At 72.1% G+C, this 114825-nt stretch carries 100 protein-coding genes and 3 pseudogenes (2 of these 103 only partly in view); 58 read left to right on the top strand and 45 right to left on the bottom strand.

Annotated features, from left to right (window positions below; genetic code table 11):
* From NUM_RS17255 to NUM_RS17210, 10 genes are all read left to right on the top strand, one after another.
* Window positions 1–984 carry the 3' portion of an ABC transporter substrate-binding protein gene (locus NUM_RS17255; RefSeq protein ID WP_207125884.1) on the top strand. The gene continues 618 nt to the left of window position 1, outside the view, so the window shows 984 of its 1602 coding nt (coding positions 619–1602); the start codon falls outside the window, past its left edge; the stop codon is at window positions 982–984.
* A gap of 11 nt (window positions 985–995) precedes the next feature.
* Window positions 996–1928 carry an ABC transporter permease gene (locus tag NUM_RS17250; RefSeq protein WP_207125883.1) on the top strand — a complete coding sequence of 311 codons (933 nt, stop codon included), beginning with the start codon at window positions 996–998 and terminating at the stop codon, window positions 1926–1928.
* Complete coding sequence (locus NUM_RS17245) at window positions 1925–2764, top strand: ABC transporter permease (protein ID WP_207125882.1); 840 nt, start codon at window positions 1925–1927, stop codon at window positions 2762–2764. Before NUM_RS17250 ends, NUM_RS17245 begins: the two co-directional genes overlap by 4 nt.
* Before the next feature lies 1 nt (window position 2765).
* Complete coding sequence (locus NUM_RS17240) at window positions 2766–3824, top strand: glutamate cyclase domain-containing protein (RefSeq protein ID WP_207125881.1); 1059 nt, start codon at window positions 2766–2768, stop codon at window positions 3822–3824.
* Window positions 3821–4936, top strand: a complete 1116-nt coding sequence (locus tag NUM_RS17235; protein ID WP_207125880.1) for a PLP-dependent aminotransferase family protein — start codon at window positions 3821–3823, stop codon at window positions 4934–4936. The genes NUM_RS17240 and NUM_RS17235 overlap by 4 nt, the downstream gene beginning before the upstream one ends.
* The gene (locus NUM_RS17230; protein WP_207125879.1) at window positions 4933–5667 is read left to right on the top strand and encodes a KDGP aldolase; all 735 of its coding nucleotides are present in this window, start codon (window positions 4933–4935) and stop codon (window positions 5665–5667) included. The genes NUM_RS17235 and NUM_RS17230 overlap by 4 nt, the downstream gene beginning before the upstream one ends.
* Window positions 5664–6728, top strand: coding sequence for an FGGY family carbohydrate kinase (locus NUM_RS17225; protein ID WP_207125878.1), 1065 nt, complete (start codon window positions 5664–5666; stop codon window positions 6726–6728). The genes NUM_RS17230 and NUM_RS17225 overlap by 4 nt, the downstream gene beginning before the upstream one ends.
* A complete protein-coding gene (locus NUM_RS17220) occupies window positions 6725–7687 on the top strand; it encodes an ABC transporter ATP-binding protein (RefSeq protein ID WP_225918644.1) in 963 nt (320 codons plus the stop codon). The genes NUM_RS17225 and NUM_RS17220 overlap by 4 nt, the downstream gene beginning before the upstream one ends.
* Window positions 7684–8643: an ABC transporter ATP-binding protein gene (locus NUM_RS17215; protein WP_207125876.1), complete on the top strand. Its 960-nt coding sequence runs from the start codon at window positions 7684–7686 to the stop codon at window positions 8641–8643. Before NUM_RS17220 ends, NUM_RS17215 begins: the two co-directional genes overlap by 4 nt.
* A 266-nt stretch (window positions 8644–8909) precedes the next feature.
* Window positions 8910–9911 carry a bacteriocin fulvocin C-related protein gene (locus NUM_RS17210; protein WP_207125875.1) on the top strand — a complete coding sequence of 334 codons (1002 nt, stop codon included), beginning with the start codon at window positions 8910–8912 and terminating at the stop codon, window positions 9909–9911.
* A 240-nt stretch (window positions 9912–10151) separates the two neighbouring features.
* On the opposite strand, the gene NUM_RS17205 is transcribed toward NUM_RS17210, so the two are convergent.
* On the bottom strand, window positions 10152–10829 hold the full coding sequence (locus NUM_RS17205; protein WP_225918648.1) for a GAF and ANTAR domain-containing protein: 678 nt from the start codon (window positions 10827–10829) through the stop codon (window positions 10152–10154).
* Window positions 10830–11999: 1170 nt separating this feature from the next.
* On the opposite strand from NUM_RS17205, the gene NUM_RS17200 reads away from it, so the two are divergent.
* Entirely contained in the window at window positions 12000–15341 is a 3342-nt protein-coding gene (locus NUM_RS17200) for a GH92 family glycosyl hydrolase (protein WP_207125873.1), read from the top strand.
* A 113-nt stretch (window positions 15342–15454) separates the two neighbouring features.
* On the top strand, window positions 15455–15997 hold the full coding sequence (locus NUM_RS17195) for a GNAT family N-acetyltransferase (protein ID WP_207125872.1): 543 nt from the start codon (window positions 15455–15457) through the stop codon (window positions 15995–15997).
* 214 nt (window positions 15998–16211) lie between these two features.
* Here the strand turns inward: NUM_RS17195 and NUM_RS17190 are convergent, their stop codons facing one another.
* From NUM_RS17190 to NUM_RS17165, 6 genes and pseudogenes are all read right to left on the bottom strand, one after another.
* The gene (locus NUM_RS17190; RefSeq protein WP_207125871.1) at window positions 16212–17216 is read right to left on the bottom strand and encodes a S1 family peptidase; all 1005 of its coding nucleotides are present in this window, start codon (window positions 17214–17216) and stop codon (window positions 16212–16214) included.
* A 23-nt stretch (window positions 17217–17239) separates the two neighbouring features.
* A pseudogene (locus NUM_RS37930) lies at window positions 17240–17659 on the bottom strand (TetR/AcrR family transcriptional regulator C-terminal domain-containing protein); the annotation flags it as partial.
* 43 nt (window positions 17660–17702) lie between these two features.
* Window positions 17703–18647, bottom strand: coding sequence for a DNA glycosylase AlkZ-like family protein (locus NUM_RS17180; protein ID WP_207125870.1), 945 nt, complete (start codon window positions 18645–18647; stop codon window positions 17703–17705).
* 291 nt (window positions 18648–18938) lie between these two features.
* Window positions 18939–20027 carry a serine hydrolase domain-containing protein gene (locus tag NUM_RS17175; RefSeq protein ID WP_207125869.1) on the bottom strand — a complete coding sequence of 363 codons (1089 nt, stop codon included), beginning with the start codon at window positions 20025–20027 and terminating at the stop codon, window positions 18939–18941.
* Complete coding sequence (locus NUM_RS17170) at window positions 20020–22554, bottom strand: FtsX family ABC transporter permease (RefSeq protein WP_207125868.1); 2535 nt, start codon at window positions 22552–22554, stop codon at window positions 20020–20022. Before NUM_RS17170 ends, NUM_RS17175 begins: the two co-directional genes overlap by 8 nt.
* Complete coding sequence (locus NUM_RS17165) at window positions 22551–23318, bottom strand: ABC transporter ATP-binding protein (RefSeq protein WP_225918642.1); 768 nt, start codon at window positions 23316–23318, stop codon at window positions 22551–22553. The genes NUM_RS17170 and NUM_RS17165 overlap by 4 nt, the downstream gene beginning before the upstream one ends.
* A 169-nt stretch (window positions 23319–23487) precedes the next feature.
* On the opposite strand from NUM_RS17165, the gene NUM_RS17160 reads away from it, so the two are divergent.
* The 3 genes from NUM_RS17160 to NUM_RS17150 all read left to right on the top strand — a co-directional run bounded on the left by NUM_RS17160 (window position 23488) and on the right by NUM_RS17150 (window position 26418).
* Window positions 23488–24756 (top strand): sensor histidine kinase, encoded by a 1269-nt coding sequence (locus tag NUM_RS17160; RefSeq protein WP_207125867.1) that lies wholly within the window; start codon window positions 23488–23490, stop codon window positions 24754–24756.
* Window positions 24744–25385, top strand: coding sequence for a response regulator (locus NUM_RS17155; protein ID WP_207125866.1), 642 nt, complete (start codon window positions 24744–24746; stop codon window positions 25383–25385). Before NUM_RS17160 ends, NUM_RS17155 begins: the two co-directional genes overlap by 13 nt.
* A gap of 439 nt (window positions 25386–25824) precedes the next feature.
* Window positions 25825–26418: a GNAT family N-acetyltransferase gene (locus NUM_RS17150; protein ID WP_225918641.1), complete on the top strand. Its 594-nt coding sequence runs from the start codon at window positions 25825–25827 to the stop codon at window positions 26416–26418.
* A 75-nt stretch (window positions 26419–26493) separates the two neighbouring features.
* On the opposite strand, the gene NUM_RS17145 is transcribed toward NUM_RS17150, so the two are convergent.
* From NUM_RS17145 to NUM_RS17115, 7 genes are all read right to left on the bottom strand, one after another.
* Window positions 26494–26823, bottom strand: coding sequence for an AQJ64_40280 family protein (locus NUM_RS17145; RefSeq protein ID WP_207125865.1), 330 nt, complete (start codon window positions 26821–26823; stop codon window positions 26494–26496).
* Between the two features lie 420 nt (window positions 26824–27243).
* Window positions 27244–27501 (bottom strand): hypothetical protein, encoded by a 258-nt coding sequence (locus NUM_RS17140; RefSeq protein ID WP_207125864.1) that lies wholly within the window; start codon window positions 27499–27501, stop codon window positions 27244–27246.
* 333 nt (window positions 27502–27834) lie between these two features.
* Complete coding sequence (locus tag NUM_RS17135; RefSeq protein ID WP_207125863.1) at window positions 27835–30306, bottom strand: carboxypeptidase regulatory-like domain-containing protein; 2472 nt, start codon at window positions 30304–30306, stop codon at window positions 27835–27837.
* Window position 30307: 1 nt separating this feature from the next.
* Window positions 30308–31504, bottom strand: coding sequence for a hypothetical protein (locus NUM_RS17130; protein WP_207125862.1), 1197 nt, complete (start codon window positions 31502–31504; stop codon window positions 30308–30310).
* A 9-nt stretch (window positions 31505–31513) separates the two neighbouring features.
* The gene (locus tag NUM_RS17125; RefSeq protein ID WP_207125861.1) at window positions 31514–32710 is read right to left on the bottom strand and encodes a S53 family peptidase; all 1197 of its coding nucleotides are present in this window, start codon (window positions 32708–32710) and stop codon (window positions 31514–31516) included.
* Window positions 32711–32722: 12 nt separating this feature from the next.
* Entirely contained in the window at window positions 32723–35176 is a 2454-nt protein-coding gene (locus tag NUM_RS17120) for a hypothetical protein (RefSeq protein WP_207125860.1), read from the bottom strand.
* Between the two features lie 341 nt (window positions 35177–35517).
* Window positions 35518–38415 carry an ATP-binding protein gene (locus NUM_RS17115; protein ID WP_207125859.1) on the bottom strand — a complete coding sequence of 966 codons (2898 nt, stop codon included), beginning with the start codon at window positions 38413–38415 and terminating at the stop codon, window positions 35518–35520.
* 286 nt (window positions 38416–38701) lie between these two features.
* Here NUM_RS17115 and NUM_RS17110 point away from each other — a divergent pair, with 286 nt between their 5' ends.
* Entirely contained in the window at window positions 38702–39637 is a 936-nt protein-coding gene (locus tag NUM_RS17110) for a helix-turn-helix transcriptional regulator (RefSeq protein WP_207125858.1), read from the top strand.
* A gap of 120 nt (window positions 39638–39757) precedes the next feature.
* Here the strand turns inward: NUM_RS17110 and NUM_RS17105 are convergent, their stop codons facing one another.
* Window positions 39758–40657 (bottom strand): phosphotransferase, encoded by a 900-nt coding sequence (locus NUM_RS17105; RefSeq protein ID WP_207125857.1) that lies wholly within the window; start codon window positions 40655–40657, stop codon window positions 39758–39760.
* A 115-nt stretch (window positions 40658–40772) separates the two neighbouring features.
* On the opposite strand from NUM_RS17105, the gene NUM_RS17100 reads away from it, so the two are divergent.
* The 3 genes from NUM_RS17100 (at window position 40773) to NUM_RS17090 (ending at window position 42665) form a co-directional block, all read left to right on the top strand.
* On the top strand, window positions 40773–41234 hold the full coding sequence (locus NUM_RS17100) for a hypothetical protein (RefSeq protein ID WP_207125856.1): 462 nt from the start codon (window positions 40773–40775) through the stop codon (window positions 41232–41234).
* Window positions 41235–41358: 124 nt separating this feature from the next.
* Window positions 41359–41532 (top strand): CsbD family protein, encoded by a 174-nt coding sequence (locus tag NUM_RS17095; RefSeq protein WP_207125855.1) that lies wholly within the window; start codon window positions 41359–41361, stop codon window positions 41530–41532.
* A gap of 476 nt (window positions 41533–42008) precedes the next feature.
* Complete coding sequence (locus NUM_RS17090) at window positions 42009–42665, top strand: MmpS family transport accessory protein (protein WP_207125854.1); 657 nt, start codon at window positions 42009–42011, stop codon at window positions 42663–42665.
* Window positions 42666–43092: 427 nt separating this feature from the next.
* On the opposite strand, the gene NUM_RS17085 is transcribed toward NUM_RS17090, so the two are convergent.
* On the bottom strand, window positions 43093–43578 hold the full coding sequence (locus tag NUM_RS17085; protein WP_225918640.1) for an Lrp/AsnC family transcriptional regulator: 486 nt from the start codon (window positions 43576–43578) through the stop codon (window positions 43093–43095).
* Window positions 43579–43699: 121 nt separating this feature from the next.
* Here NUM_RS17085 and NUM_RS17080 point away from each other — a divergent pair, with 121 nt between their 5' ends.
* On the top strand, window positions 43700–44119 hold the full coding sequence (locus tag NUM_RS17080; protein ID WP_207125853.1) for a DUF2000 domain-containing protein: 420 nt from the start codon (window positions 43700–43702) through the stop codon (window positions 44117–44119).
* A gap of 201 nt (window positions 44120–44320) precedes the next feature.
* Here the strand turns inward: NUM_RS17080 and NUM_RS17075 are convergent, their stop codons facing one another.
* Both NUM_RS17075 and NUM_RS17070 read right to left on the bottom strand, forming a co-directional pair.
* The gene (locus NUM_RS17075) at window positions 44321–44767 is read right to left on the bottom strand and encodes a PH domain-containing protein (protein WP_207125852.1); all 447 of its coding nucleotides are present in this window, start codon (window positions 44765–44767) and stop codon (window positions 44321–44323) included.
* A gap of 153 nt (window positions 44768–44920) precedes the next feature.
* A complete protein-coding gene (locus NUM_RS17070) occupies window positions 44921–45514 on the bottom strand; it encodes a TetR/AcrR family transcriptional regulator (protein ID WP_207125851.1) in 594 nt (197 codons plus the stop codon).
* Between the two features lie 97 nt (window positions 45515–45611).
* Here NUM_RS17070 and NUM_RS17065 point away from each other — a divergent pair, with 97 nt between their 5' ends.
* Window positions 45612–45827 (top strand): hypothetical protein, encoded by a 216-nt coding sequence (locus NUM_RS17065; protein WP_207125850.1) that lies wholly within the window; start codon window positions 45612–45614, stop codon window positions 45825–45827.
* A 179-nt stretch (window positions 45828–46006) separates the two neighbouring features.
* Here the strand turns inward: NUM_RS17065 and NUM_RS17060 are convergent, their stop codons facing one another.
* Together NUM_RS17060 and NUM_RS17055 are read right to left on the bottom strand one after the other, a co-directional pair.
* Window positions 46007–46360: an MmcQ/YjbR family DNA-binding protein gene (locus tag NUM_RS17060; protein WP_207125849.1), complete on the bottom strand. Its 354-nt coding sequence runs from the start codon at window positions 46358–46360 to the stop codon at window positions 46007–46009.
* 169 nt (window positions 46361–46529) lie between these two features.
* Complete coding sequence (locus tag NUM_RS17055) at window positions 46530–47942, bottom strand: MFS transporter (RefSeq protein ID WP_207125848.1); 1413 nt, start codon at window positions 47940–47942, stop codon at window positions 46530–46532.
* A gap of 65 nt (window positions 47943–48007) precedes the next feature.
* Between NUM_RS17055 and NUM_RS17050 the strand changes: the two genes are divergently transcribed.
* From NUM_RS17050 to NUM_RS17040, 3 genes are all read left to right on the top strand, one after another.
* Window positions 48008–48841 (top strand): ArsR/SmtB family transcription factor, encoded by an 834-nt coding sequence (locus tag NUM_RS17050; RefSeq protein WP_207125847.1) that lies wholly within the window; start codon window positions 48008–48010, stop codon window positions 48839–48841.
* Window positions 48842–49102: 261 nt separating this feature from the next.
* Entirely contained in the window at window positions 49103–49930 is an 828-nt protein-coding gene (locus NUM_RS17045) for a SigB/SigF/SigG family RNA polymerase sigma factor (protein ID WP_225918639.1), read from the top strand.
* 75 nt (window positions 49931–50005) lie between these two features.
* A complete protein-coding gene (locus NUM_RS17040; RefSeq protein ID WP_207125846.1) occupies window positions 50006–51454 on the top strand; it encodes a sugar porter family MFS transporter in 1449 nt (482 codons plus the stop codon).
* Between the two features lie 60 nt (window positions 51455–51514).
* On the opposite strand, the gene NUM_RS17035 is transcribed toward NUM_RS17040, so the two are convergent.
* A complete protein-coding gene (locus NUM_RS17035; RefSeq protein ID WP_207125845.1) occupies window positions 51515–51955 on the bottom strand; it encodes a MarR family winged helix-turn-helix transcriptional regulator in 441 nt (146 codons plus the stop codon).
* Between the two features lie 51 nt (window positions 51956–52006).
* Between NUM_RS17035 and NUM_RS17030 the strand changes: the two genes are divergently transcribed.
* The gene (locus tag NUM_RS17030; RefSeq protein ID WP_207125844.1) at window positions 52007–53104 is read left to right on the top strand and encodes an FAD-dependent oxidoreductase; all 1098 of its coding nucleotides are present in this window, start codon (window positions 52007–52009) and stop codon (window positions 53102–53104) included.
* Window positions 53105–53297: 193 nt separating this feature from the next.
* On the opposite strand, the gene NUM_RS17025 is transcribed toward NUM_RS17030, so the two are convergent.
* The 3 genes from NUM_RS17025 to pdhA all read right to left on the bottom strand — a co-directional run bounded on the left by NUM_RS17025 (window position 53298) and on the right by pdhA (window position 56720).
* Window positions 53298–54581, bottom strand: coding sequence for a dihydrolipoamide acetyltransferase family protein (locus NUM_RS17025; protein ID WP_207125843.1), 1284 nt, complete (start codon window positions 54579–54581; stop codon window positions 53298–53300).
* Window positions 54582–54648: 67 nt separating this feature from the next.
* Complete coding sequence (locus tag NUM_RS17020; protein WP_225918638.1) at window positions 54649–55674, bottom strand: alpha-ketoacid dehydrogenase subunit beta; 1026 nt, start codon at window positions 55672–55674, stop codon at window positions 54649–54651.
* Window positions 55671–56720, bottom strand: coding sequence for a pyruvate dehydrogenase (acetyl-transferring) E1 component subunit alpha (pdhA, locus tag NUM_RS17015; RefSeq protein WP_207125842.1), 1050 nt, complete (start codon window positions 56718–56720; stop codon window positions 55671–55673). The genes NUM_RS17020 and pdhA overlap by 4 nt, the downstream gene beginning before the upstream one ends.
* Window positions 56721–56844: 124 nt before the next feature.
* Here pdhA and NUM_RS17010 point away from each other — a divergent pair, with 124 nt between their 5' ends.
* A complete protein-coding gene (locus NUM_RS17010) occupies window positions 56845–57477 on the top strand; it encodes a TetR/AcrR family transcriptional regulator (protein WP_207125841.1) in 633 nt (210 codons plus the stop codon).
* An 82-nt stretch (window positions 57478–57559) separates the two neighbouring features.
* A complete protein-coding gene (locus tag NUM_RS17005; RefSeq protein WP_207125840.1) occupies window positions 57560–58297 on the top strand; it encodes a Type 1 glutamine amidotransferase-like domain-containing protein in 738 nt (245 codons plus the stop codon).
* Between the two features lie 141 nt (window positions 58298–58438).
* On the opposite strand, the gene NUM_RS17000 is transcribed toward NUM_RS17005, so the two are convergent.
* Window positions 58439–59488 carry a hypothetical protein gene (locus tag NUM_RS17000; protein ID WP_207125839.1) on the bottom strand — a complete coding sequence of 350 codons (1050 nt, stop codon included), beginning with the start codon at window positions 59486–59488 and terminating at the stop codon, window positions 58439–58441.
* A gap of 135 nt (window positions 59489–59623) precedes the next feature.
* Window positions 59624–60019, bottom strand: a complete 396-nt coding sequence (locus tag NUM_RS16995) for a VOC family protein (protein ID WP_207125838.1) — start codon at window positions 60017–60019, stop codon at window positions 59624–59626.
* Window positions 60020–60335: 316 nt separating this feature from the next.
* On the opposite strand from NUM_RS16995, the gene NUM_RS16990 reads away from it, so the two are divergent.
* The 6 genes from NUM_RS16990 (at window position 60336) to NUM_RS16965 (ending at window position 66444) form a co-directional block, all read left to right on the top strand.
* On the top strand, window positions 60336–61910 hold the full coding sequence (locus tag NUM_RS16990) for a sensor histidine kinase (protein ID WP_207125837.1): 1575 nt from the start codon (window positions 60336–60338) through the stop codon (window positions 61908–61910).
* Window positions 61907–62332, top strand: coding sequence for a roadblock/LC7 domain-containing protein (locus NUM_RS16985; RefSeq protein WP_207125836.1), 426 nt, complete (start codon window positions 61907–61909; stop codon window positions 62330–62332). Before NUM_RS16990 ends, NUM_RS16985 begins: the two co-directional genes overlap by 4 nt.
* Window positions 62333–62349: 17 nt before the next feature.
* Complete coding sequence (locus NUM_RS16980) at window positions 62350–62700, top strand: DUF742 domain-containing protein (RefSeq protein ID WP_207125835.1); 351 nt, start codon at window positions 62350–62352, stop codon at window positions 62698–62700.
* Window positions 62678–63289, top strand: a complete 612-nt coding sequence (locus tag NUM_RS16975) for a GTP-binding protein (RefSeq protein ID WP_207125951.1) — start codon at window positions 62678–62680, stop codon at window positions 63287–63289. Before NUM_RS16980 ends, NUM_RS16975 begins: the two co-directional genes overlap by 23 nt.
* Before the next feature lie 34 nt (window positions 63290–63323).
* Window positions 63324–64694 (top strand): styrene monooxygenase/indole monooxygenase family protein, encoded by a 1371-nt coding sequence (locus NUM_RS16970; RefSeq protein ID WP_207125834.1) that lies wholly within the window; start codon window positions 63324–63326, stop codon window positions 64692–64694.
* 73 nt (window positions 64695–64767) lie between these two features.
* The gene (locus NUM_RS16965) at window positions 64768–66444 is read left to right on the top strand and encodes an FAD-binding dehydrogenase (protein WP_207125833.1); all 1677 of its coding nucleotides are present in this window, start codon (window positions 64768–64770) and stop codon (window positions 66442–66444) included.
* A 69-nt stretch (window positions 66445–66513) separates the two neighbouring features.
* Here NUM_RS16965 and NUM_RS16960 read toward each other — a convergent pair whose 3' ends face one another.
* Complete coding sequence (locus NUM_RS16960) at window positions 66514–66924, bottom strand: hypothetical protein (protein WP_207125832.1); 411 nt, start codon at window positions 66922–66924, stop codon at window positions 66514–66516.
* Between the two features lie 272 nt (window positions 66925–67196).
* On the opposite strand from NUM_RS16960, the gene NUM_RS16955 reads away from it, so the two are divergent.
* Complete coding sequence (locus tag NUM_RS16955) at window positions 67197–68048, top strand: phosphotransferase (protein WP_207125831.1); 852 nt, start codon at window positions 67197–67199, stop codon at window positions 68046–68048.
* A gap of 76 nt (window positions 68049–68124) precedes the next feature.
* Here NUM_RS16955 and NUM_RS16950 read toward each other — a convergent pair whose 3' ends face one another.
* On the bottom strand, window positions 68125–69960 hold the full coding sequence (locus NUM_RS16950; RefSeq protein ID WP_207125830.1) for an outer membrane protein assembly factor BamB family protein: 1836 nt from the start codon (window positions 69958–69960) through the stop codon (window positions 68125–68127).
* Window positions 69961–69991: 31 nt separating this feature from the next.
* On the opposite strand from NUM_RS16950, the gene NUM_RS16945 reads away from it, so the two are divergent.
* Window positions 69992–71305 (top strand): LacI family DNA-binding transcriptional regulator, encoded by a 1314-nt coding sequence (locus tag NUM_RS16945; protein ID WP_225918637.1) that lies wholly within the window; start codon window positions 69992–69994, stop codon window positions 71303–71305.
* Between the two features lie 82 nt (window positions 71306–71387).
* Here NUM_RS16945 and NUM_RS16940 read toward each other — a convergent pair whose 3' ends face one another.
* Window positions 71388–72080: a rhomboid family intramembrane serine protease gene (locus tag NUM_RS16940; RefSeq protein WP_207125829.1), complete on the bottom strand. Its 693-nt coding sequence runs from the start codon at window positions 72078–72080 to the stop codon at window positions 71388–71390.
* 244 nt (window positions 72081–72324) lie between these two features.
* Between NUM_RS16940 and NUM_RS16935 the strand changes: the two genes are divergently transcribed.
* The gene (locus NUM_RS16935; protein WP_207125828.1) at window positions 72325–72714 is read left to right on the top strand and encodes a PPOX class F420-dependent oxidoreductase; all 390 of its coding nucleotides are present in this window, start codon (window positions 72325–72327) and stop codon (window positions 72712–72714) included.
* A 14-nt stretch (window positions 72715–72728) separates the two neighbouring features.
* On the opposite strand, the gene NUM_RS16930 is transcribed toward NUM_RS16935, so the two are convergent.
* The 3 genes from NUM_RS16930 to NUM_RS16920 all read right to left on the bottom strand — a co-directional run bounded on the left by NUM_RS16930 (window position 72729) and on the right by NUM_RS16920 (window position 75179).
* Window positions 72729–74018, bottom strand: coding sequence for a phospholipase D-like domain-containing protein (locus NUM_RS16930; RefSeq protein ID WP_207125827.1), 1290 nt, complete (start codon window positions 74016–74018; stop codon window positions 72729–72731).
* A 172-nt stretch (window positions 74019–74190) separates the two neighbouring features.
* The gene (locus NUM_RS16925) at window positions 74191–74598 is read right to left on the bottom strand and encodes a VOC family protein (protein WP_207125826.1); all 408 of its coding nucleotides are present in this window, start codon (window positions 74596–74598) and stop codon (window positions 74191–74193) included.
* Complete coding sequence (locus NUM_RS16920) at window positions 74595–75179, bottom strand: dihydrofolate reductase family protein (RefSeq protein ID WP_207125825.1); 585 nt, start codon at window positions 75177–75179, stop codon at window positions 74595–74597. Before NUM_RS16920 ends, NUM_RS16925 begins: the two co-directional genes overlap by 4 nt.
* Window positions 75180–75449: 270 nt before the next feature.
* Between NUM_RS16920 and NUM_RS16915 the strand changes: the two genes are divergently transcribed.
* Both NUM_RS16915 and NUM_RS16910 read left to right on the top strand, forming a co-directional pair.
* Window positions 75450–77612, top strand: a complete 2163-nt coding sequence (locus tag NUM_RS16915) for an alpha/beta hydrolase (RefSeq protein WP_207125824.1) — start codon at window positions 75450–75452, stop codon at window positions 77610–77612.
* A gap of 299 nt (window positions 77613–77911) precedes the next feature.
* On the top strand, window positions 77912–79420 hold the full coding sequence (locus tag NUM_RS16910; protein WP_207125823.1) for a DUF4246 domain-containing protein: 1509 nt from the start codon (window positions 77912–77914) through the stop codon (window positions 79418–79420).
* Between the two features lie 157 nt (window positions 79421–79577).
* Here NUM_RS16910 and NUM_RS16905 read toward each other — a convergent pair whose 3' ends face one another.
* Window positions 79578–79760 (bottom strand): tautomerase family protein, encoded by a 183-nt coding sequence (locus tag NUM_RS16905; protein WP_207125822.1) that lies wholly within the window; start codon window positions 79758–79760, stop codon window positions 79578–79580.
* A 310-nt stretch (window positions 79761–80070) separates the two neighbouring features.
* On the opposite strand from NUM_RS16905, the gene NUM_RS16900 reads away from it, so the two are divergent.
* Window positions 80071–80502, top strand: a complete 432-nt coding sequence (locus NUM_RS16900; RefSeq protein WP_207125821.1) for a DinB family protein — start codon at window positions 80071–80073, stop codon at window positions 80500–80502.
* Between the two features lie 101 nt (window positions 80503–80603).
* On the opposite strand, the gene NUM_RS16895 is transcribed toward NUM_RS16900, so the two are convergent.
* A complete protein-coding gene (locus NUM_RS16895; protein WP_207125820.1) occupies window positions 80604–81218 on the bottom strand; it encodes a TetR/AcrR family transcriptional regulator in 615 nt (204 codons plus the stop codon).
* Window positions 81219–81307: 89 nt separating this feature from the next.
* On the opposite strand from NUM_RS16895, the gene NUM_RS16890 reads away from it, so the two are divergent.
* On the top strand, window positions 81308–81706 hold the full coding sequence (locus NUM_RS16890; protein ID WP_207125819.1) for a DUF4345 domain-containing protein: 399 nt from the start codon (window positions 81308–81310) through the stop codon (window positions 81704–81706).
* Between the two features lie 208 nt (window positions 81707–81914).
* Here NUM_RS16890 and NUM_RS16885 read toward each other — a convergent pair whose 3' ends face one another.
* Window positions 81915–82562 carry a TetR/AcrR family transcriptional regulator gene (locus tag NUM_RS16885; RefSeq protein WP_207125818.1) on the bottom strand — a complete coding sequence of 216 codons (648 nt, stop codon included), beginning with the start codon at window positions 82560–82562 and terminating at the stop codon, window positions 81915–81917.
* Window positions 82563–82661: 99 nt separating this feature from the next.
* On the opposite strand from NUM_RS16885, the gene NUM_RS16880 reads away from it, so the two are divergent.
* The 3 genes from NUM_RS16880 to NUM_RS16870 all read left to right on the top strand — a co-directional run bounded on the left by NUM_RS16880 (window position 82662) and on the right by NUM_RS16870 (window position 86097).
* Window positions 82662–83840: an FAD-dependent monooxygenase gene (locus NUM_RS16880; RefSeq protein WP_207125817.1), complete on the top strand. Its 1179-nt coding sequence runs from the start codon at window positions 82662–82664 to the stop codon at window positions 83838–83840.
* A gap of 78 nt (window positions 83841–83918) precedes the next feature.
* On the top strand, window positions 83919–85472 hold the full coding sequence (locus NUM_RS16875) for an amidohydrolase family protein (RefSeq protein ID WP_207125816.1): 1554 nt from the start codon (window positions 83919–83921) through the stop codon (window positions 85470–85472).
* A gap of 10 nt (window positions 85473–85482) precedes the next feature.
* Window positions 85483–86097: a TetR/AcrR family transcriptional regulator gene (locus NUM_RS16870; RefSeq protein WP_207125815.1), complete on the top strand. Its 615-nt coding sequence runs from the start codon at window positions 85483–85485 to the stop codon at window positions 86095–86097.
* Window positions 86098–86266: 169 nt separating this feature from the next.
* Here the strand turns inward: NUM_RS16870 and tnpA are convergent.
* A pseudogene (tnpA, locus tag NUM_RS16865) lies at window positions 86267–86683 on the bottom strand (IS200/IS605 family transposase).
* Window positions 86684–86698: 15 nt separating this feature from the next.
* On the opposite strand from tnpA, the gene NUM_RS16860 reads away from it, so the two are divergent.
* Window positions 86699–87991, top strand: coding sequence for an RNA-guided endonuclease InsQ/TnpB family protein (locus tag NUM_RS16860; RefSeq protein WP_207125814.1), 1293 nt, complete (start codon window positions 86699–86701; stop codon window positions 87989–87991).
* A gap of 33 nt (window positions 87992–88024) precedes the next feature.
* Here the strand turns inward: NUM_RS16860 and NUM_RS16855 are convergent, their stop codons facing one another.
* From NUM_RS16855 to NUM_RS16845, 3 genes are all read right to left on the bottom strand, one after another.
* Entirely contained in the window at window positions 88025–89218 is a 1194-nt protein-coding gene (locus NUM_RS16855) for an enolase C-terminal domain-like protein (protein ID WP_207125813.1), read from the bottom strand.
* Between the two features lie 138 nt (window positions 89219–89356).
* Entirely contained in the window at window positions 89357–90103 is a 747-nt protein-coding gene (locus tag NUM_RS16850; protein ID WP_207125812.1) for a FadR/GntR family transcriptional regulator, read from the bottom strand.
* Between the two features lie 47 nt (window positions 90104–90150).
* Window positions 90151–91455 (bottom strand): MFS transporter, encoded by a 1305-nt coding sequence (locus tag NUM_RS16845; protein ID WP_207125811.1) that lies wholly within the window; start codon window positions 91453–91455, stop codon window positions 90151–90153.
* A 236-nt stretch (window positions 91456–91691) separates the two neighbouring features.
* Between NUM_RS16845 and NUM_RS16840 the strand changes: the two genes are divergently transcribed.
* The 4 genes from NUM_RS16840 to NUM_RS16825 all read left to right on the top strand — a co-directional run bounded on the left by NUM_RS16840 (window position 91692) and on the right by NUM_RS16825 (window position 95416).
* Window positions 91692–92366 carry an RraA family protein gene (locus tag NUM_RS16840; RefSeq protein ID WP_207125810.1) on the top strand — a complete coding sequence of 225 codons (675 nt, stop codon included), beginning with the start codon at window positions 91692–91694 and terminating at the stop codon, window positions 92364–92366.
* Between the two features lie 56 nt (window positions 92367–92422).
* Window positions 92423–93454 (top strand): zinc-dependent alcohol dehydrogenase, encoded by a 1032-nt coding sequence (locus NUM_RS16835; protein ID WP_207125809.1) that lies wholly within the window; start codon window positions 92423–92425, stop codon window positions 93452–93454.
* A complete protein-coding gene (locus NUM_RS16830) occupies window positions 93451–94218 on the top strand; it encodes an SDR family oxidoreductase (protein ID WP_207125808.1) in 768 nt (255 codons plus the stop codon). Before NUM_RS16835 ends, NUM_RS16830 begins: the two co-directional genes overlap by 4 nt.
* Window positions 94219–94285: 67 nt before the next feature.
* On the top strand, window positions 94286–95416 hold the full coding sequence (locus NUM_RS16825) for an enolase C-terminal domain-like protein (RefSeq protein ID WP_207125807.1): 1131 nt from the start codon (window positions 94286–94288) through the stop codon (window positions 95414–95416).
* Between the two features lie 123 nt (window positions 95417–95539).
* On the opposite strand, the gene NUM_RS16820 is transcribed toward NUM_RS16825, so the two are convergent.
* Window positions 95540–96829, bottom strand: coding sequence for an FG-GAP repeat domain-containing protein (locus NUM_RS16820; RefSeq protein WP_207125806.1), 1290 nt, complete (start codon window positions 96827–96829; stop codon window positions 95540–95542).
* Between the two features lie 57 nt (window positions 96830–96886).
* Window positions 96887–98164: an FG-GAP-like repeat-containing protein gene (locus NUM_RS16815; RefSeq protein WP_207125805.1), complete on the bottom strand. Its 1278-nt coding sequence runs from the start codon at window positions 98162–98164 to the stop codon at window positions 96887–96889.
* Between the two features lie 385 nt (window positions 98165–98549).
* On the opposite strand from NUM_RS16815, the gene NUM_RS16810 reads away from it, so the two are divergent.
* The 6 genes from NUM_RS16810 (at window position 98550) to NUM_RS16790 (ending at window position 104844) form a co-directional block, all read left to right on the top strand.
* Window positions 98550–99665 carry a sensor histidine kinase gene (locus NUM_RS16810; RefSeq protein ID WP_207125804.1) on the top strand — a complete coding sequence of 372 codons (1116 nt, stop codon included), beginning with the start codon at window positions 98550–98552 and terminating at the stop codon, window positions 99663–99665.
* A complete protein-coding gene (locus NUM_RS37235) occupies window positions 99658–100830 on the top strand; it encodes a hypothetical protein (RefSeq protein ID WP_225918636.1) in 1173 nt (390 codons plus the stop codon). The genes NUM_RS16810 and NUM_RS37235 overlap by 8 nt, the downstream gene beginning before the upstream one ends.
* Window positions 100809–101465 (top strand): response regulator, encoded by a 657-nt coding sequence (locus NUM_RS37230; protein WP_225918635.1) that lies wholly within the window; start codon window positions 100809–100811, stop codon window positions 101463–101465. The genes NUM_RS37235 and NUM_RS37230 overlap by 22 nt, the downstream gene beginning before the upstream one ends.
* 171 nt (window positions 101466–101636) lie before the next feature.
* Window positions 101637–102563, top strand: a complete 927-nt coding sequence (locus NUM_RS16800; RefSeq protein ID WP_207125803.1) for an ABC transporter ATP-binding protein — start codon at window positions 101637–101639, stop codon at window positions 102561–102563.
* A complete protein-coding gene (locus NUM_RS16795; RefSeq protein WP_207125802.1) occupies window positions 102560–104071 on the top strand; it encodes an ABC transporter permease subunit in 1512 nt (503 codons plus the stop codon). Before NUM_RS16800 ends, NUM_RS16795 begins: the two co-directional genes overlap by 4 nt.
* Window positions 104068–104844, top strand: coding sequence for an ABC transporter permease subunit (locus tag NUM_RS16790; RefSeq protein WP_207125801.1), 777 nt, complete (start codon window positions 104068–104070; stop codon window positions 104842–104844). The genes NUM_RS16795 and NUM_RS16790 overlap by 4 nt, the downstream gene beginning before the upstream one ends.
* 192 nt (window positions 104845–105036) lie before the next feature.
* Here NUM_RS16790 and NUM_RS16785 read toward each other — a convergent pair whose 3' ends face one another.
* The gene (locus NUM_RS16785; protein WP_207125800.1) at window positions 105037–106269 is read right to left on the bottom strand and encodes an RNA-guided endonuclease InsQ/TnpB family protein; all 1233 of its coding nucleotides are present in this window, start codon (window positions 106267–106269) and stop codon (window positions 105037–105039) included.
* Window positions 106270–106550: 281 nt separating this feature from the next.
* Entirely contained in the window at window positions 106551–107288 is a 738-nt protein-coding gene (locus NUM_RS16780) for a DUF5134 domain-containing protein (RefSeq protein WP_207125799.1), read from the bottom strand.
* Window positions 107289–107501: 213 nt separating this feature from the next.
* Here NUM_RS16780 and NUM_RS16775 point away from each other — a divergent pair, with 213 nt between their 5' ends.
* Together NUM_RS16775 and NUM_RS37825 are read left to right on the top strand one after the other, a co-directional pair.
* On the top strand, window positions 107502–108506 hold the full coding sequence (locus tag NUM_RS16775) for a cytochrome c oxidase assembly protein (RefSeq protein WP_207125798.1): 1005 nt from the start codon (window positions 107502–107504) through the stop codon (window positions 108504–108506).
* 85 nt (window positions 108507–108591) lie between these two features.
* Window positions 108592–110574: pseudogene (locus NUM_RS37825) on the top strand (cytochrome c oxidase assembly protein); the annotation flags it as partial.
* Window positions 110575–110637: 63 nt separating this feature from the next.
* Here the strand turns inward: NUM_RS37825 and NUM_RS16770 are convergent.
* Together NUM_RS16770 and NUM_RS16765 are read right to left on the bottom strand one after the other, a co-directional pair.
* Window positions 110638–112890 (bottom strand): heavy metal translocating P-type ATPase, encoded by a 2253-nt coding sequence (locus NUM_RS16770; protein ID WP_263975130.1) that lies wholly within the window; start codon window positions 112888–112890, stop codon window positions 110638–110640.
* A 126-nt stretch (window positions 112891–113016) separates the two neighbouring features.
* Window positions 113017–113214, bottom strand: a complete 198-nt coding sequence (locus NUM_RS16765; protein ID WP_207125797.1) for a pre-mRNA-splicing factor CWC21 — start codon at window positions 113212–113214, stop codon at window positions 113017–113019.
* 193 nt (window positions 113215–113407) lie between these two features.
* Between NUM_RS16765 and NUM_RS16760 the strand changes: the two genes are divergently transcribed.
* Complete coding sequence (locus tag NUM_RS16760; RefSeq protein ID WP_225918634.1) at window positions 113408–113905, top strand: MarR family winged helix-turn-helix transcriptional regulator; 498 nt, start codon at window positions 113408–113410, stop codon at window positions 113903–113905.
* A gap of 61 nt (window positions 113906–113966) precedes the next feature.
* Window positions 113967–114825, top strand: partial view of a chloride channel protein gene (locus NUM_RS16755; protein WP_207125796.1) — the start only. It continues 1184 nt past the right edge of the window; the window shows 859 of its 2043 coding nt (coding positions 1–859); the start codon lies at window positions 113967–113969; the stop codon falls past the right edge of the window.

Here is a 114825-nt window from a genome sequence, read left to right as displayed (position 1 = left end):
GGCAGCCGGCTGGTGCTCGAGAGGAACCGGGCGTACTTCGGTGCGCTGCCACGGCACGAGACGCTCACGTTCACCTACGTCGGGGACGCGTCGGGCCGGCTGGCCGCGTTGGAGGCCGGGCAGGCGCAGCTGATCGACGCGCTGCCGGTCGAGCAGGCCAAGTCGGTCACCCTCAACGCGAGCAAGCGGCTGTCGAGCGGGTCGGGGCTGCAGACCTTCGGCATCGGCATCAACCAGGCCAATCCGCTGCTGACCGATGTCCGCGTCCGGCGAGCGCTGAACCTGGCCGTCGACGTGCCGGCGATCGTCAAGGTCGTGCTGCGCGGCCGGGCGCGGACGCTGACCTCGCCGCTCGCCGAGCGCACCAACGGGTACGCGAAGGTCGGCGCGGTCGCGCACGACAAGGCGCGGGCACTGGAGTTGTTGCGCCAGGCCGGATGCACGACCGACTCGGCGGGGCGGCTGCACCACCACGGACGTCGGGTGGTGCTCCGACTGCGCACCCCGGACGGGATGTACGTCAACGACGTGCTCGTCGCGCAGGCCGTACAGGCCGAACTGGCCGAGATCGGGATCGCGGTCACCATCCAGAAGGTGGACAAGTCGACGTTCTGGGCCGGGATCCAGGTCGCGAAGAAAGCCGGCGACTTCGACCTGGCGCTGTTCGGTTTCAACCCGTCGCACGGGTCGGGCGCGCTGCAACTGGACATCATGTACCGCTCGAACGCCAGCGCGGACAAGGTCGCCGGCTGGAACTTCTGCTGGTACCGCAACGATCGCGTCGACCGGCTGCTCACCGAGGCACTGACCACTGTGGACGCCGCCCGGCAGCGCGCGGTCATGCGGCAGGCCCAGCAGCTGATCTGGCACGACTACCCCTACATCTGGCTGTACGCGCCGGACAACCTGATCGCCTACGACAGCACGCTGGCGCATCCGGTCGTGTTGCCCGTCGGATTCGCTCTCCCGTCCCGAACCTCCTGATCGGTGCGCTGATGCCTCGCTACCTTCTGACCCGGCTGATCGTGCTGGTGACCCAGGCGTTCCTGGTCCTGACGCTGGTGTTCGTGCTGTTCCGGCTCGCGCCGGGCGACCCGGCGAAGCTGATCCTGGGGCCGACCGCGACACCCGACCAGGTCGATCGGCTGCGCGAGCAGCTCGGGCTCGACCAGCCGGTACTCAGCCAGTACGGCCACTACCTGGGCGACATCGTCGCCGGAAACTTCGGCCGGTCGACGAGCTACTCGCAGCCGGTGCTGCAGGTGATCTCCGGGCACCTGGCGGCGACCCTGGTACTGCTCGCGACCAGCCTGGCGATCGCCGTCACGATCGGCGTCGCGGCCGGGATCTTCTCGGCGATCCGGCCCCGATCGGTGTTCTCGAAGGGCACCCTGCTCGTCTGGGTGGCGCTGCTCGCGGTCCCGAACTTCTGGCTGGGCATGCTGCTGATCCAGCTGTTCGCGGCGAAGCTGCACTGGCTGCCGGCGATCGGGGCGACCGGTGCCGCCGGCGTCGTACTGCCCGCGATCGCCGTCGCGGCACGGCTGGTGGCGCTGATCGCCCGGCTCACCCGGGCGAGCATGCTGGAGACCCTCGGCGAGGACTTCGTCCGGACCGCGACCGCACGCGGCGTGTCCCCGGCCCGGCTGATCTTCCTGCACGCGCTCAAGCCGGCGGCGCCGGCGATCCTGACGATGATCGGCATGCAGGCCGGCTACCTGCTCGGCGGCGCGGTGGTGGTGGAGAACCTGTTCTCCTATCCGGGCATGGGACAGCTGCTGCTGTCGGCGGTCAGCCAGCGCGACTACCCGCTCATGCAAGGGATCACGGCGATGTTCGTGCTCGGGTTCCTGCTGATCAACCTGGTCGTCGACCTGCTCTGTACCCGCATCGATCCGCGGACCCGACCCCTGGCAGGTGCCCGATGAGCGTCCAGTCGACCGCGCTTGGCCGGGTCCGGTCACTGCCGAGCTCGCTGCTGGTCGGGGTGGTGATCGTGGCCGTGGTGGTCGTGGTGGGTGCCGCGGCACCGCTGCTCGCCCCGTACTCGCCGACGAAGCTGCACCTGCTCGATGCGCTGCAGGGCCCGTCGCTCGCACACCCGTTCGGTACCGACGCGCTGGGCCGAGACCTGCTGTCCCGGGTCGTCTACGGCGCCCGGTACGAGCTGTCGGTCATCGTCCCGGTCATCGTGCTGGTCACCGTCGTCGGAGTGCCGCTGGGCATGGTCGCCGGGTACCGCAGGGGCTGGACGGACCGCTCGATCTCGTTCGTGTCCGACTCGGTGCTGACGTTCCCGGCCATGGTGCTTGCCGTGGTGCTCGTCGCGATCTTCGGCAGCGGGTACCTGTCGCTGGTGGTCACCATCACGATCACCCAGGTGCCGCAGATGGTGCGCTACGCCCGGGGCTTCACCGGCGGGGTCGCCGCGGCCGAGTACCTGTTGGCGGCCAAGGCATCCGGCACCCGGGCGCTCGGCACCCTGGCCCGGCACGTACTGCCGAACATCGCCGGCTCGGTGGTCGTGGTCGCGAGCCTGTTCGCCAGCGAGGCGCTGCTGGTCATCACCGCGTTGGGGTTTCTCGGCATCGGCGTGCAGCCGCCGACTCCGGAGTGGGGAACGATGCTCAGCGAGGGGCGGCAGGACTTCACGACCTCGCCCCAGGTGATGCTGTTTCCCGGCCTGGCGATCGCGGTGCTCATCCTGGGTTTCAACCTTCTCGGGGACGGTCTCCGGGACGTGGTAGACAAGAGGAACAACTAGCGTGCATGCAACCAGCAGTCCAGCGGCCGACGCGGCACCCTCGCCGGAACAGCAGCAGCTGTACCGACTCGGGGTCGCGGTCGAACGGCTGATCGCCGCCGACATCCCGTCCCGGGGCGTGGTCGAACAGCTGCACCAGGCGGCGCTGGAGGCCTCCACCGGCGAGCCGCTGGCCTACGCGGCCGCTCGCGCTCTCACCCAGCGCGTCGAGCCCGGCGACCGGGTGCTGATCTGCACCGGGTGGCCGTCCCGGTCCTGGCTGCTGGAGGGCTTGACCGAGACCGACGGCCCGGCCGGCGCCGCCTACCTCGCCCGGGTGTTGGAGCAGGCGCTGGGCATCGTCCCGATCCTCGTGGTCGCACCGGGGCTGGAGGCGTTCGCCCGCGCCGCGCTGGGCGGCGCCGGCATGATCGTCGCCGACGTGGCGACCGCGCTGCGCAGCAAGACCGGCAGGCACCGGGCCTCGGTCGCCGCGGTACAGCCGTTCACCACCGATCCGGTCGCCGCGCCCACGGCAGCCGCGCAGCTGATGGCGGAGCTGGCTCCCGCGGCGGTGGTCGCCATCGAGATGCCGGGCGCCAACGCCGACGGCGAGTACCACAACATCACCGGCCGGCTGGTCCCCACCGAACTGGTCGCCAAGGCCGACGCGATCTTCGCGAACGCCGCGGCCAGCGGGGTGCTGACCGTGGGCATCGGGGACGGCGGCAACGAACTCGGCATGGGCAGCATCGCTCCGGCGGTGGCGAAGGTCCTCACCGACGGCGACCGGGTCGCACCGGCGCAGCCGGTCGACCAGCTGGTCGTCGCGTCGGTGTCCAACTTCGGCGCGGTCGGCATCGCCGCATCCGTTGCGGCGCTGGCCGACCGGCCAAAGATCCTGCGCACCGTCGACCTGCAGCGCATCACCGACCGGCTCGCCGACGTCGGCGCGATCGACGGCCTGAGCTCCTATGTGGACCCGAACAACGACGGGCTGCGGCCGCGGGCGACCACCGCACTGCTGGAAGTGATCATGACCACCGTCGAGATGCACCTGGGCGGGTGGGTCAAGGGATGAGCACGCACGCGTGGTCGAACCTGGGGCTGCCCCGGGTGCTCAACGCCGCCGGCAAGATGACCTACCTGGGCAGCGCGACGCTGCCGGCCACGGTCGTCGACCGGATGGCTGCCGCCGCGACCCAGCCGGTCGAGATGGCCGAGCTGGCCCGCCGCAGCGGCGACCATCTCGCCGACCTGCTCGGTGTGCCGGCCGCGGCGGTCGCCGCCTCGGCCTCCGCCGGGCTGGTCCAGGCGGTCGCCGCGACCGTCGTCGGCGCCGACCCGGCGCTGGTGCAGACGGTCCCGGACGTGTCGACGAGCAGGCGCCGGGTCGTGCTGCAGCAGTCGCACGCGGTCGACTTCGGCGCCCCGGTCACCCAGTTGATCCGGCTCGGCGGCGGCATCCCGGTCCCGGCCGGCAGCGCGAACCGGTGCGCCGCGACGCACCTGGCCGCCGCGATCGGCGCGGACACCGCCGCGGTGCTGTACGTCGTCAGCCACCACGTGCACGCCGAGACCCAGGTGAGCCTCGCCGAGACCGTCGAGCTCGCACATGCCCACCAGGTACCGGTGATCGTCGACGCCGCCGCCGAGAGCGACCTGACCGGCTACGTGACCGCCGGCGCCGACCTGGTCGTCTACAGCGGGCACAAGGCGATCGGCGGCCCCACCTCGGGGCTGGTCGTCGGAGCTCGGGCACTGGTCGACGCCTGCGCGGCGCAGTCGACCGGCGTCGGCCGCACGATGAAGGTCGGCAAGGAGACGATCGCGGGCCTGCTCGCCGCCGTCGAGGCGTACCAGTCGGGTACCGACCAGCTCGCCGCGCTCACCGAGCGGGTCGACGCCGCGCGCCAGGCGATCGGCACCGACCTGCCGGTACGGCTGAGCATCGAGACCGACGCCACCCGGCCGATCCCGCGGCTGATCGTCGAGCTGCTGCCCGGTGCGGGGCTGACCGCACGCGAGCTCATCGCCCGGTTGGAGGCCGGCGACCCGTCGGTGCGTACCCGCAACCACGATGCCGACCGCGGCCGGATCGGCGTCGACCCGCGCGAGCTGACCGTCGACGGCGCAGCCCAGGTGGGGCAGGCGATCCGGGCCGCGATCGGGGTACGGGAGCAGGGGCGATGACGCCGATGCGAGTGATCCTCAACGTGCAGACCAACGACGTCGACTGCGCCGCCGCGGCAACCGACCGGTACCCGGGGCGCCTCGCGGTCGGGGTGCCGGTGAAGGGGTTCGCCGAGCTCGGCGACGCGGTCGCCGTCGTGGCAGCGATGCAGCGGCGCAGCGTGCGGGTCTCGGCCGGGCTCGGCGACGGCGCCGCCGACCAGTGGCGCCGCGCGCACGATCTCGCCGTCGCGACCCGCCCGTACCACCTCAACCAGGTGTACCCGGCGGCCGGCTACTCCGCCGGCGCCCTCGCCGCGGCGGGCGCGCCGACGATCGTCAACGCGCTGCTGCGACCGGGAGGCACCGTCGGGACGGTACGCGTCGGTACCGGGCCGGTCTCGTCCGGTTGCGCGCAGCCGGACGTACCGGTCGAGGTCGCGGTGGCGCTGGTGCACGAGATCGGGCTGCCGTCGGTGAAGTTCTTCCCGATGCGGGGTCTGGAGCACCTCGACCACTACCGGGCCCTCGCCGCGGCGGCCGCGCCCTACGGGCTGATGGTCGAGGCGACCGGCGGGCTGAGCCCGGACAACCTCCGGCAGGTACTGGCGGCGAGCGCCGCGGCGGGCCTGCACAGCGTGATGCCGCACCTGTACAGCTCGGTGAAGCTCGCCGGGACCGATCTGCTCGACTTCGCCACGCTCGATCGGGCGATGGCCGTGGTCGACGAGTTCGGCGCGGGCCGGCCATGAGTGCCCCGCTTGTCTGCGCCGTCGATGTCGGCTCGACCCGGATCAAGGCCGCGCTGCGGGCTGCCGGCGAGCCGGCCACGGCAGCCGGCACGGCCCCGTACCCGGCGGGGGCCGCCCACGATGCGGTCTGGCACGCGGTCACCGCCACGATTCGGGAGCTGATGCGGCACGGACGCCCCGACGCGCTGATCCTCGGCGCCCAGATGGGCGGGCTGTGTCTGCTCGACCGACGGTACGAGCCGATCGGCGCCCTCGAACCCGGCATCGACCTGGACCCGGACGCCGCGCACCGCCTCGACCTGACCCGGTCGGGCTGCGAACAGGACCGGCCCACGGCCGCGCACCGGCTCGCCGCCCTGCTGTCGGCCGACCCGACGCTGCGACCGGCCGTGACGCTGGTCGGCGGGGTCAAGGAGTACCTGCTGCGCCGGCTCACCGGCGCCTGGGTCAGCGACCCGGCATCGGCGTCCGCGTCCGGCTTCTACGACCTCGCCACGGGCACCTGGTCGGCCGAGACGTGCGCCGCCGTCGGCATCGACCCGGCCGGGTTGCCGGCGATCGAGGACCCCGGCACGATCGTCGGGTCGCTCACCGCGGCCGCGGCACGCGCCTGCGCCCTGCCCGCCGGTACCCCGGTGTGGTGTGGTATCGGCGACGGGCCGGCGGCGAACCTGTCGGCGGCGGCGACCGACTGGCACGGCGCGTGCCTGTCGCAGGGTACGACGACCGTCGCGCGGGTGCTCGGCCGCCGCGCCCGGCCACCGGCGGTCGGGCCGGACTGCTTCACCCAGCACGTGTCCACCGGCTGGTGGGCGGTCGGCGCGCGGGTCGTCACCACGGCGGTACCCGACCCGGCCCGGCAGGTACTGGAGCGCATCGGGCGGCGGATGCCGATCGAGCGTGTCCTGGTCACCGGCGGCAGCGCCAGCCAGGTCGACGATCCGCGAGCCCGACCGGTTACCGCCGACCGCGCCGACGGCACCCGCGGGCTGGCACTGATCGCCGCCGGCGCCGCGCTGCGCACCGACCAGCCCGTCCCCACGGCGGAAGGATGGCAATGAGCATCCCACGAACGGTCCTCGACATCCGCGACCTGACGATCCGCACCCGCACCAGCGCCACCCCACTGGTCGACGCCGTCTCGGTACGGGTCTCCGCCGGGGAGAGCGTGGCGCTGGTCGGCGAGTCCGGCAGCGGAAAGAGCCTCACCTCGCTGGCCTCGCTACGGCTGCTGCCCGACACCCTTCAGGTGCGCGGCACGATCGAACTCGACGGCGAGTCGGTGCTCGACATGTCCCCGCAACGGCTCCGGGAGGTACGCGGGACCACCGCCGCGGTCATCTTCCAGGAGCCGATGTCCTCGCTCAACCCGGTCCTGACCGTGCAGACCCAGCTGTACGAGGCGCTGCGCGGCACGCCGCGAGCGGGCAAGCGCGCCGCCGCGCTGGAACTGCTCGACCAGGTCGGCATCACCGACCCCACCCGCCGGCTGCGCCAGTACCCGCACGAGCTGTCCGGCGGGATGAGCCAGCGCATCATGATCGCGATCGCGCTGGCCGGTAGGCCGTCCCTGCTGATCGCCGACGAGCCGACCACCGCGCTGGACGTGACCATCCAGGCGCAGGTGCTCGAACTGCTTCAGCGGCTGGCGCGGGAACTGGACATGGCTGTGCTGCTGGTCACCCACGACCTCGGGATCGTGGCGGAGAACTGCGACCGGGTCAATGTCCTGTACGCCGGGCGCATCGTCGAGACCGGCCCGACCGACACCGTGTTCGGCAACCCACGACACCCTTACACCCGGGCGCTGTTCGCCTCGATCCCCGACGTCGACGCCGCACCCCGGCGACTGCCGTCGCTACCCGGCACCGTACCGACGCTGGCGACGATGCCGGACGGGTGCCGGTTCCACCCGCGCTGCCCGCTCGCCGAGGCCAGGTGCGCCGTGTCGACCCCGCCGCTGGTCGCCCACGACGGTGGCGGCGAGGGTGCCTGCTGGATGATCGGAGCAGTCGCATGACCACCCCCCTGCTGCAGGTCGAGAACCTGCGCAAGCAGTACCCGGTCGGGCGGCGCAGCGTGCGTGCCGTCGACGACGTGTCCTTCGCCGTACCGGCGGGGCAGACCGTGGCACTGGTCGGCGAGTCCGGCTGCGGCAAGAGCACCACCGGGCTCGCCACCCTGCGGTTGATCGAGCCCAGCGGTGGACGGATCACCTTCGACGGTACGGACGTCACCACGATGGGCCGCCGACAGCTGCGGGCCGCCCGGTCCCGGATGCAGATCGTGCTGCAGAACCCGCGCTCCCAGCTCGATCCGCGGATGCGGATCCGCGACAGCGTGCTCGAACCGCTGCGGGCGCAGCGATCCGGCACCCGGGCGGCGATGCGCGACCGGGTCGCCGAGTGCCTGGAGCTGGTCGGGCTGCCCGCCGACCTGGCGCCGCGCTACCCGCACCAGCTGTCCGGTGGGCAGCGTCAGCGCGTGGCGATCGCGCGGGCGCTTGCCACCGAGCCGGAACTGATCGTGCTCGACGAGGCGGTCTCGGCACTCGACGCGTCGGTACAGGTGCAGGTCCTGAACCTGCTGCAGGACCTGCAACAGCGCCTCGGCCTGTCGTACGTGTTCATCTCGCACAACATGGCCGCCGTGCGCTACCTCGCGCACCGCGTCGTGGTCATGTACCTCGGCCAGAGCGTCGAGTCCGCCCCCGCCGACGAGCTGTTCACCCGGCCGGCGCACCCCTACACCGAGGCGCTGCTGTCCGCGGTACCGTCGGCCAGCCGACCGCGCGACCGGGAACGCATCGTGCTGCGCGGCGACACCCCGAGCCCGTTCGAACGGCCCACCGGCTGCGTGCTGCGCACCCGATGCCCACGGGCGCGGGACATCTGCGCGACGACGCCCCCGCCCCCGCGCGAGCTGGTCGCTAACCACACGGTCTCCTGCCACTTCCCCCTCGAACACAGCGGCTGAGCCCGCCGGCGGTCACCGTTCTTTCGGGCCTGGCCGGCCGCTCCTGGGCCCGGTCGACCGCGGCGCGCTCGGAATCCGGGCCGACGATCCGGAAATTTGCGAACTAACCCGGGCAAGCTTGACAAGTGTCACCGGTTCTGTGATTTTCAGTGACGGACTCATGACTCTGCGGACTGCCACGGCGCGCACGGGACGTGAGTACCGAACCCACCGCGTCGCCTGCCGGCCACGAGACCGGCCGGCGTCGCCTGCCGAATGGGGGAACCGTGACTACCAGCTGGATCCTGGCCTTCGACGCGGGCTGCCGATCATGCACCGACGTGGTGGATCGGGTACGCGCCAGCACGAACGGCAAGCTCGACACCGCCGGCCTGACCGAGCCGCGGATCCGCCGGTGGCGGCAACAGGCCCTCGGCGAGGACGCACCATGGGCGCCCACCCTGCTCGCGGTCGACGGCGACGAGGTCCACGCCTGGACCGGGCCGGCGCTGTCGCTTCGCCTCGTCCGGCTGCTCGGCATGGTCGACTCGGCGCGGGTGGTCCGCGCCCTCAACCGCGCCGACATCGTGCGGCATCCCAGCCGCCGCAAGCTGCTCAAGGCGGTGCCGCTGCTCGGCCTCGGGGCGTTCGTGGTCTCCGGCGGGCTCGCCGCGCCGGCGATGGCCGCCACCCGGACCAACAACGGCGCGGCGGCGAAGTGGGCCCGGGCCAACGCCGGCCGACTGCCCACCGCCTACCGGGACTTCACCGCCTACCCGATGGCGTACCGCAGGGCGATGTTCAACGTGCTGCCCTCGGCGGCGCGCGCCAAACTCTGGAGCGCGCACTTCGCGCACTACCGGCAGACCCATCCGGGGCTGTCGCGCGCGCAGCTGCGCGTGATCGACGACGTCGAGCGGTTGGCACCGCGAGTTCTCACGACCGGTCGAGGTCGCGACGACCTGCGCGAGTTGGCGACCGCGGCGGTCACCGCGTTCGACGCCGAGGAGGCCCGGGCGCTGCTGGGCACCCTCGGACCGCAGCAGGCCACGCAGCCGGCCGGCGAGCAGGGACCCGTACCGGCGCTCGCCGGCGACGGCCGTGCGGCTGCCGGCGATGCCGCGAAACCATCGGTCGACCTGTGGTGCGAGCCCTCCGGTCCGGACTGCGACACCAACTGCGAGGCCGTCACCGGCTGCGACGATCTCTGTTACGGGCCCTGCGTCTGCAGCTCCAGCGGCTGCGGGGACCTGTGGCTCGACGAGTGCAACGGGCTCTGCGGCGAGTGAACCGGCCCGGCCGCACCTGACGGCGGCCCACCGATGACCGCGCCACGCCCGGGCGGCGACCGCCAGGAACAGCAGGCGTGGCCGACCTGCACGGAGGATCGAGCAGAAGGCCGGCGTCCGGCGACGCCGGCCTTCCGGTGTCGAGTGGACGTGCCTTCAGCGCGACCGCCGCCCGGGATCGGACCTCACCGGGCCGCCTGCTCGGCTGCGCACCGAGCTGGACCGCACAGCCCGACGGCGCTATCGCAGATCGCCGGTCTCGCCAGTACGAACGATCTCGCCGGCGACCTCGCGCAGCTTGGTGTTGCGCTCCTGCGACAACCGGGCCAGCACGGCGAAAGCACGCTCGGCGTCGACCTTGTGGCGCTCCATGATGATGCCCTTCGCCTGCCCGATCAGGTCGCGTGACTCCAGCGCCACCGCCAGGTTCGCCGAGTGGCGGGCCAGCGTGACGACCACAGCGAGCTGAGCCGCCAGCGCCGTCGCGAGCCGCTCGGCGTCGGCGCGAAGCCGGCTCGGCTGCTGGCAGTACAGGTTCAGCACGCCAGGGTTGTCGGGTTCACCGAAGGGCACCGACAGAGCGGCCGTGATGCCGTTGTCCGTCGCCCGCGGCGTGAACTCGGGCCACCCGGGGTCGGTGACCAGATCGTCACACACCACGATTCGCCCGGTCGAGACCGCGGCGAAGTAGGGCCCTTCTCGCAGCATGTACTGCAGGCCGTCGAGCCGAGCGGCGAGCTCGTGGGACGCCGCCACCGTCCACGGGCCGACCGCGTCGGTCAGCGTGATGCCCGCCAGGGCACCCAGGCTGTCGGCGGCCGCGCCCACAGCCGACCGAAGATACTTGCCCTTTGTAAAGCGAAGGATGTCAGTGCGCTCCGCTTCCCCAGGCAAGCTGCCAGTCTCGGCCTCGACCATGCCCACCCCCCCACCGCTACGAGCTCGTCGGCGCCACGGCGTGGGCACACGTCTCGGACTCAGCCGCCGAAGCGGAGTCCGCAAGTCGGCTGCCACAAGCATAGGGCAGTTCGGCGCCGGCGTCTGCTGCCGAGAGCGTCGACGACCCCGGAGGCCCGGTAGGACTGGTCGTCCGGTTTCGGGGTACCCAACCTCAGCTGGCTGTCGATTGCGGTTCTGTTGGTGAGCTTGGTCTTTGCGGTGTCGGGTCGCGCCGCACGCTTCGTGGACCGCGGTAGCGATGCCCCCGGCCCGGTGGATCACCGGCTTCTTCGCCCGGTCCGGCAGCGGGCATCGCCGGTACCGCCGCCGAAGCCGGTGTCGGCTGGCGGGCGATCCACCACCGGACGCGGGTGGCGTCCCTGCGGCTGCTCGCACCCGGTGCGCGGGACCGCTGACCACGGTCGCTGGCCGCGGCCAGCGGGGACGAAGCTGCGACTCGCCGGCTCACGTGTGTTCCTTTACACACGGCAACAAACCGTCGTCGCTGTCGTAGCCCGGCGCGGTAGGCGCGGGGCCGCGCGCCACGGCACTTTCCCATTCTGGGCAGTCTCTGTGTGGGAACAGATCATGGTCTTCGTCGCCGGAGCGGCCGGCGGCGTCCGCGCCACGTCATGGCCGGGCTGCTGGCCGCCCGGCAAGCTGTTGCCCGCAGGCAGCAGGGCTCGGCCAATCGGAAGAAGGCAGCCGTGAACCGCGCTCGCGCTCGAGCGCCGGGGGCCGATACCCGACGGGACCGGCAGCACAAGCGACCCACCAGGGGGGCGAGTCCATGCAAGCAGGCGTGTTCGCACCGTCCGACGTCCTGCCGGTCGTCGATTCCGTCGATCGTCCGTCGGCGACGAGCAGTACCTCGCGGGCAAGGCGACTGGTCGGCAGGGCCGATGCCAGCTGGGCGTCGTAGGCGAGCTGTTGCAGCTTGGTCAACTCGTCGTCTCCCGGACGAGGGGTCGGCGGTCTGCGACGGCGCGGATGACGGGGCGGGGCGAGGAAGGCGGTCTGGTGGGATCTTGACACGTTCGACTGGTGCGGGGAACGATCCAGACAACGTTGTCATGCGCGGCGCGACCGTGGCACCGGAGCCACCCGTCCCGCCGGCAATGCGCAACCGGTCCCCCACCGGAAGGAAGCATGGTGTCCGAGCAGTCAAGACCCGCGCCGTCGACGCTGCGCCGGCGCGCGATAGCCGGTGTCGCGGTGGTCGCCGCGGCCGTCGCGGCGGTCGCCGCCGTACCCGCGCCCGCGGCGGCCGCACCGTCGCCGGTGCGCGATCCCGTCGCCTACGTCAACCCGCTGATCGGCAGCGCCAACGCCGGCAACACGTACCCGGGTGCGGTGCGCCCGTTCGGCATGCTCGCCTGGAGCCCGCAGAACACCACCGGCGGCATCTCGACGCCCGCGCCTGGCGGGTACCGCTACGACGCGACGAAGATCCGTGGCTTCAGCCTCACCCACCTCAGCGGGATCGGTTGCTACGGCGCCAACGGCGACATCCCGATCATGCCGTACGTGGGTGCGGTCGACTCGTCGCCGTCGGCCGACAGCAAGGACGCGAAGTACGCCAGCACGTTCTCGCACGACAACGAGACGGCACGGGCCGGCTACTACCGGGTCGGGCTGGACAGCGGCGCGTCGGCCGAACTGACCGCGACCGAGCGCACCGGATCGGGCCGGTTCGGCTTCCCCGCCGGCAAACCGGCCAGCATGCTGTTTCGCACCTCCAACTCCGAGACCGGCAGCACCGACGCCACGGTCGAGGTCGACGCGGCGCACCACATCGTGACCGGATCGGTCACCGCCGGCAACTTCTGCGGGCCGCAGAGTGCGAACAACCGCCACGACAACTACACCCTCTACTTCACCGCGCACTTCGACCGCTCGTTCGCCGGCTTCGGCACCTGGCACGACGGCACGCTCAACCAGGGCTCGTCGGCCGCGACCGGCGGTACCGGCTTCGACGGCAACGGCATCCCGGCCGCCGGCAAGGGATCCGGTGCGTACGTGACGTTCCCCGACGGCACCACGAAGGTCGGCGTCAAGGTCGCCATCTCCTACGTCAGCGCGGCCAACGCGGAGCGCAACCTGCGCACCGAGAACCCGGCGCACACGTCCTTCGACCGGGTACGCAGCGACGCGGCCGCGGCCTGGCGCCAGGAGCTGAAGAAGGTGGCGATCAGCGGCGGCACCGACGAGCAGCGCACCACCTTCTACACCGCCCTGTACCACTCGATGCTGGAGCCGACGCTCACCAGCGACGTCGACGGCCGCTACCTCGGCGCCGACCGCAAGCCGCACCGGCTGACCGGCCGCCAGCACGCGCAGTACGGCACGTTCTCGGGCTGGGACCAGTACCGGGCGCAGGTGCAGCTGCTCACCCTGCTCAATCCGCGGATCGGTAGTGACTACGCCCAGTCGATGTTCAACTATGCCGGCCAGCGCGGCGGCGAGTGGGACCGCTGGCTGCTGGAGAACGGCAAGACCTCGGTGATGGCCGGCGATCCGGCCGCGGCCGCGGTGGCGGCGATCTACGCGTTCGGCGGCCGCGACTTCGACGCCCGCGGCGCGCTGCGCTCGCTGATCACGGCGGCGACCGTGCCGACCGCGAACGACTCGTCCAGCGCCGGGTGCAACGTCGAGTGCGTCGGCGAGCGACCGGCCCTGGACAAGTACCTGAAGCTCGGGTACGTGCCGGCCGACGGCTGCCACTGCTGGGGCGGTGCGGCGGAGACGCTGGAGGACGCGGCGGCCGACTTCGCGCTGGCCGAACTGTCCGGCCAGCTCGGCGACCGGGGCAACGAGCGGACCTTCCGGGACCGCGCGGGCGCCTGGAGCAACGTGTTCGACCTGACCGCGACGCCGCAGGGCGGGTACATGCGCAACCGGGCGGCCGACGGCAACTGGTCGTCGCCGTCGTTCAGCCCCGGCACCGGTGACGGGTTCGTCGAGGGCACCAGCGCTCGCTACACGTGGATGGTGTACTCCGACGTGGCGGGGCTGGTCGACGCGCTGGGCGGCCTGGCCGCGGCCGAGCAGCGGCTGGACAACTTCTTCCGTACCGCCGACGGCCGGTTCGACTTCTCCGGCTCCGACGGCACCCGCTACGACCCGACCAACGAACCCGACATCAACGCGCCGTACCTGTACGACTATGTCGGCGCGCCGTACAAGACGCAGCAGACGGTGCGCGCGGAGATGGCGCAGCTGTGGACGAACACGCCGGGCGGCATCCCCGGCAACGACGACGCCGGCACGATGTCGTCGTGGTACGTCTTCTCGGCGCTGGGCATGTACCCCCAGGTGCCGAGCCGGGCCGACCTGGTGCTGACCACCCCGCTGTTCCCGCACGCGGTGATCCGCAGCGGGCACGGCCGGCCGATCACCATCGACGCCCCCGGCGCGTCGGCGGACAACACGTACATCCGTTCGGTGCGGGTCGACGGCAAGAGCTCGAGCCGGCCCTGGGTGCCCGCCTCGTTCGTCACCAGCGGCGGCCGGCTGGAGTTCTCGGTCGGCAGCACGCCGAACACCCGGTGGGGCGCGGCCGCCACCGATGCGCCGCCGTCGTTCCGCCACGGCGAACGGCCGTTCCTGACCGGCGTCGATCCGCTGTCGGCGAAGGTCGAGCCCGGCGGCACCACAAAGGCCAACTACCTGGTGCAGGCGCTGGGTAGCGACGCGCGCCAGGTGCAGTGGAAGGCCGCCGCCCCCGACGGCATCCAGCTCAGCCCGGCCGCCGGCACCGTCACGCTCAACGACGCCGGCCGCGGCAGCGTGCCGCTGACCGTGACGCCGTCGGCCGACGTGACTCCCGGGAGGTACTCCATCACGCTGACCGCGCAGGCACCCGACGGCACGGCGCTGCCGGACGTGAGCTTCCCGGTCACCGTCGCGACCAAGGGCAGCGTGCTGTGGAACCTCAACAACAACGGCATCTCCGCCGACGACGAGCAGCCACAGGCCAACTTCGACGGCGAGGGCTGGAGCTACTCGGCGACCGCGCTGGCGGCCGCCGGGGTACGGCCGGGCGGCACCGTGTCGGCCAACGGCTTCGACTTCGCCTGGCCGAACGTGCAGCCGGGCGATCCCGACAACATCGCTGTCGGCGGCGGTGACCAGGTGCTCAGCGTACCCGGCGGCGACGCCAGCAAGCTGAGCTTCCTCGGCAGCGCGGCGGAGGGCAACGCCAGCGGCACGATCACGCTGACCTACACCGACGGCAGTACCCAGACCGCGACGATCGGGTTCAGCGACTGGACGCTCGGCGGCGGCAGCCAGCAGCCGGCGTACGGCAACATCACGGCGGTGCGCACGCCGTACCGCGACGTGCTCGGCGACGGCAAGGACATGGTGGCGACCTACCTGTTCGCCACGGCACCGATCGCCCTGCAGTCCGGCAAGCAGCTGGCCAGCGTCACGCTGCCGGCCGGTACGCAGGGCGGCGACATCCACCTGTTCGCCGTGGCCACGGCCTGACCCCACGGGGTGGCGGCCCGGCCGCCACCCCGCCTCGCCGCCGGCACGAGACGCTCAGCGCGCTCGCGGAATCTCGGTTTCGGACCCGGCATCCGGTGCGGTAGTAACCGGAGATGATGCGTGGCGCCAAGGTCGGGTTGCGAGCCCGGCGCGAGGAAGATGTCCCCGTCCTGCACTCCGAGCTGTACGACGATGTGGTGATGCGCTCGCGCGCCGACTCCCGGCCGTGGCGACCGATCGGCCAGCTCGCCGACTCTCCGTACGCCGTGCGAGGGCCGGTCGACAACGCGGCCGAGTTCTCCGTGGTCGAACTGGCCAGCGGTCGACTCGCCGGCGAAGCCGTCCTCTGGTCGATCGACACCCACCACCGCAACGCGCACGTCGGACTCTCGGTGCTGCCCGCGTTTCGGGGCCAGGGACTGGGCACCGACGTGGTGCGGGTGCTCTGCCGGTACGGCTTCGAGACGCTCGGCCTGCAACGGCTTCAGGTGGACACGCTCGCCGACAACGTCGGGATGCTCGGTGCCGCCGAACGCGCCGGTTTCGTACGGGAGGGCCGACTGCGCAGCTCGGCCTGGGCCAACGGCGAGTTCGTCGACCTGGTCCTGCTGGGCCTGCTCGCCAGCGACCACCAACCGCCACGAGACGCCCGATGAAGTGACCCGGCTCCCGGGAGGGCGGTGGCCGAGACGACTTCGGCGCCGTTGTCCCGCGCGCGAACCGCGGCTGTCAGGCCGGGGCGGGGCCCCTCCCCGCGCCGGCGATATCGGCTCGCCGCGCCGCTGAGATCGCCTGCGTCCGGCGGTACGCACGCAGGCGAGCGCCTCCCGGCTGCCGGAGTCCGGTGCCGGGAGGCGCTGCCGTGCACGGCTAGGGCAGGGTGAGGCCGTAGTCGTTGAACTCGCGCCAGGCCGGGTAGAAGAACGTGGTCTGGGTGTCGCCGCCGGTCAACGTGCCGAGGCCGGTCGACCCGTTGTAGCCGGGGCCGCCGCTGTCACCGTGGTCGGAGTACACGTCGGTGGCGAACAGGTGGTAGATCACGCCGACGTCGAAGTTGACGGTCTGCTCGACGGCCTCGATGGTGCCTCCGGTCACGCCGGTGGTCGAACCGCTCTTGGTGACCTGCTCGCCCTGGGTCGGCTGACCGATGGAGCTGATCGTCTGGCCGGTGTTGATCTGGCTGGGGCCGTTGCCGCTGGGGTTGGTGATCAGCCCTTCGTCCCCACCGGGCGAGTTACTCGCCACGACCTGTCCACCCATCGGCGACCAGGTGCCGCCGAGGTTGGTGCAGTGCCCGGCGGTGAGCACCATCAGCTGACCGTTGCGCCGTACGTTGAACCCGTCGGAGCAGCGCGCCTGGCTGTTCTGGATCGCGTCGCCGCCGCGCACGTAGGTGCTGAAGTGCCCGGTGGTGTGCTCGACACGTACCTCGCTGCCGTACCGCTGAGCGGCGGCCAGCACGCGCGCCGCACCGGCCTTCGGTGCCGAGTCCGAGATCGTGACGACCACCTGGTTGTGTGCCGTGTCGATGCCCCAGGCGGTGTCGGGCACCCCGGCGAGCCGGTCCAGGCTCTTCTTCGTACTCGTCAACGACGCCGCGCTGTAGTGCACGACGCGGGTGCGCAGCCCGGCCGCCCGTACGGTGCGGGCGGCGGCGGCCGAGGTCACGGTGACCACTGCATGACCGTTGCGGTCCAGGTAGACGCCCGCGTTCTGGTTGCCGAGGCGGTGCGCGACCGTGTTGGCCTGCGGCACGGCCGCGGCCTGGACGGCGGCGGACAGCGCAGGAGCGGCCTGTGCTGGGGTGCTGCCGATGCCGGCGGCGGTCAGTACGCCAACGCCGAGGATCGCGAGCCCGGCGAGTCTGCGATGCATGGAGAGCTCCTTACTAGAGGGGATCAGACGGAGCAAACGGACAAAAGTATAGACACTCGCAAATGCCTCAGAAACCGTCTGGCAGGATCCCGCCACCGCGTAGCACCGACCCGTCGTCTGCTGCCATGACCCGCCGCCGCGCTGCCCGACGCCGAGTCGTGGGACGGACGCGTCCCGCCGGTCCCCCGTCGGCGGGCGTCGACATTTTCGGTATGCCGCCGTTCCCGGGCCCGGCGCGGTTCAGTCTCGGATCGCCGCGCGGGTAGGTCGCCGTGTTCGATGAGGGCATCGATGCCAGCAAGCACGCGCCGCAGGCCGAACTCGAACACCGCGTCCGGCTCGGTGGCGCGGTAGGACTCGGTACCGAACCTCGACACCATCGGCAGCTCGCGCACCTGGAGCGCTGCCGCGATCGCCCGCTGCCGCGACGAGCGCCACCGCTCCCGAGGCGTACCCGCGAGCCCCGGGCCTGCTCGCGATCGTCGCTCAGGTGCGCTCGGTGGTGAGGAAGTCGGTGAACCGGCCCGCCTGCTGCTCGACTCGACGCCGCAGCGCGGCGCTCCACCCGGTCATGGGCGCGAACTCGATCCTGCCGCTGCGCCGATCCCGCAGCTTCCAGGTCCCGATCGGCATCCCGGCCCGAAGCACCGTCGCCGACACCCAGCCACCCTTCCGGTACAGCAGCGTGCGGTCGTCGCCGCAGAACCCGTCCTTGTCTGCGACCGCGAGCAGGTACGGATCGAACTCCGGCAGCAGCGTCAGGTGGTCATCCTCGATGCCGGCATCCAGTGGCCCGGCGTGCGCGTAGGCGGTGCCTTCGATCGTGACGGGGCCCTCGTCTGCCGCGGCCAGAGCGCGACGGGCGGCGGCGGCCGGAAGGCCCGACCAGGCGGCGAACGCGGCCGGCGTACCGAAGACGTTGGCGGTCAGGTATTTGCCGGCAAGCCAACGCTGCGCGGCCGCCACCTCGACCGGGGCCGGCGGTGTCGGCGGCAGCGACAGCGTGATCTCGGTGCCCGAGCCTCGCAGCCGCAGCAGGCCTCGGGCCACCGCGGGCTTGAGGCCGATGCCCCAGGGATGTTCCAGCAGCGTGCGGTAGGGGGCGCCGAGCAGCGCGCCGACCTGCCCGGCCAGTTCGCGCCGGCCCAGCGGTCCGGCGCGCAGGGCCTGGATCATCGCGTCGTTGAGCCGGTCCTCCGCCGACGCCTCGACCCCCCGGCGGGGCCACAGGCGGGTCTCCCGGGCGGCGATGCTGTCGCCCAGCGCCGCGGCGTAGTGCGCGATCTCGGTCTCGGGCACCAGGTGCAGCGTCCCGCGCATCGCCCAGGTGCGCACCAGGTTGGACCATCCGGCATCGGCACCCGCGGCTCCACCGCGCGCCAGGACGCTGAGCGCGGGCACCCGGTCGACCTGCGCCTGCAACCCCGCCACCCGCTCCGCAACCAGGTCCGGCGGGTGCGGGCGATCAGGGGCCCGGGCAGTGAGCAGGTGGCGTGCCGCTCGAACCGCGTGTGCCTGCGGCCACCGCCATCCTGCCGGGGCCGATCTCGCCATCACACACCCTCCCCCGCTGTCCGCGCGGCGCGGCTCAACTCCCGACCACCGAAGGCCACGGTACCGGCCTGATAGGACCTCCCCGCCATGTAGCCGCCATTGATCCGGGCGGCGGGCGGGTCCGGCCGGGTCGACGCAGCGCGGTACGGCTACCGCCACCGGCGGGGGTCAGGCGTCACCGGGGTCCGAAACGCTGAGGGCGTGGTCGATCAGGGCGCTGGCGGCATTCTCCTGTGCCAGGATGTGTTCCGCGGTGTCGCCGCGAGCTTCGGACATGGACACCACCGCGCTGCGGCGACCGTCGGCGGTGACACCGTTGAGCGTGATGTAGCCGCCATCGCCGCCCTCGTGGCTCCAGTACGTTCCTCCGCCGCTCAGGGGGCGCTCGACCACGCCGAGGCCGTACCGGCCGCCGGGCCACAGGTGTTGCACCTCCGAACTGACGGGAACGGTTCGCTTCATCGCCGCCAGCTGGTCCGGCGGAAGCAGGCGGCCGGCCAGCAGCGCGCGAAGGAGCCGGTTCTCGTCTCGTGTCGTCGTGGCCCAGGACAGGTTCTCGTGGTCTACCGGTACCTGGTCGGTGACGTCGACGCGGCACCGCGGGCCGAAAAGCTGGTACGCGCGGGAATGCGGTCGAGGCAGGGTCGGCACCATTCCCATCCAGCGGGTCTGGTCCAGGCCGAGAGGCCGCAGGATGCGGTGCTCGATCTCCCGGTGTGCGACGCGCCCGGTCACCACCTGAACGATCATGCTGAGCAGGATGTAGCCCGTGTTCGAGTAGGCCCAGCCTTCACCTGGTGGAAAGTCGGGGGCGTGCTCCAGCGCCCGAGCAACCAGTTCTACCGAGCTGTGGACGTCGTGGCGGTGCTGGCGGTACTGCTGCGGGGTGGTGTATCCGGGCAGATCGTCGTGCAGCCCGCTGGTGTGTTGGAGCAGCTGGCGCAGCGTGATCCGACGGCCGTCGTTGCCGTTTGCACCCAACAGCCCCGGCAGCCAACGCTCGACCACGTCGCTCGACGACAACCTGCTCTCAGCCTCCAGTTGCAGGATCACGGTGGCGATCATCGTCTTGGATGTGCTGGCCATGCGGAAGTAGCCGTACGGCGAGACCGGTCGTCCGGTGGTCACGTCGGCGGACCCGCTGACGGCAACGCACTGCCGGCCGTCGGGCCCGATCGCGCGGGCCTGTACGCCGCTCACTCCCAGGGCGTGGATGGCATCCACGTCGCGACGCAGCTGCCCCGCCGCGTCACGCATCGTCAGAACCCCGGCGAGAGGCGCGCTGTCGTTGCGCGCGCAGGATCGTGCGCGCAGGCAGCGCCGTGGCGACGAGGACCAGAACGATGACGAAGGCGACGATGGCGCCGTAGGCGACCGGATCGAGTGCGGGCGCACTGCGGTCGCCGTTGCTGAGCGCGTACGTCATCGAGATCAGTCCCGGCAGGGCGAAAGCGGTGCCGACGAGGCAGGCAGTGACCGCGAGGAAAGCGGCGTCCCAGCGCCACACCCGACGCAGTTGGCGCGGGGTCGTCCCGACGGCAGCCAGCAACGCGAGCTCCGATCTGCGTGCGAGAGTCGCCGTGACCAGGGAGTTGGTGACGGCGATGGCGATGTAGCCGAACAGCACGAGCAGGATCAGCAGCCCGAACCTGTCTCCGCCGCTCGGCGCACGTCCGGCGTCGGCCTTCGAGAGGCCGACCACCCGAATGCCGGGATGGTTGGTCAGCCGGTCGTTCAGCCGGCGCACCACCGCCGACTTCTGTTCGGACGCGGCGACGGTGACGGCCAGCCCGGACGGGGCCCCGGTGGCGGTTGCCGACTGCAGATCCCCGATGGGGAGCAGCACCTCGCCGAATCCCAGCCCACGTCGGTAGAGCGCGCGGACGCGACGCGTGATCGCCTGCCCGTCCGGCAACACGACGGTGACGCTGTCTCCGACCTGGGCGCCGAGCTCGGCGGCACCGAGTACACCAAGGGCAACCTCGCCGTGCCGGAGGTGGATCGGCCGGCTGTCGGTAGGTTCGAGGTCGGCGTAGCGTCCCGGCTCGTCACCGGCGATCCCGAGCGCCGCGAGCGTTTGTGGACCGTTGCCGGTGCCGGCAGGTGCGTGCACGATGACGTCGGTGGACACGTACGGGGTCACGGCACCGACGCCGGCGGCGTCACGGACGAGCCTGACGGTGCGCTCGCCGACGCCAGTCGTATCCGAGGACACCGTCAGATCCGCGCGGGAGCCAGCATCGTGTTGAGCGGACGCGACGGCGCCGGTCGTGGCCGAGCCGGCGAGTTGGACCGTGCCCAGGGCGACTCCGAGCACGATCGGGGACAGCGCCCCACCGACCCGGGCGGCCCGGTGCCGGATGCTCTGCAACGCCAGGTACGCGGCGGGGTCCCGGGTCGCCGGCCGGCGCACGATCCATCCAGCGATACGCACCACCGCCGGGCTCAGCGGGCCGATCGACAGCGCCATCACCAGCCCGGACAACCCCGGGAGTCCCGTGGCCACATCGACGTTGGAGGTGTACAAGGGCGCCAATGCCATCACCGCACCCAGCGCGAGGACCGCAAGCCCGATGATGGTTCGGCGGACCACTCGCGGTGCACGGGCCGCGTCGTCGCCGTCGTCCAGATGCGGTAGCGGACTGCCGCGTACGACCCGGCGCAACGCCACGCGCGCGGCGACCTCCGCGGCGGCGAATGCCGCCAGGGCCGCCAGCACCACCGGCAACGGACCGAGCACGGGATGCAGGGTGCGCGGCACCACCCCCCAGGATCGAATGGCGCCCACCAGCACCACACCCAGCGCGGGTCCGGCCACCCCGCCAAGCAGCGCCATCGACCCCGCAACCACGTGGATCTCGGCTCGTAGCAGCCGTTTCACTTGCCGCGGCGTGGCACCGACGACCCGGAGCATCGCCAGTTCCCGGGACCGTTGCCGGACCTGAAGCGAGGTGAGCGCCATGACGGTGAAGACCGCCACGATGAGCGCGATGGCACCGAGCGCTGCCGCGGAGGAGACGAGGTCCGCCTTGGCTCGGCCCTGCGAGACGACCTCGAGTGGTCCTCGGTGGTCGCGCTGCCACAACCGCGCGCCGTCTCGTACCACCAGCCGGTCGAGGGCCCGAGCGTCCGGCTTCGTGCTGGGCCAGACGCCGATGGCCGCCACCCGGTGATCAGGATTGCCGTGTGCGGCGATCTGGGCGTCGTCGAGGTAGACATCCGGTGCGTCGACACCCCGGTCGTCGGCCGTGGTGGTGCCCACGACGGTGTACTCGACCGCCTCGTCGCCAAAACCCAACCGAGCTCGGCTTCCTATGTTCAACCCGTAGGAGCGGGCCAGTTCTCGCGGCAGGACCATCTCGTCGGGGCGGTGGGGGGCGTGGCCGGCCGAAAGCGTGCGGTCGCCCAGTGCGAACGCCGCCCACGGATGCACGTCTGCCGGCTCAGAGTCACTGCCCGCGGCTTGGAAGGCCGCCGGCACGATCCGGTCGGTCACGATGCGGGAGCCCGGCAGTGCCCGGTGGAGGTCGGCGACGACAGCGGCGGGCAGTACCGCACGGCCCGGGGTCGCCAGGTCGACGTCGCCGCTGACCGGGGTCGACTGCCGTGCTGCGATCAGCAGTGGTGCGTTGCGGTACTCGCCGGTGGAGACCTGGCCACGGGTCCCGGTCTCCAGCAGTACGGCGAAAGCGCCCACCACGGTGGCGGAGAAGAAGACGGTGACAGCCAGCGCGGCGACCTGCCCCGTGCGTCCTCTCAGCATCAGTCGGGCGAGGCCGCTCACGGGCGCCGCCCCACATCGGTGAGAGCCGCCGAGATCTGACCGGCGGTAGCTCCACGAAGCTCGCCCTGCCAGCGTCCGTCGGACAGAAACAGCACCCGGTCCGCGACCGCGGCGGCGCGTGGATCGTGCGTGACCAGCAGCGCTCGCTGATCGAGATCGCTGACGATCGAGCGCAGCAACCCCAGCACCACATCGCTCGACGCGGTGTCCAGGGCGCCGGTCGGCTCGTCGGCGACGATCAGCTCCGGATCGGTGATCAGCGCGCGGGCGAAGGCGACCCGCTGCTGCTGGCCGCCCGACAGCTGGGACGGCCGGCGTTGCAGCGTCGCCGCCACCCCGACGATCTCGGCCAGTTCACGTACCCGCCGCCCGTCGATGCGTCGACCGGCCAACCGCAGGGGCAACGAGATGTTGTCGGCCACCGTCAGGGACGGGATCAGGTTGTAGGACTGGAACACCACGCCGACGCGCGAGCGGCGTAGCTCGGCCAGGCCCGCCTCGTCGAGGCGGGTGATGTTCTGGCCGCCGATGCTGACCGATCCCGTGTCCGGTTTGTCCAGACCCAACAGGCAGTTGAGCAAGGTCGTCTTGCCCGAGCCCGAGGGACCCATGATCGCGGTGAAGGTCCGCGGCGTGAGCGAAAGGTCGATGTCGGTCAGAGCCCAGAAGCGCCCTGGCCCGGAACCGAAACTCTTGCTCAGCCCGCGAACCGTCACCGGCTGCCCATCGGCACGGCCACGACGAGTCCTGTCTTCTACCGTCACACGATCGACGGTAGGAGGTCGACGGGCCTGCCGCGGTACTGCGCGCACCCGAATCGAGGGCAGTACGAGTGCCCGCCCCTCAGGTAGTGCTGGCTGTACCCTGCTCGGCCATGGCCGCGAGCGTGCGCCGCCCGGAGGCAGGTCAGCCCGCTCGCCGTAGAGTGAATGCGTGGGCGTTACGGGGGGAGCCGGCACCAGGTGGCGGCCGCGTGAAGCGTTGTCGGCACGGCAGTTCGCTCGGTCGCTGCGTTACCTGTCCGCCAGCACCCTTGCCGGGTTCGGCGGGCTACTGGTGCTCGTCGCCGTGCTGCTGGTCGCCCTGCTGTGCATCGTCGGCGTCGGACTCCTGCTCACCGGCGTGGCATCGGGATTGTTGCATCGTTGGTGTGACCGCGAGCGGGTGCGGGTCGGGCGGCTTCTCGGCCGGCATCTCGGTTCGCCCTACCTGCCCGCGAACGCCGGCGGGTCGCGCCTTGCCGACGGCACCGTGCCGCGCGATCTGGCCGTTCTGCTTCAGCGGATCGTCGTGGGCATCCGGCTGGGCCTGTTGACGATCCTGCTGCCGCTGACCGCGCTGCAGGCGGTGGCACTCGTTGGCTACTGGTGGGCGATGCCGGAAGGCAAACCTGCCGAGCAGTTGTTCCCGGTGACCTCCTGGTGGTGGGCCGCGGCCTCTGGGCTGATCGGCATCGCGGGCCTGATGGCATGGTGGGCCGTCACCCCGATGTTCTCGATCGCCGACGCGAGGCTCGCCGAACTGTTGCTGACGCCGACCCACAACCAGCAACTGCGGCTGCGCGTGCAGCTGGAACAACAACGCCGGCACTCGGCCCTCGACGTACACAGCGCCGAACTACGGCGCATCGAGCGGGACCTGCACGACGCGGCGCAGAACCGCCTCGTGGCCGTCTCCATGTTCGTCGGTACCGCACAACGCCAGTTGGACACCGGTGTCGGCGACGTGGCGGAAACCCTGGACAAGGCGCAGCAGGCCAGCCGCGACGCCTTGGCCGAGATGCGCCGCATCATCAGGGGCATCTATCCCCCGACGCTGGCCGAAGAAGGTCTCGTCCCCTCGCTTGGCCTGCTCGCCGACCGCATGCCGATTCCCACCCGCCTGCACGTCGCCAGCGCCCTGCCGACGCCGGCATCGGTCGGCGCGGCAGTGTACTTCTCGATCGCCGAACTGTTGACCAACGTGAGCAAGCACAGCGACGCGACCGAATGCGTCATCGAGGTCAGCTGGAGCAGCAGCAACGGCCGTACCTGCATCAGCGCATCCGTCACCGACAACGGCCGTGGTGGCGCCGACCGGAGGAGAGGCACCGGACTGGTGGGTATCGAGAGACGAGTCGAGGCACTGGGCGGCACCCTGGCGGTGACGAGTCCACAGGGTGGACCGACATCGGGACGGATGGAGCTGCCGTGCGAGTCCTGATCGCCGAAGACGACGCCTTGCTCCGAGAGGGCCTCGCCGCGCTGTTACGGGCGGAGGGGATCGACGTCGTCGCCACCCTTCCCGATGCGGACAGTCTCTACGCGACCATCGAGCAACACGACGCCGAACTGGCCATCATCGACGTACGGATGCCGCCGACCTACACCGAGGAGGGCCTGCTGGCCGCCATCGACGTTCGCACAAGGCGTCCGGGCTTCCCGATACTGGTGCTGTCGGCCCACGTCGAGACCAGGTACGCCAGCGAGTTGCTGGCTGACGACGCCGGCGCGGTGGGCTACCTGCTCAAGGAGCGGGTCGGTGCCGTCGAGGACTTCATGAGCGCCGTCGCTCGCGTGGCGGGAGGCGAGAACGTCCTCGACCCCGAGGTGGTCAGCACGCTGATGCGGCGTGGCCGAAGCCCGCTGACCGCGCTCACCGCACGTGAGCGGGACGTACTGGAACTGGTGGCCCAAGGCGACCGCAACGGCGAGATCGCGGCAAAACTGCACGTCACCGAGCCTGCGGTGAACAAACACATCCGCAACATCTTCAGCAAGCTGGGGCTGTTCGCCGACGATGCCGGCCACCGCAGAGTCCGCGCGGTCCTCACCTACCTACGCGAACAGTGACCGCCGCGCCGAGAGCTGGCTGGACGTGTCCTCGCCTGCCGCACGGTGACCTCGATGGCGCACGGCACCGACGCCTCCTGGGCGCTCCCTCGAGGAGCGTCGAGCGGTCCAGGATGATCTGCCGGAAGCACAGGCCGGGCCAGACGGGGCGCCTGCGCTGTCGGCAAGCCAGGGCAGCCGAGCGCTTGCTTGCCCACGAAAGCAGGCCCGTCAGGCAATCCACGCGCGGGTCAGCTGTCCTGGACCGCGACGGCGCCTTTGGGGCGCTGCCGGCAGTGGACGCGGCCGGGTGACCCGAGACGACCGCGTGTCGCCGGCCAGGGATCACTCGTCGAGGCCCGCGCCGCCGGGGCCGCCGGTAGGATCGTCGCGGTACGCCGGCATCGGAAACGGCGCTGAAGTCGTCGCGCGACCGGGCCAGTCGCTATAGGGTCGGATCGTGAGCTTGACGACCAAGCCCCTCACCGCCGAGACGTGGGCGGACTTCGCTGCGCTGGTCGAGGCCCACAACGGCGTGTGGGGCGGATGCTGGTGCATGGGGTTCCATCCCGAAGGCGTCGGCCGGGGCCACACGCCGGAAGGCAACCGGGACGCGAAGCGGGCCCACACGATGGCCGGAACGGTCCACCAGATCCTCGTGTACGCAGACGGCGAGTGCGTGGGCTGGTGCCAGTACGGCACGCCGGCCGAGCTGCCGAACATCAACAACCGCAAGAAGTACGACTCGACCGCCACCGATACGCCGGCCTGGCGGATCGGCTGCATCTTCACCGCCAACAGACACCGAGGACGAGGCGTCGCTCGCGCTGCTGTCGAGGGGGCCCTCGACGCCATCGCTCGAGCCGGCGGAGGAGTCGTCGAGGCCTACCCCGAACAAACCGCGGATCGGCCGCCGCAGCGCGGGGCGTATCTGCACACCGGCCCCGAGGAGCTCTACGAGCGGTTCGGCTTCGTCCGCGATCGCAAGATCGCCAAGTGGCGCTGGGTGATGCGTGCCGACGTTCCTGCCGCGCCACCATCGTCAGACCGGTGAGCCCGCCCCTCCGGTGCCGTCGGATCGCGATGACCTACCGGGTGCATCGATACCGCGGCGCCGCGTTCGCGTCGCTCAGTGCAGCGCAGCTGCCACCGCGGCGACAGCTTCATCGCCCAGTACCGCGTGTTGCGACCGGCCCGGCAACGCGGGCGGGTAGGCCCAGTGCGTGACCGGTTCGTCGCACGGCCTGCCATAGGGCAGGCGGACGACGCCGTCGGAGTCGACGAAGCAGTCGCGATGCTCGGTCCCGTCCCCGTCCCGGTGACTGGCGTGGAAGACCGACGCGAGGACGATCCAGAAGTGCTCACCGTCCGGATACCGGCCGGTGGCCGCCACCGCGACCGGCCACCCGGATTCCGGCAGCCGCTCGCGCGCGTCCACCCACTCGACGATGGTGTCCATGCCCACCTTCCGTTGTCAGAGGTTCCCCGCCGCCCGTGCGCCTGCCCGGCGGCAGTCCGGTCCAACCGCGCGTGGTGGTCCGGTGCCGTGGGCCGGCACTGACCAGTTGTAACCGACCCGGGCGGACCCGCGCATCGGGGAGATCCCCTGCGGCTGGCCACCCTCGTACCAACCCGACGCCGGTGCTGCACGAGCGGCGCACGGCGTGGTACGCGACCTCGACCAGCCGGGCGTGGGGCGCGCTCTTCTCGACGTCGCTCTCGCGCGCGGTGGGACCCCGCCGACCGTACCCATCTCCATCGGGACGGCTGGTCCTGCTCGCCGCGCCCCGGAGCCGCCGCCCCTCGCTCGGCACCGTCGGACGCTGCGCCATCCGCAGCAGGGGCCGTAGCGGGCTCGGCAACGCGCGCCCTGGCTTGCTCAGCGCGGTCCGAGCCGGCTCGGATCGTACGGATCGCCGCGCTGGCCGGGGATCGCCGTGGACCGGGCAGGATCAGCCACCAGACGATCGATCGCGACGTACTCGGCGACCGCTTCGAACCGGTCGAGTTCTGCGACCAGCCGACCCAGTCGCTTGACCTGGTAGAAGTCGGCGCCCGCGCGCCCATCTCGAATCCAGCCCGGCAGCCGTTGGACCACCCACTCCCCGTCCACGCTGCGCCAGCTGTCGGTTCCCATGTTCATCCTCTTCGTGCCTGACGGTGACAAGCCGTGCCGGAGCCGACTGCAGGATCCCCAGTGTGGAGCGACGGAAGCATGCGCACAGTGACGGAGCGCACACGGCAACCGGATCGTGATCGACGGCGCCGCGGCAGAGTCGCCCTGGACTTCGGTTCGGCCGTCGCGGCGTGTGGCCGGCGCTCGGCCATCCCGCGAACGCACGGGGAATGCGGTGTCGGGCGCGGTCCGCTCTCGTCGGTGCGGGATCCGGCCGTACCGCGTGTCCCGGAGCGGTGGCAGTACCGGCCGAAGGGGCACGCGTCGTTCGCTGCGTGCCCCTTCGGCCGGGTTTCAGGAGAGGGTGAAGTCGAGCTTGGTGGTGCGGTCGGCGGTGACCGTGGCGGTCCTGGTCGCCGGGGTGTGGCCTGCCGCTTCGGCGGTCACCGACTGGTCGCCGGTCGGGGCGAACAGCCGGTACCGGCCGTCGGTGTCACCGTGCACCGTGGTGCCGGCCGCGGTCACCGTGGCCGACAGTCCGGCGCCGGAGCCGTCGGTCACCCTACCCACGACCATGCCGCCCGCGACCGGATCGCAGCTGCGGTTGCCGACGAACACATCGTCGATCTCCCACCACTTCGACCAGTTCCCGGTGTAGTGGAACCGCACGGTCAACTGGTGCCCGGCGGCGGCGGGCAGCTCGACGACCACCGGCCCGCGCACGCTGGTCGTACCTGCCTTGTGCCACACCGACTTCCAGGTCTTCCCGCCGTCGGTACTGGCTTCCACGGTGGCGGTGGAGTTCACCGCGCCGCGCAGGTCGGTACCGAAGGTGATCGCGGGGGCGGTCGCCTCCGACAGATCGAAGGTGGGTGCGGTCAGCGTCGTGTCCTGGATGGCGTGCTGTCCACTGTGGTCGGAGTCGACCACCGCGAAGTTGCCCTCGCCTCCGGTGTCGTTGTCCCGCGAGCCGGGGTTGCTGAACTGCCAGCCGGGCTTGTAGTCGTAGCCGGGCTGCTGGTGGTTCAGGTCGGCGACCCGCCACCCCTTCGGGGCCCTGCCGCCGTCGAACGGCTGCACCGTACCGTGTTCGGTGGCCCGGTAGCCGGCCGCCGTGCACACCGCCTCGACCGTCAGCGTGACGTCCTGGGACACCGTCTCGGTGCCGAGTTCCACGTCGACGTCCTGCGTGGTGTAGCCGCCGTCGACCGCGGCGACGTGCAGGGTGTACTTCTCGTTCCGCAGCAGGTTCAGCTCGTACTTTCCGGTTGCCGGATCGGTGTGCGTGCTGGTGCCGTCCGAGGCGGTGACCGTCGCGTACAGGCCCCAACCGTGACCGGAGCCGTCGGCGACGGTACCGGTGACCGCCACCGTCGGGGTCGGGTCGAGAGCGAGGTCCTGGGTCGTGGTGCCGCCGTCGGTGACGGACACGGTGACCGTCTTCGCCTGGTACCCGCGACGGGAAGCGGTCACCTCCCAGGTGCCTGCCGGCAGCGGCAGCGAGTACTTCCCGTCCGCGCCGGTGGTGGCCGTGCGGCCCATCGCCGCGACCTCGACGCCCGAGACCGGTTCGCGGGTCGCGGAATCGGTCACGGTGCCGCCGACGGCGCCGGCCGCCTGGTACGTGAACGCGGCGACCCCGTTCGGGGTCCCGAGCCCGGTCGGCCCGTCGTAGCCGGGACCACCACTGCACAGGTACGCCGGTGCGCAGCTGCCGTTGCTGCCCGAGGTCACGTCGTTCAGCGCAGCCGGATCCACCAACGCCGCGTCGTACGGGTACGAGGCGGGTTCGGCGTCGGCGGCCGGCGTGCCGGCGAGGGCGTAGGTCGCGGCGATCAGCGGTGCGGAGGCGCTGGTCCCGCCGTACACCTTCCATCCGTTGTAGTAGACCGCGACGCCGGTGTTCGGGTCCGCGACCGCCGACACGTCGGCCACCGCCCGCTTCCCGCAGCCGCTGTCGGTCTGCCAGAACGGCTTGCTCTCGTAGGCGGAGCAGCCGCTGCCGGCTCCGCTCCAGGCGCTCTCGGTCCAGCCCCGCGCCGTTCCGGCGTCCCGGCCGAGCGAGGTGCCGCCGACCGCCACCACACCTTCTGCGGTGGCCGGATAGCTCACCCCGTAGCCGTCGTCGCCGGTGCTGGCGGTGACGACGACCCCGGGGTGGTGGTAGTGCTTGTCGTAATCCCCCTCCGCCGGGTCCTCGGTCGCGCCGTAGCTGTTGGACACGTACTTCGCGCCCATCGCGACCGCTTGGTCGACGGACGCGGCGAGCGCGTCGATCGAGTTGTCGTCGCCCTCGACGAGCAGGAGGTGGCAGTTCGGGCAGGCGGCCGAGACCATGTCGAGGTCGAGCGAGATCTCCCCGGCCCAGCCGATGTCCTCGGCCGGGTAGTCGGTGCCGCCCCGCTGGTCGACCTTGCGGAAGCAGCCGTTGTCGGTGGTGCAGGGCGGCAGGCCGTACTGCGCGCGGTAGGTGGCGAGGTCCGACTCGGCGGTCGGATCGTCGTACGCGTCGACGATCGCCACCGTCACGCCGTCGCCCGCGGTGGCCGACGGCAACGCGTACGCCGACTGCAGGTCACCGGGCCCGAACCCGGACGGGGTGACCGCGTTCGGCAGGATTCCCTTGCTGGACTTGACATCCGTGCGCTGCAGCGCGAAGCACGACACCTTGCCCGGACCCGGGTCCGCGGCGCAGGAGCGGGTCGTGGCCGGCGCGGCGGTGTCCTGCCCCGGTGGTACCGAGGCGGCGGCCGGCGCGGTGGCGAGCAGGGTACCGGCGGCCAGCGCCAGCACCGTCCACCATCGTCTGTTTCTGGATCGGGCCATGTCACTTCCTTCCGCAGCTGAGGTGAGCGACCTGCGGGTCGGTGAGGTCGAGGAACGAGTTGTCGGACACCGAGCCGACCGCCCAGACGTCGTTCGGGCCAGTGCCGTCGATCGCGGTGTAGTAGTAGCGCAGCCCGAGCTCCTTCGGCCCCGGCACCTCGACCGTGGCCCAGGTCGAGCCGTCCCAGTGGGCGAACGTGTGCGCACCGTCCGGTACCTCGACGATCACCCAGACGCTGCTCGCGTCGGCCGCGTACACGGCGTTCATCCGGCCGTTGCCGAGATCCGGGAGGTCCATCAGCTGCCAGGCGTGGCCGTCCCAGCGCGCGGCCAGCGGCGCCGCGGCGGTGGCGCTACCGGCCAGCAGCTGGCTGCCGACCGCGTACACCGCCCCGTCCGCGCCGACGCTCACGTCCCGGAACGAGGAGCGTCCGGTGCCCTCCGGGCTCGGTACGACGGTCCACGAGGTGCCGTCGTAGTGCTCGGTGAACGTGCCGTACCCGGAGCCGACGGCCTGGTAGCCGACCGCCCAGATGTCGGTCGCGGATCGCGCCGCGACCGCGGACAGCACGGTGTCCGGGGTGTCCGCGGCGGGATTCGGCACGATCCGCCAGGAACGGCCGTCCCAGTGCTCGGTCAGCGCGCCGAGCGGGCTCATGTTGCCCACGATCCCGGCACCGGCCTTGTAGGTGCCGCCGACCGCCCACGCGTCGTTCGCCGACAGCGCATCGACGCCTGCCAGCGACAGCGTCGTGTGCTCCGGATCCGGTGCGACCGGCAGCGGCATCATCGTCCATCGCCCGTCGTGCCACCGTTGCACGGTCTGGGCCGCTCTCAGCGAGGTGAACATCCAGCCCTCGCTGGCCGACGAGTACCCCGAGACATCGGCATTCAGCGGCAGCACCGACAGTGTGGGGAGCTGGGTCGTCTCGGCGATCGACCGGCCGTCGAAGCGGGTCAGCCATGGCTGCCCGGTCGAGTCCGCGTACCCAGCGATACGGACGTCGCTGGTGGACACGGCGTCGACGGCCGACAACATGGTGGCGCTCTGGGGTTTGGTCGGGGTGTCGACCAGCTGCCAGCTCGGCGTGCAGCCGTGGTCCGGTCGGGCCGGACTGGCCGATGCGGAGGTGCTCGCGGCCGCGGAGGCGAGCAGTACGCCCACCGCCAGCGCGACCTTGGTTCTGGTGATATGCATGGGGATCTCCTAGAAGGCGCCGATGCCGTGCGGGGTGCCGAGTCCGGTCGGCCCGTCGTATCCCGGGGCCGCGTTGCACAGGTAGCCACCGCCGCAGCTGCCGGCGGGGCCACTGGTCACGTCGTTGAGCGCCTTGGCGTGCGAGTACGGGTACTGGACCGGCACCGTGGTCGCGTTGCCGGCGAGCGCGTAGACGCCGGCGATCAGCGGTGCCGCCGCGCTGGTGCCGCCCAGTGCCAACCAACCGCCTGCGGAGCCGTACGTGTCGTACACGGCGACTGGCGTGCTCGGGTCGGCGACCGCCGAGACGTCCGCGATGGTGCGCTTGCTACACAGCTTGTCCTTCTGCCAGGCCGGTTTCGGCACGTACGCCGAGCAGCCGGAGCCGGCGAGCCGCCACGACCGCTCGCCCCAGCCGCGGGCCGAGTCGTCCTGGTAGAGCGAGGTACCGCCGACACTGACCACGGTGGGCAGACCGGCGGGCATCTGGGCGCCGAAGCCGCTGTCTCCGGAGGACGCGACGATCGTGACACCCGGGTGGTCGTAGTGGCCGGCGAGGTCGGCGAGCTCGGTGTTCCACTCGAGGGCGCCGTAGGAGTTGGAGACGACGTCCGCGCCGAGCTCCACCGCCGTGTCGACCGCGATGCCCAGATTCTCGATGCTGTTGTCGTCCGCCTCGACCAGCAGCAGCTGGCAGTTCGGGCAGACGGCGGAGGCCATGTCGAGATCCAGCGAGATCTCCGCCGCCCAGCCGGCGTCGGCCGGCGGCGGCGTGGTGCCACCCCGCTGGTTGACCTTCTTGAAGCACGGGAAGTCGGCGTCGCAGGCGGGCAGCCCGTTGGCCTTGCGGTACACGGCGAGATCGGACTCGGCGTTGGGGTCGTCGAAGGCGTCCACGATCGCGATCGTCTGCCGCGCGCCCAGCAGGTCGGACGGCAGGTCGTAGGCGTCCTGCAGATCGGCGGCCAGGAACGGGTGCAGGTCGGCGGCCGCGGCAGCCGAGCGACTCAGCGGCCGGCCCTTCGCATCGCTGTCGAGCATCGCGAAGCAGGCAGCGTACCCCGCGGCGGGTGCGGAGCAGGCCCGCTGGACGGTGACCTGGGTTGCTGGCGCGGCGCTGGCGGTGGCTCCGGCCATCGCCGCCGCGAGCAGCCCGGCGGCGACGGCGACGGTTCCGATCCGGCGCCGAAATCGTGTGTGAGGCATGGGGAACTCTCCCTAGCTCAGCGCGTAGGCGCGGATGATGGTCTGGGTGACCGCGTTGCCGTCCGCGTCGTGGGCGGCGATGCGCAGTGACACGTAGCCGTTGGTGCCGGCCAGTTCCGGGTGCTGCACGGTCGTGCTGAACCCGCCGTCGCCGGTACCGGTCGCTTCCTGCGGCTCGCTCCAGGTCTTGCCGTCGTCGTAGGACACCGAGACGGTCGCGGCGGACCCCTGCTGCGTCGAGTGCTGCTGGCCCGCGACGGTGAAGCCGAACGAGTACGCGTCGCCGGCCGGCGCGTGCGACCCGCTGTCCAGCGGCAGGTCGTAGGTGACGAACAGCAGCGGCAGGAACGAGCAACCGCGGGCGGGATCGGGCGGGCAGTCCTCGTCGTCGGCCAGCTTCGCCGCCGCGTCGCCGGGCGCGGAACGGAACGTCCAGTCCGTGTCGACCTGCTGCTCGCTGTTGCCGTTCGGGGTGTAGGCCCAGTCCAGCTCGTAGTCCGCCGCACCCGACAGCATCGGCAGCGGCACCTGGTACGGGCGAAGACCGCCGTCGGAGTTCGCCGTCGAGCTGAGCGCCAGCGTTCCGTTGCGGGAGAACCGAAGCGACGACGCCGCGGCCGAGATGCCGTTCGTGCCGGCGTAGTGCGCGGGGTTCGCGTCACCGAGCGGCTGGAGGAACAGCACCGCGTTGTCGTCCTGCCGGCACGCGCCGCACACGCCCAGCCACGGGTCGCTCACCACCACGCTGCCGGTGCCGATGCCGACCTTCGGCTCCTGCTGGTACGGCATGGCCGGCGACGGCACGCCCGGTCCGCGGTCCCAGTCCTCGGTGATCACCTCGCCGGGATGGATGTGCCGCCGCCGGTCCCAGCGGCGGGTACCGTCGCTGCCGTTCATCGCGGCCTGCCAGACGGTCAGGTCCGGCTCGCTGGTGTACCAGTAGTCGGTGCGCTCCCCGACCGGCACCTTCGACCCGTTGGTGACGTTGCTCTGACTCCACGGCGTGAACACGTTGGCGAGCACCTGCGGCTGCGTGGTGCAGGTCGAGCAGGCCCCGGCGTGGATCGTGCTGTGCACGGTCGTGAGGTCCGCCTTCGTCACGTGATGGGTCAGTGTCGACGGGATCTGGCCCCGGTTCGGAAACTCCAGCGCGTACCGGGGGCCGGGGTTGAGCCCTCCGGTGGACTGGACGATCTCGGTCTGCGCCCCGAAGTCGAACGAGCCGGTGCGTACCGGTTCGGTCGGGGTCACGTACAAGGGGTTCTGCTGGTCGAACCCGCGCAGCATCCGCATCGCGACGTAGTAGAAGTAGGAGTCGAAGCCGTACGGCTGGACCCGCGTGGCGCCGCCGGTGACCGACGTCCGGGTCATCGACAGGTAGTCGACCTGCTCGTAGCCGCTGGGAGCCGGATCCACCGTCGCCTCGTACAGCTTGGCCTGGCGGGCATCGAGGGTGACGGTGGTGTCCTTGGTGACCGACACCTCCGGCTTGACGACCAGGCTGGACTGGAGGCTCAGGTCGTCGCCGGGCCCGCTCATCACCGCGAAGTCCAGGTTGAACTTCCCCTCCGGGACGCTGAAGTTCGACGCGCCCTGGATCCCCGGCAGGCCGACGAGCACCCACCCACGGGTGAAGTCGTCCACGTTCTGCAGGACGCCGACCATGGTGGCGGGTTTGCCGTCCCGGCCGATCGGATCCACCGTCAACGTGTGGTATGGCAGGGCCGGGCTGCTGTCGGCTTTCGCGCTGAGCGGCGCGGCCTTGGGCGCCGCACCGCCCGGCTTCGCCGCCGGAGCCAGCGCCGGCGCAACGGGCAGCGCGGGTGCCCCGGCCGGGCGCTCGAGGGTCAGCCTTCCACCGCCGGGCAGCGTGCCGACCGGCGTGTCCGACGCGCCGCTGCGGCTGTCCCGCCACTGCTTCACCAGCATCGTGCCGAACGCCCGGGCGCTCTTCTTGGCCACGGTGCCGGTCCCGCTGGCCGCGGACAGTGCCGGCAACTCCGAACCCCGGTGCCCGGACACCGTGACGGGCACGGTCTTGCTGTGCGCGTCGTCGAGCTTGGCCCGGACCAGGTAGCTGACGTCGAACAGGCGCAGGTCCATCGTGGACGACAGGTAGGGCGCGGCGGAGTTCGGGATCACGTACTTGTCGCCGTTGAAGCCGAACATCGAGAACGTGGCGCCGTCGGCGGTCCCGGCATCGAGGGCCGAGACGCTCTGCGTACCGTCGCCGCTGGTGTCGACGCGGAACCGGTCGCCGGTCACCAACGTGACGGTCGCGCTCGACGGCGCCTTCGGTTGTGCGGCCGGCCGAGCCGGCGTCGCCGGTCCCGGATGGCGCTCCACCCTGACCGGTGGGCTGGTGGAGCCGCCGGGTGCCGCGGTCACGACCCCGGCCACCGCAACCGAGCCGGCGACCAGCGCCAACCCGGCGGCGACCGAGACTGCCCTGCTGGGGATCTTCATGCTGTCCTCCCTGTGTGGTCCGATCCGGCGGGTGGCCGGCGATCAGAGTGGCCGGTACCCGTCGTCCGACGGCGTCGGATCGGTACGTTCCGGGCCGGCGCCGCCGCACGGGTCGATGGGCGACGTTGCGTCTCCCGGTACGGGCCGGGCGTCGTCGGGCCCGACCGGTGGCCGGGAAGGCCGGCCGGTCGTCGGGTCCGCGCCCCCCGCAGGTGGGCGTGACGGGTCATCGGGCATGAGGCGTCCACTCCGTGGTCGGGGCCGGGTCGACCCGGAGTCTGCGCCTTCGTCACACCCGCCGACGAGTGATCGGATGAGGGTTTTTTGCGCTCCGGCGGGGTTTACTCGTCGGCGTCGAGCACACCGAGCCCGACCGCGCGCACGGCCAGCGCGGTGCGGCTGTCGACCCGTACTTTCCGCATGGCCGAACGGAGGTGGCTCGCCACCGTCTGCCGGGACAGGGTCAGCTCGGCGGCGATCTCCGGGTTTGTTCGTCCGGCCGCCACCAGCCGGACGACCTCCCGCTCGCGCGGCGACAGCTCGTCGCCGTAGCTGGGCCGCCCACCACCGTGCGGCGCGACGCCGTGCTCACGCAGTGTTGCCGCCGCGCGCTCCTTGGCGACCGTGGCGCCCAGCCGGGCGAACCCGCGGCGCGCCTCGTCGAGCAGCCGAACACCGGCCTGGTCACCGGCGGCCAGCAGTACCCGGGCGCGACGCTCGGTCGCCCGCAGCGCATCGTAGGGACGCGGCTGCGCGGCCCACGCCCGCGCGGCCTGCTCGTAGCGGGCGGCGGCCTCGTCCGACGCGCCGCGCGCCTCGGCCAGCATCGCCTGGCACAGCAGCAGCGCGGCCCGCGGGGCCGGGATCTGCCGCTCGCCCAACCCGGCGGCGAAGTCGGCGACCAGCGCCGCGGCCTCGTCCGCCCGGCCCGCCGCAACCAGCGCCTCGACGTACACCGGCACCGGCGCGGTGGCCAGGATCCACAGGCCGCTCCGCGCGATCAGCTCGACCGCCTCGCCGCCGATGCGCAGCGCGTCGGCCATCCGCCCCTGGCCGAGCCACAGCATCGCCAGCTCGGCGACCGGGTCCACCGCGATCCCCACCGTCCGCGGCGGCAGCGTCTGGTCCACGACCAGTTCGAGTCGACGAACGGCCCGCTCGGCATCGCCGCCCGCCGCGTCGAGCGCACCCGCGACCAGTGCCGCCTCCCGCCGGCTGCCCGGGGACAGCTCGGGGTCGTCGGCCAGCGCCGCCGCGCGTGCAGCCAGGCCCACCCAGTTGCCGGTACGCCAGTCGAGCCGCAACAGGTTGGCGCGCGCGATGCTCCGTAACCGCTGGTACCGACCGGCGTCGGTGAGTTCCAGCGCCCGGTCCAGCCGCTGTCGGGCCTCGACGTTGCGGCCCCACAGCAGGGCCAGGTCGCCGATGTTGACCTCGACCCGCGCGACGTGCGGCCGGTCGACAGCGCTCCCGGTCGCCGTCGACAGCTCCGCCGCCACCTCCCAACCGGATTGCTCACCAAGAGCCAGCAGGCTGGTCATCAGGTCCACGTCGACTCGCAGCCGCTCGGTCGCCGGCAGCCCGGCCGTCAGCTGCGGTACCTGCTGCAGCCAGCGCCGGCAGGTCTGCGCCGTGCGGTCGACCCAGCCCGGGTAGCTGAGCAGGGCAACGGTCATCGCCAGCTGGATGGATCCACGCGGCAGGTCGGGCACGGCACGTTCCAGTTGCGCGTACCCCTCGGCGTAGTGCGACCGGTGCAGCAGCAGGCGGCCGAGCTGGGCGCGCACCTCGGCCCGCGGCACCGGCGCCAGCCCATCACTGTCCAGTGTGGAGCGTAATGCGGCGATCAGCCGGTTGTAGCGCTGCTCGTCGGTCACCGAGGCGAACGTGAGCTTGTAGGTCAGCCGGCCCACCTCGTTGGGCGCGGCGGTGGTGGCGTAGGTGATCAGGCTGTCGAGCAACGCGACGCCGGTCGCCTCGTCGCCCGCGAGCTGCGCGGCGTCGGCGGCACGCTCCGCGTAGCGGAACCACTCGGCGGACTCGCCGGCCTCGCCGAAGTGCCGAGCCAACCGCCCGACCGGCTGCGGCGTCGACCGCTCCAGGTGCCGGGCCGCACGCAGGTGCATGGTGCGCCGCTCCCGGACGGCGGTCGCCTCGTAGACCGCGCGGGAGGCAAGGTAGTGCCGGTACGAGACGGCCCCCCGCTCGTCCTCGTCCAGCAGGCCGGCATCCAGTGCCTCGGCGAGCGCGGTGCACGCAACCTCCGGCGCCAGCCCCGACACGCCGACGAGCAGGTCCTCGTCGGCCGGATCGACCAGTACCGCCATCGCCCGCAGCACCGTCAGCGTCGCCGGGCCGAACCGGGCGGTACGCTCCAGCACCGCGTCCCGCACGGTCGGCGGTACCGCGATGTCGGCGAGATCCTGCCGGACCCAGTGGCCGTCCCGGTAGAGCAGGTCGGCGCGCTCGGACATCAGCCGCACCGACTCCTCGATCGCCAGCGGGACACCGTCGGTCCGCTCCCGCACGAACTCGGCGAAGCTGTCCGACAACTGCTCGTCGGACAGCATCGACGACACCAGCTCCGCGGTCTGCGCCACATCGAGCGCGGTGAGCGAGACCCTGGCCCGGGCCGTACCCACCGGTAGCCCGGAGGACAGCCGGCGCAGCAGCGAGTCGGCCGCCACCTCCTCCGGCCGGTACGTCACGACCAGGCTCACGGTCGCCTGCGACACCAGGAACAGCAGGAACTCCAGCGTCGCCTCGTCGGCCCAGTGCACGTCCTCGACGACCAGTACGCTCGCCTCGAGCGCCTGCATCAGCTCCACCAGGGCGCGAAACAGCCGGTGCCGGGCGGCGCTCGCGTCCTCCGCCGGCTCCAGCGCCGGCGGCAGCGCCTCGGCCCACTCCGGGAACAGCTGCCGCAGCGCACCGGCCAGGCTGCTCAGACCCAGCGCCGCGACATCGTCGGCGGCCGGGCGCACCGCGTCGACCACCGGCCCCAACGTGTACGGGACACGAAACGGTGGGCACCCGCCGACCAGGACCGGGCCGGAGGCGGTGGCCAGGACCTCGCGCAGCAGCCGGCTCTTGCCGATGCCCGCCTCACCCTCGATCAGCACCACGGCGGGCGACTGCGCCAGCGCGTCGCGTACCGTCGCGAGGTCGCGGTGCCGGCCGACGAAGCGCGGGCGGGAGACGAGAACGGTGCCGACGTCGCGCGGTTCCCGTGCCGTCATCGCTCACCTCCCGCGGCCAGCCGGTCAGCGCCGGACGCTACCCAAGATCAGCGTGGTTGGGAAGTGCCGCCTGCGCTGATCGACACCGCGGCAGCGACCTGGGGCCACGCTCGGCTCCGCCCAGCGCGATGCCACGAGCAGACGATCGAACCTCGACGCACGGTCGGCGTGCTGGCTCGCGCCGCGGCCGCGATCAGCGAAGCCCGACGGCGACAAGCCATGAACGGCGACGAGGTTGCGAGATTCGATCAAACCGCGCGCGTCGGCCACGGCCACAATGAGATACGTGGCTGAGCAGAATCCGTTCTTCGTACGTTTCGTCGAGCTCGTCGCGGCCCAGCTGGACGATCCTCTCTCGACAGCCGAGAGTCTGGCCCAACAGCTGCACGTTTCCACCTCTCAGTTGCATCGACTGCTGGGCGCGGTGGCCGGAGAGCCGCCCGCACAGTTTCGGCGCCGGATCCTGCTCGAACGAGCCGCCTACGCCCTCTTGGGCCCGGACCGATCGATCCTCGACATCGCGGTCGATGCCGGCTACGCCTCGCACGAGGCGTTCACCCGCGCCTTCCAACGCGCCTACGCGGCCACTCCCTCGACCTGGCGAGGCAGGCCAGGCGACCCGCGAATCGCCAGCGCCAACAACGTCCACTTTCACCCACCGGCGGGGCTGGTCCTGCCCACATCCGACGGAGGCATCCCGATGGATCTGGTCACCATCATGGTCGAGCAGCACGTGGCTGTCGTGGCACAGCTGCTACACGCCTGTCGCGGGCTTGCCGCCGCCACCCTCGAGCAGCCGATCACCGTCACCAACGCCGACACCGTCGATGACGACCTGACCATCCGGCTGCTCGCAGCCAGGCTCGTCGACGAGCTCGGAATCTGGAACGCCGCGGTGGCCAACGTTGCCTACACGCCACACTCCTGCGATCATGCGTCGATACCCGAACTGGAGAACCTGCTCGACGAACACGGCGAGCTGTTCATACGGCACGTCCGTGACGCGTCCGCCGGCGCCACGCTCGGCGACACCTTCGTGGATGCCACGTCGGGCACGCCGTACTTCTTCACCTATGCCGGCATGGTCGCCCACGTGCTGGCCTACGGCGCCTATCGCCGCACACTGTGCGCGGGCGCGCTGGAAGCCCACGGCGTCACCCTGACCGAGGACCCCCTCAGTTGGCCACCATTGCGCCCCGACGGCCCCACCCTCCCCGCGTGATGTTCAGCGGTGTCCCACACGGGCATGCTCCAGCAATCTCGGCTCGGTCCGCGACGAGCCCTCGACGAACCCACGCCACGTCCTCCGATGTCGCAGCGGCGGAGCTGGCGGGGTGGCAGGTCAGTGGCGTTGCCAGCGGCGGTGGACGGTGAGGGCGGCGAGCTCGCGGGCACGTTGCGGGGGCGGCGGGCCCGGTTCGGCGAGGAGGTCGGACACGAGGTGGGCCGCCTCGCGCAGTTCGCAGCCCGCCGCCAGCTCGTCCGGTGCGAGCCCGGTCGCGCGCGCGATGACGTCGAGGACGACCGACCGATGCGGCCCGCTGAACGCCGCGAGGAAGAACCAGTCGTCCAGCGGCTCGCCCCATCGGGCCCACTCGAAGTCCAGCAGCGCCAGTACCCGCCCGTCGGCGGCGAGCCAGTTGTCCCAGTGACAGTCGGCATGGACCGGGACGTCGACGCTTGCCCGCGGCGGCGCCTGCGTCGCGATGGCCGTCAGCCCCGCCAGTACCGGTCCGGTCAGCCGACCGTCCGACGCCAACCGCCCGATCCCGTCGAGCAGCGTGTCGCGGTCGAGGAATCCGCCGTGCCCCAACGGTTCCCGCAGTACCCGGTCAGCCCCGCGCGAGGGTACCCAGGCGTGCAGCGTCCGGAGCCGTTCGACCGCCTGCTCGGCCAGCGAACGGGCGGCCGCCGCGGTCACGCCGGGCAACCCCATGCCGGGCGCCGTGCCCAGGATCCGGGCGTAGCACGCGTACCGGAACTCCTGCGCGCCGTACCGGAACGTGCCGCTGCCCAGCAACGGTGCGGTCAGGCCGGCCGGCAGCTCCGCGGCCAACGCCGCCTCGCGATCCAGACGACGGTGCCGGCTGCCCTCGATGACCTTCACGACGACGTCCGGCCCGACGAACACGTGATGGGACAGGCTCGACACACCGGACAACGATCCCGCGTCCCGGCCCAGTACCGCCGTGGCGATCCGCTGTGCGATCGCGGCCTTCGGTGCCGCCCCGGCCACAGGCACCCTCCCCACGGTGGTACGGCGACCTGCGATCACGGCGTCGTGGATCTCCCCGTCGAAGACACGGTAGCGCCGGCGCGGTCAGGCGGTGCGTGACTCGTGTTTCTAACCTGACGGCGTGATCGTGTTCAACGTCCTGATCTACGCCGCCTTGCTGGGCGTGCTGGCCATGGGGTTGTCGAACCTCGTCGGCGGGATACGTCGCCGCAAGGCCGGTGACATCGCCGGCGGGGTGTTCTTCGTCCTCGTCGCGGTCGGGTTCGGCTGGGCGATGTCGTTCGTGGTCGTGCAGCAGCACCAGATCGCCGCGAGCCAGGTCGACCGCGCCGATGCGGTGCGGTGCACCGCCACGATCCTGGGGCAACAGGACGCGCACTCCCGCATCAACGGCGCCGAGCTCTACCGGTTCCACCTGCGCGTACGGATCGGCGGCAAGGCTCCGTACGAGACGGACAGCATGGCCGTGGAGTCGCCGTACACCGGTGGTGAGCTCGGTGCGGGCCGCACGGAGTACGCGTGCTGGGCCGATCGCCACGATCCGGACCGGGTGGAGATCCGCTGGGCGGATCCGGTTCCCTGAGCAGCCGGGAGGCCGGCGCTGATCCGGTCCCGGGCGCGCTGCCTGGTTTGGCGGGCCGTTCATCGGGAACTACGAGTGGTGGGCCACATCGCCCGAGGACACGAGACCACGTGGGGGGTTTCTCATGGCCAGTGACGACAAGATGGCCAACAAGAAGGACGAGTTGGTCGGCAAGGCGAAGGAGAAGCTCGGCGAGGCCACCGACAACGAGCAGTGGCAGGCCGAGGGCAGGAGCAAGAAGGCCAAGGGCGACGTCAAGCAGGCGGGCGAGAAGATCAAGGACGCGTTCCGCGACTGACGTGTCGCCAAGACCTCGGGCGCGTGCCGGCTACCACCCGGCACGCGCCCGACGCATCGGAATTGGATCTGATGGCGTGCGACGCGGCAGCACCTCGCCGGGGTCCACCAGGCCGTCACGGGTCAGGCGTGCAGCCTCAACCGCAGCGCGCTGCACGTATCGCCGCCGACCGGCAGCGGTCAAACCGTCCTGCCCGAACCGGCTCTGCACATCGAGCGGCGGCCACCGCCAGACGAGGCGTTCATGAACACGCGACGCGTGCTGCCGCCGCCAGCGCCGGTCCGCCGGCACTTCCCGGTAACGCATCGGTCCCGGTCACCGAATCCCGGGGGTAGCCGTTCGGCCACCTACTGCCCACCAATTGGCAGACGTTTCCCGCCATTCCGCTGATCCGCGACTTCCCCGGCATACCGCACGCTTGTGTCGAACCCGTGCGTCTGCACTGGGCCGGTAGCCCTGGATCGAACGGACACCGCATGACCGAGAACCCCCCTACCGCGTCGCCGTACAACGGCGGTCAGCCTCCCTACCCGCCGCGGCCGCCGTACGGGCCGCCCGCGCCGTTCGCGCCGCCACCGCCGCCGAAGAAGAAGGGCATGTCGACCGGCAAGATCGTGCTGCTGTCGATCCTCGGAGTGTGCGTGCTGTGCCTGGGCAGCAGCGTCCTGCTCGCCGCCACCGGCGGAGGTGGCGACGACAACCCGAACGACGTGGTCGCCGCCGACGACGGGACCAGCCAGTCGGCGTCGGCCGCCCCGCACAGCGGCAAGACGAAGGCCGCGGCGCCGGCGAAGAAGACCATCTCACCCACCCCGACGAAGCCGAAAGCCAAGCCGAAGGTGACGTTCAAGGTGTCGGGGTCCACCCCGTCCGGTGTGGACATCACCTACGGCTCCGACAGCGACAACCGTCAGGGCGGCGACAGCGCGCCGTGGTCGGCCACGCTCAACCGTGACGACTCCGGCGACACCCAGTGGTATTCCATCACCGCCCAACTGCAGGGCGGCGGGGACATCACCTGCACGATCTTGGTGGACGGCAAGGCGATCGCCTCCGGGCACGCCTCCGGCGGCTACAACATCTGTCAGGCGCAGATCATCCAGGGCTGGACCGGCACCTGGAAGAAGGTGTAGCCACCCTGGCCGGTCCACCAGCCGCGGCCCTCGAGACCACACGGCCCCGAGGGCCGCTTCGTGTTAACTGGTGCGCCTCCACCCAGCCCACCGCGCTGTACTCGCTCGTCGACACCGCCGCGGTTCCCCCGTGATCGTTGCCCAGGTGCAGAAGGCACGTGGCCGTTCGCACGGGCCCGCACGGAGGGGTCAGGTCCCGGATGTAGCCGAGACGGATGTCGCTTGCCGGGTGCCACTGGCACGCGCCTGGCGCATCAGGACTAGGCGTGCGATGCGCCGGCACGCCGCCGTACCCAACGCGATCTCCCCGGTCCGGCGGCAGAGAACGCGAAGGCGCACGCCGGACGCTACGGAAGGTGCACTGACCGATCGCGGCTCAGCAGGGGCCGGCATCCGCAACTACGAAGCGAGCAGACCGCAGCGCGCTTCACGTATCGCCGTCGACCGGCAGAGGTACGACTACCGGGCGCCGAACGTGGCTGAAGATCACCGAGGTGCGCACGTGCACGATCTCGCGCCGTTGCGTGAGCCGGTCCAGGATGAAGGCGCTCAGCTGCTCGTTGTCGGCGACCGCGATGTGCAGCAGGAAGTCGTCGTTGCCGGCCATGACGAAGTAGGACAACACCTCCGGTAGCCCCGCCACGAACGTCTGGAACGACTCGATCACGGCGCGGTCCGGCGGGCGCAGTTGCACGGCCACCATCGCCTGGGTACCGCGGCCGATCTTGCCCAGGTCGACGTCGGCGTGCTGGCCGCGCAGGATGCCGCGCCTGGTCAGCCGGCGGATGCGTTCCAGGCAGGTGGACTGCGCGACGTGCAGGCGGGCCGCGAGTTCCTTGTTGGTGAGCCGGTGGTCCTGCTGCAGGAGCGTCAGCAATGCCGTGTCAAGTTCGTCCAACTCCGTCGTCGACACCGGTCCTCCGTGGATGATTCGAGATTTTATCGGTCAAGCCGAATCGTCTACGGAGTGTAGCCCTGTTCTCCGCAACCGCTGCTACGTTGAGTGCCGTTCGACGGCAGCGAAGGAGAGACACGTGGCAGGTCGACCGGCGTTCAAGTGCGCGATCGTGGTCAGTGCCGAACTACCGACCGGACTCGCGGCCAACGCGGCGAGCGTGCTCGCCCTGACCATCGGCGACCGCGTCGACGGGCTGGTCGGAGCCGACGTCAAGGACGCCGACGGCGTCGTGCACGCCGGCGTCATCCGCACCCCGCTGCCGATCCTGACCGCGCCGAACGACCGGGTACGCGGCATCGTGCAGGAGGCGGCCGCCCAGGACGAGACGTTCTTCGTCAGCTTCAGCGCGCTGGCGCAGAGCTGCCGCACCTACGACGAGTACGTCGAGAAGATGGCGGCCACCGCGACCGCCGACCTGGCCAGCGTCGGCATCGGCCTGTACGGCCCGCGCAAGCAGATCGACAGGCTCGTCGGCGCGCTGCCCCTGCTCCGCTGACGCCGCACGGTCGGCTCGCCGCTCTCGGAACCGATCGGGTGTGCTGGCTCGAGCTGGCCGCGACGCCGGCGAAGCGCTCGCCGGCGGGGCGAGCCCTGGCGGCAAAGCTCGCGGCCGGGTCCGCTCGACGACGGTGACGGGCGAACGGCAGATGTCGGCATCGCCGGTACCGCAACGCGTCGAGGCTCGCAGCCGACCTCGTCACGTGGTGGTGGCCAGGTGCCAGTCGACGCGCAGGGTGTTGACGCGGCGGTCGAAGTCGCGCCACTCCTCGCCCTCGGCACGGTACGCGCGCAGGCCGGGCAGCACGACCGGCCGGCCGGTGGCGCGGTGGGCGACAGCGTGCTTGCGGGGGCCGCCCTTGCCGTCGCGCTCGCGGACGGTGATGTCGGTGATCTGCTGCCAAGCCAGGAAACGGCGTCGGTACGGGGTGCGCAGGCGCAGGCCCTCGCCGGTGACCTCGGTGGAGCCGTACAGGGCGGGCGGGATGGTGCCCAGCACGGGGAGCAGCCAGATCACGGTCAGGAACACGGCCAGCCGCCAGTCGGCCAGCCAGGGCAGGCCGCACAGCACGACGGTGCCGATCGCGACGGGGATCTCGGTGCGACGGCGCTGATGGCGGCTGAGGGTGAATCTGCTGGTCACCACCGGCCGATGGTAGGCGCGGCCCGCTACCGGTCAGAGCCGCGGCGCCAGCCGCCCCTGAGCGGTCGGGTCAGCCTGACTGAAGCCCCCCGTGCCAGCAGTCTCGGCACAGCTCGTTCGCCTCGTGAAGCGAAGCCCGACATCCCTGGCCGGCGGTCAACCCAGGAGGTTGTCCAGGTGATAGTCCAGCACCGTGAGCGCGTCGTCGGGCGAGCGCTGCCCTACTGCGACATCAACGCCCAGGCTGGTGATCAGACTCCAACAGATGTCGGCGTCGATCAGTCCGTTGCCTCGCGGGGGCGTACCCCGCTCCTGCCGAGCGGCAGCGATGAGCGTCGCAGTGAACTCCAGGAGTTCACTGCTTCCCGGTGCCAGAACGCTGACCATGGCGGGATCCGAGATCGACCTCCCGACGACCGCGACCGATAGCTGCAGCAGGCGCAGGCTCTCCGGGTCGCGGGAGAGCAGCGCGCGCAGACACTCACGCAACGTCGTCTCCGCACTCGCCGAGTCGGTGGCTCTGATAGCGGCATCGATCCGGGCATTGAGTGCTTGGACCGCACGGTCGAGCGCGTCCCGGACCAGTTGCTCCCGGGTGGCGTAGTAATGCTGCACCTGCCCCATGGACACGCCGGCCTCCACCGCGACCTTGCGCAGCGTCACCCCCTCCAGCCCGTCGCGCAGCGTCAGTGACCAGACCGCTTCAGCTAGGCGGTGCCGGCGCTGGTCGTGGTCGACGATCTTCGGCATGCGTCCCTCCTGGCGATCCCATGCGCTCGCATTGCATCGCCATGCACAGTCTATTACAATGCAACTGCATTGCAAAAATGACCCCAGGGAGAGAACCGTGAAGTTCGTCGTACTACTGATCATCGGAATGGCTCTGGTGGTCTTCGGGGGCCAAGGCGCGATCCGGCTGCTCATCGATCACCACAACGGCGGTGCACTGAGCGGACTGCCGTTCCCGGCTGCCCTGTGCATCTATCTCGCTACCACCGCCGGCGGTGCCCTTCTCGCCGGTTGGGCGCAGGGCCGCGCCAAGGCCCTCGGCCGCCTCAAGTAGCACCCGGGCGACAGCACCTTGCGATGGTCGTCACCAGAACATCGCCACGTGGTCAGGACGGGGCGATCACCGTCTCTTGCCTACGGTCTCGCCGCCGCATGCGCACGATCGCCGTCACCGGCGTGCGACAAGCGGATCGTTCCGCATGGACACCTGGCAGACCCTGCGACGTCGGGCGGTCAGGGCAGCGGGTGGCGGGCGGCGAGGCGTCGGGGTGCCTGCGCGGCCCACGCCTGACGTACCCAGTCGTGCAGCCGCTCGGGTGCGACCCCGTCCAGGACGACCTCCAGGCCGAGGAAGCTGCGTCGAGCGTCCTGTCGGCGTACCAGCGTGGTGTGCTCGGGATCGGCCGCCGCCGCCTGCGCCGCCGCCTCCTCGGTCAGGCAGCAGACGACGGTCGACTCGTCCGCGCCCATGCCGAGGAAGGTCCTGCCGTGCACCGACCATTTCGGCGTCCAGAACCGGAAGTGCAGCGTCTCGGTCACCTCGGGCAGCGCGCTCGCCCAGGCGCGGATGTCTGTCGTGTCGGTCATGACGTTCATTCTGCCGGCCGGGCGAGCAGCCGCCCCGCATCCGCCGCTCGCCGCCGTTCGCCGCCGGCGCCGGCGCCGAGCAGCAGAGCGGGAAGCGGTGCGCAGCGAGCGTTGCCCGGGGAGCGGGAGCGGCGGCCGGCGCCCTTGGTGCGGCCACGGGTTGCTCGGGTCACCGCTCGGTGGCGGTGATCCGCTCCGGTACCCGGCGTTGCGGCGCGGCGCCGTCGGCGTCCGGGACGACCCGGGCCGTGACGGCCGCGGCGACCAACCACACCAGTGCGGCGGCGATCCCGAGCCGGTGCAACCCGGCGACGAAGTGGTACGGGTGGGTCGCGGCGCCGACGACCGCGCCGAACACCGCGATCCCCAACGCGGTACCGGCCTGCCGGGCGGTGTTGACGACCCCGTTGGCGAGGCCGGCCCGGCCGGGCGGCGCGGACCGCAGCGCCGCGGCCACCACCGGCGCGGTGAACAGCCCGACACCCACGCCGACCCCGAGCAACGTCGGCAGCAGCGACAGGTACCCGTCGCGGTGCGGATCGGCGGTGGTGGCGAGCAGCGCCGCCGAGCCGACCGCGGCGATCAGGGCGCCGGCGAGCATCGGCCGGCGCGGACCGTACCGGGCCGTCAACCGGCCGGCGAGCGGCGAGAGCGCCACCAGCGGTACGAAGATCGGCACCAGCAGCAGGCCCGCGGTGGCCGGCGGCACCCCGCGTACCGACTGCAGGTAGAGGGTGACCACGAACAGGGTGCCGTTGGTGGCCAGGTTCATCGTCAGCGCGAGCAGGTTGGTGCCGGTGAACGCCTTGCCGCGCAACGCATCCAGCGGCAGTGTGGGGGCGGTGGCGCGCCGCTCGACGGCGATCAGACCGGCGGCGGCGCACACCGCCACCGCGGCGGCACCGGCAACCAGCGGCCAGCCTGCGCCGCGACCGGCGGCGATCACCGCGTACACCAGGCTCGCCAGGGCGACCGCGGCCAGCGCCGCGCCGGCCGGATCGAGCCGGCGGCGCCGGTCGGCGCGACCGGCGGGCACCGCGAGCAATGTGGCGATCACGACCGCGACGACGATCGGCGGGTTGACCCAGAAGATCGACTGCCAGCCGAACACCTGCACCAGCACGCCACCCAGCAGCGGACCGGCCGGCAGCGCGAGCGACGACACGCCGGCCCAGATGCCGAGGGCGCGCGCCTGCTCGGCCCGACCCGGGTACGCCTCGGTGATGACCGCGACGCTGCACGGCAGCAGCAGCGCCGCGCCCACACCCTGCCCGGCGCGCGCCGCGACCAGTACCGCGAGGCTGGGCGCCAGCGCACAGGCCACGCTGGCCAGGCCGAACACCAGCAGGCCGGCGACGACGGCGCGCCGGTGCCCGATCCGGTCACCGAGCACGCCACCGGACAGCAGCAGCGCGGCCAACACGACCGCGTACCCGTCGACCACCCAGCCCACGCCGCCGGTGTCGGTGGAAAGCCCGGCCGCGATCGCCGGTATCGCCACGTTGATCACCGACACGTCGAGCAACACCAGGAACATCCCGGCGCACATCAGCAGCAGGACCAGTTTCGGACGCGTTGTCATGCGCTCCACGCTGGCACCGGAACACTTCCGTGCCGGTGGAAGTGTCGCCGTGGCAGGCTCGAGGCATGGCAGCTCGAGACACCCCACCGGTCGCCGCCGTCCCGAGCGTCCCGCACGGCGGCGGGGACATCGACGTGTCGCAGGTGGCCGCGCTGTTCGCCGATCGCACCAGGGCCCGGGTGCTGACCGCGCTCGCCGACGGGCGGGCGCTGCCGGCCAGCGTGCTCGCCGCCGAGGCAGGAGTAACCGCGCAGGCCGCGAGCGCCCAGTTGGCGCGGCTGCTGTCGGCCGGGCTGGTCACGGTCGAACGATCCGGCCGGCACCGGTACTACCGGATGGCCGGCGCACCGGTCGCGGCGGTGCTGGAGGCGCTGGCCCGCATCTCCCCCACCGAGCCGGTCCGGTCGCTGCGGCAGGGCACCCGGGCCGCGGCCCTGCGCGCCGCCCGTACCTGCTACGACCATCTCGCCGGGCGGCTCGGCGTGCAGGTCATGCAGGGCCTGCTGGATCGCGGCGCGCTGGTCGCCACCGACGGCGTGCGCACCCCGCGACGCCGGGCCGGCGACGGGCTGGCACAGCAGCTGCGTACCCATCCGTACCGGCTGGGGCCGGCCGCGGCGGACGTGTTCGCAGCGCTCGGCGTACCGGTGCGTCGGCTGGCGCCCGCGACCACCGGACGGCCGCTGCTGCGCGCCTGCCTGGACTGGAGCGAGCAACAGCACCACCTGGCCGGTCGGCTCGGCGCCGACCTGCTCACCGGCCTGGTCGAGCACGGCTGGGTGACCCGGCCGCCGACCCGCCGCGCGGTGCGGCTCACCCCGGCCGGCGCGGCCGGGCTGTCCCGGGTGCTGGGCGTCACCACCGAAGCGGCGCAACCGGAACCCGCCCACCGCGCCTGACCCGAACCGGCCGCGCTCTGCCGGACGCCGCCGGTGCCCGCGCGGAAACCCACCCCAGTTCCGGCAATCCGGGCCGGCGCGCGGCGCACGGTCCTAGCATCGGTTCCGGGACGCGGCAACGGTTTCGCGTGGGCGAGGCCGTGCAGTCGTGCCGTACCAGCGCGGGTTGTCACGGTGGCCGTCGACGCCGGGTGGGCGGGCGTCGGATGCCGCACGGTGCGCGCCGCGCAGAGGATCGCGCCGGGCGCAGGGGGTGTCGCGGTGACCGCAACGGTCGACAACCACAGCGGAGACGAGGAAGCGCTGCGGGTACTGGAGTCGCTCGCCCGGCTGCCCGCCGGCGACCCGGACCGGCAGCGGCGCCGGGAGGCCGCGATCCGCGCGTTCCTGCCGCTGGCCCGGCGGCTGGCCCACCGGTACGCGCACACCAGCGAGGATCCGCAGGATCTGGTGCAGGTGGCGACGGTCGGGCTGATCTGTGCGGTCGACCGGTACGACCCCGGGCACGGGACGAGCTTCTACGCCTACGCGGTACCGACGATCCGCGGCGAGCTCAAACGCCACTTCCGGGACCGCTGCTGGATGATCCAGCCGCCGCGGTCGATTCAGGAGCTGCGGCTCGCCGTCAACGCGGCCCGGCAGCGGCTGGTGCACGACCTGGGCCGAATGCCGACCGTACCGGAGCTCGCGGACGCGGTCGGCACGAGCGCGCGGCGGGTGCGCGAGGTGATGGCCGCCGAACAGGGCTACCAACCGGTGTCGCTCAACGTGCCGTGCCCCGGCCCGGACGGCGCCGACGGTGCCGAGCTGGCGGAGCTGCTCGGCGCGCCCGACCCGGCGATGGAGTCGGTACCCGACCGGATGTCGCTGCCGGGCGCGCTGGCCCAGCTGACCGACCGGGACCGCGCGGTGCTCGTGCAGCGCTTCGTGCACCGACGTACCCAGACCCAGATCGGCCGATCGCTGGGCATCTCGCAGATGCACGTGTCCCGGCTGATCGCCCGGGCGCTGGCGCAGCTGCGGGCCTACCTGGAGGGGACGCCGCCGGTGCCGTCGGTGACGCCGCGGACGCACCGCCAGGCGGCGTGAGCCAAACAGTGCGGTTTCGATCGCCCGGATCGGGGTAATCGCCGGGCATTCGGGCGAATCGGGAGGTGACCGGCGATGTCCGAGCCGGCGGGCGCAACCGTACTGGACCGGTTGGATCAGCGGACACCGACCCGCTTCTACTGGTCGCTGACGATCCTCGCCACGATCGGCGGGTTCCTGTTCGGCTACGACACGTCGAACATCGGCGCGGCGTTGAACTTCGTCCCGTTCCACCTGTCCGGGTTCGCGCTGGGCTATCTGGTGGCCGGTACGTCGATCGGCGCCGCGGCGGGCGCGCTCGCCGCCGGGCCGTTGACCGACCGGTTCGGCCGCAAGTCGCTGCTGATCGCCGACGCCGCGATCTACGCCGCCGGCTCGCTGCTCGCCGGCCTGTCCTGGCACGCCTGGGTACTGATCATCGCCCGGACCCTGATCGGCCTGGCGATCGGCGCCGACTCGGCGATCGCCACCGCCTACATCGCCGAGTACGCGCCGGCCGGCAAGCGCGGCTCGCTGAGCCTGTTGCAGCAGTGGATGATCACCATCGGCATCCTCGTCTCGTACCTGGTGGCGTTGGTGATCCTGCGGATCGCGCCCGGTGCGGCGACCACGGTCGACTGGCGGCTGATGTTCGCGCTCGGTGCGCTCCCGGCGATCGTCGGCCTGATCTTCCGTACCCGGATGCCGGAGTCGCCGCGCTGGCTGCTGCACCACGGGAAGTTCGACAAGGCCCGGCAGTCGCTCGGCATGCTCGGCGTGGACACCACCGACGAGCAGATCAGGGCGGCGGCGCGCGACGTGGCCGAACGCGAACGCCAGGAGAAGAGGCAGCGGCGCCGGAAGTGGACCCCGGCGGTGCGGCGCGCGGTGATCATCGTCGCGGTGTTCTTCGTCTTCCAGCAGATCACCGGCATCAACGTCCCGCTGTACTACGGGCCGACGCTGCTCGCGCCGATCCTGGGCGGGGCGCATTCGACCGTGGCGCAACAGATCCAGGCGGTGGAGATCACCTCGATCATGACGGTGATCAACGTCGGGGCGACCTACTTCGGCTTCAAGTACATCGACAAGCTCGGTCGGCGCAAGATGTCGATCGGCGGGTACGGCGGGATGATCGTCTCGGCGCTGATCGCCGCGGCGGGCCTGGGACTGCTGCACGGTACGGCCGAGATCGTGGTCGGGATGATCGGGCTGTGCCTGTTCATCGCGTCGTTCGCGGTGGGCGTCGGCGGCACCGGCTGGCTGCTGCAGGGCGAGTCGTTTCCGACCGAGGTACGGGGCCGGGCGGCGGCGATCTGCGCGACGGCCGACTGGCTGGCCAACTTCGCGCTGATCCAGGTGTTCCCGGTGTGGCAGTCGGGGATCGGGCTGCCCTGGGTGCTGGTCTGCTTCGCCGGGCTGGCCGCGATGGCGATCGTGTTCATCTCGATCTTCCTGCCGGAGACCAAGGGGCTGCCGGTCGAGGAGGTGGTCCGCCGCTACGAGCGGCACGCCGCCCCCGGCGCCGCCGAGATGACCAACTGACCGGCGCTATCCAGCCGGTACCAACGGTTTCCGTCGCCGCCGAGCCGGACGGCGGCAAGGTCAGGCGCGGCTGGCCGCGTGCTCGATGAACCGGCCGAGCAACTCGTGCAGCCGCTCGCGGTCGGCGGTGGACAGCGGCGCGAGCAGCTCGGCCATCACCTGCTCGGTGACCCGTTCGGCGGTGGCGAGCCGGTCCCGGCCGGCCGCGGTGAGGTGCACGTCGTAGCTGCGCCGGTCCCGTTCGTTGCGCCGCCGCTCGGCCAGGCCCTGCCGCTCCAGCTCGTCGATGATCAGCACCATGGACGATTTGTCCAGCTGCAGCCGGTCGACCAGGGCGCGCTGGCTGACCGGGCCGGTCTCGGCGAGCGCGCCGAGCACGCCGAGGTGGCGCAGCTCGACGTGGTGCTCGCGCAGGGCCTTGTTGCCCGCCAGCCGGGCGTACCGGTGGGCGAGGAAGAGCTGACCGCCGATCTCGGCGTTGGGGGTCGCGGCATCGGTCACTCCGACAGGTTAGCTGATGACAGATGATCTGAGCTCAGATAATCTCGCCTCATGCATATCACTGTCGTGGGCGCCGGCCTGTCCGGTCCCCTCCTCGCCCAGGGGCTCCGACGCGCCGGCATCGACGTGCTCGTCCACGAACGAGACGAGCCGGACCGACCCGACCAGGGCTACCGCATCGCCATCGCACCCGAGGGCGACCTCGCGCTGCGCTCCTGCCTGCCGCCGAGCCGCTACCAGCGGGTACTCGACACGGTCGGCAAGCGCGGCTCCGGCTGGCGGGTGCTCGACCCGCAGCTGCGGATCGTCCAGGAAACGCTGGTGCCGACCCCACCCGACGAGGAACGGACCGGGCGGCACCTCACCGTCGACCGGCAGACGCTGCGCCGGATCCTGCTCGACGGCCTCGACGTGCGCTACCGCGCGCCCTTCGAGCGGTACGAGCTGCTGCCCGGCGACCGGGTCCGCGCCCACTTCGGCGACGGTACGAGCGTCGAGACCGACCTGCTCGTCGGCGCCGACGGCACCCACTCCCGGGTCCGGCCGCAACTGCTGCCGGACGCCGAGATCGTGGAGTTGGGCCAGACCGAGATCTTCGGCAAGACCAGGCTGACCGGCGAGGCCCGCCGCCTGGCGCCGCCGGTCGCACTCGACGGGTTCTGCGTGATCACCGGGCCGGACGGGCGATTCATGCCGCTCGCCGCCCACGAGTTCCGCAACGGCGGCGACGACTACCTGATGTGGGTGGTGGCCGGCCCGAGCGAGCTGTTCCCGGCCGAACTGTCCACCATGGACAAATCTGACCGCCGCGAGCACGCGGCGCGGCTCGTCGCGGACTGGCATCCCAGCCTCGCCGCGCTGGTCCGGCTGGGTGACCCGGCCACCGTCGGCAGCACCACGATCCGCACCGCGAAACCGGTGCCGCACTGGGAAACCGTGCCGGTCACCCTGCTCGGCGACGCGGCGCACACGATGGTCCCGCAGGGCACCAGCGCGGCCGTCGCGCTGCGCGACGCCGGGCTGCTGTGCCGCCGCATCACCGAGCGCGGCGACCGCCCGCTGCTGGACTCGGTCGCGGCCTACGAGACCGAGATGCTGGAGTACGGATTCGCCGAGGTGGCGCGCTCGCTCGCGTCCGCCTCGTCCTGAGCCGCGCCACCGTCACCCGGCCGTTGCCGCCGCCCGCCGTTCGCAGCCCGCCCGACCGTTCACCGGCGCCCGGGCGTTCGCCGCCCGGCCGGCGCACGGCGGCCCCGGCGGCAGCGGGCCGCCGGTGGGGCGCTCCGGCTGCGCGGGCGCTGTGGTGCCGCCGCCGCCCGGCACCGGACGGCGGCGGATCCGCTCAGGCCACGGCGAGCCAGGGGTTCTCCAGCAGGTGCGCCAGCGAGCGGAGGAACTCGGCGCCCTGCGCACCGTCGACGGCGCGGTGGTCGACCGACAGCGTCACCGTCATCCGCTTCACCACGGCCAGCGCACCGTCGACCACGCCGGCCTCCTCGCGCACCGCGCCGACGGCCAGGATCCCCGCCTCCGGCGGGTTGATGACCGCGCAGAACTGGTCCACCCCGAACATGCCGAGGTTACTGACGCTGAACGTCGAGCCGGTCATCTCCTCCGGCCGCAACTTGCGGTCCCGCGCCTTGCCGGCGAGTTCCCGCGCGGCGGCGGCGATGTCGGTCAGGCTGCGGGTGTCGGCGTCCCGCAGCACCGGCACCACCAGGCCGGCAGGGGTCGCCACGGCCATCCCGACGTGTACCCGCCGGTGCGTGACGAGCTGGTCGCCGGCGAACGACGAGTTCATCTCCGGGTGCTGGCGCAGCGCGACCGCGACCGCACGCAGCACGATGTCGTTCAGGCTCACCTTCGGCCGCTCGGCGGCGACGAGCTTCGCGTTCAGCTGCGCCCGCAGCTCGCTCATCGGCCCGGCGTCGACGGTACGGGTCAGGTAGAAGTGCGGGGTGTCCCGGGCGCTCTCGGTGAGCCGGCGCGCGATCGTGCGCCGCATCGAGCCGAGCGGCGTGACCTCGTCGTCCTCGGTCACCGGTACCGCGACCGCCGCCGGCTGCTCCGCCGGTACCGCGGCGGCCGGGGCCGGCGCGGCGGCCGGTGCCGGGGCCGCCCGGTCCAGGTCGGCGCGGATGATCCGGCCACCCGGTCCGCTACCGGTGAGGGTACCGAGATCGACGCCGGACTCGCGGGCGAGCCGGCGCACCAGCGGCGTGGCGCGAACCCGGGCGCCATCGGCACCGGCAGCCGGCTCGGCGACCGGCGCCGGCGTGGCCGCGCTCGCCGCGGCGGTGTCCGGTGTGGACGGTGTGGTGGCCGCGGCGGGCTGGGCCGGCGCCGACCCCTCGGCGGCTCCGGCCGGTGTCGCGGCGGCCTGCTCCGGCTCTCCGGCGACCCGCATCCGGCCGATCGGCGCACCGATGTCGGCCGAACCGCCCTCCGGCACCAGGATCTCGGTGAGCACACCGTCCTGATAGGACTCGTGCTCCATCAGCGCCTTGTCGGTCTCGATCTCCACCAGGATCTCGCCGGCATGCACCTCGTCGCCGACCTTGGCGTGCCAGCTCGCGACGACGCCTTCCTCCATCGTGTCGGACAGGCGCGGCATCAGGATGTCCATCGTGTTCTCCGTCTCGACGCGGCGCTCACCATCCACACTGGACGGTCTCGCCGACGATCCAGTGGTGTCAGCCGCGGCCGGTGGCGCGCAGGGTCTGCTCGGCGGCGACGACGATGTCGTCCACCGCGGGCAGCGCGGCGGTCTCCAGCGACTTCGCGTACGGCAGCGGGACCTCGGCCATCGCCACCCGGCGCACCGGCGCGTCCAGCCAGTCGAACGCGCCGTCGGAGATGGACGCGGCCACCTCCGCGCCGATCCCGTACGTCAGCCAGTCGTCCTCGACCACCACCGCACAGCTGGTCCTGCGGACCGACTCGACGACCGTCTGCCGGTCCAGCGGACGCAGGCTGCGCAGGTCGACCACCTCGGCGCTGAAACCCTTGGCGGCCAACCGGTCCGCGGCCTCCAGCGCCATCCGGGCGGTACGCGAGTAGCCGATCAGGGTGATGTCGGTACCGGGCCGGCTGATCGCGGCGCGACCGATCTCGATCGGCGTGTCGTCGGTCGGCACCTCGCCCTTGGTGTTGTACAGCGCGAGGTTCTCCAGGAACAGCACCGGGTCGTCGTCGCGGATCGCGGCGAGCAGCAGCCCCTTCGCGTCCGCCGGGTTCGACGGCGCGACGACCTTCAGGCCGGGGGTGAACGCGTAGAACAGCTCGACGTTCTGCGAGTGCGTCGCGGCGAGCTGCTGGCCGCCGCCACCCGGCGTACGGATCACCAGCGGCACCTTGGCCTGGCCGCCGAACATGCCGTAGATCTTCGCCGCGTGGTTGATGATCTGGTCCAACGCCAGCAGCGAGAAGTTGATCGTCATGACCTCGACGACCGGCCGCAGGCCCAGCATCGCGGCACCCACCGCGGCGCCGGTGAAGCCTTCCTCGGCGATCGGGGTGTCCTTGACCCGCTTCGGCCCGAACTCGTCCAGCAGCCCGGCGGTGATCTTGTACGACCCCTCGAAGCGGCCGATCTCCTCGCCCATCAGCAGGACGTTCTCGTCCCGCAGCAGCTCGGCGCGCAGCGTGTCGTGCAGCGCCTGCCGGTAGCTCATCGTCGTGGTGCCCGCAGCCGGGGCAACATCGGTCGGCGCGGTCACTTCGCCACCACCTCGGGGAAGAGCGGCTCGGCCGGTCGACGTCGGGTGTCGTTGGGCACCGGGCTCGCGTACGTGTAGTCGAACAGCGTGCCGACCTCGGGCTTCGGGCTCGACTCGGCGAACTCGACCGCCTTGGTCACCACGGTGGTCACGTCCTGCTCGATCGCGGCGAGCGACTCGTCGCCCACGCCCGCGGCCTGCAACTGCGCGTGCAACGCGAGCACCGGGTCGGCCTTGCGCACCGCGGCGACCTCCTCGGCCGACCGGTACGCCGCCGGGTCGACCACCGAGTGACCGCGCAGTCGACCGACCGTCGCCTCCAGCAGGAACGGGCCCTTGCCGGACCGGGCGTGCGCGGCGGCCTCCCGCATCGCGTCACGGACCGCGGTCACGTCGTTGCCGTCCACCCGGGCCGAGGCCATCCGGTAGGCGGCACCGCGCTTGTACAGCTCCGGCTCGGCCGAGGACATCTCGACCGTGGTGCCCATCCCGAGCGCGTTGTTGACCACCGCGAACACGATCGGCAACTGCCAGAGCGCGGCGATGTTCAGCGCCTCGTGGAACGCACCGATGTTGGTCGCACCGTCGCCGAGCTGGCACAGCACGATCTCGTCGGTCTCCTTGTACTGCAACGCCAGCGCCGCGCCGGTCGCGAGCGGCAACTGGCCACCGACGATGCCGTACCCACCGAGTTGGCGGGTCTCGACGTCGAACAGGTGCATCGAGCCGCCCCAGCCGCGCGAGACGCCGTCGGAGCGCCCGTACAGCTCGGCCATCACCCGGCCCGGGTCCATCCCGCGCAGCAGCGCGTACCCGTGGTCGCGGTAGCTGACGAACAGGTAGTCGCGCGCCTCGATGCCGTCCATCAGGCCGACGACGGTGGCCTCCTCGCCAAGGTTGAGGTGGCAGTAGCCACCGATCTTGGCCTCGGTGTAGGCGCGCGCGGTACGCTCCTCGAAGCGTCGGACCAGCAGCATCCGCCGGTAGAACTCGGTCAGCTGCTCGACGTCGGGTTTGTCACTCGCGCCGGATTTCCGCCTCGCCACGGCAGTCCTCTCACGCCCACCGGGGTCACCGGATGGAGCACGACTCGGTAATGAAACGATGCCGTGACATTATCTATCCGGGTGGTCGGCCGGCAAGCGGCCCCCTCGAACCGGGATGGAGACCGTGACCACAACCCGTGCCCGCCGCCCCGCACGTCGCGGGCGACCGCCGGAGGCCGAGCGCGCCGCCCGCCGGGACGCACTGCTGGCCACCGCACAACAGCTGTTCCTGCGCCTGGGCTTCGGCCGTACCACCATCGACGCCGTCGCCGCCGAAGCGCACGTCGCGAAGCGCACCATCTACGACACGGTGGGCGACAAGGCCGACCTGTTCGTCGCCGTGGTACGCCGGCTGAGCGACCAGGTGCTCGCCGCGCTGCCGGCCCCCGACTCCCCCACCGGCCGAGACGACCTGCGCGACTTCTCCCGTACCCTGCTCGGCGCGCTGCTGACCGACGAGGCGGTCGGGATGAAGCGGCTGATGATCGCCGAAGCCGGGCATTTCCCGGAGATCGCCGAGCGGCTGTACGACAACGGGCCGCACCGCTACATCGAGATGCTGCGCGCCCTGCTGCCGCCGTGCCTGCCCGACGCAACCGACGCCGAACTCGACTCGACCGCCGAGGACCTGTTCGCCGGGCTGCTCGGCGAACCGCACCGGCGCCGGCTGTTCGGCGTGGCACCGGCACCGACGCCGGAGGAGACCGCCGTACAGGTCGACCGCGTCCTCGCCCGCTTCCTTCCCACCGAGTCGTGAGCGCCCCCGTTCCGGCACCGGGCGCGCGACACGTGCCCTGCGGGTCTGGACGAACCGCACCCGGTCGGGAAGGCTGGGCCGGATGAGGCTGCTGCTCACCTCCGCCGGCATCCAGAACGCCACCATCCGCGACACCTTGGTCGAGTTGCTGGGCAAACCGATCAGCGACTCCCGCGCCCTGTGCGTACCCACCGGGATCTACCCGTTCCCCGGCGGGGCCGAGCTGGCCGGCCGGCTGATCCGCGGCCAGACCCAGGGCCCGCTGTGCGACCTGGGTTGGAAGTCGTTGGGAATACTCGAACTCACCGCCCTGCCCAGCATCGACGAGGGCGTGTGGACCGAGACGGTCCGGGCCGCCGACGCGCTGCTGGTCTGGGGCGGCGACCCGCTCTACCTGTCGTACTGGATGCGCCGGTCGGGGCTGGCCGACGTGCTGCCGTCGCTGCCGGAGACCGTCTACGTCGGCGTCAGCGCCGGGTCGATGGCCGCGACCGCGCTGTTCGGCGAGACCTATCCGGAACCGCCGCACGGCACCGGCAGCCCGCTCAGCACGGAACACCTCACGTTCCCCACCCCCGACGGGGTCGCCGAGCGCACCTTCGTCACCGCCCGGGGCGCCGGCCTGGTCGACTTCGCCGTGATCCCGCACTTCGAGCACGAACACCACCCGGACGCGTCCCGGCACAACGCGCAAACCTGGGCCGGCAAGCTGCCGGTCCCGACGTACGCGATCGACGACGAGTCCGCCGTCCGGGTCGCCGACGGCACCGCCGAGGTCGTCTCCGAGGGCCTCTGGACCCTGTTCGAGCCGGCCTCCTGACCCCCGAGCCGCACCACCGCCCGGCACCCGCGCCCGCCGGCACCGCCGACCGACCGCGCCGGGCGCGAGATCGAGCCCCGTGGAACGGCTCGCGCGGCCGGGCCGAGGTGGCCCGGCCGCACCGGGGGCGGGGCCGCCCGCCTAGGGCAGGGGCGCCAACCAGGTGACGACGTCGCCGGGGCGGTCCACCACGTGCACGGCCCGGTAGAACTGGCGCAGATCGAGGTGCACCCCGGACGCCAGCCGGATGCTCACCGAGGTGCCGTCCGGCCGGTACACGTCCAGTCCGCTGCTGCCGTCCGTGTCGCCGAACAGGTCGGCCGGGCACCCGTCGACGGTCGTGTTGGTCCCGTCCCGCGCCGGGTCGTGCGCGCGCACCACGAGGTCGACGTCGTAGCGGCCCAGGCGGTTCGAGCCACCCGGGCGCACCAGCGACAGCCGGCCGCTTCGCACCGCCCGGTTCGTCGAGGTCGCCGTCGGCGTCCATCCGGCGAACTGCCCGGTGAGCCGGAACGGCGCGGTCATCGGTCGCGGGCGGGTCAGATGAACGGTCCTCGCCAGTGCCCGGATCCGGCTCTCCGCCAGGGGATCCGGGTCTCCGGGCGGAGATCCGACGGTCCCCCACGCCCCGGGCAGGTACTGGAAGGCGAACAACTGGCACGGTTTCCCGGCCGCGGTGAGGCAGCGCGCCGGCCGACCGTGCACCGGGGCCACCGGCCTTCCCCGGCCGGCGACCTCCGCGCCGTACCGCGAGCCACCCGGGTAGATCTTGACCGACACGTGGTCCTTCGGCGTGTCGGTCGACGCAGTCGACGCGGCGTCGTACCCCGCGCTCAGGGCCTGCATCTCGGCGGTGACCTCGACGCTCACGTTCGTCAAGCGGCCCCCGGTGGCACCCACCGTCAACGTCTGCACCGTCGGGTCGAACGTGCTGGGCGCGGTGGACACCGCGGGCGACGGGGTGGTCGCCGGGTCGGCACCGTGGGTGCCACCACGGATCACGGTCGCACCGGCGACCCCGGCGCCCACCAGCAGCGCCACCACCGCGGCCCCGGCTGCCACGGCCACCCTGCGCCGACGCGTCCGGTACGCCGTCCGCACCGCCAGCTCGATGTCCACAGTGGATGGTGGTGGGTCGGTGACGTAGTCGCGGAACCGGCGCTCGCCGGCCGCGGCCTCGCCATCGACCACATCTCCTCCTCGTGCCCCGTCCCCCCTTCCGACGGTGGCCACCAGGATCCGGTTGCATCAGCGGGCCGGCACGATCCGGACGCGAACAGCCGCCGTGTCCCCAGGACGGGCCACGGCGGCGGGACGGAGTTCGCGTCAGGCGGACGGGGCGGGCGGCGCACCGTGCGTGACCGCCTCGACGTTGTGGCCGTCCGGGTCGCGCAGGAACACCGCGTAGTAGCCGGGGTGGTACTCCGGCCACTCGCGCGGCGCGTGCAGCACCTCGACGCCGGCGTCGAGGGCGGCGGCATGCACGGCGTCGATCGCCGCGCGGTCGGCGGCCGGGAACGCGACGTGCAGCTCCCTGGTCTCGGCACCCTGGGCCGGGGAGAACCACAACGCCGGGTTGTCGCCGGTGGCCAGCGCCACGATCAGCGCACCGTCGTGCTCGAAGCGCTTCGTCTCCCGCATGCCGAGCGGTGCGAAGACACGCAGGTAGAACGCCACCGTGGCCTCGACGTCGGCCACCTGAATCCCGATGTGATCGAACATGCGACGGAACCTAGCCGAGCCGTACGACGGTTTTCCGGCAACCGACGACGGCGAATCCCGCTGGCCGGGTGTTCGGTACACCGATATCGCAGCGACAACGATCGATGCGATATCGTTCGAAACCGCACAGTGCTCATCAGCTGGAGCGGTCGACCTGATACCGCGTGTCCGGGGAGGTAGGCGTGCACGAGCCAGGGTCGCAGCCATGCTGAGATGGCGACGCCGGCGCTCCCGCCGGGCGGCGACGCACGAGGCGGTCACCCCTACCCCGGTCCCACCACCGGCGCCGACCGGGCCGGCGCCGACGATGCCGTCGATGGACATCGACGTGACACAGTCGATCCCGATCGTGGGTCACGATCCGGCGAACCGGGCGGACCCGGCCGATGCCTACCGGTCCACCGAGCCGGCCGCCAACGGTCCGGCCACCGCCGCGGGCGCGGCCGACCGGCCCGGCTGGCCGCAGTCGGCGGGCTGGCCACAGCCGCCGGCCGGTCCCGTTGCCACCCCACCGAGCCCACCGCCGGCCACCGCATCGGGCGCTCCGCCGGCCACCTCCGTGAGCGGCCTGCCGGCCGCGGGCACGAGCGGTTCGCTGATCGCGGCGTCGGGTGGGTCGCTGGGTGCGCCGCCGGCCGATCGCCCGGTGTCCGGCGGTCCGATCGTCGCGCCCGCCGACCGGACGCCGGCGCCGTCGGACGCCGGCCGAGCCTTCGCACAGCCGCCCACCGACCTGGCGGCGCCGGCCGGCGTGGTCGAGGAGGCGTCACCGCAGCGCGGCCAGGCCGACGGCGAGCCCGGCGCCGCGGAGGTGCTGCCGATCCTCGCGGTGCGGTTGGCCGCGCTGCTCGGCCCGGCCCGCGACAGCCTGGAGGCGCTGGAGGAGCGCGAGCAGGACCCGGAACGCCTCGCCCAGCTGTACCGGATCGACCACGCGCTCACGCTCGCCCGGCGGCAGGCCGAGCTGGGCCAGGTGCTCTGCGGGGTGACCGTCGAGGACGCCAATCCGCAGACCACGGCGCTGATCGACGTGCTGCGGGCGGCGGCCTCCGCCGTCGAGTACTACCCGCGGGTGCAGCTCGGCCGCACCGTCGAGCTGGGCATCGTCCAGTTCGCCGCGGACGACGTGATCCGGGTGCTGACCGAGCTGATGGACAACGCCACCCGGCTCTCGCCGCCGCAGGCGACCGTGACCGTCTCGACCCACCTGACCGACACCGGCAGCGCGCTGATCCGGGTCGAGGACCACGGCGTCGGGCTGTCCGACGCCGACCTGGCCGGCTGGAACAGCATGCTCGACGGGGGGCCGACGCCGGCCGCGGTGCGCCAGCGCGGTACGGCGCGGATCGGGCTGGTCGCGGTGCGCCGGCTGGCCGCGGCGCACGGCCTGACGGTGCGGCTGGCCTCCCGGCCGGCAGGCGGTACCACCGCCACCGTCGCGGTGCCGGAGCGGCTGCTGGTCGAGCTGCCGGTGGCGAGCCCCACCGGTACCGTGCTGCCCGGCGCGTTCCCGGCCGGCGCCCCGGCCACCCGCACCGACGCGCCGGTTCGCCTGGTGCCGCAGCCGACGCCGAACTCGGTCGCCGACGCGTCGTCCGAGCCCAGCCGTGCCGGCGCGGGCAGCGCCGACCGGGCGGCCGACTCGGGCTGGCCGAGCATGTCGGCCCGGCAGCTGGCCGCGACCGGGCTGCCGCCGGCCGCGGAGGCCGGCGAGCCGGACGAACTGCCGCAGCGAGTGTCCGCCAGCCTGCGCGAGACCGACGCCGACGCCGGCCGACCGAGCCTGCCGGAGCCGCCACCGGCGCACCATCGCGAACACCTCGGCTCCTGGGCGGACGATGTCGCCGCCTTCGCCGACGGTACGAGCCGAGCAGAGAGTGACCGAGGATGACCGACAAGGAGCAGCTGCGCTGGCTGCTGGAGCAGTTCATGGCCGACAGCCCCGGGGTGACGCACGTCGTCGTCACCTCGCTGGACGGGCTGCGGCTGGTGACGTCGGCGTCGGTCGACCGCGACCTGGGCGACTCGCTGTCCGCGTTGTCGGCCGGGCTGCTGTCGATGGCATCCCGCACCTCGGCGCTGCTCGCGCTGGGCGACTGCGAGTACATGACGTTGCGGCTCGCCGGCGGGCACCTGCTGCTGATGCGCATCGACGAGGCGTCCGGCGTGATCGTCGCGGCCACCCCGGACGCCGACCTGCGGGTCGTGGCGTACAACATGACGCACCTGTTCGGCAGCGCCTCGCACGCGCTGTCACCGCAGTTGAGGACCACGCCGTCGGTCGCCGGATCACCCGGCCCGGCCGGCGCATAGCCAGGGGAGCCGTCTTCGTGGCCACACCGCGCACCCATCCGAAGGTCCGGCCGTACGTGCTCACCGGCGGGCGCACCGTCACCCGGCACCGGCTGCTGGTGCACACGCTCGTCACCGTGCCCTACTACGACCCGGGCCTCGCCGCGGCCATGCTGCCCGAGGCACGCACGCTGTACGAGCAGGCCCGGGACGGCTGCTCGGTCGCCGAGCTGTCCGCGCTGAGCGGGCTCTCGCTCGGCGTCACCCGGGTCATCGTGTCCGACCTGGCCGCCGCACAGCGGGTCCGGGTGCACGCGGAGACCTATGGTTCCCCGTTCGACCGGCGTCTTCTGGAGAGGGTCCGTGATGGTCTCCGCGCACTCGCCTGAGCACTCGACGACGACCGCGAAGATCGTCGTGGCCGGCGGGTTCGGCGCCGGGAAGACCACGCTGGTCAGCGCGATCAGCGAGATCCCGCCGATCAACACCGAGGCGTGGATGACCACCGCGGGCACCCTGGACGACCCGCTGGAGCCGGACAGCGACAAGTCCACCACCACGGTGGCGATGGACTTCGGCCGCCGCACGCTGGCCGACGACCTGGTGCTGTACCTGTTCGGGACGCCGGGCCAGCAGCGCTTCTGGCCGATGTGGGACGACCTGTGCCGGGGCGCGTCCGGCGCGCTGGTGCTGGTCGACACCCGGCACCTGGACCGGTCGTTCGCCGCGGTCAACTACTTCGAGAACGACTCGACGGTGCCGTTCGTGGTGGGCGTGAACATGTTCCACGGCGAGCAGACGCACCGGCTCGACGCGGTGCGCCAGGCGCTGTCGCTGCACGAGTCGGTACCGCTGTGCGCGTTCGACGCCCGGGACCGCGCCCAGGTGGCCGGCGCGCTGGTCGGCGTGGTGGAGCACAGCATGGCCCGCACCGCGCGGCCGGCGCCGCCCCGCCCGATGGCGCCGGCGCTGCGCTGACCCGTACCCATCCACCCCTCAAGGAGGCTCCGGGATGCCCCACATTCTCATCGTCGGCGCCGGCCAGTCCGGGCTGCAGCTCGGCCTGAACCTGCTCGCCGCCGGCATGGACGTGACCATCATGAGCGCGCGCACCCCGGAGGAGATCCGCGGCGGCTCGCCCACCTCCACCCAGTGCATGTTCCAGCCGGCGTTGCAGATCGAACGCGATCTGGGGCTGAACTTCTGGGAGGAGCAGTGCCCGAAGCTGACCGCGCAGCGCTACAACCTGGGGCTGCCGCCGGACGGCTACCCCGATGCCCGGCAGACCACCGGTGAGGCGGCGCCGCCGTGGCTGCGCACCGAGGTCACGCCGTTCACCCGGGCGATCCGGTTCACCGGGCCGTGGGAGCACTACACCCAGAGCGTCGACCAGCGGATCAAGATGTCCAGCTGGCTCGCCGAGTTCGAGAACCGCGGCGGCACGGTGATCTACCAGGGCGTGATGACCTCGGATCTGGACAGCCTCACCGCCCTCGGCCGGTACGACCTGACCATCGTCGCGGCCGGCAAGGGCGAGCTGGTGGGGCTGTTCGACCGGGACGCGTCCCGCTCGCCGTACGACCGGCCGCAGCGGGCGCTGTCGTGCATCTACACCCGCGGCATGACCTTCGACCCGGAGTACCAGGACTGGGCGGTGTCGTTCGCCAACATCGCCGGCGTCGGCGAGTTCTTCAACATGCCGGGGCTGACCGTCGACGGGGACGGCATGCAGCCGTGCAACATCCTGCTGTTCGCCGGCTTCCCGGAGGGACCGCTGGGCTTCCACGCCTGGCGGGAGCGGCTGTCGCCGACCGAGCACCTGGACCGGATAGTGCGGGCGATGCGCGAGTACGTGCCGTGGGAGGCCGACCTGGCCGGCGACATCGAGATCACCGACCCGCGGCCGAGCCTGATCGGCGGGTACACCCCGACCGTGCGGCACCCGATCGGGCACCTGCCGTCCGGCGGGCTGGTGCTGGGCATGGGCGACGTGGTCGTCGCGAACGACCCGATCACCGGGCAGGGCGCCAACAACGCCGCGCACTCGGCGCACATCTACGCCCGGCACATCATCGACAACGCCGACGGCCGGTACGACGAGGCGTGGATGCAGGCCACCTTCGACGACTACTGGAACTACGCGAAGCACCCGACCGTGTTCACCAACGCGATGCTGGGCCAGGAGCCGCCCGAGCACGTCGGCCGCATCCTGGCCGCGGCGCAGGCCGGGCACGAGGCGGGCAAGCCGGTCATCGCCGCCCGCATCGCCTACGGCTACACCACCCCGTCCGACCTCGGCTGGATGCTCGACCCGGACGAGGCCAACAAGTACCTGGCCGAGGTGGCCCCCGAGTTCGCCACCCCCGCCCCGGCCAACCCGTAGCCCGTCGGGCACGCCGCTCGGGGTACTGGCGGGTAACGTCAGGCTTCCAGTGGCGGGGCGAAGGAGGCGACGGATGGCGGACGCGGACGCGATCGCGATCGTGGTGGGTGCCGGGCTGGCCGGGCTGGTGGCCACCGCCGAGCTGGCCGCCGCCGGCCGCCGGGTGCTGCTGCTCGACCAGGAGCCGGAGTCCGGCCTGGGTGGGCAGGCGCACTGGTCGTTCGGCGGCCTGTTCCTGGTCGACTCGCCGGAGCAGCGGCGGCTGGGCGTGCGCGACTCGTACGAGCTGGCCCGCAGCGACTGGGCCGGTACGGCCGGGTTCGACCGCGGCGTCGCCGACCCGCTCGGCGAGGACCACTGGGCGTCTCGCTGGGCCGAGGCGTACCTGCAGTTCGCCGCCGGGGAGAAGCGGTCCTGGCTGCACGGGCTCGGAGTGCGCTGGTTCCCGATCGTCGGCTGGGCCGAGCGGGGCGGCTCGCTCGCCACCGGCCACGGCAACTCGGTGCCACGCTTCCACGTCACCTGGGGTACCGGGCCGGGCGTGGTGGCGCCGTTCGTCCGGCTGGTGCGCGAAGCCGTCGACGCGGGGCTGGTGTCGCTGCGGTTCCGGCACCAGGTGGACGCGCTGACCGTCACCGGCGGCGCGGTCGACGGGGTGCGCGGCACGCTGCTCGCCGACAGCGACGCGGCCCGCGGGACCCGCTCGTCGCGGGACGCGGCCGGCGAGTTCGAGCTGCACGCCCCGGTCGTGCTGGTCACCTCCGGCGGCATCGGCGCCGATCACGACCTGGTCCGGGCGAACTGGCCGGCGCGGCTCGGTCCGGCGCCGAAGAACATGATCAGCGGCGTACCGGAACACGTGGACGGCCGGATGCTCGGCATCACCGAGCAGGCCGGCGGTCGCATCGTCAACCGGGACCGGATGTGGCACTACACCGAGGGCATCCGCAACTGGGACCCGATCTGGCACCGGCACGGCATCCGGATCCTGCCGGGCCCGTCGTCGCTGTGGTTCGATGCGACCGGTCGCCGGTTCGGCGCACCCAACTTCCCCGGGTTCGACACGCTCGCCACCCTCGCCGCGATCGGCGAGTCCGGCCACGACCACTCCTGGTTCGTGCTGACCCAGAAGATCATCGAGAAGGAGTTCGCGCTGTCGGGCTCCGAGCAGAACCCGGACCTGACCGGTAAGTCCATCCCGACGACGCTGTCCCGGGTGTTGCCGGGCGCGCCGGCGCCGGTCGAGGCGTTCAAGCAGCGCGGCGCCGACTTCGTGGTGGCCGACTCGCTGACCAAGCTGGTCGACGGGATGAACCGGCTCACCGACGAGCCGCTGCTGTCGGTCGGCCCGCTGCACGACGCCATCGTGGCGCGCGACCTGCAGCTGGCCAACCCGTACACGAAGGATGCGCAGGTGGCGGCGATCCACGTGGCCCGGCGCTACCGCGGGGACCGGCTGTCGCGGGTGGCCACGCCGCACCGGATCCTCGACCCCAAGGCGGGGCCGCTGATCGCGGTGCGGCTCAACATCCTGACCCGCAAGACGCTCGGCGGCCTGCAGACCGACCTGTCCGGCCGGGTGCTGCGCGCCGACGGCACCCCGCTGCCCGGCCTGTACGCGGCGGGTGAGGTCGCCGGTTTCGGCGGCGGCGGCATGCACGGCTACCGCTCGCTGGAGGGCACCTTCCTGGGCGGCTGCCTGTTCGGCGGCCGTACCGCCGGCCGCGCCGCCGCCGACGCCACCGGCTGACCCGCGCGCGGTTGGCGGCCCGGCAGCGCCCGGGCGGCCACGCGCTGGGAGGGTCGGTGCCGTCCCGCGTCAGGCGTGGCTGACCACCTTGGCATGGCAGGTGTCGTACAGGATCGTCTGCGAGCCGTACTCACCGAGGCAGACGTTCCAGTCGACCTCGACGCCCTCGGCGATGTTCATGTTGTGGTCGACCGGCACCGAGTTGGCGCCGTTGTGGTTCCACGCGAGGTTGACCTGGCACCGGCCGGTGACCGGACTGCAGATGTCGTGCCGCACGTAGCGCACGACCACGGAGTGCCCGTCCGCCTTGAGGTCCGCGATGTAGAAGTGCTCGCCGACCGGTTCGAACTTGGCCTCGCCGGCGCATCCCGACGTGCACACGTAGTCGCTGGCCGATGCGGGCGCACTCATCATGCCGAGGCCGAGGGCGGCGACGGACAGCGGAACGAGAACCCGGCGGGCGATCCGACCTCTGGACATGATTCCCCTAGTGATCATGCGATAGGACTGACGCATCTTGCCAGGGGGACGAGCGATCCAACAAGGCCGTGGGGACCGGCTGCCGACTCGACGCTCGGCACCGGACCGGTAGTGCAGGGTCTCGGCCGCCGAACCCGTACCTGCTCGCGGAGGGCGCCGAAATCCGGTGCCAGCGACGGGTTCCGCGTCGTAGAGTGCGTCGCGGTGTGCGGCTGGCAGCGGGGCCACGTGGCTCGTGGCAGGCGCGTAGACCCGGCGAGGAGAGGCGAGCGATGAGAGCAGCAGACCGCCGGGACGCGGTGGCCGCCGGTGTCGCGACGGCGACCGAGCTGGGGTTGCCGGTCGACGAGACGACCGTGCTGCAGGACTCCAACCGGATCACGCTGCGGCTGCTGCCCTGTGACGTGCTGGCTCAGGTGGCGCCGGAGGGCCACCTGGCCGCCCCGTTCGAGCTCGACCTGGCGCAACGGCTCGCCGCGACCGGCAGCCCGGTGGCCGCGCCCGATCCGCGGGTGCCGCCGCGGCCGTACCCGCGGGCCGGCTTCGTGGTCACGCTGTGGACCTACTACCCCTCCGTACGGCGGCCGGAGGACGCACCGGCCGAGTACGCCGACGCGTTGCATCGGCTGCACGCCGGGCTGCGCCGCGTCGAGGTGGCCGCACCGCACTTCACCGACCGGGTCGATCAGGCGCAACGGCTCGTGGCCAGCCCCGCGCGGACACCGGCGATGTCCGACGCCGACCGGGTGTTTCTCGGCGAAGCGCTCCGGGACCTGCGACGATCGGTCACCGGGCGGGCGGGGGCCGACCAACTGCTGCACGGCGAGCCGCACCCCGGCAACGTGCTGGCGACGCCGGACGGCATGCGGTTCGTCGACCTCGAGACGTGCTGCCGCGGGCCGGTCGAGTTCGACCTGGCCCACGCGCCGGACGAGGTCGCCGACCACTATCCCGACGCGGATCGCACGCTGCTGCGCGACTGCCGGTCGCTGGCGCTGGCGCTGGCCACCGCGTGGCGCTGGGATCGCGACGACCACCTGCCGAACGGGTCGGCGCTGGGCATCGAGTGGCTCGGCCAGCTCCGGGCCACCCTCGATCGCCACCGCCCGGATCCGCGCCCCTGAGATCCCGCCCGTCGGGGCCGGAGAACTCCCGCGCTCTCCGGCCCCGACGTGGGGTTGGCCTGCGGCAGGCCGGCGATCAGTTCCGGACGAGCTGGTACAGCTCGCTGCCGCGGCCGAAGTAGATGGTGCCGTCGGAACCCATCGTCCACACGTCGTCGGCGTCGGTGACGAGGGTCTGCACCGATCCGGTGGCGGTGTCGACGCAGGCGATGGTGGCGCGGAAGTTGCCGCACAGCGAACCGTCCGGCGCGAAGGCGAGGTGCACGCTGCGCCAGACGTGGTCCACGTTCCAGTCGAACGGCACGATCTCGATGGTGCGCAACACGGTGCGGCTGACCGGATCGAACTCGAACAGGCTGCCCGAGGTCCCGCCCCACAGGTGTCCGTCCGGCCCGACGATCAGCTTCGTGATCGCCTTCTCCCCGGGTACCGGCACGCCCTCCCAGACCTTGGTTCCGGTGGCGGGATCGAAGGCGAACAGCTTCGCCTCGGTCTGCGTCGGGGTCGACCCGAGACCGCCCCAGACGCTGGTACCGCCGTAGATCAGGCCACCGGTGTAGGCGAGCGCGGAGACGCTCTGGTCCGGCACCACGTTGCGGTACACGCTCTTGTCACCGGTTGCCGGATCGACCAGGGCGAGGGCCCCGCCGAGCTGCCCGTACTCGGGGATCGTGCCGACGGCGAGCCGGTCGCCCGCGCCGGTGATGGCGAACGGCCGGTCCTGGTGGTCGGCGGTCAGCGCGGTGAACTCGCGCGGGTTGCTGCCCTTGACGACCGGGGACGACGGATCGAACTCGTACAGGTGTGCCCCGGGGTAGACGCCCGCGTAGACCTTGCCGCGCCAGTTGCCGAAACCTTCGACCTGGCCGATCACCGGGTTCTCCTGGAACGTACCGGTTGCCGGGTCGTAGGCGGTCAGCCCACCGCTGGGATAGGCGCTGGCGTAGATCCGGCCGTCCGGCCCGGTATGCAGGGTCTGCAGTTGCGCCGGCCGCCCCGGTACCGGGGTGGACACCACCTTCGACGCGCCGGTGGTCGGGTTGTAGTAGGTGAGATGGGCGCTGAAGTCGGCGGTGACCAGTGTCCGTCCGGGAAACTCGGTGGTGTCCAGGTGGGTCCAGCCGAAGCCGCGGGCGCTGCCCATCCCGGCGAGCCCCGTCGCCCGCACCGCACCGGTACGCAGGTTGTAGGAGGTCAGCCGGCCGTCGCCGGCCACGTAGTAGACGTTGTCGGCCGAGTCGGGCGGCGAGGCGTCGACGCCCTTGCCGGTACCGAGGTCGGCCACCCACCGGCCGGTGCCGAGGTCGTAGACGAGCATCCGGTTGCTGTTGGCCACCCGGGCGACGACGTGCCCGTGCGCGGCGTTCAGGTCGTACACGAACGTCTCGGAGCGGTACCGCTCCGGCAGCGGGATCTCCTGTCGCGCACCGGTTTCGATGTCGACCTGGACCAGCTTCGCGGTCGTGCCGAGCCCGGCGTACACCTTGCCGCGCGCCACCGCGACGCTGCGGACGTACTGCTCGCCGGCCGAGACCTGGCCGTAGTCGCGCAGCCGGCCGGTGACGTGGTCGTAGGAGTAGAGCTTCCCGCCGGGGTAGGTGCCGACGAAGACGCGGCGGCCGTCGGTGGCCGCTCGCCAGCCGGTCGTCTCGCCGGGCAGCGGGACGCCGAGGTCCTCGACGTGGTCGGCGCCCGGCCGGTACCGGAACAGCTTCGCGTCGGCCGCGAGGTAGACGGTGCCGTCGTCGACGACCGTGCCGCCCCACGAACCGGTCGCGCCGGGCAGCTCGAAACTGGCCGTCAACGCGCCGGTACCGGTGTCGACGACGTTCAGCGCGCCGGGGTTTCCGCGGGTGACCAGGTAGCCGTAGTCGTGGCCGTCCGCCGCCGAGCCGAAGGCGGCTCCGTACACAGCGAGGTTGTGCAGCGGCTCGCCCAGGGGCGTGACCGTGGCGGCGCCCGTATCGGCCTGGACCGGAATTGCTCCGACGGACACCACGGCGGTGGTAATCGCGACGATCCCGACTGCTCTTCGTAGTAGACCACGCATGACGCACTCCGTCTCGATGGGCGGCAGGTTTCGGCGCAACCGTAATTACGACCAGCCGTGCCGTCAATGGCCGACATCGACCGGTCGGTCCGGGCGGATCGGTGCGGCGCGGCGGTCCGTTGACAACAGCCGCAGCGGGCGACTAGGTTCCTCTGGAACCGGTTCCGGGACCGGTTCCAGAGACCTCGCGGAGGATCCGATGGCTCGGGTGACGATCGCTCAGGTCGCCGCGGCCGCCGGAGTCTCGAAGGCCACCGCGTCGCGGGCGCTCAACGACCATCCGGACGTCGGCGCGGGCGCCGTCGCGCGGGTTCGCGCCGCCGCCCGCAACCTCGGATTCGTCCCGAGTGCCAGCGCCGTGCGGCTCGCCCGAGGCAGCCAACGCACCGTCGGACTGCTGGTGTCCTCGTTGGCGTGGCCGTGGATGCTCCAGGTGCTCGGCGGCGTCGCCGCCGAAGCCGAAGCGCGGGGCTTCACTCTCGTGCTGCAGACCCTGTCGCGCGGCGAGAAGTCGCTCACCGCGTTCCTGCATCAGGTGCAGAGCAACGCGATCGACGGCATCGTCGCGATCGAACCACCCGGCGGCCTACCCGCGCTGACCGAGCTGCACGAGCGACGCGGCCTCCCGATCGTGATGATCGACGACCGGGTCAGCCGTCCCCGCTTCCCGTCGGTGGCCACCACCAACGAGCGCGGCGCGTACGAGGTGGCCCGCCACCTTGCCGAGACCGGCGCCCGCCGCATCGGCGTGATCACCGGCCCCCCGGAGTACACGTTCTGCGCCGAACGCGATCGCGGCTGGCGCCGAGCGTTGCGCGAACACGGCATCGAACTGCGTGACGAGCTGGTCCTGCGCACCGACATGAGCGATCGCCGGTCGTATGACGCGACCGGTGAACTGCTGGCCCGCGACCCCGACCTCGACGCGGTTCTCGCGGTCGGCGACGTGGTCGCGCTCGCCGCGCTGCGCCGGCTGCGAGAGGACGGCGTCCGGGTGCCCGACGACGTCGCGGTCGTGGGATTCGACGACATCCCGGCCGCCGCACTGGCCGTACCGTCGCTGACGACCGTGCGGCAACCGATGTACGCCATGGGCGAGGTGGCGGTGCGCCTGCTCATCGACCTGATCGGCGGCGCCGCGGCACCCGCCGAACCGCTGGTCACGCCGACCGAACTGATCGTCCGGGAGTCCTCGACCCGGCATTGACGAAACGCTGCTCGATCACCGCACCCGACGATCGGCACGCCCAGGCACGCCGGTCCGGCCGCGGCAACCTCGGGTTGGTGGGTCAGTGCGTGGCGGTGCCGGCAGGTGCGGCGACGCGGTGCCCGCCGGCGCGGTCGGGGCCGATGCCGGGCAGCGCGTAGGCGGCGCCCAGCAGGCATCCGGTCAGCACCCCGACTCCGTGGTTGTTGGCGATCAGGCACAGCACCGCACCGGCGATCGGGACGAGCAACAGCGACCAGCGTCGAAGGTCACTGCCCCGCAGCAGGTACCAGACCGCCAGCGCGCCGACGAGGCCGCAGATGGCCACCGAGTCTCCCCCGCCGGTCGGCGACCAGCCGGCGACCATGCTCACCGCCTGCGCGGCCACTCCGCTGACGAGGAAGGTCACGATCATCCGCACCGACCCGAACACCCGCGCGGCCACCGGCGCCACCACGATCAGCGCGGCCAGGTTGAACAGCAACTGCACCCACCCCGACGTCTGGACCAGCAGGGCGGTGCCACACCGCCACCAGCCGCCGCCGGGCTCGCGCTGCAGCGTGGTCAGCACCTGCGGGTACACCGTCTGCACCACGGCCATGGCGACGAACAGCACGACCAGCGCCACCGCCGCGACCGGCACCGGGCGCCGCCAGCAGCGGCGCAGCATGTCGACCGGATGGCTGCCCGAGACCAGCTGCCGGATCAGCAACCAGCCCGGCAGCACCACCGCCGCCGCACCCGCGTACTTGACCACCGTCACCGCGCCGACCATGGGACTTCCTCCTTCGACAACGACCAGCATCGCGGAGACACGGCGCGGCGCGGCAGATTCGAAAGTTCTCGACCCGACAGTACAAATGTCCTCTCGCCGGCGCGGTCGCTTCGGGCTCGGCGGCGTTCCCGGACCCGAAGGATCGAGCATCCGAGGCTCCAGACCCCGTGGTGGAGAGCGCGAACGGGCTCGGGACGTCTCCACTCTTGCTTGACAGCGGTGTCCGGAGCGCAGAATGCGGGGCATGGTCTTCACCCAGGCAGAGCAGGACTATCTGGCGGGACAGCGGCTCGGCCGGCTGGCCACCGTCTCTCCCGAGGGCCAGGTACAGAACAATCCGGTGGGGTTCTTCGTGGACGCCGAGGCCGGCACGATCATCATCGGCGGTCACGCGCTGGGCGAGTCCAGGAAGTTCCGGAACATCCAGCGTGGCAGCACCGTGTCGTTCGTCGTCGACGACGTGGTCTCGGTCGACCCCTGGTCGGTGCGCGGCATCGAGATCCGCGGTTCGGCGACCGCGCTGACCGACCACGAGCCGCCGCTGCCGTTCTTCTCGCGGGAGATCATCGTGATCGCACCGCGCCGGATCATCTCCTGGGGGCTGGACGGGCAGCGGTCGAGCCGCACGGTGTGACGGGCCGGCCGGGATTACCTGACGATGCCGCCGTTGGCTCGACAGGTGTCGCGCACGTGCCAGAAGTCGGCGAGGTACTCGTCGTGGCTGCCCTGATCCAGCACCCGAAGCATCGCCTCGTCGGCCTGGCGCAGCTCACCCCAGGCGAGGTTGGGGCTGCCGGTCCACAGGTGCGCGCCGGGATCCCCGGTGATGCCGCCGTTGATCAGCAGGTACTTCGAGTGCAGCCGGATGCGCCGGCCGTCGGTGCTGTAGTCGCACTTGGTGACCTGGAGATTCCTGGTCGAGCTGAGCGCGGCGTCGGCGCCGGTACTGACGTTGCTGTAGACCACGTCCACCCAGCATCCGTCCTGCGCCAACGTGTCGAGTTGCTGCGCCACGTCGGTACGGTCCAGCGCCCAGTTGGCGACGCGGATGAGCGTCTGGTGCGTCGAGCCGTCCGGGTTGGTGTGCGTGCACGCCACCGACCGCAGGATGTTGTAGACCGTGTCGCTGGACGAGTCGGTGAAGCTCGCACCGGCCGGCTCGTGGCGCGGGAAGAAGAACACCCGGTACCTGGTGCCGGTACCGGAGTCGCGGTAGTAGTCGTTGTCGCCGGTGCTGCTGTGCCGGTAGTCGCGCAGATCGTCGAAGTACTGGGCGTAGTAGCCGTAGGTGCGCGGGTCGGTGTAGGTGAAGGCGTTGTTGTAGGCGTTCTGGGAGTCCCAGCTGCCGATGTTGGCCGACGCCTGGTAGACCACGTCGGAGACGGTGCCCGACGCCAGCGCCACCTGTGAGAACAGCGCGAACTTGTTGTGGTTGTAGGCGTTGGTGGGCGTGCTGGTGCCCGGCCACAGGTACTGGCGGGTGCCGATGCAGCCCCGGTCGGGCCCGTCGGGGAACTGGTCCTTGCAGTCGACCACGTACGACGAGGCCGTGTCGTCGCTGCCCAGCGCGGAGCGCAGGGTGTCGACCGGGGCGTTGGCCGCCGAGGCATGGTCGACGATGACGCGGACGTGCACTCCCCGCTGGTACGCGGCGATCAGGTCGGCGGCGAGGTCCGGCGCGCCGGCACCGGCGACGACATCGAAGCCGTAGGTGGTCAGCTCGATGTCCTGCCCGGCCGGTACCCGCTCGATCAGCCCGGCCAGTTGGGTGAACACGGCGTCCTGCGCGGTCGCCGAGCCGGCCGGGTCGTTGAACACGGCGTGCCCGATCACCGGCTCCGGGGTGGCGGCCGAGGCGGCAGTCGCCCCGACCGCGCCCGCGGCCACGGCGACGAGCGCCGTGGCCACCAGTGCGACACCACACGATCGACGACGCATGTGCCCTCCCCTGCCGCGGCAGTGGTCCAGAACCTCCGCTACGAAAGGTCCTTAACGCGCATACGATCATTATGGCGACATATTTCAGCAACGGGAACAGGCCAGCAGGACGAACAGCGTCGAGCGCCGGTGCGCCGGATCCGCCTCCCGACGACGCTCTCCCGCGGCGAGCTCAGAACTCCGTGGTCAGGCCCTCGGGGCTGTCCGGCGGCCACTCCACCAGTTCGAGCCGGTAGCCGTCCGGGTCGGTGAGCCAGGAGGTCTTCGGGCCGTCCGGACCACCCGGGTACTCGACCGGGCCCGGCTCCAGGCCCGCGCCGGTCAACCGCTCCAAGGTGGCGGCCAGCGCGTCCACCTCGATCGCCAGGTGGTCGAAACCGCTGCCCACCTCGACCGGTCCACCGCCGGCACGGTGCACCAGTTCGAGCGAGGCCGCCGGCTCGTCGGGGAACTTGAGGATCACCAGCCGGCCGCCGTCGCCAAGATCCACCCGGCCCAGCTCGGCGTAGCCGAGAGCGCGGTAGAAGGCGAGCGAGCGGCCCAGGTCGGTGACGCGGTAGCTGACGAACAGCGTCTTCATGCCGTCTCCCCCGGGCGGCGCACCCGGTAGCGCAGGTGCGTGACATCTCGGTCGTCGAGCCGCCGGACGAGGTCGAGTTCGATGTGCTCGCCACCTGGATGGTCGAACAGCCGTCGGCCATCCCCGAGCAGTACCTGAACCAGATGGATCTCCATCTCGTCGAGGTGCCCGGCCCGCAGCAGCGACTGCGCCGCGCTCGCCCCGTGCACCAGCACCGGCCGATCCCCGGCGGCCGCGCGAGCCTGCGCCGCGCAGTCGTCGACGTCGGTGACGAACCGCGCGTGGCCGGGCGGCACGTCCCCGTCGTCCACCCGATGCGTCAGGACGAGGATCGGCACGCCGTCGTGATGGTCGCCCTGCCAGCGCCCGGCCAGTTCGAAGGTCCGCCGGCCGGAGATCACCGCGCCGGTCGCCAGCGCCTCGCGGTACACCTGGCCGCTCGGGCCGTCGGAGCTCCGGTCGTCGAGCCAGTTGAACAGGCGGCCGCCGTCGCGGCCGAGCTCCTGGCCGGGCCGATCGTCGGGGCCGGCGATGTAGCCGTCCAGCGACATCGACATGTACAGCCGAATCGGAGCGCTCATCCTGGCCTCCCTCTCCACTTCGTACCAGGGGATCCTGCGCCTCGCGTCGGGTCGAGGCGATGGGTACGCAGTGCAGACGCGGGCCGGCACCCGAACTCATCGTTCCGACACACCGCGGCCGATCGGCCGGCGGGAGCCGTTCCCGTGCGTGGCGAGCCTCGGCAGCCCGCTTCGGGCGAACCCGAGGCGAGTTGCCACGGCGGCCGCCCGTTGCGCTACTACGTGGCACGTACTATCGTGGCGCGTACTAAATCGGAGCGGAGGGCATGCATGGCTCGGGACGGGTTGGCGAGCGAGGTGCGGCGCGCATCGTGGTGCTGCGTCGTGATGGCGGGGATGTACACGGCGTTCGCGTGGACCACGACGCAGCTCGGCGCGGTGCGGGCGCACAGCGCGTGGCAGGACGACCCGTACGACGTGGTGGTCTCCGGCACGCAGGTGCTCGTACCGGTGCTGGCCGCGGCACTGGTGCTGCGGATCGTCGGCCACCGCGCAGGCGTCGCGGCGGGCTCCGATCCGGCGGTGGCGGGCGAGTTGCTTCGCGCCGGCCGAGTGCTGGTCGGGCTGGTCGCGGCGACCGTGGCCGTCGACTGGATCGCGGTCGGTCTGCGGACGCACCAGAACCGTTGGGGCGACACCGGTCGAGCGCTGATCCTGGCGCTCGCCGTCGTGACGCTCGTCGCCGCGACGGCCGCCGGGGCGCTGAGACTGGCCGGGCGCGGCGGTACACCCCAGCGCACCCCGAACACACCGGACTGGGCCGACAGCCTGCTCGACGCGGTCGCCGGCCTGGCCGCCTCCCGCGGGCGGCCGGGACGAGCGGTGGCCCGCGCCGCGCGGTGGCTGCGGCGGGTCGTCGTCGGCGGCCGGTACGGGCTGCGCCGGCACCGGCTGTCCGCCGCGGTGCTGCTCTGCGGCGCGGTCTCGGCCGGACTCACGCTGGGCGAGGCGCTCGGCGACGGCCTCGGCGCGCGGCCCTGGGCCGCGGCGATCGGCCGCACCGTCATCGGTACCGCCTGCCTGCTGACCGTGGTCCTCCCGGCCGGCGCCTACCTGGGCGTCCTTCGCCCCATCCCCGATGGCTCCGGGCGCCGGCCGGCCCTGGTCCGTGCCGGCTACGCGATGATCGCGAGCGTGCCGGTCGCGGTCGGGCTGCGCGCCGGGATCGGTGCCATGGTCGACTATCCGGTCACCGGCTGGGGCCGGCTCGCCCGCCTCACGGTCGTGGTCGCGGTGCTGGTGGGTCTCGTCGCGCTCCTGACCCAGGCGGTACGCCGTCGCCGGCATCCCGCCGCCCGGGTGCTGCTCGCGCTGCCGCTCGCGATCGTGCTGGCGCTGACCGGCACGGTGACCTACCTCGGCGTCCGGCACGTGCTGCCGCGGGCCCTGCCGCCGCCCACCGGGCCGTACCGGGTGGGTCGCACCGCCTTCGACTGGACCGATTCGGGCCGCCTCGACCCGCTCGCCCCCGAACCGGGACGACCCCGCGAGCTGTCGGTCTGGGTCTGGTACCCGGCACCGGCCGGCACCGCGGGCCCGCCCGCACCGTACGCGCCGGGCCACTGGGCCGGGGTGCTGCAGTTCGGCCTGCTCGCCAACCGGCTCGACGCGCTACGCACCCATTCGATCGTCGCAGCGCCGGTGGCGTCGGGCCGGTTCCCGCTGGTGGTACTGGAACCCGGGATGGGGCTGAGCGCGCCGCAGTTCGCCACGCTCGCCGAGGATCTCGCCAGCCACGGCTACCTGGTCGCCGGCGTCACCCCCACCTACAGCGCCAACCTCACCGTGCTGCACGGGCATCCGGTACGCGCCACCGCGCGGGGCAATCCGCAGAACTTCAGCCAGCCCGCCGGCGACCGGCTGGTACCGGTGTGGGCCGGTGACGCCCGCTTCACCGCCGCGCGGATGGCCGGAGTGCGCGGTGCGCTGGCGGGGCACGTCGATGCCACGCACGTCGTGTACCTCGGGCACTCCTTCGGTGGAGCCGCCTCGCTGCAGGCCTGCCACGACGACCCGCACTGCGCCGGGGCCGCCGATCTGGACGGCACCCCGTACGGGCCGGTGGTCGGCACCGGGCTGACCGCGCCGATGATGCTGCTGGGCACGCCGGGCGACTGCCTGGCCGGCCGGTGCCACCCGAAGGACGCCGACCAGCGCGCGATCCGTACCGCCAGCCGGTCGTTGCGGTCGGCCAGCAGCGGCCCGTGCTTCCGGTACGAGATCGCCGGCACCGAGCACTTCAACTTCACCGACTACGGTGCCTACTACATCCCGGCGGCGCTGCACGGATTGGCTCAGCTGGGGCCGATCGACGGTGATCGCGGGCTGGCCGTCGTCTCGGCCTACGTCACCGCGTTCGTCGATCACGTGCTGCGCGCCGGCCCGCCGCCGGCACCGAGCCACCGCTATCCGGAGGCCCACCGCATGTCGTGAGCCCCCCGGTCCGGCAAGCCGGTGGCGCCGACGGACCGGCGCCACCGGTCGTCAGCAGCTCTTGGTGCCGTCGTACCGACGAGCGGGCGGGACGTTCAGTTCCTCGTCGCTGAACCTGACCTCACCGCCGTGCCTGATCGTGAAGCACGTCGAGTCGTTGCCGTGCCACACGATGACCTTCCGAGACGACCAGGCCGGCGAGGCCCAGCGAGGACACCGCCGCACCGCCTCGGCGCCGGGCTGTCGGTGGGTTGCCGTAGGCTTCCCGCCGCCACGGACCCCACCGGGAGGAACCGCAGTTGACCGGCCTGCCTGCTTTCCCGCTGCCCTTTCACGCGTCCCGCTCCGCAGCGTTCGCGACACCCCGCACCCTGCGGGAGCTGCAGATGATGCAGTGCAGCGCGCACATCCGGGCGAAGCCCGGCTGGTACGACAAGATGAACGACCCCGAGATCGCCGAGCGGTGGACGCGGGAGGCGATCGACCAGGGCATGACCGAGGCGCAGGTGCGGTACGTCCTCGCCGAACTCGCGCACTACGCCGCGCTGCGGGATGCCGCGACCGGCGCCGAGGTGTCCGCCGTCGACGGCGTCTGGCAGTCCGACACCCTGGTCGACACCGAGCTGGCCGACCGGCTGCGGGCGGCGGTCTCGGTGCTGGAACAGGTACCCGAAGCGGAGCAGGACTGGCATCCCGGGTCCGACGGCCAGGTGCTCGACCTGGTCCACCCCTCGCTGTTCTGCCTGGTGAGGGAGGTGAGCGGGGCACCCGAGCGGGCGTGGCGGAACCCGACCGACCACTACTCGCGGTACGAGTTCTCGGAGCAGTTCCAGTGGCTGCCCACCGACGTCGACGTCAGCGCGGACGGTGACGTCAGCTTCCGCTCGTACGTCAACAACCTCCACCCCGAGCGGCATCACGAGCTGGCCGCCGTACTGCCGGAGTTGTTCGCGCGGATGCGGCCGCTGCTGGAGAACGTGCTCACCGACCTGCGCCGGCCGCGGCCGCTGCGGATCGAGGCCGACCCGTACGGGTGGTACGACTCCGAGCCGGAGTACCCGGACAGGTCCTCCTTCAGCGACGACGAGGCCTACAAGCAGGCCATGGACGCGTGGGAGGTGGCCAACGACGACTGGTGGGAGAACCGCCGCCCGGTCGTCCCGGACGCCCCGGTCTTCACCGCGCCCGAGGTGCCCGACGCGTCCGCCCGGGTCGATCTGCGCGGCCGCCGGCTCCAGGTCATCGTCAAGCTCGCCACGATCCACCTCACCCCCGACAAGCCCGAGTACGCCGGCGGTTCCTGGCATGTCGAGGGCATGTTGAACGAGCGGATCGTCTCGACCGGCATCTACTACTGGGACAGCGAGAACATCACCGAGAGCCGGCTGAGCTTCCGGACCGCCCTCGACGACCCGGAGTACGAGCAGAACGACGACAGCGGCGTGCGCGCGGTCTACGGTCTGGAGGACGAGGACGCGCTGAACCAGCTGCTGGGCTCGGCATCGACCCCGGCGGGCCGCTGCCTGGCTTTTCCGAACGTCCTGCAACACCGCGTCGGTTCGTTCCGCCTCAGCGACCCCACCCGGCCCGGGCACCGCAAGATCCTGGTGTTCTTCCTGATCGATCCGTCCGAGCCGATCGTGTCGACCTCCGACATCCCGCCACAGCAGCCGTGGTCGGACAGCTCGACCATGACGCTGGAACAGGCCAAGGGCTACCGCGAGCAGCTCATGCGGGAGCGCAAGTTCTTCGTCGACGAGCACAACGAGCAGCTCTACGAACGCCAGTTCTCGCTCTGCGAGCACTGAGAAGCTGCCCGGAGACGGCCGGACGACAAGAGGCGCCTCGCCGGCGTGCCGACGCAACGGCGCCTCTTCGCCGTACCAGCCAGGTCACGCCGGTGCCGGCCTGGCCGGCGGCGCGGTGCGGGCCGACCCCGGCGGTGGTCGGGGCCGGCCGCGCCGGTTACTTGTCGGCGAGCAGCTTGCCGCCCGCCGCGTACCGGTCCGCGGGGTACTCCTCGATCCAGACGTGCACGGCCTCGGCCGGCGTCTGGCACGCGTCGACGAACGCATCGGTGATGCGGCGCACGAGGTCGCGGGTGGCCTCCGGCGACTTGGGCAGCTGTTGGACGATCACGTTGGGCATGCCGAGCTCCTCGAATCTGTGCAGCAGCACCGTTTCCCGGTGCTGACGAGGAGTTCACCAGAACGCGGTGCGCGCACCAAGGTTCAGCTGGCGATGGCTACGATCACGACCCGTGATCAATGCGGGGAGTCTCGCGCTGACGGTGGCTCGTCCCGACGGCGACGCCACCCGGTCCCACGGCAATCATGACGGACGGCAGCCAGCCGCAACACTGTGTACAGTCGGCTCGCATCGGGGGATGAGGTCGGCACCGTCGACGGCGAGGGGACGCGGAGTGATCGACACACCGTACGCGGCATCGGAGCGAGACATGCTCCTGGCATACCTGCGCCGTCAGCGAGAACTGGTGTGCTGGAAGGTGACCGGGCTCGATGACGAAGCCGCCCGCAAGACGAGTACCGCCAGTGGGCTCACCATTCACTGGTTGGTGTGGCACCTCGGCGGCGCGGAGTACTGGTGGCTGTCCTGCCGGCTCGGCGGCCAGTCGCCCGAGGACGGCGATCCGGGCCTCGACCCGGACACCGCGACGCTGGCCGAGCTGGTGAACGACTACCGGAACGAGTGCCGGCGTTCCGACGAGATCATCGCGGCGCACCAGCTCGACGACGTCGCCGCGGACGGCCCGCCGCAGACCCTGCGGTGGATGTTGCAACACCTGATCGAGGAGACCTCGCGGCACCTCGGGCATCTGGACCTGCTGTGCGAGCAGGCCGACGGCCGCACCGGCGAGGCCCCCGAGTAGACCGCCGACCGTGGTACGCCGGGAAGATCTCGGCCGCGCCGGTCAGTCCGATGTCGCGCCGGTACGGCCGGGCGCCGTTGCGGGCGGTGGGTCGAGGTCGGTCACGGCGGCGAGGGCGCTGTCGCGGGCGGTGGGTCGAGGTCGGCCACGGCGGAGAGGGCGCCGGTCAGTGCGCCGAGGCAGACGTCGCGCAGTTCGGTGCGGGAGAACGCCCTGCTGGTGAGCCATTCCGTGCACAGCACCCGGACCGACACCAGCCAACCCGCCAGCGCCGCCGAGGCCAGGGCCCGCGCGTGCTCGGTGAGTCCGGCGGCGTCGACGATGCGTTCCCGCAACGCGGCCAGCTCGTCGGTGATCACCGCCTGGATGACCGGATCACCGGCGAGCGTGCGGTTGGCGGCGAGGACAGTGTTGCGGTTGGCCAGGAAGTAGTCGATGTGCGCGTCGAGACCGGCGGACACCTGGTCGAGGACGGGCAGCGCCGGGTCGAGCCTGGTCTGGGCAAGCAGCTGGTCGGCCGCCTGCCGGTAGACGGCGGCGAACAGGTCGCGCTTGGCCGGGAAGTACTTGTACAGCAGGGCGCGGGACACGCCGGCGCGTTCGGCGACGTGTTCCATCCGTACCTCGTCGTAGGGCCGGTCGGCGAACAGGCGCGCGCCGACGTCGAGGAGCTGGCCACGGCGTTCGGCCGGGTCGAGCCGGCGGCGTGCGGTCACGGACCACAGCCTAGTTGACAGTCGTCCACTAACGCCATACGGTCCCTTGGTAGATGGTTGTCTACCAACGTGGATCGCGTGGGGGGACCGTGGCACGGCTGCTCAAGGTGCTGCTGCTGGTGATGGGCGTGGCCTGCGTGGCGATCGGGGTGTTCCACTTCGTCCTCGGCACCGCGTCCGTCCCGGGCGAGGCCGCCGCCGGCGCCACCGTCGACAGCCGCGAGCGGTACTACGGCGCGATCTTCGCCGGGTACGGAGTTGCCTGGCTCTGGGCCGCCCGGCAGACGCCGATCCGCGCCGTCGCCGTCCGCTGGCTCGCCGGGATCTTCCTGCTGGGCGGCATCGGCCGGATCGTCTCCCTGGCCCTGCATGGCGCGCCGCAGTGGTTCCAGCTCGTGCTCGCGGCGCTCGAACTCGTCCTGCCGCCCGTCTACTTCGCGCTCGCCACCGCCGACGAGCGCCGGGCGGCGGCGACCCGGACAGCCTGATCGTGCCGGCGACGCGACAGTCGCCCCGAACGCCGCGACCCCGACACGCAGGTCCGGACGGCCGACCCCGGCAGGCACGTCCGAACGCCGCGACCCCGGCACGCAGGTCCGGACGGCCGACCACGGTACGCAGGTCCGGACGGCCGACCACGGTACGCAGCCGAGATTGCCGACGCGGCCGCGCGCCGCGCTGCCCGCGGGTCGCCGGTCAGGCGCCACCCGCTCGGCGCTGCCGCCCCGGCCGAGCCGACGGCGCTCGGTTGCCGGCACGGGCGGTCGAGGCCGGCTTGGGCCCGCCGGCGGCCATCGCGGCCAGCAGCGGGCGCACCCGGTCGGCGAAGTCGTCGGCCCGGCCGCGAGCCGTGCGGGCCCCCGCGAGCCGGTCGAACACCAACCCGTCGAGGTAGGCGACGAGGTCCGCGGCACGCTCCGGCTCCACCGGCACGCCCGCTGCGGCGAGCAGGTCGACCACCCGGTCCCGGAGTCGGGCGCCGGTGTCGGACAGCAGTTCCCGGATCCGCGGTCGGCGATTGGCCTCCAGCGCCAGCTCGTAGCGGGCGAGGTGTCGATCGGCCTCCTCGGTCACCCACCGTTCGAGCACCGCGGCGATCGCGCGGGCGAGCCCGTCGAGCCCGCCGGGCGCCGAGGTCGGCACCGCGCCGAGATCGCCGGCGGTCACCTCGGCCAGTCGCCGCACCACCGCCTCGAGCAGCGCGTCCCGGGTGCGGAAGTAGTACGACGTGGATCCTTCCGGCAGCCCCGCGGCGCGGTCGACGGCGCGATGGGTCAGCCCGCGCATCCCCTCCCGGGCGAGGGTCGCGATCGCCACGTCTGCCAGCTCTTGCCTGCGCGACATCCTACAAATGTAGAGTACTCTACATCCGTAGAGTCAGAGACCGGCCACGGCCGCGGGGACATCGAGCCTGGTCGCGGCAGAACCATGGAGGGAGAACCGATGCGCAAGGCGATCGTCGTCGGCGGCGGCATCGGTGGGCTGAGCACGGCGGTCGGCCTGCACAAGGCCGGATGGCAGGTCACCGTCGCCGAACGGGCGGCGCGGTTTCGGCCCAGCGGTTCCGGCATCACGTTGTGGCCCAACGCCTTGCGCGGGCTGGCCGAGCTGGGCGTGGCGGAGCGCCTGGGCCCGGGCCTGACCGCGGCCACCGCCGAGCTGCGCGACAGCCGCGGCCGCCTGATCCTGCCGTTCGACGGTACGGCCTTCGAGGACTGCTTCGGGCACTTCCTGGCCGGCGTGCACCGGGCCACTCTCGTCGAGGCGCTGCGCGCCGGCCTGCCCGACTCGTGTCTGCGACCCGGCACCGAGGTCGTCTCGGCGGATCGGGACGGACGAGTCAGCTTCCGCGACGGCAGCAGCGACCGGGCCGACGTCGTCGTCGGCGCCGACGGCATCCACAGTCGCCTGCGCGCCTGCCTGTGGCCCGGGCACGCAGCGACGCGGTACGCGGGTTCCACCGCGTTCCGCGGCGTCGCGCCGGCGGCGGCCGACGCGCCGGTCGGGATCGTCTGGGAGCCCGGCGTGGAGTTCGGTGTCGTCCCGCTTCCGGCCGGCCGTCGGTACTGGTACGTCGCGCTGGTCGCGCCGCCGGGCCGGACCCACGACGATCCGCAGCGATACCTGCTGGAGCGCTTCGCCGGCTGGCCCGCCGCACTGCGCGGCCTGATCGCGGCCACCCCGAGCGAGGCGGTCCTGCACCACGACATCCAGGTACTCGCCCGGCCGCTGCGCAACTACGTCAGCGGCCGCGTCGCACTGGTGGGCGACGCCGCGCACGCCATGACCCCGTTCCTCGGCCAGGGCGGATGCCAGGCCATCGAGGACGGTGTCGCGCTGGCGGCGGCGCTCGCGGAGGGCGACGAGACCGGCATCGACGACGCGCTGGACAGCTACGACCGGTCGAGGCGACCGCGCGCGCAGTCCATCGTCGCCGCCTCCGAGCAGATGGGCCGGCTCGGGCATCGCCGCCGCAACCGCCTCGTCGTCGCCGCCCGCCGGCTGGTGCTCGCCCACACGCCGACATCGGTGAGTCTGCGCAGGATGGCGCGGACCGCCGACTGGCAGCCACCGTCCATCCGCCCGCAGGCCGGTACGCCCAGCGAGACCCGAGATCGGTAGCCAGGTGCACCGGTGGGGCCGCCCGGCTGCTAGGGTCTCGTTTACCGACCGCGGTCGGTAAACTGAGGAGTGGAACGCATGCGTCACCTGCCCAAGTGGGATCTGCACCATCACGTGGTGCCGAACTGCTACGTCGATGCCATGCGCGCCGCCGGCGTGACGCAGGTCGGCGGATTCCGGTTCCCCCGCTGGACACCGGAACGCTCGCTGCGGACGATGGACTCGCTGCACATCGAGCGCGCCTGGCTCTCGCTCTCGTCGCCGGGCGTATGCGTGGACGGCATCGCCGACCCGGCCGCGCTCGCCCGGCAGCTCAACGACACGCTCGCCGCGATCGTGGCCACTCGGCCCGACCGGTTCGGCTGGTTCACCACGCTGCCGCAGGCCGACGTGGCCGCGAGCGTGGCCGAGATCGAACGTACCGACACCCGCGCCGTCGGCCTGCTGTCCAACGCGGCCGACGTGCACTTCGGCCACCCCGACCTGGATCCGCTCTGGTCCACTCTGGACGAACGCAGCGCGGTCGTGTACGTGCACCCCAACGGACGGCCGGGCACCGACGACGCCGGCCTGCTGAACCCGCTGTACCTGTGGCAGAACGACACCGCGCGCACCATGCTCGACTTCCTGCGCGCCGGCGGGCACGTGCGCTACCCGAACATCCGTTGGGTGCTCTCCCACGCGGGCGGCCCGCTGCCTGCCATCCTCGACGACGTACTGCGTGGCCTGCGCCGGGAGCGCCCGGCGATCGACGCGGAACTCGACGCGTGGCGCCCGCACGTCTTCCTCGACACCGCGTCGAAGGCCTACGACGAGCAGGTACCGGCGATCCTGGCGTTCGGTGGCCCGGGGCAGGTGACGTTCGGCTCGGACTTCCCGTGGGCCCGCCCGACCGCGGCCAGGATGATCGCCCGCGCCTACCAGCGGGCCGCGCAGCGGCTCGAACTCGGCGAGGAGCAGCTGCGGGGCATCTTCCGCGACAACGCGGTCCGCCTGTTCGCGCGCGAGGACCGACCCGCACCGCGGACGACTCCCCCGGCGTTCTCCGACTTCCCGGCAACGACCGGCCCGCAACCGGGCGGCAGGCCGCTACCGGACGGGTTCTGGGACGGCGGCGACGCGCCGGTACGGGAACGCATCGTGCTGCACAACGACTCCCTCGGCGCCGGCGACCTGGCGGTGGTCGACATGCTGCAGCCCGACTTCTCCATCGACGAGATCGGCCGGTGTCGCCGGCGGGGCGTGGCCGGCCTGCGCGTCCCGCTCGACCTTGCCGGGCTCGCTCCGGGGCAGGACTTCGTCGACCAGCGGCTGCTCGACGCCCTCGCCAAGGGAACCGATCTGCTGCGCTTCGAGCCGCGCGCCGACGGGCTGCCGCTGCTGACCGAGGGCCGGCTGGATGCCGTGCTGTTCTGCGCGCAGGGGCAGTGGCTGCGCCGCCTCGACCGCATCCGCGGCTCGCGCGTGATCCTCGCACAGACCGCGGGAGCCATTCCCTACCTCGCCCGGCCGATCGATATCCTTCGCTACCTGGGCCGCGGCAGGCTCGGCGCGCTCGCCTACGCCTGGGCCACCTTCGTCGTGCGGCGGCCCGCCGGCTACCGCTGGCTCCGGGCGACCGGACGGGAGTGAGGGGAACAGCATGGGCCGGCCCGCGACCCAGCACGATCCCCGCCGGCGGGCGCTCGTGGCCGCCGCCGAAGAGGTCTTCGTCGTCAAGGGCTACCGGGCGACCACCATCGGCGACCTGCTGGCCGTGACCGGCCTGTCCAAGGGCGGCTTCTACCACTACTTCGCGTCCAAGGAGGACGTGCTGCGGGCGTCGCTGGACGGCCTGCTCGACGAGGCCGAGAGCGTGCTGCGGGAGGCCGGCACCCTACCTGGTACGCCGACCGACCGGCTCCGCGCCGTCTTCCGCGGCATGCGCGAGCTGCGGTCGCGGCGAGGTGAGTTCCCCCGCACGCTCGCCGTCGTCCTCGGCGACGAGACCCCGGCGGCCGCCTTCCACCGCGACCTCATCCAGCGGCTCGGCCCGCCGTTGGCCGACATCCTCGCCGGATTCCCCGTCGCCGAGCCCCGCTGTACCGCCGAGCTGATCCTCGACCTGCTCACCGCGGTCACCCGCAGCCCCAACCGCGCGGCGTACCTGACCGATCCGGACGCCCGGGCGCGGCTGACCACCTCGTTGCGCGAGCTGATCGCCCGCACGCTCGGCCTGGATCCGGCCGACCCGGCCCTCCTCGACTTCGGTTGGTGAGTGCCTCGGCCGCCTGTCGTCGGTGACCTACGTGCTGGTCCGCCAGGACGGCACCTGGCAGGTCACCGCGTTCCAGAACACCCGCTACCGGGGTGCGGGCCAGTGCTTCGGCCTTCAGGTCGGGAGTGAGGGCCCGAGCTGGGAGGGCCGTCAGGGCCTGGGCAGTGTCTTATGCGGGACGGTTCTGCTGCTGGATGTAAATGCTTCACAGCGCTCAGCGGTGCGCCGCCGACGGAGCCTGCGAAGTACGAGCCCGACCAGAGTTTGTTGGCCTGGTAGTAGTGGCGTACAAGGTCGGGGAACTCCTGCCGCAGGTGGCGCGAGGAGACGCCCTTGAGACTATTGACCAGTCGGGCCACCGCCATCTTGGGCGGGAAGGTGCCTAGCAGGGGGACGTGCTCGTTCTCGCCGTTGAACTCGACCAGCTCCGCCTGGAAGCCGGCACAGACGTGCCGCATGATCGCTTCCATCCGGGTCAGGTGCCAGACGGTGAACACCTTGTGTCGGAACTTCGATACGAAAACCAAATGGGTGTCCATCGCGAAACACAGTTCCTATCGGAGCGGATACCTTCAAGTTCTGCCATAAAGGAACCGGTACGATGCTTCTCGTGCAGCTCCGGTACAACTTCCGCGTGTATCCGACGCCCGACCAGCAGGTCGAGCTGGCCAAGGCATTCGGGTGCGCGCGGGTGGTGTTCAACGACGGGCTGCGCCTGCGCCAGGCCGCGCGGGAGGCGGGCGAGAAGTACATCTCCGACGCCGAGCTGTCCCGGCGGGTGATCACCGAGGCGAAGCTGACCCCCAAGCGGGCCTGGCTGGGCGAGGTGTCGGCGGTGGTGTTGCAGCAGGCCCTCGCGGACTTGAACACCGCCTACCACAACTTCTTCGTCTCGATCACGGGCAAACGCAAGGGCCGCAAGCTGGCCCCGCCCCGCTTCCGGTCCCGCAAGGACAACCGGCAGGCCATCCGGTTCACCAAGAACAGCCGGTTCCGTGTGCTCGACAGCGGCCGGCTCAGGCTGCCGAAGATCGGCGACCTGTCGGTGCGCTGGTCGCGGACGCTGCCCTCGGCCCCGTCCAGCGTGGCGATCATCCGGGACGCGGCCGGCCGGTACTTCGCCTCGTTCGTCGTGCAGACCACCGACGAGACGTTGCCTCCGGTCGATTCCGAGGTCGGTATCGACCTGGGCCTGGCCCACTTCGCGGTGCTGTCGGACGGCACCAAGGTGCCCGCGCCAAGGTTTCTGCGCCGAGCCGCTCGCAAGCTGCGCAAGTTGCAGAAGAATCTCTCGCGTAAGCAGCGCGGGAGCCAGAACCGCAAGAAGGCCGTCGTCAAGGTTGCTCTCGCCCATGCGCGGGTGGCCGATACCCGGCGGGACTGGCAACACAAGCTGTCCACGAGCATCGTTCGCGACAACCAAGCGATCTATGTCGAGGACCTGTGCGTGGCCGGTCTCGGCCGGACTCGGCTGGCGAAGTCGGTGCACGATGCCGGGTGGGCCAGCTTCACCGACATGCTGGAGTACAAAGCCGCCCGGTACGGGCGGACCTTCGGCCGCATCGACCGGTTCGCGCCCACCAGCCAGACGTGCTCGGCGTGCGGCCGGATCGATGGCCCCAAGCCGTTGCATGTCCGGTCGTGGACCTGCTTGTGCGGGGCAGTCCACGACCGGGACATCAACGCGGCGATCAACGTGTTGGCCGCCGGGCAGGCGGACAACTCAAACGACCGTGGAGCGCAGGTAAGACCGGCGTCCGTGCCGGCACCGCGCCGTGAAGCGGTAACCCACCCGGACGCCGCGCGTTCGGCGCGCAGCGTGGAGGGGATCTCCGTCCTATCGGGCGGAGAGGATGCCAACGGCCCTGGTCGCGCACCCTGTTCGGCCGCCTGACGACCCGCGGCGCGGCGACGTCCGCAAGTACGGTCAGGTGATCTTCATGCCGAGCGCGGGGACGAAGGCGAACCGCTGCTCGGCGTCGGCGGGCAGGACCGCGCCGCTGCCCGGCTCGTTCAGGTCGGCCCGGCTGATCACGCCGTCGACGATGGGGAACGGCTTGCCCTGGGTGGCCTCGCGCATCGGGTTCTTCAGCGTGCAGACCTCGAGCAACGGCATCCCGAGCGCGAAAGCCACGTGCGCGCTGTTGAGCAGTTGCACGCCACTGCCCCACACGTGCGGGATGGAGTCGACTCCGCGATCGCGCGCATCGGCGACGACGCGGGCGAACTGGCTGAAACCACCGACCATGCCGACGTCGGGCTGCACGACGCGCACACCGTCGGCGGCCATCAGGTGCCCGAAGTCCTCGCGCACGCTGTAGCTCTCCACTCCCGAGACGGGGACCGTCAGCGCCGCGGTGACCTCCGCGTAGCCGGGCACGTCCTCGGCCGCGCACGGCTCCTCGTACCAGTGGTACGGCAGGATCGACTCGAACGCCCTCCCCACCTCGATCGCGTCGGCGATCCGCCACGGCCGGGATGCGCAGCCCTGTACCAGATCCAGCGCGACGCGGGTGCCCGGGCGAAGCCGGGGGGCCAGGTACTCGAGCAGGCCGACCGTCGTCTCGGGGTCGCGCATGGCGCGGATCTTGACCGTCTCGAAGCCGGCGCTCTCCTGCTCGGCCACCCAGCCGGCGACCTGCTGCTCGGTGACACCTAACCCGCCGCTCGCGTAGCCGCGAATCGATTCGGGCACCCGATCGACCCGGGCACCGCCGGCGTGGCCGAGCTGGTCGAGCTGGCCGGCGAGGTGCTGCCACAACGGGACACCCTGCTCCTTGGCCTCGGCGTCCAGGCAGGCCAGCTCGACCGCCGCGATCACCCCGGAGGCGATCCCGCCGCGGGCCCAGAACCGGGTGTACGAGCGGAGCTGGTCGCCGATCGCGATCGCCGCGAACTCGCCGTCGGGCAGGTACGGCCGCAGCGCGGTGAGCAGCCCCGGTACCGCCTCGGCGGCCATGGTGGCCTGGGAGACCTCGCCGAGCCCCACCGCGCCGGTGCTGGTTCGTACCTCGACGAGGGCGGCGTTCCAGGCCCAGATGCGGCCACCGACCCACTCCAGCGGCGGGTCGTCGCGGTTGTCGTAGCTGAGCAGGACGGGACGAATGGCTTCGATGCGCACGGACACTCCCCCGGCAGATCTGGCGATTGGCTGGGCCACACGGATCGCGTTTCGCCGAAGGTTACGCCAGATGACGAGAGCACGCTAGATATTGGCCCAACCAATTTACGGCCAGGTCGGCCACGCGCGGTCGCGGCCTCAGCCCGCCGGTTCGACGTCGGTCAGCGCTTCGCGCAGCCGACGCTCGACCGCGCCCACGTGCGCGGCCGCGGCGGCGCTCGCCCGGGCCGGATCCCGGTCCCGGATCGCCGCGTAGATCGGCGCATGCTCGCTGCGCGCGTCGGTCGGGCGGCTGCTCGTGCGATAGAGCCCACCGCCGACCCGCAGCCGGAACGTCGTGCTGTTGAGCGTGGCGTCCAGTGCGGTCAGGGCAGGGTTCCGGGCCGCCTCGTTGACGAGTTGGTGGAACCGGATGTCCGCCGCGACGGTCTCGGGCGAGGTCGTGGTCTCGGTCCCCGGCGTCTCCGGCATCGACAGCAGGCACCGATGCAGTTCGTCGAGTTCCTCGTCGGTGATCCGCACCGATGCCAGTGCCGCCGCCTCGGCCTCGATGATCCGGCGTAGGGTCAGAAAGTCGACCAGGGTGGCGATCGGCGACACGTCGATCATGAACTCGACGCCGTCGAGCAGCGAGTGCGCCCGCCATTCGCGGACGAAGGCGCCGGAACCGCGCTTGATCTCGATCGCCCCGATCCGCTCCAGCGCGCCGAGCGCTTCCCGGATCGTGTTCCTCGAGACGTTCATCTCGGCCGCGAGGGACCGTTCGGGCGGCAGCTTGTCGCCCGGTCCGAGCCCGCGGGAGGTGATGTGGGTCTTGATCCGGCCGACGATCAGATCGACGGCCGAAGCGTCGCGGGACTGCTGCGGCGGCGTGTCCTCAGGCATGGCGGAAGCGTCTCATTCCGCCATGCCTGCCCGCCACTGGGCCACAGTCACACCGCTCCCACGGCAGCCTGGTCCGCCTCGACGGCCGCGTGGCCGCGGTTGGGCAGGATCACCAGGAAGGTCATGGCGCCGATGACGGCGATGGCACCGGTCAGTACCAACGGAAGGACGAACGAGCCGGTTGCGGTGATGATGGCGCCGGTGACGATCGGGCCGAGGAACCCGGCGACGTTGCCGGCGGAGTTCTGCACCCCGGCCAGCGCGCCGGTCTGCGAGCTGCTCGGCGCGTAGATCGCCGGGAACGTGCCCAGCGACGGCCCACCGATCAGCAGCGCACCGTAGCTGACCGCCAGCAACGCCAGCGCGGCGCCGGCCGAGGGGACCAGTACCGCCAGCGCGATCACGCTGGAGACCAGCATGCCGCTGACGATGAACCCCTTCCGGACCCGGATCGGATTCCGCCCCCGGACGATGAACCTGTCCTGCAGGAACCCGCTGGCCAGCTCGGTGACCACCGCGACCAGGCCCGGGATCGCGCCGAAGAAGCCCAGCTTGAGCAGGTCGAACCCGCGGTCCTTGACCAGGTACGACGGGAACCAGGTGATGAAGAAGTAGGCGGTGTAGTTGAAGCAGAAGTACCCCAGGATCAGCGCCCAGGTCGACCGGTGCCGGAACAGCTCGCGCCAGCGGGCCCTGGGTCGGTCGGCCGGCGCGGCGTCGGACCCGGCGGTACCGATCAGCTCCCGCTCCCTGGCATTGACCCGGCGGTGCCGCTGCGGGTCGCGGTACTCGATCAGCCAGCCGACCGCCCACAGCAGCGCCAGGGCGCCGACGACCAGGAAGGCGACCCGCCAGCCGGCCACGGCGATGATCCCGGCCACCAGCGGCAGGGTGATGACCCCGCCGACCCGGGCGCCCATGTCCCAGAGCCCGGTGGCCGTGGTGCGCTCGCGCGACGGGAACCAGCGCTGGGTCGCCTGGATGCACGAGGGGTACTGCGACGCCTCGCCGATGCCCAGCAGCAGTCGCAGTCCCAGCAACGAGGCGATGCCGGTGACCGCCGCGGTGGCGAGGGTGGCGATGCCCCACAGCAACCCACCGACTCCGTAGACCAGCCGAGCGCCGAGCTTGTCGACCAGGACCCCCGCCGGCAGCAGCACGATCGCGTAGGCGAGGAAGAACCAGCTCAGCACCAGCCCCTCGACCAGCGGCGGGATGTGCAGGTCGTGCCCCATGAACGGCAGCGCCACGCTGATCGTCGAGCGGTCGATGTTGGTGATCACCGTGCCCAGTCCGGCTAGCCCGGCGATCTGCCAGCGGACCCGGCTGGCGCGCCCCAGGGTGGATGTCATCAGTGCTCCTCGTCGAGTCGTGCGACCGCGGCGGGCTCTCTCGGCTCCGGCGGGCTCCGACCGAGTAGGCGAACGCGGGACGATATTGGTTGGGCCAATAGATCACGCTCTCCCGCTCATGGCAAGACCTACGCCACATTTTCGCCGTGCGGTCCAACCAATCTGTTGACGCTCTGCAGGAGTTGCTCTACGGTTCGGAGCAAGATCCGCCACAACCCTCGCAAGGAGACGCCGCTGTGCCCAGCGCTCGATCCCGTGCCGAACTCGACGCTCGCGTCACCTCGGACCAACTGTCCGACTCCCTGGACGCGCTGGGCGTACGAGGGCAGGTCATGACCGGTGACATCGGCGCCCTGCAGCGGCCCGCGCGCATCGCCGGGCCGGCCCGGACGCTCCGGTTCGCCCCGGTCACCACCAGCGTGGACGACGCGTACCGGGCGCCCGACCCGTACCGCCCGTTCATCGAGTTCATGGACGGGGTGCGGCCGGGCGAGGTCATCGTCATCGCCACCGGCGGCGACCGGCGCACCGCGTACTGGGGCGAGCTGTTCTCCGCCGCTGCGCTGGGGCGTGGTGCCGTCGGCGTGGTCTGCGACTCCTACACGCGGGATCGCCCGAAGGTCGAGGCGCTGGGCTTCCCGGTCTTCTCGGCCGGTACCCGTCCGCTCGACTACCGGGCCCGGATGCAGATCGTCGCCGCCCAGGTGCCGGTGCGCTGCGGCGACGTCGACGTCGCCCCGGGGGATCTGGTACTGGCCGACACCGACGGGATCGTCGTGGTGCCCGACGGCGTGCACGAGCAGGCGGTGTCCCGGGCCAACCAGCGGGCCGCCACCGAGTCCAGCGTGCTCGACCAGCTGTTGGCCGGTCGGTCGATCGGCGAGGTCTGGACGACCTACGGGGTGCTGTGACACCCGCATCCGCGCCGCCCCCACCCGATCCATCTCCTGTCGAGAGGAAGCCGACCATGCGCGCCGCCACCTACCGAGGTGACCGGAACATCTCGGTGCAGTCGTTGCCGGTAGCCGATCCCGCGCCGGACCAGGTGCAGCTGTCCGTGGCCTACGTCGGGCTGTGCGGCACCGACCTGCACGTGTTCCACGGCGACATGGACCGCCGGGTCAGCATGCCCGCCGTGCTCGGACACGAGATGTCGGGCACGATCTCCGCCGTCGGCGCGTCCGTCACCGGCTGGGCGCCGGGCGAGCGGGTCAGCGTGATCCCGCTGGTGTGGGACGGCACCTGCCCCGCCTGCCGCGCCGGCCACCAGCACATCTGCCAGAACCTCGACTTCGTCGGCATCGACTCGCCCGGCGCCCTGCAGGAGCGCTGGAACGTACGGCCGGACACGCTGGTCCGGCTGCCCGACACGCTCTCGCTGCGGCACGCCGCGCTCACCGAACCGGTCGCCGTCGCCGTGCACGACGTACGCCGCGGCGAGGTCGCCGCCGGCGACCGTGTCGTCGTACTGGGCGGTGGGCCGATCGGGGTGCTCATCGCCACCGTCGCGGCCGAGTTCGGTGCCGAGGTCGTGGTGGTCGAGCCGGACGCGCACCGCCGTGCCGTGGTGGCCTCGCTGGGCTTCCGGGCCATCGATCCCGGTGCCGGCGACCTGTCGGGGTGGGTCGACAGCTGGTCCGGCGGGGCCGGCGCCGACGTGGTCTTCGAGGTCTCCGGCGCGGCCTCGGCCGTACTGTCGGCCACCGACCTGGTCAAGGTGCGCGGCCGGCTGGTGGTGGTCGCGATCCACGGGCAACCGCGCCCGGTCGACCTGCATCGCATCTTCTGGCGGGAACTGACCGTCGTGGGCGCCCGCGTCTACCAGCGCGCGGACTTCGACACCGCCGTGGAGCTACTCGCTCGGCAGGTCGTGCCGGCCGACCGGCTGATCACCCGTACGGTGCCGCTGGAGGAGACCGGCGCGGCGCTGACGGCGCTGGGCCACGGCGCGGAGCTGAAGGTACTCGTGGAACTCGAACGGCAGCGGGAGGCGGCGTGAACTCGTCCTTCGATCTCAGTGGCCGCACCGCCCTGGTCACCGGCGCCCGGCGGGGCATCGGGCTCGCCATGGCCGAGGCGCTGGCCGCCGCGGGTGCCGACATCATCGCCGCGTCCGCCCACCTCGAACCCGACTCCAGCGAGGTCTCCGAACGGGTGCGGGCGCTGGGCCGCCGCTTCACCGGCCACCGGGTCGACTTCGCCGACCGGGCAGCCGTGATCGACTTCGCCGAGACGCTGGTGACCGACGAGGCCACCCGGATCGACATCCTGGTCAACAATGCCGGCACCATCCGCCGTACCCCGGCCGCCGAGCACTCCCTGCAGGACTGGGACGAGGTGCTCACGGTCGACCTGTCCAGCCAGTTCGCGCTGACCCAGATCCTGGCTCGGCCCATGCTGGCCCGCGGCCACGGCCGCATCGTGTTCACCGCGTCGCTGCTCAGCTTCCAGGGCGGCATCAACATCCCCGGCTACACCGCCGCGAAGTCCGGCATCGCCGGGCTGACCCGGGCGCTGGCCAACGAGTGGACCGGCCAGGGGGTGACCGTGAACGCGATCGCGCCGGGCTACATCGCCACCGACAACACCCAACCGTTGCGAGCCGACCCGGAGCGCTCCCGGACGATCCTCGACCGCATCCCCGCCGGCCGGTGGGGCGACCCGGCCGATCTCGGTGGCGCGACCGTGTTCCTGGCCAGCGACGCGGCGGCCTACGTGTCCGGGACGATCCTCCCGGTCGACGGGGGTTGGCTCGGGCGCTGACCCGGTCGGCCGGCGACCGGCCCGCCCCCCTGTCCGCCCACCTGTCACCGGAAGCGAGGTCGAGACGATGAGCTACGACGCGGCGGCCAACCGCATCACCGAGGTGACGATCCGGGTGTGCCGCGGGCAGGACTCGGCTGCCGACGTCACCGCCGCCGCGAACCTGCGCGGCGGCACCCGACCGCCGTTTCTGGTGTTGACGCTGACGACCGCGGACGGTACGGCCGGAACGTCGTTCGGGTTCGCCACCCTGAACCCGCGGGCGGCGGGTGAGGCGATGGTGCCGATCAAGCAGTTCTTCCTCGGCCGGGACGCCTACGAGCGGGAGCGGGCGGCACTGGAGTTCCGCCGGTTCGACCGCAGCTGGACGCTGTCGCCCAGCTACAGCTACGGCCCGTTCGACAACGCGCTGTGGGACATCATCGGCAAGAAGTCCGGAGTCTCGGTGTCCCGGCTGCTCGGCCGCTGGCGCGACCGGGTGCCGGTCTACGTCAGCTCGATGTTCCACGCCGAGGGCACCGCCGCCTACGTCGAGGAGGCCCGCGCGGTACAGGCGGCCGGCTACCACGGCTACAAGCTGCACCCGCCCGGCGTCCTCGCCCAGGACCTCGAGCTGTACGCGGCGGTACGCGACGCGGTCGGCCCGACGTTCACGCTGATGGCCGATCCCGTCGGCGCCTACGGCTACGAGGACGCCATGATCGTCGGCCGGGAGCTGGAACGGTTGCGGTACCGGTGGCTGGAGGAGCCGGTGCACGACGTCGACTGGCACAGCCAGCAGCGACTGCGGGAGAAGCTCGACATCCCGATCCTCGGTACCGAGACGAGCCCGTGGGGGCACCGGGGCACGTCGGCGGCGATCGCGCACGGCCACGTCGACGCGGTACGCACCGACGTGTCGTGGCGCGGTGGCGTGACCGAGGTGATGAAGGTCGGCAGTCTCGCGGACGCCTTCGGCATGCGCTGCGAACTGCACTCCTGCATCTACCATGCACTCGAGCTGATCAACCTGCAGTGCGCCTCGGCCATGACCAACTGCACCTACCTGGAACTGCTGTATCCGTTGCAGGACTACGACTTCGGGCTACGAGCCGGGCTGCGGATCACCGATGGACACGCCGCGGTCCCGGACCTGCCCGGCCTGGGGATCGACTACGACTGGGACTTCATCGACGACGCGACCGTCGCCGTGCTGTAGCCGCCCGGGCCGATGCCGGGAGTTCGGCACCATGGGCGCACCGGTCGTCGCAGCCCGTCTTGAGGGGTCCCGTCGTCGGGGGTGGCGAGGGAAGCCGGGCGGCGCCGGTGCGCCCATGGTGGGTCAGAGGACGAACTTGCAGGTGTCGAAGCCGTGGCCGATCTGGACGCGGGTCCCGAACCCGTTGCCGCTGTGCGGGTAGTACCAGAGGTAGCCGGCGGAGTCGACGGCGAGCACGTCGGCGTGCCCGTCCCCGCTGAAGTCCGCGGCGAACACCGACGTGAACGTCTGGAAACCGTGCCCGATCTCGACGGGAGAGCTCAGCCCGTTGCCGTTGTGCGGGTAGTACCAGAGCTTGCCCGAGGCGTCGACGCCCAGCACGTCGGCATGACCGTCCCCGCTCCAGTCCGCCGCCATCACCTGACGAAACGTCGACCAACCATGCCCGATCTTCACCGGACTGCTCAGCCCGTTGCCGTTGTGCGGGTAGTACAACAGGTCACCGGCGGCGTTGACGCCCAGCACGTCCGCGTGCCCGTCGCCGCTCCAGTCCGCCGCCATCACCTGACGAAACGTCGACCAACCGTGCCCGATCTTCACCGGACTGCTCAGCCCGTTGCCGTTGTGCGGGTAGTACAACAGATCGCCGGCGGCGTTGACGCCGAGCACGTCGGCGGCACCGTCGCCGCTCCAGTCCGCGGCGGTGACGAACCGGAAGGTACCCCACCCCGGGCCGATCTCGCTGTTGCCGCTCAGCTTCAGGCCGTTGTTCGGGTAGTAGTGCAGCTCCCCGTTGTTCCACACCGCGAGTACGTCGGCGTAGCCGTCACCGCTGAAGTCCGACACGTGGTCGCTCAGCGCCAGCTTCACCCGGGCGATCAGCGCGCTGGCCGCGCCCTGCGCCTGGTCGTAGCGGTCCGGGTAGGCCGAGACCTGTACCTTCTGGGCCACCTGGCCGGCCGACAGTCCCGGATACGCGGCCGCGACGTTGATCGCGCGGGTGAAGAACGAGTTCGACGCGTACGCGACGTTCATGATCTGTGCGGCGGTGCCCCAGCCCTGGGAGGGGCGCTGCTGGAACACGCCGAGCGAGTCGCGGTCGCCGCAGGGCAGGTTGTTCATGTTCGACTCGACCAGACCGGCCTCGAACCCGGCGAGCAGCACCTTGCTGCTCGCGCCGAGCTGGCGGCCGACCCGGTAGACCGTCTTCGCGACCGACAGGTCGGGGTTCGGCGGGATGTAGTCGCAGCTCTGCGGGGCCATGACGTAGCTCGGCAGGCCGACACTCGTGCCGGTCGGCGCCGCCGACGCCGTCGTACTCGACAGCACCACCACCGCGGCCACGGCGACGGCCATCCCCAGGCCGCTGCCACCGGCCCATCTTCGCCAGCCACCCGATCCGTTGCGGAACATACGTTCTCCTTTCCTCGTGCCCACGCCGATCCCGTCGATGCCGTTCACCGGCGGGGATCAGAGGACGAACGTGCAGCTGCCGAAGCCGTGGCCGATCTGCACCCGGGCGCCGAATCCGTTGCCGCTGTGCGGGTAGTACCACAGGTCACCGGCCGCATCGACGGCGAGGATGTCGGCGTGCCCGTCCCCGCTGAAGTCGGCGGCGACCACCGACGTGAAGCTCTGGAACCCGTGCCCGATCGTCACCGGGGAGCTCAGACCGTTGCCGTTGTGCGGGTAGTACAGCAGGTCGCCCGCGGCGTCGACGCCGAGCACGTCCGCGTGCCCGTCACCGCTCCAGTCCGCGGCCATCACCTGTCGGAACGACGACCACCCGTGGCCGATCTGGACCGGCGAGCCCAGCCCGTTGCCACTGTGCGGGTAGTACAGCAGGTCGCCCGCGGCGTCGACGCCGAGCACGTCCGCGTGCCCGTCACCGCTCCAGTCCGCGGCCATCACCTGTCGGAACGACGACCACCCGTGCCCGATCGTCAGCGGCGAGCTCAGCCCGCCGCCGTTGTGCGGGTAGTACAACAGGTCACCCGCCGCATTCACACCCAGCACGTCGGCGTACCCGTCGCCGCTCCAGTCCGCCGCGGTGACGAACCGGAACGTGCCCCAGCCGTGTCCGATCAGGCTGTTGCCACTCAGCGTCAGGCCGTTGTTCGGGTAGTAGTGCAACTCCCCGTTGTCCCACACCGCGAGGACGTCGGCGTAGCCGTCACCGCTCCAGTCGGCGATCGGCTCCTGCGACCACGGTCCGGTGCGCACGTACTCCCAGTGCCACGGCTCGCCGGCCGCCTGCCCGGTCGCCCAGCTCCAGCCGTACCCGGCCGCATGGCCCTGCAGCCACGAGAACTGGTTGCCGGGCAGGCTGAAGTCGACCGCCAGCGCCCACCCGTGGTTGGAGGTGCCGGGATACGCGGCGACGTTGCCCTGCCCCGACTGGTAGAGATTCCAGTAGTACCACTGGGTGGCGAGATCGCGGTAACCCTCGTTGATGGCGAGCGTGCCACCGGTCTGCGCGTGGTACGCGGCCTGCATCCGGCTTATCGAGATCGCCGCGTCGCGCCGCAGGTACAGGTTCGTCCCGTCCGCGCTGCGGCCCAGGTAGGTCAGCGCCGAGGTGGGGATCTGCCCGTTGGAGTACCCGCCCCACGCGCCGACGTGCGGCGAGATCGTCGACGGTTCGGCCGGTGCGCCCACCGCGGCGGTGGGAACGACCAGCGCGGCTGCCGCCGCCAGCGCCAGCGCGGCGATCCGGAGCGGCCAGGCTCTCCTGTGCGAGTGGGGCACCTCGTCTCCTCTCGGGTGGAGTACCGGGTCGGCGCCGACCGCGAAGTTTGCCCAGAATGTAGACAGGCCACGCCGCCTCGGCATCGGGCGTTCGACCGACGACCCGTGCACCCGGCCGCGCTCGGACCAGCAGTTCCCCTGAACGGTCGGCGGTATAGTTCCTCGCCCTCGACGGTTCGCGGGTTTCCGACCGCGGCCTCGGCGACCGGCTCGGAGAGGCGGTGATCGCGATGCCCACGCTGCCCGCCCGCCGCACCGCGTCTGCCCGCTGCACCGCGTCTGCTCACTGTGCCGGGGCGGCCCGCTGCACCGCGTCTGCTCGCTACACCGCGGCGGCCCGCTGCGGCACGCCGGTACCGGCTGCCGGCGGGGCACGGTGACCGTCATGGCGACGAGCGTGCGGTACGGCACCGTCGAGACCGCGTTCCTGGCCTCGGCGCGCCGGCTCGCCGGCCCGGTTCGCGGCGTCGGTGTGGCCCTGATCAGCGGGTTCGGCCTGCTCATGCTGCCGGGTCGGGCGTTGCCGGTGGGGCTCGCCGTCTTCGGCCTGGTGCTGGTCGGTTCGGCGGTCGACTGCTGGGTCGGGTTCTCCGGTCGCGCGGCGCCGCTGGCACTGACGTTCGCCGCCGCCCGGGTGGTGGCGGTGTGCGTGATGCTGGACTGGGGTGGCGTGCCGCCGAACCCGTGGGCGCTCAACGTGCTGACCACCACGGCGATCACGCTGCAGTGGGAGTGGCCGGCCCGCATCGCCGTGCCGGTCACGGCGGGGCTGCTCGCCGTCGATCTGGCCGTACTCGGCACCGGCGACGCCGGCTCGCTCGTGCCCCGGCTGGTGGTCGAGTGCGTACTGGCACGCCTGGGGTTCCTGCTGCTGCTGCGTTCGAGCCGGCGCACCGACGAGGTACGCGAACACCGGTCGGCGCTGGCGCGGGCCGAGGCGCTCGCCCGGGCCCGGCACCAGCGGCAACGCGAGTACCTGGCGCTGCTGCACGACACCGCGTCGTCGACCTTCCTGCAGATCGCGATGCGCGCGGACAGCGACCCGGCGCAGGTCGCCCGGTACGCCCGGCACGACCTGGCGATACTCACCGGCGTCGCCGGCGCGCCCGACGGCACGGACAGCTCGGTGGAGCTCGCCGCGTCGCTGCAGGCCGTGGTGTCCCGCAGCCGGCTGTCGGTGGAACTTGTCCAGCAGGGCGACTGGCTGGTACCGGCGTCGGTCGCGCTCGCCCTGGTGCGTGCCGTCCGCGAGGGCCTGGCGAACGTCGAACGCCACGCCCAGGTCGACACCGCCACCCTGGCCGTACGCACCGAGCAGGACCTGGTGATGGTCACGCTGCGGGACGCGGGCGTGGGGTTCGACCCCGACGAGGTGCCCCGGTCCTGCCGGGGAATCCGCGGCTCGGTCGTGGAACGCATGCGCGCCACCGGCGGCGACGCCGCGGTGGTCTCGGCGCCCGGCCGCGGCACCTGCGTCCGGCTGGTGTGGCCCGGTGGCTGAGAAGACGGCCGCGGCCGACACGGCACCCCGCGATCGGCCACCCCGGGCCGATCCGCCGAGTCGGGTGACCGGCCCCGGCCTGCCCGACGACAACGTGCACGCGACCATGCGGGTGGCGTTGTGGTGCGTCACCGCGCTGCTGCTGGTCGGGTTGTCACTGCGGCCGCTGCTGACCCAGCACTACCGGCAGCACTGGCTCGCGGTCACCGCGTTCGTCGCCTTGGCCGGCGTCACCGCGGTCAGCAGCGGATGGGTGCTGCGCCGCCGGCCGATGCCCCCCGCCCTCACGGCGGTCGGTACCGCGACCGCGCTGGCCGCCGGGTACTGCGCGACCAGCGCCGTCGGCGCCGGCGCGCACTTCGGCGCGGCGGACTGGTCCTTCGGCCTGGTCGAGTGGTACCTGCTGTTGCTGCTGCTCGACCGGGTCGCGCTGCTGCTCGCGGCGCTGGCCACGCACCTGGCGCTCAGCGTCGCGCTGTTCCTGGCTGCGGGGCAACCGGACCGCGTCGACATCGGCGCGGTGGGCATCGTCGTACTCGGCGGCGCCACCGTCCAGCTCGCGGTCGTGGTGATCGCCCGGGCGCTGGCGCGCGGTACCCGGCGCACGACGGCCGCGATCGCCGCGCGCGACCGGATGCGGACCAGGCTGCTGCTGGCCGAAGGGTGGGAGCGCGGGCAGCGCAACGACTTCGCCGGGCAGCTGGGACTGACGCTGCCGCTGCTGGCCGAGCTGGCCGACGGGCTGGCCGACCCGCGCGATCCCGACACCCGGCGCCGCTGCGCGCTGGCCGCCACCCAGCTGCGCCGGTTGTTCGCCGAGAACGACGAGTCGCCCGACCCGCTGGTACACGAGATCACCGCGTGCGTCGACATCGCCGAGCGGCGCGGCGTCGTGGTGTCGCTCGCCGTCAGCGGCAGCACGGTGGCGGTGCCCGCGGCGGTACGGCACGAGTTGACCGGACCGGTGGTGGCGGCGTTGTCGGCGGCGCGCGACCGTGCCAGGGTGAGCGTGCTGCGTACCGTGGCGGAGGTCCGGGTCGCCGTGGTCACCGACGCCGAGGGCGCCCGTACCGCCCCACCCGGCGCCGCGGACGTCGAGGTCGAGTACGGCAGCTACGGTCGGGACAGGCGAATGGAGGCCAGGTGGCGCAGGCCGAGCAGCTGACCGCGGTGATCGTCGACGACCACCCCGCGGTGCGCGACGGCGTCACGCACTGGTTGGCGACCGGTACCCCACCGATCCGGGTGGTCGCCGCCGGCGACGATGTCCGCGTCGCGTGGGTCGGTGACGGCGCCACCGCCGACGTCGTGATCCTCGATCTGCACCTCGGCCGGACCATCCCCGCCATGGGCGAGCTGCGCCGGCTGACCCAGGCCGGTCGCCGGGTCGTGGTCTACTCGATGCGCGCCGACGACGCGATCGCGCTGCAGTGCCTGGAGTTGGGCGCGCTGAGCTACCTGACGAAGGTCGAGGGGTCGCAGCACCTCATCGAAGCCACCGTGACCGCCGCGGCCGGCCGCGCCTACACCCCGCCGTCGCTGGCCGGGGCGCTCGCCGGCGACCGTTCCAGCAATCGACCGGCGCTGTCCGCCCGGGAGACCGAGGTGCTCGTCGAGTGGTTCCAGTCGGAGTCGAAGGACTTCGTCGCGCAGCGCCTGGGCATCTCCCCCAGCACCGTCAACACCCATCTCGAACACATCCGGGTCAAGTACGCGATGCGGGGCCGGCAGGCGCCCACCAAGGCGGCGCTGGTCGCCCGCGCGATCCAGGACGGCCTGGTCCAACTCGACGACCTCTGACCGCCGACCTGAGACAGGTTCGTCTCGCCTCATGGACCGCGCCGTCCGGGTCATCAACAGGTACGTGCTCGTGTCCGGAATGACAGGGGCATGACAGCGGCGGTACGGACCGTGTCACCGGGCGGCGGGCACCCTCGACGGGGTTGACGACCTCGACCGACGGGACGCGCCATGGACAACGCCACGATCGAAGTCAGCGGACTGCGCAAACGGTTCGGGCCCACGGTCGCGCTGGACGGCATGTCGTTCACCGTGCAGCCCGGCCGGGTGACCGGCTTCGTCGGCCCCAACGGCGCCGGTAAGAGCACCACGATGCGCGTCGTGCTGGGCCTCGACACCGCCGACGCCGGTACCGCGCTGGTCGGCGGCCGCCCGTACCGGCAGCTGCGGACGCCGCTGCGGCAGGTCGGGGCGCTGCTGGACGCCAACGCCGTGCAGCCGAGCCGATCGGCGCGCAACCACCTGCTCTGGCTGGCCCACTCGCAGGGGATCGGCCGGGCCCGGGTCGACACGGTACTCGGCCAGGTGGGCCTGGCCGCGGTGGCGCGGCGCCGGGCCGGCGGCTTCTCGCTCGGCATGCGGCAGCGGCTCGGCATCGCCGCGGCGCTGCTCGGTGATCCGCCGATACTGCTGCTCGACGAGCCGGTCAACGGCCTGGACCCGGAGGGCGTCATCTGGATCCGCGGGCTGCTGCGCTCGCTGGCCGCCGAAGGTCGCGCGGTGCTGGTGTCCAGCCATCTGATGAGCGAACTGCAGGACACCGCCGACCAGCTGGTCGTCGTGGGTCGCGGCCGGGTCATCGCCGACGCGAACGTCACCGAGCTGCTCGCCGCGGCCGCCCGCGGCCGGGTCGTGGTGCGCACCCGCGCGCCGGAGACGGCCCGTACCGAACTGCTGCGGGCCGGGGCCACCGCGACGGTCACCGGCCCGGACACCCTCGACGTGGCCGGGCCGTCGGCCGAACGCGTGGTGGCGCTGCTGACCGCGGGCCGGGTGCCCGTCGCCGAGGTGTCGGCCTACCAGGCGAGCCTGGAGGAGGCGTACCTGACGCTGACCCGGGACGCGGTCGAGTTCCAGGCCGGGCAGGTGGCGCGATGAGGCACCTGATCCGGGCCGAGTGGACCAAGGTACGCACCGTACCGGGCTGGACGATCGCCGTGCTGCTGTCGGTACTGGCCACGATCGGTCTCGGCGTGCTGACCGCCGCCGGCAACCACTCCTCGTGCGGCGGCGCGAGCACGGTCTGCCCGCCTCCGCCGCTCGGCCCCGACGGTACGGCCGTCGACGACCACTTCTTCTTCGTGCACCGCGCGCTGGCCGGCGACGGCAGCATCACCGTACGGCTGAGCTCGATGACCGGGCAGCGGCGACTGCCCGACGCGACCCCCGGCGTGCGGCGGGTCGCCTCCGGTCTGGTGCCGTGGGCCAAGGCCGGCATCATGGTCAAGGACGGAACCCGGCCCGGCGCCTCGTACGCGGCGTTGATGGCCACCGGCACGCACGGCGTGCGGCTGCAGTACGACTTCAGTCACGACGTGCCCGGCAGCGCGAGCCGGGTCGGCGCCGGCACGCCATGCTGGCTGCGGCTGGTGCGCACCGGCCGGCACCTCACCGGGTACGAGTCCGCCGACGGCCACCGCTGGACCCGGGTCGGCACCGCGTCGCTGCCCGGGCTGCCCACCCGCGTCCAGATCGGCCTGTTCGCCGCGTCGCCGGGCGCGCTGCGGGTGGCCCGCGCCGATCTCGGCGGCTCGGTCGAGACGATCAGCTTCTCCTCGACCACCGCCCGCTTCGACCACGTCGGCCTGGACGGAACGGCCACCGGCGGCTGGCACCGGACCGACGTCGGCGCCACCGTCGACCCGGACGGTTCGGTGCACCACCCCGGCTCCGCCCGCTGGTCCGCCGGCAGGTACACGGTGACCGGGGTCGGTGACATCGCACCGCGGGTGGACGGGATGACCGTCGAGAAGACGCTCAGCGGGCTGCTGGTCGGGCTGCTGATCGTGATCGTGGTGGCCGCCGGGTTCGTCGCCGCCGAGTACCGGACCGGGCTGGTCCGCACCACGCTGACCACCGATCCGCGCCGGGGCCGGGTGCTCGGCGCCAAGGCCGTCGTGCTCGCCGGGACGGCGTTCGTGGCCGGGCTCGCCGCCACCGCCGCGACGCTACCGATCGGTACGCACGTGTTGCGCGCCAACAGAAACACCGTGCTGCCCGTCGATACGCTCAGCGTGTTGCGCATCGTCGTCGGCACCGGCCTGCTGGTCGCGCTGATCGCGGTGCTCGTACTGGCACTGGCGACGCTGCTGCGGCGCGCCAGCGCGGCGATCGCCGCCGGTGTCGCGCTCGTGCTGGTACCGCGCATCCTCGCCACCACCTCGGTGCTGCCCGACAGCGCCGCGCAGTGGGTGCTGCGGCTGACCCCGGCGGCCGGATTCGCCATCCAGCAGAGCATCCCCACCTACCGGCAGGTGACGGCGCACCTGGTGCCGCAGGCCGGCTACTACCCGCTGCCGCCCTGGGCGGGGCTCGCGGTCACCGCCGGGTACGCCGCGGTCGCGCTGCTGCTCGCGGTCGTCGTCTTGCGGCGGAGGGACGCGTGAGGTACGCGCTGCACGCCGAGTACACGAAGCTGCGGACCCTGCCGAGCACCGGCTGGCTGCTGCTGGCCGTGGTCGCCCTGACCGTCGGGGTCGGCGCCGCGGCCGCCGCGACCGTGTCCTGCCACGCCACCGGATGCGGCTACGACGCCCCGAAACTGGCCCTGTCCGGTGTCCTCGCCGGGCAGGCGGTCGTCGCGCTGCTCGCCATCACCGCCGTCACCGGCGAGCACTCGACCGGTACGGCGGCCGTCACGCTCGCGGCCGTACCCCGGCGCGGCCGGGTACTCGTCGCGAAGGCGATCGTGCTGGCCGGCCTGACCGGCGCCGCCGGTACCGTCGGGGTGCTCTGCTCCGTGCTGGTCGCGCGGCTTCTGCTGCCGGGCAACGGATTCACCGCGGCGAACGGATACCCGCCGCTGTCGCTGGCCGACGGTGCGACACTGCGTGCCGCGGCCGGCTCGGTGCTGTACCTGATCCTGATCGCGCTGTTCGGCCTCGGCGTCGGGACCGCGGCACGCGACGCGGCAGCAAGCGTCGGCGTCACCGGCGGGGTGGTCTACGTACTGCAGATCGCACCGTTCCTGGTGACCGACCCCGACTGGCAGCAGGCCCTGTGGCGGCTGTCCCCCACCAACGCCGGCCTCACCATCCAGGCGACCCGAAACCTGTCCGCCTACCCACTCGGCCCGTGGGCGGGACTGGGTGTCCTCGCCGCCTGGACCACCGTCGCCCTCGCCATCGGCGCCGTCCTGTCGCACCGCCGCGATCTGTGACGTTCCGGCGCCGCGGCCCGGCACCAACCACACCCGGGTGGTACCCGAGCCCGCCGCCGTACCGCCACCCGGGTGGCGCCTGCCGCCCTGGTGGCGTGGACTCCCGCCACCCGCCCGGAACGAACGGGTAGTCGCCGACAGCGGCGCCGTACCGTACCGGCGAACCCAACATCTGTTGACATCCTCTCCGCCCTAAAGGGCGGAGATTCCCTCCACGCTGCGCGCCGAGCGCGGGGCGTCCGGGTGGGTTACCGCTTCACAGCGCGGTGCCGGCACGGACGCCGGTCTTACCTGCGCTCCACGGTCGTTTCCGTTGTCCGCCTGCCCGGCGGCCAACACGTTGATCGCTGCGTTGATGTCGCGGTCGTGGTGACTGCCGCAGGGGCAGTCCCACGCTCGAACGTTCAGGGCCATCTTGTCGTTGATGCGTCCGCAGTCCGAGCACATCCGGGTGGATGGGAAGAACCGGTCCACCCGGCCGAACACCCTGCGGTACCGGGCCGCCTTGTACTCCAGCATGCCGGTGAAGCTGGCCCACCCGGCATCGTGCACCGACTTCGCCAGCCTCGTGCGGCCGAGACCGGCCACGCACAGGTCCTCGACATAGATCGCTTGGTTGTCGCGAACGATGATCGTGGACAGCTTGTGCTGCCAGTCCCGCCGGGTATCGGCCACCCGCGCGTGCGCCCTGGCGAGGTTCACGACGGCCTTCTTGCGGTTGTTCGACCCCTTGGCCTTGCGGCTCAGGGACTTCTGCAACTTGCGCAGCTTGCGGGCTGCCCGGCGCAGGAACCTCGGCGCCGCGACCTTCGTGCCGTCCGACAGCACCGCGAAGTGCGTCAGCCCCAGGTCGATACCGACCTCGCACTCGACCGGAGGCAACGCCTCGTCGGTGGCCTGCACAACGAACGAGGCGAAGTACCGGCCCGCCGCGTCCCGGATGATCGCCACACTGGACGGGTCCGAAGGCAGCGTCCGAGACCACCGGACCGACAGGTCACCGATCTTCGGCAACCTGAGCCGGCCGTCGTCGAGCACACGGAACCGGCTGTTCTTGGTGAACCGGATGGCCTGCCGGTTGTCCTTGCGAGACCGGAACCGGGGCGGGGCCACCTTGCGCCCCTTGCGCATGCCAGAGACCGAGGCGAAGAAGTTGCGGTACGCGGTGTTCAGATCGGCCAGGGCTTGCTGGAGCACGACCGAGGACACCTCGCCAAGCCAGGCGCGAACCTCGGTCTTCTTCGCCTCCGTGATGACCCGCCTCGACAGCTCGGCGTCCGACACGTACGGCAGACCATTCTCCCGCGCGGACTGGCGCAGCCTCAGCCCGTCGTTGAACACCACCCGCGCACACCCGAACGCCCGAGCCAGCTCAATCTGCTGGCCAGGCGTCGGGTAGACGCGGAAGTTATACCGCAGCTGCACGACGAGCACTGTACATCCAACAGCAGAACCGTCCCGCATAAGACACTGCCCGGGCCTTGACGGCCATCCCAACACGGGCCCTCACCCCCGGCCTGAAGGCCGGAGCACTGGCCCGCATGCTGGTAGCAGAACGCCCACAGGTCACGGCGCCGCTCGCGCAGGAACTCGTCCAGCGTCGTCTCGGCCCGGTCCGGGTGCATGACCTCAGTATCCAGACCCCCACGACACCGGTCGCCGGGCAGCCCGCCGATGCCGCTCGTCCGTGACCCGCGGCGGTGCGCTCACATCCCGGCCATGCCCGCGCCGTGGTCCGTCATCTCGTGCATGGCCGACATGCCCAGCTGCATCGCCACGAGCATGTAGGCCATGCCGAGCGCCATCAGCGCCAGGGTGATCCGCAGTGCGGCTTGACGCCGGTTGCGCACGGCGACGACCGTCGGGGCGGCGGTACGGTCGAGCACGCCCACCGGGCCCGATGACCGCGCGGGCAGCAGGGTCGGGTCCCGGCGCAGCCCGGCGACCCGAAGAGTCACCGGCGCGGGAGCGTCCAGCGACGGCAGCACACCGGCCAGCCAGCCGACCGCCTCCAGCGCGAACCAGCCGGCCAGTACCCAGATCAACAGGTCGAACCCGGCCCTCGGCATCGCGAACATGGCCAGCATCCCCGCGTGGCCCACCGCCGACAGCAGCCAGGGCAGGCAGCGTCGATGCCGACCCAGTTGGGCCAGCCCGATGCCGAGGGCGCACACGGTGCACGACGCGAAGATCACCTCGCCGACCATCGCCGGCACCGGCGGCCGGCCCAGCGGCACGGTCATGTCGATCATGCCCAGCGCCATCACGACGTGCCCCGCGTGCCAGGCACGGGCTTCACGGTCACCGTGCCGTGCGTGCCGGACGTGGGCTGCCGCGACGAGTACGAACAGGGCCGTGGCGAGTGCTCTGAACCAGGTCGGTAGCCAGGCAGTGGTCATCATGGTCATCCCGACCTCCGGAACGTCGCCTCGGTGTTCCTTCACCCGTATCCGTCGGCGCGAGCCCGCGCGCAGTTCCCGCGAAGCCCGGTCGGGTGCGCGGTCGGGTGCGCGGTCGCGGGCCTTCGGCGCCGATCGCGACGAGATTCGACTCCCCCGGGAACCGACGAGCCCGCTCCGGCGACCAAGAGAGTGGGGTTTGTCGTGGCACCAGCCGATCCGTGCGGTCGGTGCCCGGATCGCGGAAGGGTCGTCTCGATGTTGACCGGTACCGGTGTGGTCCTGGCGCTGCCTCCGGCGTTGACGGCCACCCGGGCCGTCTCGGCCTGGCGCTGGGACCCGGTCGTGGTGGTGGCGGTCCTGGTGGCCGCGGCGGCGTACGGGTGGGGCATGTGGCGGGTGCGCCGCCGCCACCCGGCGCGGCCGTGGCCGGCGGCGCGGGCCGTCGCGTTCGGTGCCGGGCTGGCCGCCGTGGTGGTGGCGCTGTGCAGCAGCGTCGGGGTCTACCAGGACACCCTGTTCTGGGTGCACATGGTGCAGCACCTGCTGCTGATCATGGTGGCGCCGGCGCTGCTGGTGGTGGGGCGGCCGCTGATGCTGCTGCTGCACGCCAGCCGCAACCCGGTGCACCGCACCGTCAAGCGGATCCTGCGCTCCCGGCCGGTCACCGTGCTGACCTGCCCGCTGGTCGGCGTACCGATCTACGCCGCCGCGGTGGTCGGCACGCACCTGACCGGGTTCATGAACGAGGTGATCACCAACCCGTGGGCGCAGACCGGCGAGCACGCGCTCTACCTGATCGCCGGCTGGTTGTACCTGGCGCCCGGGTTCGGCCGCGAACCGATCCGCTGGCGGCTGTCTCCGCCGGCCAAGATCCTGCTGGTGATACTCGCGATGCCGATCGACACGTTCACCGGGGTGGTGCTGCTGATGACCCGGCACGAGCCGTGGTCCGCCTACCTCGCCCAGCACCGCGGTTGGGGGCCGAGCCCGCTGACCGACGTGCACTGGGGCGGCGCGGTGATGTGGATCGGCGCGGATGCGGTGATGATGGTACTGATCGTGGCGGCGCTGTTCTCCTGGCTCGCCGCACCGGCCCGGGGGCGTGGCCTGCGCTGGGTGGAGCAGGCCCGGGCGGCCGCGCTCGAACAGCGCATCGGGGTGGCGGGCCGCGGGCACACCGACGTCGACGAGGACGACCAGCGACTGGCCGCCTACAACGACTGGCTGGCTCGCACGGCGCGCGAGCCACGACGGCGCTGACCGGCCGGCCGCCACGACGGCGGCGCGGCTGACCCGATCCGCACGCGTCGGGAACCACCCTGGCGTCCCGGACGACTGCCTGGTCATGGAGCGCGATCGGCCGACCCCGGGTACCGCTGGCCGCAGGTTCCCGCGCGGGCTGGCCGTACCGGTCGCCGTACTGCTCGCCGCCGGCTCGGTCGTCGCGGTGGCCGGCCTCGCCGGGATCGGCCCGTACCGGGCGCTGGGCAACGGCGACCCCGGCGCCCTGGTCCGCTACGGTGCCCCGCTGGTACGGCTCGCGGTGGATGCCGCCGCGACGGTGTGCATCGGGTTCCTGGTCGCCGCCGTGCTGTTCAGCGGCCGGCCACAGGCGTCCGGCGTGATCACCCCGATCGGGTACGCCCGGCTGCGCGTCGCCGGGCGGTGGGCGGTGGGGTGGCTGCTGGCCGTCGTGGTGCTGATCCCGCTCGACGCGGCCGACACCGGCGGCATCCCGCTCGCGCGCGCACTCGCCCCGCGGTCCTGGATCCCGTTGCTGTCGGCGCTGGAGGCGCCGAAGGCCTGGCTGGGCGTCGCCGTGCTGGCCGGGCTGGTCGCGATCGGCTGCCGCGTCGCCCTGCGCTGGACCACGGTGCTCGTCCTGGCGGCGCTGGCCGTGGCGGCGCTGCTCCCGCCGCTGGTGACCGCGCACGTGTCGTCGGACACCGGGCACGACGTGTCGACCTCGGCGCTGCTGCTGCACGTACCGGCCGCGGTGGTCTGGCTGGGCACGCTGGTGGCGCTGGCCTGGCGAGCGGGCGGTTGGTCGCCGGCCGTGGCCGACCGCTATCGCCGGCTGGCGACCTGGTGCTGGCTGGTGCTGGCCGCCTCCGGCCTGGTCGACGCGTTCTCCCTGGTACCGGCGAGCGGCGTCGCGAGCGGCTACGGCCTGCTGCTGGCCGGCAAGGTGGTCCTGGTGGGCGGGGTCGGCTGGCTCGGCTGGCGACTGCGCGGGCGGGCCATGGCGAAGCGACCGCGCCGCCGGGCCGCAGTGGAGCGCCTGCCGGCTCGGAACGTCGCGGCGCGACTGCACGGCCGGGACGCGGCGACGCGACTGCACGGCCGGGCCGGGCCGGAACGGTTGCGCGGCCGGGCTTCGCCGGGGCGGCTGCGGCTGGCCGTCGTCGAAGTGCTGGTGCTCGCCGCCACGTTCGGTGCGTCGGTGGGGCTGACGCATCTCGCCCCACCCGGGCTGGTCGGTCAGCCGGTCAGCGCGGACCAGACGCTGCTGGGCTACGACCTGGCCGGCCCGCCGACGCTGCTGCGGCTGGCGTTCGACTGGCGGGTCGACCCGATCTTCCTGGCGCTGGTCGTGCTGCTGGCGGCCGGCTACCTGACGGGGTTGCGCCGGCTCCGGTTCCGGCAGCGGCCCTGGCCGGCGTCGCGCACCGCGGCGTGGTTCGGCGGCTGCGCGGTGCTGCTGGTGGCCACCTGCTCCGGCGTCGGGCGGTACGCCGCGGCGATGTTCAGCGTGCACCTGGCGGCGCACATGCTCGTCGGGATGGTGGCGCCGGTCCTGCTCGCGCTGGGCGCGCCGGTCGGCCTCGCCGCATCGGTCCTGCCCCGGACCGGCGGCCTGTGGCGCTGCCTGCGCGCGCTCCGCGACTCGACCGGGCTGCGCTGGGCGAGCCATCCGGCGGTCGCGGCGACACTGTTCACCGCGGCGCCCTTCCTGCTGTACTTCACCGACCTGTTCGACCTCGCGGCCCGGTTCCACTGGGCGCACGTGGGCGCCAACCTCGCCTTCCTGGCCCTCGGGTACCTGTTCGCCTGGGTGGCGGTCGGCCCGGACCCGCTGCCCCGCGAGGTACCGCAGCTGGCCCGGCTGGGCATGCTGCTCGCGGCGATGCCGTTCGACGTGCTGTTCGGTGCGCTGGTGATCGGCAGCCACCGGATCCTCGGCAACGGCGCCGCCGGCGCGAACATGTACTCCGCCCTGGGACTGCCGTGGGTGCCCAGCCTCGCCGCGGACCAGCGGCTGGCCGGCGCGCTCGCCCTGGTACTGGGTGAGCTCGCGCTGCTGATCGCGCTGGTCGCCCTGGTGGTCGGCTGGCGGCGGGCCGAACACCGCGACGACACCGGCTACGAGCAGCTGCTCGCCGCGCTGCGGTCAGCGGGCCGAGCTGCCCCGGTCGGACCTGTCGAAGCCGCGCAGCCGCAGGCTGTTGGACACCACGAGCAGCGAGGACAACGCCATCGCCCCGCCGGCGATCAGCGGGTTGAGCAGCCCCGCGGCGGCGACCGGTAGCGCCGCCAGGTTGTACCCGAACGCCCAGACCAGGTTGCCGCGGATGGTGCGCAGAGTGGCCCGCGCCAACCGGATCGCCGCCGGCACCACCATCAGGTCGTCGCGCACCAGGATGACGTCGGCGGCGGCGATCGCCACGTCGGTACCGGTGACCACGGCGAGGCCGAGATGCGCCGCGGCCAGGGCGGGTGCGTCGTTGACGCCGTCGCCGACCATCGCCACCGACCGACCCCCGCGGCGCAGGTCGGCGACCACCGCGGCCTTGTCGGCCGGCAGCACCTCGGCGATCACCTCGTCGACACCGACCCGTTCGGCCACCGCGGTGGCAGCCGCCTTGCGGTCGCCGCTGAGCAGCACCGTGCGCAGCCCCATCCGGCGAAGCTCGGCGACCGCGTCGGGCGCCTCCGGCCGCAGCGTGTCCGCCAGCGCGAACCCGCCGGCCAGCGCGCCGTCGACCGCCACCAGCACGCCGGTCCGGCCCTGCTGCTCCCACTCGGCGAGACGGGGTTCGGCCGCGGTGGTGTCGACGCCGGTCGCGGCGAGCATCCGCGCGGAGCCGATCACCACCCGGCGATCCTCGACCCGGCCGGCCGCGCCCAGCCCGGCCACCGCACCGAACTCGTCCACCGCCGGGATCTCCGCGACCACGCGCCGCGCGTACGCGTCGATCGCCCGCGCGGCCGGGTGTTCCGCGGCGTGCTCCACCGCGGCGGCGCGACGCAGCAGCAGGTCCCGGTCCACGCCGGCGGCCAGCCACAGGTCCGTCACCGACATCCGTCCGGTGGTCAACGTCCCCGTCTTGTCCAGTACCACGGTGTCCACGGCGCGGGCGGCCTCCAACGCCTGATGCCCCTTGAGAAAGATGCCCAACTGCGCACCACGCCCGGAAGCGGCCAGCAACGCGGTCGGGGTGGCGAGGCCCAGCGCGCACGGACAGGCGATGATCAGCACCGCCAGCCCGGCACTGAACGCCGGCTCGAACGGTTGGCCGAACAGCAGCAGCCGCACCGCCACGGTCGCCACCGCAAGGAGCAACACCACCGGGACGAACACCGCCGAGATCCGGTCCGCGAGCCGCTGCACCCGGGCCTTGTCGGTCTGCGCCCGCTCCACCAGCGAGACCAGCTGGGAGAGCTGGGTGTCGGCGCCGACGCGGGTCGCCCGCACGACCAACCGGCCGGCCACCGCGGTGGTCCCCCCGGTCACCGGGTCGCCGGCCACCACCTCGGTCGGCCAGGACTCCCCGGTCATCGCGCTGGTGTCGATCGCGCTCTCCCCGGACAGCACCGTGCCGTCGGTGGCGATCGTCTCGCCCGGCCGCACCACGAACCGGTCACCGACCCGCAGCCGCGCCACCGGTACGCGTCGCTCGGCTCCCTCGGCGTCGATCACGGTGACGTCCCGGGCGCCGAGCATCGCCAAGGCGCGCAACGCATCCCCGGCGGCCCGCTTCGCCTTCGCCTCGAACAACCGGCCGGCCAGCACGAAGATCGTCACCACCGCCGCGACGTCCAGGTACACCGATCCCGCCGGCCGCAACAGCAGCCCGAGCGCGCCGTCCGGGTGGCCGGCCCCGCCGCCGGTCCGGAAGATCGTGTACAGCGACCAGGCCGACGCGGCGACGATGCCCAGCGACACCAGCGTGTCCATCGAACTGGTCCCGTGCCGCGCGGCGGTCACCGCCTTGCGGTGGAACGGCCACGCGCACCACGTCACCACCGGCAACGTCAACGCCGCCACCACCCACTGCCAGCCGGGGAACCGCAACGACGGCGCCAGCACCATCGTCAGCGACAGGTCCGCCAGCGGTACCCCGATCAGCAGTGCCACCGCCAACCGCCGCCACAGCGACCGGACCCGGTCGTCCGGCCGCTCCGGTTCGGCCCGCCGTACCGGTCGAGCCTGGTACCCGGCCCGCTCCACCTCGGCGACCAGCGCCGCCACCGGCAGCTCCGGCGGCGCCTGGACCGCCGCCTTCTCGGTGGCGTAGTTGACCGACGCCGTGACTCCGGGCAGCTTGTTGAGCCGCCGCTCGACCCGCGCCGCGCACGCCGCACACGTCATCCCACCCACGGCCAGCTCCACCGACCGGGTCACCTCGACCGCCGACGACACCGCACACCCCCAGCACGAACCGGCGCGCCGCCACGACGCCCACCAGTACTGTCGTCGCGGCAACCACGCGAGTTCCGCGGATCGGTGCCGAATGCGGATCGTCCGGCCGCACGTGTCCGGTCGCGATCACGGCCAGGGGTCGGAGTGGCGCGGGTCGTACTCGCCGGAGAGCCAGCGCAGGAACCGCACGGGGTGCACCACGTAGGTCTCGATCGTGCTGCGCGGGTGGTGTCCGGTCTCCTCCAGCATCTGGTGGTATCGGGCCAGTTCGACGTACAGCTGCCTGATCGTGTAACGACGTTCGGGGTCTATGGAGCTGGCCACACCGGCATTCCTTACTTCCTCGGAGAGCGTCTCGGTGCCGCCGAATCGGGGCACGCGACATCGCCCGGGCGCGGCATCGCCGGCCGGGCACGGGGCCGGCGGCACGCGCGAGATGTGCCGCCGACCCTGCCGCATCCCGTGGTCCAGCGACCCCAGGTGGTGCTCGGCCATTGCACAGTACAATAATGTCCTGGTGCACGAAACGGCTGCGGGTGAAGATCTCGTCGATGCGTTGATCTCGGCCAGCCGGGCGCTGGTGGCGGTGGCCGCACGATCGGTGTCCGGATTGCCGTCGGAGGTGACGCTGCCGCAGTACCGTGCGCTGGTCGTGCTGGCCAGTCGCGGGCCGCAGCGCGGCGTCGAGCTCGCCGCCGAGCTCGGGGTCAACCCGTCCACGGCGACGCGACTGATCGAGCGGCTGGTGCGCGCCGATCTGGTCGAGCGCCGGCCCGTCCCGGGCGACCGCCGGGCGGTGTCGGTGGCGTTGCGCCCGGCCGGCAGCCGGTTGGTCCGCACGGTCACGCGCCGCCGCCGCAGCGAGGTGGCGCGGATCGTCGCGGCGATGCCGGCCGCGCAACGGATCGGCGCGGAGGGAGCACTGCGGGCGTTCGCCGAGGCGGCCGGCGAGGTCCCGGAACAAGGATGGTGGCTGGGGTTCGCGATGCCCGACGAGGAGGAGACCCGGACATGATCCGGCACGTCGGGGCAGCGCTGCCGGGCCGCACCAGTACCTCGAACCACGGAGAGCGGGCATGAGCAGCGAGTCCCCGGCGTCGATCGTGCGGCGTCCCTCGACTCGGTGGGCGCGCGGCTTCGACTGGCTGCGCGGAACACCGACCGGACTGGTCCCGCTGGCGCTGGCGGTCGGTGCCGGTGCCGGCCTCGGCGCGGTCGCCTTCCGGTACCTGATCGGCTGGTTCACCGAACTGTTCACCGGCCACGCCGACTACTCCGCCGGCGGGCATGCGATCAACCCGCTGGTGCCGTGGCTGGGCATCTTCTTCGTCGTGCTGGCACCGGCGGTCGGCGGCCTGGTGTACGGGCCGATCGTGCAGCGGTTCGCCCGGGAGGCGCGCGGGCACGGGGTGCCGGAGGTGATGCTCGCGGTCGCCGAACGGGGCGGCCGGATCGGCCCGCAGGTGGCGGTGGTCAAGGCGCTGGCCTCGGCGCTGTGCATCGGTTCGGGCGGATCGGTGGGCCGGGAGGGCCCCATCGTGCAGATCGGCTCCGCACTGGGATCCTCGCTGGGCCAGCTGGTACGGCTGCCGGAGCGGCGGCTGCGGCTGCTGGTCGCCTGCGGCGCCGCCGGCGGGATCTCGGCGACGTTCAACGCGCCGATCGCCGGCGTGTTCTTCGCGATGGAGCTCATCCTCGGCGACTTCGGCGTCGAGTCGTTCGGCGCGGTGGTCCTCGCCTCGGTCACCTCGGCGGTGATCGGACGGGCGGTGTTCGGCGACGAGCCGTTCCTGCACCTGCCCGCGTTCCACCTGACCTCGCCTGCCGAGTTCGGCGCGTACGCCCTGCTCGGGTTGCTCGCCGCCGTGGTGGGCGTGGCGTTCGTCAAGGTGCTCTACGGGATCGAGGACCTCGCCGACAAGCTGTGGCGGGGCC

This window comes from Actinocatenispora comari (assembly GCF_017312725.1).
GTDB classification, from domain to species: domain Bacteria; phylum Actinomycetota; class Actinomycetes; order Mycobacteriales; family Micromonosporaceae; genus Actinocatenispora; species Actinocatenispora comari.
The sequence above is the reverse complement of the archived record's forward strand: the minus strand, read 5'-3'. Positions and strand labels throughout refer to the sequence as shown.

Excerpts from the sequence above, each read along its gene's own strand:
- NUM_RS16850 (WP_207125812.1), bottom strand. The coding sequence starts at position 90,103 with ATGCCTGAGGACACGCCGCCGCAGCAGTCCCGCGACGCTTCGGCCGTC.
- NUM_RS16820 (WP_207125806.1), bottom strand. The coding sequence starts at position 96,829 with ATGTTCCGCAACGGATCGGGTGGCTGGCGAAGATGGGCCGGTGGCAGC.
- NUM_RS17200 (WP_207125873.1), top strand. The coding sequence starts at position 12,000 with ATGGTGTCCGAGCAGTCAAGACCCGCGCCGTCGACGCTGCGCCGGCGC.
- NUM_RS16925 (WP_207125826.1), bottom strand. The coding sequence starts at position 74,598 with ATGAAGACGCTGTTCGTCAGCTACCGCGTCACCGACCTGGGCCGCTCG.
- NUM_RS16825 (WP_207125807.1), top strand. The coding sequence starts at position 94,286 with ATGAGCTACGACGCGGCGGCCAACCGCATCACCGAGGTGACGATCCGG.
- NUM_RS16810 (WP_207125804.1), top strand. The coding sequence starts at position 98,550 with ATGGCGACGAGCGTGCGGTACGGCACCGTCGAGACCGCGTTCCTGGCC.
- NUM_RS16995 (WP_207125838.1), bottom strand. The coding sequence starts at position 60,019 with ATGTTCGATCACATCGGGATTCAGGTGGCCGACGTCGAGGCCACGGTG.
- NUM_RS17135 (WP_207125863.1), bottom strand. The coding sequence starts at position 30,306 with ATGGCCCGATCCAGAAACAGACGATGGTGGACGGTGCTGGCGCTGGCC.
- NUM_RS16940 (WP_207125829.1), bottom strand. The coding sequence starts at position 72,080 with ATGGTCGGCGCGGTGACGGTGGTCAAGTACGCGGGTGCGGCGGCGGTG.
- NUM_RS17050 (WP_207125847.1), top strand. The coding sequence starts at position 48,008 with ATGGCAGCTCGAGACACCCCACCGGTCGCCGCCGTCCCGAGCGTCCCG.
- NUM_RS16860 (WP_207125814.1), top strand. The coding sequence starts at position 86,699 with ATGCTTCTCGTGCAGCTCCGGTACAACTTCCGCGTGTATCCGACGCCC.
- NUM_RS17230 (WP_207125879.1), top strand. The coding sequence starts at position 4,933 with ATGACGCCGATGCGAGTGATCCTCAACGTGCAGACCAACGACGTCGAC.
- NUM_RS17145 (WP_207125865.1), bottom strand. The coding sequence starts at position 26,823 with ATGGACACCATCGTCGAGTGGGTGGACGCGCGCGAGCGGCTGCCGGAA.
- NUM_RS17070 (WP_207125851.1), bottom strand. The coding sequence starts at position 45,514 with ATGCCGAAGATCGTCGACCACGACCAGCGCCGGCACCGCCTAGCTGAA.
- NUM_RS16880 (WP_207125817.1), top strand. The coding sequence starts at position 82,662 with ATGCGCAAGGCGATCGTCGTCGGCGGCGGCATCGGTGGGCTGAGCACG.
- NUM_RS17190 (WP_207125871.1), bottom strand. The coding sequence starts at position 17,216 with ATGCATCGCAGACTCGCCGGGCTCGCGATCCTCGGCGTTGGCGTACTG.
- NUM_RS16885 (WP_207125818.1), bottom strand. The coding sequence starts at position 82,562 with ATGTCGCGCAGGCAAGAGCTGGCAGACGTGGCGATCGCGACCCTCGCC.
- NUM_RS16845 (WP_207125811.1), bottom strand. The coding sequence starts at position 91,455 with ATGACATCCACCCTGGGGCGCGCCAGCCGGGTCCGCTGGCAGATCGCC.
- NUM_RS17220 (WP_225918644.1), top strand. The coding sequence starts at position 6,725 with ATGAGCATCCCACGAACGGTCCTCGACATCCGCGACCTGACGATCCGC.
- NUM_RS17030 (WP_207125844.1), top strand. The coding sequence starts at position 52,007 with ATGCATATCACTGTCGTGGGCGCCGGCCTGTCCGGTCCCCTCCTCGCC.
- NUM_RS16970 (WP_207125834.1), top strand. The coding sequence starts at position 63,324 with ATGCCCCACATTCTCATCGTCGGCGCCGGCCAGTCCGGGCTGCAGCTC.
- NUM_RS17095 (WP_207125855.1), top strand. The coding sequence starts at position 41,359 with ATGGCCAGTGACGACAAGATGGCCAACAAGAAGGACGAGTTGGTCGGC.
- NUM_RS17250 (WP_207125883.1), top strand. The coding sequence starts at position 996 with ATGCCTCGCTACCTTCTGACCCGGCTGATCGTGCTGGTGACCCAGGCG.
- NUM_RS16920 (WP_207125825.1), bottom strand. The coding sequence starts at position 75,179 with ATGAGCGCTCCGATTCGGCTGTACATGTCGATGTCGCTGGACGGCTAC.
- NUM_RS16975 (WP_207125951.1), top strand. The coding sequence starts at position 62,678 with ATGGTCTCCGCGCACTCGCCTGAGCACTCGACGACGACCGCGAAGATC.
- NUM_RS17175 (WP_207125869.1), bottom strand. The coding sequence starts at position 20,027 with ATGCGTGACGCGGCGGGGCAGCTGCGTCGCGACGTGGATGCCATCCAC.
- NUM_RS16835 (WP_207125809.1), top strand. The coding sequence starts at position 92,423 with ATGCGCGCCGCCACCTACCGAGGTGACCGGAACATCTCGGTGCAGTCG.
- NUM_RS17215 (WP_207125876.1), top strand. The coding sequence starts at position 7,684 with ATGACCACCCCCCTGCTGCAGGTCGAGAACCTGCGCAAGCAGTACCCG.
- NUM_RS16795 (WP_207125802.1), top strand. The coding sequence starts at position 102,560 with ATGAGGCACCTGATCCGGGCCGAGTGGACCAAGGTACGCACCGTACCG.
- NUM_RS16960 (WP_207125832.1), bottom strand. The coding sequence starts at position 66,924 with ATGTCCAGAGGTCGGATCGCCCGCCGGGTTCTCGTTCCGCTGTCCGTC.
- NUM_RS17225 (WP_207125878.1), top strand. The coding sequence starts at position 5,664 with ATGAGTGCCCCGCTTGTCTGCGCCGTCGATGTCGGCTCGACCCGGATC.
- NUM_RS16900 (WP_207125821.1), top strand. The coding sequence starts at position 80,071 with ATGCTCCTGGCATACCTGCGCCGTCAGCGAGAACTGGTGTGCTGGAAG.
- NUM_RS17235 (WP_207125880.1), top strand. The coding sequence starts at position 3,821 with ATGAGCACGCACGCGTGGTCGAACCTGGGGCTGCCCCGGGTGCTCAAC.
- NUM_RS16870 (WP_207125815.1), top strand. The coding sequence starts at position 85,483 with ATGGGCCGGCCCGCGACCCAGCACGATCCCCGCCGGCGGGCGCTCGTG.
- NUM_RS16990 (WP_207125837.1), top strand. The coding sequence starts at position 60,336 with ATGGACATCGACGTGACACAGTCGATCCCGATCGTGGGTCACGATCCG.
- NUM_RS17205 (WP_225918648.1), bottom strand. The coding sequence starts at position 10,829 with ATGGTCGAGGCCGAGACTGGCAGCTTGCCTGGGGAAGCGGAGCGCACT.
- NUM_RS17025 (WP_207125843.1), bottom strand. The coding sequence starts at position 54,581 with ATGGACATCCTGATGCCGCGCCTGTCCGACACGATGGAGGAAGGCGTC.
- NUM_RS16875 (WP_207125816.1), top strand. The coding sequence starts at position 83,919 with ATGCGTCACCTGCCCAAGTGGGATCTGCACCATCACGTGGTGCCGAAC.
- NUM_RS16955 (WP_207125831.1), top strand. The coding sequence starts at position 67,197 with ATGAGAGCAGCAGACCGCCGGGACGCGGTGGCCGCCGGTGTCGCGACG.
- NUM_RS16800 (WP_207125803.1), top strand. The coding sequence starts at position 101,637 with ATGGACAACGCCACGATCGAAGTCAGCGGACTGCGCAAACGGTTCGGG.
- NUM_RS16985 (WP_207125836.1), top strand. The coding sequence starts at position 61,907 with ATGACCGACAAGGAGCAGCTGCGCTGGCTGCTGGAGCAGTTCATGGCC.
- NUM_RS17055 (WP_207125848.1), bottom strand. The coding sequence starts at position 47,942 with ATGACAACGCGTCCGAAACTGGTCCTGCTGCTGATGTGCGCCGGGATG.
- NUM_RS16905 (WP_207125822.1), bottom strand. The coding sequence starts at position 79,760 with ATGCCCAACGTGATCGTCCAACAGCTGCCCAAGTCGCCGGAGGCCACC.
- NUM_RS16965 (WP_207125833.1), top strand. The coding sequence starts at position 64,768 with ATGGCGGACGCGGACGCGATCGCGATCGTGGTGGGTGCCGGGCTGGCC.
- NUM_RS17140 (WP_207125864.1), bottom strand. The coding sequence starts at position 27,501 with ATGGGAACCGACAGCTGGCGCAGCGTGGACGGGGAGTGGGTGGTCCAA.
- NUM_RS17040 (WP_207125846.1), top strand. The coding sequence starts at position 50,006 with ATGTCCGAGCCGGCGGGCGCAACCGTACTGGACCGGTTGGATCAGCGG.
- NUM_RS17060 (WP_207125849.1), bottom strand. The coding sequence starts at position 46,360 with ATGACCGACACGACAGACATCCGCGCCTGGGCGAGCGCGCTGCCCGAG.
- NUM_RS16935 (WP_207125828.1), top strand. The coding sequence starts at position 72,325 with ATGGTCTTCACCCAGGCAGAGCAGGACTATCTGGCGGGACAGCGGCTC.
- NUM_RS17130 (WP_207125862.1), bottom strand. The coding sequence starts at position 31,504 with ATGCATATCACCAGAACCAAGGTCGCGCTGGCGGTGGGCGTACTGCTC.
- NUM_RS17125 (WP_207125861.1), bottom strand. The coding sequence starts at position 32,710 with ATGCCTCACACACGATTTCGGCGCCGGATCGGAACCGTCGCCGTCGCC.
- NUM_RS17120 (WP_207125860.1), bottom strand. The coding sequence starts at position 35,176 with ATGAAGATCCCCAGCAGGGCAGTCTCGGTCGCCGCCGGGTTGGCGCTG.
- NUM_RS17090 (WP_207125854.1), top strand. The coding sequence starts at position 42,009 with ATGACCGAGAACCCCCCTACCGCGTCGCCGTACAACGGCGGTCAGCCT.
- NUM_RS16915 (WP_207125824.1), top strand. The coding sequence starts at position 75,450 with ATGGCTCGGGACGGGTTGGCGAGCGAGGTGCGGCGCGCATCGTGGTGC.
- NUM_RS17115 (WP_207125859.1), bottom strand. The coding sequence starts at position 38,415 with ATGACGGCACGGGAACCGCGCGACGTCGGCACCGTTCTCGTCTCCCGC.
- NUM_RS17195 (WP_207125872.1), top strand. The coding sequence starts at position 15,455 with ATGATGCGTGGCGCCAAGGTCGGGTTGCGAGCCCGGCGCGAGGAAGAT.
- NUM_RS16775 (WP_207125798.1), top strand. The coding sequence starts at position 107,502 with ATGTTGACCGGTACCGGTGTGGTCCTGGCGCTGCCTCCGGCGTTGACG.
- NUM_RS17245 (WP_207125882.1), top strand. The coding sequence starts at position 1,925 with ATGAGCGTCCAGTCGACCGCGCTTGGCCGGGTCCGGTCACTGCCGAGC.
- NUM_RS17005 (WP_207125840.1), top strand. The coding sequence starts at position 57,560 with ATGAGGCTGCTGCTCACCTCCGCCGGCATCCAGAACGCCACCATCCGC.
- NUM_RS16930 (WP_207125827.1), bottom strand. The coding sequence starts at position 74,018 with ATGCGTCGTCGATCGTGTGGTGTCGCACTGGTGGCCACGGCGCTCGTC.